Here is a 115,343-nt window from a genome sequence, read left to right on the forward strand (position 1 = left end):
AACAATTTAAAGGTCACGGATGGGTTGGAATTCGATACCAAATTGAACCAGACGAAGCTTATAACGAAATTATTCTTCACATTCGTTTTAAAGAGACCGACGCAAGATTACAGCAAGAAACACTTGGAATTTTAGGAGTTAACTTAATTTATGGTGCTTTTTACAAATACAACGATCCAAAACGATTACTTCGTTACTTATACGATCACTTAGACAAGGATCAATTAGAGATCGACACCATTAACTTTTCTGGACCGCGTTTTGCTGATGTAGACAATCGTTTGATGAGCTTACAACTGGTCAAAAACGGAATGACTGATGCCGTAATGTTTAATCCAGAAGGAAAAAACATTCTACCGGCAGCTATCTTGTACAAAAAGAATCTTTTAGCTTTGAGAGGAAGTTTCCGTCCTGTTACGAAAGTAAATATGGATATGTATGAGAAATCATTAAAAATGTTCCTTGAAGAAAATAAAGTTGAAAAAAATAATACGCTTGTTATTTTTGAAATTACACTTTCGAATTTACGTTCTGATGGCGAAATTGACGAACGTGACTTTATGGACAGAGCCGAATTACTTTGCTCTCTTGGCCAAACGGTTATGATTTCAAATTTCCAAGAATACTATAAAGTGGTAGAATACTTCGCCAATTATACTAAAGCCCGTATGGGATTGGCAATGGGTGTAAACAACCTTGTCGATATTTTTGATGAGAAATACTATCGCCACTTAAGCGGAGGAATATTAGAAGCTTTTGGAAAATTATTCTATCGCGATATGAAAGTTTTCTTATATCCAATGTTAGATGAAGATGGAACTTTAATGAATTCAAATAACTTAAAAGTTCATCCGAGAATGAAAGAATTGTACAAATTCTTTAAATTCAACGGAAAAGTGGTTGATATTGAAGATTACGATCCAAATATCTTAGATGTATTCTCTAGAGAAGTTTTAAAAATGATCAACCAAGGCAAAAAAGGATGGGAACCAATGCTTCCTTCCGGTATTGCAGAATTAATCAAGGAACATCATCTTTTTGGATACCATCCACAGAAAGAATTAGAACAAAATACGTAATATAAAAGTCCCTTATCGGGACTTTTTTTTTAGTTTTCAGTCTCAGTTTTCAGTCACAGTGAGCACTGAAAACTGAGACTGCGACTTAAAACTATTTCAAAATCTGAGAAGCATGTTCTTTTGTTTTTACATTCTCAATTACTTCTTCGATAGTTCCTTTTTCGTCGATTACAAAAGTAGTTCTGTGAATCCCGTCGTATTCTTTTCCCATAAATTTCTTCGGCCCCCAAACTCCAAAAGCATTTATAACCGATTTGTCTTCATCTGCGATTAACGGGAAAGGCAATTCGTATTTTTCTTTGAATTTTACTTGTGCTTTTGCACTATCAGCGCTTACTCCTAAAAGTTCGTAATTATTGACTTGAAAACGGTGAAAATTATCTCTTAAATCACAAGCCTCGGCTGTGCATCCTGGCGTACTTGCCTTTGGATAAAAGAAAACAACTAATTTTTTACCTGCATAATCTGCCAGTTTATGTGTTTTTCCGTCTTGATCTGTTCCCGAAAAGTTTGGCGCTTTATCTCCTGCTTTTAGTGTTGTCATATATTTTTATTTTAGATTGTTAATTTTAGATATTAGATTAAAAAACAAAGATAACTGATAACTATTTACCGAGCTAATAACTCATAACTCATAATTCATAACTTATTTGCCCCAGATTGAAGTGAAAACCCCGGAATTATGATAGCTTACATTTTTTGTATTTAAAAAGCGACCGAAGGAAGCTCTTTTAAATACTTAAAAATGTTGCTAGCATAATGAGGAGTTTAAACGGAAAGCTGGATTAGGCACATCATTAAAATTATACTATTTTTACAGCATTAAAAATACGGAAATGAATAAAGAAGCTCGCGTACAATTTGTTATCGACAACTTAAAAGAACTCTACCCTACTATACCTGTTCCGCTTGACCATAAAGATCCTTACACGCTTTTAATTGCAGTTTTATTATCTGCTCAATGCACAGATGTTCGTGTGAATCAGATTACACCACTTTTGTTCGCTAAAGCTGATAATCCGTACGATATGGTCAAAATGTCTATTGAGGAAATCAAAGAAATTATACGCCCGTGCGGTTTGTCTCCAATGAAATCAAAAGGAATTCATGGTTTATCTGAAATTTTGATTGAAAAACATAATGGAGAGGTTCCGCAAAGTTTTGAAGCCCTAGAAGCTTTACCTGCTGTTGGTCATAAAACGGCAAGTGTTGTCATGTCACAAGCCTTTGGTGTTCCAGCTTTTCCTGTAGATACACATATCCATAGATTGATGTACCGATGGAATTTATCTAATGGAAAAAATGTTGCGCAGACCGAAAAAGATGCGAAGAGATTATTCCCGAGAGAATTATGGAATGACTTACATTTGCAGATTATTTGGTACGGCCGAGAATATTCTCCTGCGCGCGGATGGAATTTAGAGAAAGATATCATCACGAGAACTGTCGGAAAAAAATCTCTAATTGAAGAATTGCAAAAAACAGCATCAAAAAAATAAGGCACAAAGATAAAAATCTCTGCGCCTTTGTTACTTTGCAACTTTATGCCTTTTAACAGGAAACTACATTCCCGCTTTCAAAGCATTATATTCTGCTGTCATATCAAGCGATCTGTAGACACCCAACAGCGTTTTTGTTGCATCTTGATTTTTTGGTTCAAGCGTAAGCACTTTTTTCAGATACGGAATTGCACTTCTTGTGATGTCGTCTTTTCTGGCATTCAGCTTATCATACTTCTGCATCTCAGCTGGCGAAGTTCCCAATGATGAAATTTCATCAGCTAAATCTTTCTTTATTTGCAATTTCAAATAAGCCAAATTGATATAAGCATCTATATAATTCGGATCTAATTCTAAAACATAATTATAAATGGATTCCGCTTTCGAATAATCCTTTTTCTCAAGATATGCATAAGCCAAATTGTTGTTCACTTCTATTTTTTTAGAAGGCACAGATTCTGTTCTTGGCTTTTCATAAAGACCTTGCTGTATAGCCGATTCTCGAGCTTTTGGTGAAATGAAAACATCTTCTTCTTTTGTTTTCTTATTTGTAGCGTAATACAAAACACCTTTTCCTGAATAATTAATCTTTTTTAGAAGTTCATAATAAGTCACAGCGGCATTGTAATCTTTTGCATTAATAGAAGAAGAGGCCGCATTGTACAAGTTTAAAGTATCTTTCTTGTCGAATAAATATACCTTATAACTTTTCTCGGCACTTTCTTTATATTTTCCAGCATTAAAATCTGCCATAGCTCCATTTACAAGACTGGCTTTCATGTCTTTTAAAGCCATATTAGCTTTAACGGTCCATTTAAATTTTCCTGATTCGTTCTCGTACAAAAATACATCTTGATATGATTGCGATGCCAATGTAAAATTATTTGCTGCATCTATATTTTTTACAGCCAAATCTTTTAAAACGTTCCCTTTTAAGAAGTAGTAATCAGATTTGTCTTCATCAGATGCGTTAAGAATAAGATATTCTGTCTTAGTTAAAATCGCTAAAGCTTCCTGGCTATTTCCTTTATCAAATAAAGACTGTGCTTCCTTAATTTTGTCTTTTTGGGCAAATGCGCCAATACTTATCATCAATAAGCATGACAACACTTTAATGTTCTCTTTCATTTTGCGGTTAAGTTTTGGTGATTAAATGATTTTCTTAGTTTGTTTTGAGGTACAGTAATAAGAGATAATTAAACTGGATTGAAAATTACCTTTATTACCATTTTATGAGAAACATTTGCTGGTCCAATTGTCACTCAATAATCAAATGGGCATCAAACTTAACAAAATAAAGCAGGGTAGTTTTTCTTCATAAACAATCTGTTTTGGGGTTAAATATTTAATTCTTAATGTATTGTTTTTCCAATTTTTAACTTAAACTGAATTTTCAATGCGAATAATCCTTTACAAAAGCATTTATACCGAATAAAAAATTAGTTTTTTAACTAAAATAGAATTAAAAATCAAACAAACACATAAAATCCAATCAAAATATTAAATTTTAACAAATTAGAGAGAAAAATGCTGTAAAACCTTATACTTTTTTTACACAAAAAATTAAAACAAAAAACTCACTACTTGTATATAGAATATACAAACAGTGAGCTCTTAAACCAAAACGACCATTTGGTTTCTTTTTTATAAACATCCGACAGGAGCAGTGGGCTGTTTAGTTAGCTATAATCTCAAAATTTTTATCGTCGATCTTAACAACAGTCAAGGCTTTCGAGTAATTCAATAAAAAAGAAACGACTTCTTTTTTAGGTTTAAGATTTTTAGAAGCTAGTGCTTTTTTTGAGTAAATTTTCCCCATACTATCAAAATGTTTTATACTAGTATAACGGGCTAATTATCAAAATAGTATTAGTTGGTTAAAATAATTTGATGTTTATCTATTATTTTTCTCAAATTCATCAGTGCATAACGCATTCTTCCAAGCGCCGTATTGATGCTTACGCCAGTTACTTCTGAGATTTCCTTAAAACTCATATCTTGGTACATACGCATTACTAGCACCTCTTTTTGATCTTCTGGAAGTTCTTGGATTAGTTTTTTTAAATCAAGTTCTACTTGATCTACAATCATTTTGCCTTCAATTGTAAGCGCATCATCTGACATAATAGAGAAGATAGAAAATTCTTCTGTTTCTCTGTACATTGGCATCTTCTTAGTTTTTCTAAAATGATCCACGATTAGGTTATGAGAAATACGCATTACCCAAGGCAAAAATTTACCTTCTTCGTTATACGAATTGCTTTTTAAAGTTTTAATTACTTTAATAAATGTGTCTTGAAAAATATCATTTGAAATATCTCTATCAGCGATCTTAGAATATATAAAACCATATATCTTAGATTCGTGCCTTTTTATTAATGTTGCCAGTGCAGCTTCGCTACCGTCAACATAACTTTTTACTAATAGAGCGTCTGGAGTATGCAGATCAGCCATAATAACTACTTTTTTAGTTTTATTTTAAAATTTGGAGTATTTTCTAAAAAGTAGTTTTTTTATATAGGCGTATCTTTTTTGGTTATGTTAATATTGTGACCAAATTTAACAAATTTTACTTTTAAAAAGCAAATAAAATCATTAATTATTATTAGTAAAACTTTTATTAATGTATAATAAACATAAAATTTACGTAAAAAGAGCTAAAAATCCGTAAAACAAAAGCGCTCAAAAAGTGTTAAAAAACAAACGTAAATACCTTACAATTAACAAAATAAAGTTTAATCACTGCACTAAATTCAAATTTAAATTACAATTTTTCCTGAAATAAATCGACAAATTCTCGATAATTTTCTAAAAAAGACTTTAAACTACATCTTTTCGTATTTGAAAAACAGATTTTTTTTGGCAAAAGATTTCATTGGAAAGCATTTTATTATGATAAAATAGTTAAGATTTGGAACTAAATCCTTAACTAAATCCAATTCAAAATTGATTACTTTTGTAAAAATTGACTTTTTTATGCAAATTGACCTTTCTAAAATAGATCCAAAATCAAATATTATAATTAAAGGAGCGCAGGTACATAATTTAAAAAATGTAGATGTTGTTATTCCAAGAAATAAACTGGTTGTCATTACAGGTCTTTCAGGATCAGGGAAATCGAGTTTAGCTTTCGACACTTTATATGCCGAAGGACAAAGACGATACGTAGAAAGTTTATCTTCTTATGCTCGTCAGTTTTTAGGTCGTTTAGACAAACCTAAAGTAGAATATATTAAAGGTATTGCTCCTGCAATTGCTATTGAGCAAAAAGTAAATACTACCAATGCCCGTTCGACTGTTGGGACTTCTACAGAAATATACGACTACATCAAACTTTTGTTTGCTAGAATCGGACGCACATACTCTCCTATCTCTGGACAGGAAGTCAAAAAAAATACGGTAACGGATGTTATTTCTGATGTCAAAAGCCTTCCTCTAGACAGCAGATGGCTTCTCCTTGCTCCTATTCATTTAGAAGAAGGAAGACAGCTTGAAGATAAACTAAAAGTACTTTTACAGCAAGGTTTTGCACGTATTTTGGTTGATAATGAAATGATTCGTTTAGATGAATTTTCAGCCTCAGATTTACATCAATTTGACAATAAAGATATTTTATTGATTATTGATCGTATTGTTGTAAAGGAAGAAGAAGAATTTTACAATCGTCTGGCCGATGCAGTTCAGACTGCTTTTTTTGAGGGGAAAGGAATTTGTTTTCTTCAGGAATTAAACGGTGAGAAGAGATTTTCTTATTCGAATAATTTTGAACTTGACGGAATAACTTTTCTTGAGCCAAACGTTCATTTATTCAGTTTCAACAATCCATATGGAGCCTGTCCTGTTTGTGAAGGTTACGGAAACATCATTGGAATTGATGCTGATCTGGTTGTTCCAAACACTTCTTTATCAGTTTACGAAAGTGCTATTTATCCGTGGCGTGGTGAAAGCATGAGCTGGTATAAAGATGAATTGGTAAAACATGCTTATAAATTTGACTTCCCAATTCATAAACCCTATTTTCAATTAACTGAAGAACAAAAGGATTTAATTTGGACGGGAAATCAATATTTTCAAGGTCTGAATGATTTCTTCAGGGAATTGGAAGAAAAAAATTATAAGATTCAAAATCGTGTAATGCTATCACGCTATCGTGGTAAAACGAAATGTCATGCGTGTAAAGGCAAACGCTTGCGCGAAGAAGCCTCTTATGTAAAAATCAACGGTAAAACGGTTTCTGATCTGGTTGATTTACCAATTAAACATTTGGTCACTTTCTTCAAAAACATAGAATTAAATCAATACGAACAGCAGATTGCAAAACGATTAATGATTGAAATTAATAATCGTTTGTCTTTTTTATCTGAAGTTGGTTTAGATTACCTTACTCTAAATAGAAATTCTGCAACTCTTTCTGGAGGGGAATCACAGCGAATTAATCTGGCAACTTCTCTTGGAAGCAGCTTGGTTGGATCGATGTATATTCTCGACGAACCAAGTATTGGTCTGCATCCTACAGATTCTGAAAGATTAATCAAAGTATTGCTTTCTCTTCGTGATCTTGGCAACACTGTAATTGTGGTTGAACATGATGAAGATATTATGAAAGCGGCCGATATGATTATTGATATTGGCCCCGAAGCTGGAACTTTTGGAGGAAAATTGGTTGCTCAAGGAACTTATGACGAAATTTTAAAGTCAGATTCTTTGACTGCAAAATATTTAAATGGCGATTTAGAGATTTCTGTTCCGAAAAGAAGAAGAAAATACAAAAATCATATAGATATCATCGGTGCACGCGAAAACAACTTAAAAAATATTGATGTCACTTTTCCTTTAGATGTTTTAACTGTTGTTACAGGTGTTTCCGGAAGTGGAAAAAGTACTTTGATCAAGAAAATTTTGTTTCCTGCAGTACAGAAAAAACTGGAAAGCGCAGCCGAAAAAGCAGGACAATTTTCTGAGATTTCAGGATCATTTTCTCAGATTAAGCATATTGAATACGTAGATCAAAATCCGATTGGAAGAAGCTCTAGATCAAACCCTGTAACGTATATCAAAGCGTATGATGATATTCGTGATTTGTATGCCAAAGAAAAATTGTCAAAGATAAGAGGTTATCAGGCCAAACATTTTTCTTTTAATGTTGACGGCGGACGATGCGAAACTTGTAAAGGAGAAGGCTCTATAAATGTCGAAATGGTTTTCATGGCTGACGTTTCTCTGCCTTGTGAGACTTGCGGAGGAAAACGATTTAAGAAAGAAATTTTAGAAGTAACTTTTGACAATCAAAATATCAATGATATTCTTACCATGACGATTGATGATGCGATTGCTTTTTTCGAAAAAAATAAGCAGTCCAAAATCACTCAAAAACTACAGCCTTTACAAGATGTTGGTTTAGGATATGTTCAATTAGGGCAATCTTCTTCAACTCTTTCTGGTGGAGAAGCACAGCGTATTAAATTGGCTTCTTTTCTAGTAAAAGGCGCCACAAAAGAAAAAGCATTATTTGTTTTTGACGAACCTACCACGGGTCTTCACTTTCATGACATTAAAAAGCTTTTGGCTTCGTTTGATGCTTTAATAGAAAAAGGGCATTCGATAATTGTAATTGAACATAATCTGGATCTTATTAAATGTGCGGACTGGATACTTGATTTAGGACCAGAAGGAGGAGAAAACGGAGGGCACTTGCTTGCATCTGGAACTCCAGAAGATATTGTAAAAGTAAAAGAATCTGTAACAGGAGTTTATTTAAAAGACAAATTGTAACATATACCTTTTTCAATAACAAAAGCCATAAATACAATTGATTAGTTTGTATTTATGGCTTTATAATTTATTTCTCTTTTTAATGTTCTTAAGCTACTAAACATCTTTCTTCAAAAGGAAGACCATCTTCGTCAATAGCTACTAAAATCTTTTTCTGTTTTGAAGCCTCAAAAGTGAGATAAAGCCACGCAAATGACCACAAACCTAGAGTTAAACAGAAAATCATAAAATTTAAACTGTGGTTAACCACTTTTCCTCCTTTAGATAAAACTGCAAAAAGCAATTCATCGTTTCTTTCTTCTAAAGTAAATCCATTATGAACCTTGTTTGATATCATATTAGAAAATACTTGCATGCTTTGTTCATGGCTGAGATGATTGTACTTCATAATTACTAATCTACAATTAATTCTGGTTACACTTTTATTTGTAATTTCCTGCAAAAATATTCAATTCTAAAAAATAAAAAAATACCTACATTTAATCGTTTTGTTAGAAAAAAAACTGCATTTTGAGCAAAGTACTGCTAAACATTCATGATAAAGTTAATTTTTATTCAATTAATTACAAAGTATTCAAGTGTTAAAGTTTTAAATTTAATCACTCGTTATCAATTATTTAACCTTTGTTCTTAATATTAAAAACAGGAGATTCATAATCTTCTTTTAAATAATTTGGCGGAATCGTTGTGGTGTTTCCATCTCGTAAAGCACTGTAATGAGGCGACATGATCTCGATTCCAGCCGCATTAAAAGAATCTTGAATATTCTGATGAAGCGAAGAATAAATTCGTGGCTGTTTTGTTGGTTCCTTAGTATAAACATTGATTTGATATGACACATAAAAATCATCTAAACTGGTTTGCAGTACAAACGGTGCAGGTTCTTTTTCTGTCATTTCTGTTTTTAAAGCCGCATCAATCAAAGCGACATGAATGTCTTTCCAAGGAACATCATATCCAATTGTTACCGTGGTATGAATCAATAATCCATTAGTCGCTTGATTTGTATTCGCTGAATAATTTGTTGAAGTACTCGACAAAACAGTCGCATTTGGAATCGTAATATCTTCAAATTTTGGTGTTCTTATTCTGGTTACCAAAGCTGTTTTTTCAATAACCTCTCCGCTTACATCGCCAATTTTGATATAATCACCAATTTTAAACGGGCGCATGTAGGTAATAACCAAACCAGCTACCATATTGGCAATTGCATTGGAAGAACCAAGTGAAAACAAAACTCCTACAAATACCGAAACTCCTTTGAAAATTGGAGAATCTGAACCTGGCAAATACGGGAAAATAATTACCAGCATAAAAGCATACATCAAAAGACGAATTACATTGAAAGTTGGCAATGCCCAATCGCTATAAAAACCATTAATCTTAATGTTTTCTGATTTTATTTCATAAAAGAAAAACTTAATTATTTTAAGCGAATATTTAAAAATAATAATGATTACAATTATAGTAAACAAGCTCGGAAGAAAACCAACAAACCCCATAAAAGCAGATTTTGCAGGAGTTAAAATCCATCTCAACAAGGTTGTGGTGTAATCTTTTGTAGCCGGAAAAATACTAAATAATACAGGAAGAGAAAGATAAACGATTAAAATAAGCGTGATTATTTTTATAACGCTGAAGATTCTAAGCAACAAAATCAACTGCTTTTCTGGAGATAATATTTTAATGGAATTATAATGCACTCCTTTAAAATACTTCGCTCTATTTTTTACAACATAGTTTTTGATGAAGTTAAAAATTTTGGCAGTCAAAAATAAAATCAAACCAATTATCAAAACCAATAACGCTGTATAGCCTATTCGTTTTGGCAATTGCGAGTAATTTTCATTCTGATATATTATCGCACTTTTAATCTTCGCCAGATTACGGTTAGCAATATTGGCCATTGTTGAATTTTCTGCTTTCGCATCAGCATCCAAAACAGACATGATAACAAAATCGTTTTGGTAAACAATATCCATAGAAACGTCTGACGGCACGATTTTAATAGAATCCTTCTCAAAAAAAGATTCATTGTAAAGTCTTTTGATTTTATTGGAAATGTATTCTGCCCGTTCTTTTGCAGAAAAAGAACCCACATTATGGTAAACTAAAAAAAGTGTGTCTTTAAAAGGAGCTACTGGATAACCTTTTATTTCGACAGTTTTCTGTTCTTTATCAGAAGTCTTCAGATTCTTAGTCTGGGCATTTACCGAAAAAACAAATAAAACAAAAAAGAAAGCTAATAATCTAAGTACTTTTATTCTCATATTCAATTAGAAATAAATTAGTTATCCTTTCTAACAAATATAAAAACAAAAAAGCTACGATTTTAAATTATTTACATTTTTCCTACAACTCCCAATTAGATTTTAATCCCGATCTTTTTAAAAATAGAATCTATAACATTATTAATGTCTGGAGATATCTTGAATTTATAATTCAGATACAGATATACAACAGTTACTAATATCGATTTCAGAGCAATACTGATTAATTGAAAAAATGGAAATTCCCAGAAATAAAACAGTAAAAACAATGCAAATGTTAAAACCATCGAATGAATCGTCTGTTTGGTAAAAGGATACAAATCAAGCTTCTTAACTACAAAAAGCAATTTAGCCAAACTGTATAACGTAATAGACAAAAGTGTTGCAAATGCTGAACCCATAATTCCAAAATCAGGAATAAACAGCATGTTTAAAATCACAGTTAAAACCACCAGCATCAATCCTAAATATAATACCATTCGGTAATATTTGGTATTAAAAATAATGGCATTGTTATTTCCTAAAATCAAGTCAAAATATTTAGAAAGACCAATCATAAATACAACTGAGATACCGCCGCTATATTCCTTTGGAACCAATTCGTACAATTGGTTAATATTGACAAAAATGCATAACATTACAAATCCGCCTACAATCTGCAAGTTAATAGACGTTTTCTTGTATAGCTGATTCAATTCGTCGTGTTTATTTTCATGCATCAATTTAGCAGTAATTGGATACACGATTTGATGCATAGCACGGCTTGGTACCGAAATAACCAAAGCAATATAAGTAGCTACAGAATAATAAGCAATATTTTCAATTTTCATGTATTGATTAAGCATCAACTTATCGCCGTCTAGAAGCAAATTGGCAACGCTTCCTGAAAGAATAATATAAAAAGTATATTCCATTACTGCTTTTACATTCTCAGGTATTGTAATCTGGAAATTCGGCTTTTTGATATAGAATGCATAAAACATCGTAATCAGAAATGCAAAAAAATAGATTCCTGCTGTTATGTACACAAATCCAACCAGTGAAATCCAATTAAAATATAATCCGATTAAAGCAAAAGTTGAGAGCAATCTTAAGCCAACTTCTTTGATAAAATTTCCGAAAACAGAATGCATATGCACTCGCGCCCAAGCGTAAAAAATTTCAAAATAAGCCATACAGATTCCGATAAACGGAATAAGAAGCATAAATTCACGAACAACTGGGTTTTCTTTGGAAACAAAATCGGTTATATCGTCATAGAAGAAGATTCCGATAAGTCCCAACGGAATACACATTAAAATTGGAAACAGCGCTGTAAAGGACAAAAACTGCTCTCTTTCTTCCTCTGTTTTGTACTGCGAATAAAATTTTACGAGCGTATTTTGCATTCCGATTGCAAACAGAGGCATAATTACGTTTGCCGCAGAAGTAATGTAATTGGTTAATGCGTAATATGTTGCCCCAAGAAAAACGGGATAAAGATATAAGGTATTAATGGCTCCGATACCAAAACCAATGTATGTAATTATAGTATTTTTAAAAGACTGATTTAAGACAATACCCATTTTTTGAGTTTAGATTGTATGTGATTTTTAAATGATTATCCTTTAATCAGCTGTGCTAATTGTTTGGTTAGATTTTTTCTTGAATATTGCTGTAAACCAATCCCATGCGACTGCAATTTCCCTTCTAAAAACTGATTAAAAAAGTCCAAAATTACACTTTTTAATTTCGCTTTTTCAGAATAATCAAAAAATACTCCAGTATTGGTCTGTGTAACAATATCGGCAAAGTCAGAACCCTGAGGTCCAATGGCAATTATTGGACGGTTTGAGACCATATATTCGAACAATTTTCCAGGAATAATGCTTTTCGTATCTTCAGAATTAATCTCTATTAAAAGCAATACTTGAGATTTTCTTTGGTGCGCCACAGCTTCTTTATGAGAAACGTAACCGACTAAATTTAAATAATCATTTAATTGATGTTCTTGAATAGCATCTAGAACTTCTTGACTTACAGCTCCAATTAATTTTATTTCTAAATGGGTTTTAAATTCTGGAACTTCTTGCAGCAATTCAACCAAAACTTCCCACAAAAATGGCGGATTTCGATCAGACAAGAAAGAACCAATATGAGCTAAAGTAAATTTAGTATCTAAAGTCTGTTTTTCTACAGTTTCAACATCGTAACCGTTTGTAATTACCGTAATTGGTTTGTTGGTAATAGCCTCAAATTCAGATTTTGTAGTTTTGCTGGTCACAATGATTTCGTCTGCTGAATTAAGCACTTTATGCTCTAAATTTTTATGCTTTTTTTCCGCATAAGAAGATAAACGAAGTGCTTTATGATATCCGATCGTTGTCCAAGGATCGCGAAAATCGGCAAACCATTTTACTTTTAATTTCTGCTGTAATTCTAATCCGATTAAATGCAAACTGTGCGGCGGTCCAGAAGTTACAATTGTATCGATATTATTTTCTTGAATGTATTTTTCTAAATAAGAAACTGACGGTTTTACCCAAAATACACGCGCATCTGGAATAAAAAGATTTCCACGTACCCAAAGAAATGTTTTATCCAAAAAGGTCTGCTTTTTCTTTTGCGGAAAAATTCCAGAACTGATTTTCTTGGTTTTATTTTTTGAAAAAATAGAAGCCAATTGATAAGGCTCCCAAATTTTATTCCTCAAAACAATTACTTTATCTGATATTTCGCTTACCAAACCTTCATCTACAATTGGATAAGTAGGGTTTTCTGGAACATAAACTATGGGCTGAACATCAAATTCAGGAAGATATTTTACAAATTTCAACCAGCGTTGTACTCCTGGCCCTCCAGCTGGTGGAAAATAATAGGTAATTATTAAAAGTTTTTTTTGTTCCAAGGAAAATGAGATTAATATTTTTTAAAGCGGAAATTTAAAATATTGAAATTTTAGACTTCTTCTTTCTTATTAGAATTTTTACTTTCAAAATAAACTCCTCCAACCAAAAGCAACAACATTCCAATTGAACTTATTAAAGTAATTGTTCCTCCTGTTTTAATAATCTGAGGCTCAAATTTAAATTCAATAGTGTGTTTTCCAGCAGGAATTTCCATGGCTCTTAAAACATAATCGACTGGGAAATGATCTGTTAGTTTGCCGTCAATATAAGCGTTCCAACCATTTTTATAATACATTTCAGAGAAAACAGCTAAACCATCTCCTTTATTTTCTGACTTGTATTTGATATAATTTGGCTTATACGTAACAACCTTAATTGTACCTGTTGTATCAAATGCTTTCTTCAATCTTGCATTTTGGAATTTGCTTTCATGTTCGTGAACATTGAAAACTGCTACTTTTTTAGTATCCAAAGTGTTCAAAGCTTTCATTACATCGTCTGGTTTGTTTACCAGTTTCACCGTTTCCACAAACCAAGCATTTCCGTTTGCATCTGGATTAACAGCAGGAATTTGGTTTCCGTCTTTATCCACTTGAATAACATACTTAACATTCAACATATTAAGCACTTCAAGGTTATTTTTAGCAATTTGATAATCGTATAATTGCTGCATTCTTCTAGGTCTTACAGCACTATAACCTCCAATTGTTTTATGGAAATAAGAAGATCTTCCTTGCAATTGTCCTTGAAGATCAAATACACGGTAAATCGAAGTATCTTTCAAAATCTGAGCATCTGCTTGTGTCTCTTGGAAAGGAGCAGCAATCTGAACTGGGCTTACAAAATCTTTAGCAGAAACGTATTTTTTGTCCACAAAAAACAAATCAAAAATCATCACTAATCCAACTACCACCAAAGTAGTTGTCTGAGAAAATTTATTCTTTACAAACATCCACAGAACCACAAATGTCACGATAATTAAGAATCCAGATCTTAATAAATCTGCATAATACATCGTCATTCTGTCTTCTTTTAAAGCATCAACGAAACCTGGACCATAGCTTTCCAAATAAGCATTATCATTTATTCCTGTAAAATGGAAGAAACTTTTTGCTATCAATAAAATAACAAGCACGCCTAAACCAAAAACTCCTGTCTGCACTAATGCTTTCTGCTGTAATTTTGGCTCATCTTTAGCTTTAAAGAATGATTGTAATCCCATAACAGCTAAAACAGGGAAACATAATTCTAGAATAACCTGAATTGAAGATACAGCTCTAAATTTATCATAAAGCGGGACATATTCAATAAAAAAATCTGTCAATAAAGAGAAGTTTTTTCCCCAAGAAAGCACTAAAGTGAAAAGTGCTCCAGCAAGAAAAACATATTTGATTTTTCTTTCGTCAATAAATAAAGCTAAAACTGCCAAAAAGAAAACTACAGCTCCAATATAAGCTGGTGCCGAAACAATTGGCTGATCTCCCCAATAAGTAGGCATTCCGGAAACAAAATCCTGAGCTTGAGAAGCTGGAACTCCCTGTTCAAGCATAAACGCGTACATACGGCTGTCTGTCCCTACATTTTCATGGCTCGAACCTCCAAAAATTCTAGGAGCAATTAAATTTAAACTCTCTGCAATACCATAACTATATTCTGTAATATAATCAGTAGTCATGGAGGCAGTAGTTTCATTTTTGGATCCGTCTGGATTAAAAGTCAACTCGCTTTTATCTCTAATACTGTATTTAGCGTATTCGTTTGTTGCCATCAAATTACCTGCATTGGCACCCAATGCAAAAATTCCGGCAACTAATAAAACGCCACAAGAAATAAGAAGTCCTTTAAAATCTTTTTCTTTGATAAAATTATACGCATAATATCCCACCAAAATCAATAAGAAAATCAATAGATAATAGGTCATTTGGAAGTGGTTGGCACTAATTTCTAATGCCACTGCAAACATAGTGAGCAGACCTCCCCAAATGTATTTCTTCTGAAAGACGAGTATAAATCCAGCAATTACCAATGGCATATAAGCAATAGCATGTGCTTTTGCATTATGACCAACTCCTAAAATGATGATCATATAAGTTGAAAAACCAAAGGCAATTGAACCGATAAAAGCTTTTAGGGGATCTGTTTTTAAAACCAACAATAAGCCATAAAAACCAAGAAAATATAAGAATAAGTAATCTGCAGGACGCGGTAGAAAACGCAATATGTCATCTACTTTACCAATAAAATCGTTCGGATAATTTGCTCCAAGCTGATAGGTTGGCATACCTCCAAAAGCAGAGTTTGTCCAATAAGGTTCAGCATTTTCAGCAGCTCTAAAGTCATTTTGCTCTTTGGCCATTCCGGTGTATTGAGCAATATCAGACTGGAAAATCTGTTTTCCCTGAAGAACTGGATAAAAATAAATTAATGAAACAAAAATAAAGCCCAATATAACAAGGGCATGCGGATAGAACTTATTTACTATTTTCAATTTTGGCTGGTTTGGGTTAAAATGAATCCTAAATTTTCAGGACACAAATCTAATCTATTTCTTCGTAATCAACATACTCTCCCACCTTTTTGGTTTCGCGCGGGTTTTTAGCATTAGCAGTATTAATAATTATTTCGTCTTTATTATTATTTGTGTTCTGCCAAGTGTTGCCTTGATTGTATTGTTGGTATTGCTGCTGTTGTCTTTGAAAATTTTCGCTAGCATTTTCTACTGCCTTTTTTACCAAGACTGGCAAAAAGATTCTAGCCAAAAATTTCATGATATAATAAAAGGCGATTAGCCCAATAATGAATCTTAAACCTGAAAATGATGCTTCTTGCATAACTCTATAATTTTTTTCCAAAATTAATAAATCCGTTGTTTAAAAATAAAATATGAATCTTAAATAAATAATAAAATATGTACATTTGAAATGCGTTATTATTTTTAATCCAAAAAAAATTATATGTTCCAAATTAAAAACTTACTTGCCCCGGTACTTTTTTTTATTCCACAACTATTTTTTGCGCAATACACCGACGTTATTAATTCCAACCGCCCTGGAGAAACCATGTCAGCTTATGCTGTCGGAAAATCGGTTATTCAAGCCGAACTTGGAGTTTATGGCATTAAAGAAAAACATGATTTATTAGACTACGATGCCAGCGGTTTTGGCACAGATTTAACTATCCGATTTGGTGCTTTTCTAGAACAATTGGAATTTATTGCTGATCTTCAATATCAGACAGAAAATTTTGACACTCCGTACACTAGCTACAAAAAAAACAATTTTAGACAGACGGTTTTAGGAGCTAAATATCTTATTTACGATCCGTACAAAAATTACAAACGTGAAGTAAATATTTACAGTTATAAAGCCAATCGTAATTTTCAATGGCGAGAGCTGATTCCTTCAGTTTCGGTTTTTGCTGGAGCCAATTTTGTTGGTGCCGATAATCCGTATTATTTTTCTCCAGATGGAGCCATTTCTCCTAAAGTTTCGATCATTACCCAAAACCTTCTTGGAGGCGGATCTTGGGTTTTTGTTACCAATATTATTGCAGATTATATCGGTACAGACTATCCAAGTTACGGATATGTATTAACTTTGACGCACGGATTTAATGACAAATGGTCTGGTTTTCTTGAAAATCAAGGATATAAAAGCGACTTTTACAGCGATTCAATTCTTCGTACAGGTGCCGCTTATCTCCTTTCTTCGAACTTACAGGTTGATGCTTCTATAAGCACTAACTTTAAGAATACGCCTTCTATTTTATATGGCGGAGTTGGAGTATCATGGCGTTACGATGGATGGTACAAAGAAAAACTGATAGAGGACAAAGCAGCTGCCAGAGCAAAAAAGAATCCAGACAATGAAAAACCAATAGATTATCAGGAAAGAGAAAGAAAACGTAAATCGAAATACGAATAAGACATAAATAACCCAGATCCTTTTTAAGGACTCTCAATACCATCTAATGATTACAATTAAAGAAGCCAAAAGCAAGAAAGAATTAACCGAATACATCAAATTTCCTTTTTCATTGTATAAAGACAATCCGTATTGGGTGCCGCCTATTATTTCAGACGAATTGGAATCTTTTGACAAAACCAAAAATCCTGCATTCGATAATGCTGAAGCTTATTTTTATTTGGCTTACAGAGACAATAAAATTGTAGGACGTATTACTGCTATTATCAATTGGTCTGAAGTAAATAATCAGCACAAGAGGAAAGTTCGTTTTGGATGGTTTGATGTAATTGATGATATTGAAGTTACAAAAGCACTTCTAGAAAAAGTATATGAATTAGGAAGAAAACACAACTTAGAACATGCTGAAGGCCCGATGGGATTTTCAAATTTAGACAAAGTTGGACTTCTTACTGAAGGATATGATCAAATTGGAACCATGATAACATGGTACAATCACCCATACTATGTAACCCATTTGGAACAATTAGGCTTTCAGGTTGAAAAACAATATATTGAAAGTATATTCCCATTTTCAAATGTGAAACCAGAATTCTTTCAGAAAGCACAAGAATTAATCAAAAAACGTTACGGACTTAAAGCGCTTAATTTTACGAGAACCAAAGACATTATGCCTCATGTAGACAAAATGTTCGATTTGTTTAATGAAACTTATGCTAAACTAGCTTCGTTCGTAGCAATTTCAGACGTACAGAAAGAGTATTTCAAAAAGAAATATATCAGTTTTATCAATCCAGAATACATTAAATTTGTGGTTGATAAAGATGATAATTTAGTTGCTTTTAGTATCGTAATGCCAAGCTTCGTTGAAGCTTTACAGAAAATAAAAGGTAAATTATTCCCTTTTGGTTTTCTGCAATTATTAAAAGCGAAAAAACATAGTAAAGATGTTGTTTTTTACCTCATCGGAGTTCATCCTGAATATCAAAATAAAGGTGTAACAGCTATCATTTTTGATGAATATTACAAAACGTTTTCCGCAAAAGGAATCCAAAATTGCATTAGAACTCCAGAATTATTAGAAAATAATGCCATTCATTTGCTTTGGAAAAATTTTGATCCAATTATTCACTGTCAGAGAAAAACGTATTTGAAGAATCTTTAATTTTTAGTTTTCAGTCGCAGTCTCAGTATTCAGTTATTATGGACTTAAATAAATCTTCAATAATAGTTTGCGACGAATGTCGTAGCGAATTTTACGTAGATTCATCTGTCATGAAAAACCTATGTCCAGAATGTACGCATTATATTTATGGATATGAAAATTGCAAACACGAATTTAACAATGATCGTTGCTCAAAATGTTACTGGAACGGAAATTCTAGCGATTATATAAATAAACTTAAGTCTACCGATAAATATCATAATTTCAAAAAATAAAAAAAATCCATTCGCCCCCAAACGAATGGATTTTTCACTTTATAAAACACATCATTACTCTACTTTGCAATCTACTTTTATTAAAGTGTTTTGTGGATTAAATTTTAGTTTTTTTCTGTCTTTGAAAACAACTTTGTCATTAGCCTGCACTACATCTCCATATCCTTCAATTAAATTTCCATCCCTTTGAAGAAATACGACCTGTCTCATTGTAGAAGCGCCTTCAGACATAAATACATATTCAGCAATTAAAGTGTCGCCAACCATGTTTCCATTTATAATTCCGTCATTTTTATCTTTTCCAGAAATTTCATATTTCAATTTTCCGTTAACTTCTTGATGAGAATTAACATTAAAACTTAATTCAATTCTGCTATTATTTGCTGTTGACTCGTAACATTGATCGCCAGATGGTTCTACAATTTCAGCTTCTTTTGGCGGACTTGGTGTAATTTGAATCGGTTCTGTTGTCGTCGCTTCTTTTTTACAAGAAGTAAAAACTGCAAGCGCCATCACCGTAAGTGTTAGTACTTTTTTCATAATTTTTATTTTTATCTTGTGATTATGATACTAAAGTTACCTTAAATAAAAAAAATCCATTCGTATAACAAATGGATTTTTTTATATAATTTCCACTTAAGGAAATCTATTTTATACTGAATTTACGAAACGTCTACAGTTGTACGCTCTGCAATTTCTTTATAAGTTCCGTTAGTCAGTTTCTCACGAATCGCTTCGAAAGCAGTTAACGTTTCATTGATATCTTCTAAAGTATGAGAAGCCGTTGGTATCATTCTCAATAGGATAATTCCTTTTGGAATAACTGGGTAAACTACGATAGAAAGGAAAATACCATAATTTTCTCTTAAATCGTTTACCATTACCATTGCCTCAGGAATACTTCCTTCTAAGTAAACTGGTGTAATACAAGTGTTTGTATCTCCAATATTAAATCCTTTTTCTTTAAGACCGTTTTGCAACGCGTTTACGTTTTCCCAAAGTTTGTCTTTAATTGCAGAAGATTTACGCAATAATTCTAAACGTTTCAAAGAACCAATTGTCTGAATCATTGGCAACGCTTTAGCAAACATTTGAGAACGTAAGTTGTATTTCAAATAATCGATAACCGTTTTGTCAGCTGCTACGAAAGCTCCGATATTAGCCATAGATTTTGCAAAAGTAGAGAAGTAAACATCAATCTGATCTTGCACTCCCTGCTCCTCACCTGCTCCAGCACCTGTTTTACCCAATGTACCAAAACCGTGAGCATCATCTACTAATAATCTGAAATTGTATTTTTTCTTTAATTCAGCTATTTCTTTTAATTTTCCTTGCTGTCCTCGCATTCCGAAAACACCTTCAGTAATAAATAAAATACCTCCGCCTGTTTCTTCTGCCATTTTAGTAGCACGCTGCAAGTTTTTCTCCATACTTTCCAAATCATTGTGTTTGTATGTGAAACGTTTACCCATGTGCAAACGAACACCATCAATGATACAAGCATGTGAATCTACGTCATAAACGATAATATCATTTTTAGTAACCAAAGCGTCAATGATAGAAACCATTCCTTGGTAACCAAAATTCAACAAATAAGCAGATTCCTTCATTACAAATTCTGCCAATTCATTTTCTAATTGTTCGTGGTACGTAGTGTGTCCAGACATCATACGGGCTCCCATCGGATAAGCTGCACCAAACTGAATTGCTGCATCTGTATCTGCTTGACGAACTTCTGGATGATTAGCTAAACCTAAATAATCATTTAAACTCCAGTTTAAAATATTTTTTCCGTGAAATTGCATTCTAGGACCCAACTCTCCTTCTAACTTTGGGAAAACATAATAACCTTCTGCTTGAGAAGCCCATTTTCCTAAAGGTCCCTTATTGTCCTGAATTCTTTCGAATAAATCTTTTACCATAATATATGTAGTAATTTTTTTTACTTAATCAGCGAGCAAAAATAATCATTATTAATTTAAAATGAAGAACCTCAATTATTTTTATTCAAAAATATTATGCTTACATAAAACTATTAAGGATTTACGTAATAATGGCCTCAAAACTCTCCTAAACTCTGTAATGCTATAAAAACACGATTTTTATCATAATAAGTAAATCTAATTCTGGGGGGTTATTTTACTGGCATTCTTGAAGCGGAAATTAATTATTGAGGACATTATTAGCAACAAACCCAAAACCAAAAGGACACTAAATATCAAAATACTTTGAAAATATCCTGGAATTGTTCCTTCTCCAAAATAGAAAAACCAACCTTGAAGAAATAGCAAAACTTCTGTCGAAATATAGCCTAAAATAAAACACTTCATTCCTGCTTTTAATATTTCAGAATTAGCAGAAAGCATTTTATTCTGCAATAAAATGCCAAACAAAAAACCTGTTATGATTCCTAAAGTGGTTAAATGAATAAAACCAATTACAAAATTTCTAATTTGATGTGAAACTTCTGCCAGATTTGGAAAAATGGTCAGTAATTGTATTCCGACTTTCAAAAAAAGAGAACATAAAGCCAAACTGTAAACCATTTTTGCAATTTTATCTAAAGTGCTTTTGAAATAATTCATTTGAGATTTGAGCATTTTATAAAAATAAATAAAAGCTCCCAACTGAATTAAAACTCCCAAAATATTGATATAACTTAAAATGTCATTTTCTATAAACCATCGCATTGGAAAAGTAACTGTCAGCAATGTAGAAACAATTATCAAGAAATAAAACTTCTTAAATTTTACCTCATCAATTTTATTTTGAAATTGTTTAAAAAACAAAGCTAAAATTGCCAATATAAACCAGCCATTAAACTGAAAATGAAGAAAGAACTGAATTGCAATCTGATAAAAAGCGCTTTGTTTTCCTAACGTGCTCACAGCCGGTCCAAGACACCAAACTCCAAAAGTCGAGAGAATCATAAATAGAATTGAAACCAACAAAAATCTTTGTGATGGCGATTTATCTTTTGTGCAATCTTTCCATACCAAACGGCAAAAAACATAACTAAGCAAAATATGCATGGTTGAAAAAATAATCGAAAACAAAGCATATCCTTGAATTGGAAAAGCAATCATCATTCCGATAACTGAAAATTCTGTTAGCCAAAATAAGCGGTTATAAATTGGTTTCTGACTTTTTTCTTTTGGAATAAAAAAATGGACAACCAAAACATAAACAATCAAATATACCCAACCCAACATCGCAACATGCGAATGCGCATGAAGCAGAAAACTGTAGTTTACAAAATCTAAAGGAAAAAGATACATAAACCGCATTAATAATCCGAAAACACAGGCAATCAGAAAATTAAAGAAACAGCATAGTATCCAAGCTTTTTGAGAATTCATAAATGAATAAATTTTATTTAAACACATAGAAAAATAGGTTTTACATTTTCTACACAATCTTGTCATTTCGAGGAACGAGAAATCTTCACGAGAAGCTCTACAAAGATTGACTTTTAGCAAAGGAGTTACTTGCGAAGATTTCTCGTTCCTCGAAATAACAAACGTTGTCGAAAAGCTTCAAAATCAAAAATCTATGTTTCTATGTGTTTAATTTTGAGTTCAATCCATTAAATATAAGTTTTCTTAAAATAAAAAACACCGATAACTATCATGTTTAGATATTTTATCGGTGCTTTTCCACTATTAAAATTAACCTTTATTCTACTTCTACAAAGTCTTTTTCTAAAGTCACCGCTTTTGGAAATAAAATATTGTTTTCCAAATGAATGTGTTTGTGCAAATCTGCTTCAAACTCTTTCAGCATCGCAAAAGTCACTCTGTAAGTCGTGCAAGCATCTGCTGGCGGAGTGTAATTATTTGTCAATTCAGCAATTTCTCTAAAGCGCTCGCCTTCATTATCGTGTTCGTGCATCATCATTGCAATTGGATTCGAAACTGTTCCGAAAGAAGGCTGAGATAAAACCCCATCAGATTCTTTGGTTTTCACCATTCTTTTCACGAAAGGAAATAAAACCAATTCTTCTTTTTTCATGTGCTGAGATAATTCGCCAGCACAACCAATAAACAATTCGTTTATTTTAAATAATTCTGGGTGATTTGCTCCGTGAACTTTGCATAATTTATCTAAAAAAGGAAGTAAAACATTCATTTTTTCTTCCACATAGCGGTGATGCGTTTTCTCAATATAATCTGCCAATAAATCTAATGGCCATGAGTTAAAATCAATGCTCCCGCTATTTTCCGATTGTACAACTTGCAGCACATTTTGTAATAAATCATTGGCATCTATATTTTGTTTCTCACAAACTTCTGCTATTGTTCGATTTCCTTTGCAGCAAAAATCTATTCTATATTTTGAAAAAACTGCGGCTGTTCTAAAATCCTCAGCTACAAACGATCCTATTGTTTTGTTTTTTAAATTTTCCATGATAATCAATTTATATTTTTGTGTTTTACTTTTTGTTTTTTAATGTCAGTTCAAATACAAACCAAGCCATTGTTATGAACCCGATTCCGAAAATTGAATCTCCAATTGCACGAAGCCATTTTAAAGTAATCATCGTTGGCTGCTGCATTAATTCTGATGAACGAGCATACCACATACCGTGATTAATGCTTTCAATTGCCTGCCAAACTCCAATTGGTAATAAGCTCAAAATAGCCATTAGAAAAAGACCAATATTTAAAGACCAGAAAGTGATTTTAAGCAGTTTGGTATTCCAGCTCACATTTCGGTATAAACTTCTCAATACAAATAATACCAGACCAATTCCTAACATTCCATAAACTCCAAACAAAGCTGTGTGTCCGTGTAAAGGCGTTGTGTTTAACCCTTGAACATAATACAAGGCAATTGGCGGATTAATAATGAATCCGAAAATTCCGGCTCCAAGGAAATTCCAAAACGCTACAGAAATCATAAAGTAAATTGGCCATTTGTAATCGGCAATCCATTGTGTCGATTTTGAAATTTTATAGTTTTGATACGCTTCAAATCCGATTAAAGTTAAAGGCACAACTTCTAGCGCACTAAATGTTGCTCCTAAAGCCATAATTGCTGTTGGCGTTCCTGAGAAATACAAGTGATGGAATGTTCCTAAAATACCTCCAGACATGAAAATAATGGTTGCAAAAAGTACATTTAAAGTTGCTGTTTTCGTTTTTAATAATCCCAAACGAACAAACAAGAACGCAATTACAACTGTTGCAAAAACTTCAAAGAAACCTTCAACCCAAAGGTGAACTACCCACCATCTCCAATATTCTGCAATGGCTAAGTTGGTTTGTCTTCCCCACATTAATCCTGCTCCGTAGAACATGGCAATTGCAGTACAAGAAACTAGGAACAAAATGATTAGGTTTTTCTCTTCTGTTTTTTTCTTCAAAACAGGAAGCAAAGGACGAATCATTAAAGCCAACCACAAAAACAGTCCAACTAAAAGGAAAATCTGCCAGAAACGACCCAAATCAACATATTCGTAACCTTGGTGTCCAAACCAGAAATTTTGAACTAAATTTAATTTCTGCATTACTCCAAACCATTGTCCAGCCATTGAACCTAAAACAATAATTAAAAGAGCAATAAACAAGAAGTTGATTCCAAAACATTGAAATTTAGGATCTTTACCAGAAACTGCTGGAGCAATATACAATCCTGTTGCCAGCCAAGCCGTTGCAATCCAGAAAATGGCCAATTGCGTATGCCATGTTCGCGTTACAGCATAAGGCAAGATTTTATCAATCGGAATTCCGTATAAACCATTTCCTTCCACTCCATAATGCGCAGTAATAATTCCGAAAACCATTTGTAAAACCATCAGCAAGCTTACTATCCAAAAATATTTGGTTACCAATCCCATAGATTTTGTTTTGCCTTGTTTAATAAGCGGATCTTCTTTTGGAAGGGGAAACCCCTCTTCTTCACCAGATTTTGCATGATAGAAAACTAAGATTCCAACACTCAAAATCAATAAAATAATACTTACTCCAGACCAAGCTAAAAGTTCTGTTGTCGCTTTATTCCCAACCAATTCATCTGATGGCCAGTTGTGCGTATACGAAATATCTCCGTCAGGACGATTGGTAACCGTTGCCCAAGTTGCCCAGAAGAAAAAAGCATTCATTTTATGCATTCTTTCTACATCTGTAATAGAGTTTTTCGGAATGGCATATTCTTCTCTCAACTTATCAAATTGAGGATCATTCGTAAAAAGACCTTTATAATATTCGCTTAAATGCTCAATCGCAGCCAAACGATTTTCAGAAATGGTAAGCACACCAGTGTCAGCATTGTAACGATTGGTTCTTAAATCTTTCTGAAGTCGGATCTTTAAAGACGATTGTTTTTCAGCATCCAATTCTTCATATTTTTTATTAAAGTCTTTTTTGGCATAAATATCCAATATAAAAACAGCTTCTCTATGGAGCCAATCTGCGGTCCAGTCTGGAGCCACATAAGCACCGTGTCCCCAGATAGATCCCACTTCCTGGCCACCTATACTTTGCCAGATATTTTGTCCGTCCTTAATTTCGCTTTCGCTAAAAACAACCTTTCCAGAATCGGTCACAATTTCTTTTGGAACGGGCGGTGCCTGCTGATAAATCTCGTAACCATAATAACCCAACACTGCAAATGAAACACTCATTACCAATGCGAAAACCAGCCATAGTTTTTTTTCTCTTTTCATTATTCTATTTATTCAATAAAAGACATTTTTATCCTTTATTAGTTTTTAAAAAAACTCCAAAGCCAGTTACAGCATTTGGAGCTTTAAATTATTTACTCAACAATTAATACGCCTTTCATCATAGCTACGTGCCCAGGGAAAGAACAAATAAATGGATATGATCCTTTTTTATCAATTGTAAACTCGATTGTATCTTCTTCTCCGCCACCAATTAATTTAGTGTGTGCAATGATTGAAGCTTTTTCAGATTCCGGAATATAATCAGTTGCTTTGGCATCATTAGCTTTTAAAGCAAAAGCAGCTTGGTCTGTTCCTTCTTGTAAAATCACTAAATTGTGTCCCATTGCTTCTTTCGGAATTTTACCAACGTGTTTCAAAGTCAATTTGATTGGTTTCCCTGCAACAGCTTTCAATTCGTTTGTATTAAACTGCATTTGGTCATTCCCTTCAATAACTAAAACATTTTCTTCTGCTGGAGCAACTGTCGGAGCTTGTTCACCTTCAGTAGAAGCTTCAGTTGTTTCTGTCGACTCCGCTGGAGCTGTTTCTTTTTTTCCGCAAGAAGTAACCGCTAAAAATCCCATTAGGATTAATACTGAAATTTTGGTTTTCGTATTCATTTTTATGATAATTTATTAATGTTATTCGTTTATGTTTAATGTTTTCAAAAAGAAATCTCCCGATTTCACATCTGAAGCAAGCTGTTCTAAGGTTGTTTTAGTCAACATTTCTAAAAGCAAACCTCGTATTTTCTTGAATTCGTGATGAACTGGACAAGGATGTTCTTCTGAGCATTCTTTTAACCCTATTCCACAACCGCTATATATTTTATTTCCATCAATAGCGTCTACAATCTGAATTAATTTTACAGATTTTGATGCTTCTGGCGAAACTTCAAATCCGCCACCTACTCCTTTTGCTGAATGAATAATGCCATTTTTGGTCAAAATCTGCATAATTTTGGCTGTAAATGGTTCTGGCGAATCAATTTCTTTCGCAACATCTTTTATTCCAACTCTTATTCCTTTAGAAGATTTGGTTGCAATAAATATTGAAGCTCTTATTCCATATTCACACGCTTTTGAAAACATACATCCTTAATTAATTCTCAACAAAGATATACAGGTTTTATATAAAAGACAAATTTATCCTTAATTAATTGTAAAAGGGCAGAAAATTATTTATAATGAAACTAATTAGTACTAATAACAACACATATTCACCATTCAATTCTTATAAAAACCAATTTTAATTTTAACTTTGAGAGTATTAAAACTTAAATATTTAACAAATGCCTTTAAGCAATTCAAAAGATTTAAAACTGGCAGTTCTTATTGATGCAGACAATGTGCCTTATAGCAATGTAAAAGGTATGATGGAAGAAATTGCAAAACTAGGAACGCCAACCACGAAAAGGATTTATGCCGATTGGACCAAACCAAATGCGAATGGCTGGAAAGGCGTTTTATTGGAACATGCTATCACTCCTATTCAGCAATATAGCTATACAGTTGGGAAAAATTCGTCAGATTCTGCTTTGATTATTGACGCAATGGATTTGCTTTATTCTGGAAAATTAGATGGCTTTTGCATCGTTTCTAGCGACAGCGATTTTACACGACTTGCTGTAAGACTTCGTGAATCAGGCATGAAAGTAATTGGAATTGGAGAAAAGAAAACGCCAAATTCGTTTATTGTAGCCTGCGATCGATTTATTTATATTGAAGTTTTGGACGGCGCAACTCAAAAGAAAAAACCAAAAGAGGTAGTCGCTGCAGACACCAAGAAAATTGTCGAAAAGCCTGCTGAAAAAGCGCTTCATAAAGTTGACAAACAAACAATCGAATTGATTGAATCTACGATTGAAGATATTGAAGACGATGATGGATGGGCATTCTTAGGAGATGTCGGCAATCTGATCGTGAAGAAAAAACCTGAATTTGACCCTCGTAATTATGGTTATTCTAAACTTACTCCTATGCTTAAATCGCTTACCGATATTTTGGAAATTGACGAAAGAGAGTCGGACAAAAAAGGAATCAAACACGTCTATGTCCGTTTAAGATTCAACTAATTATCGCATTTATTACCTATTAATTTTTTAAAAACATGAGAAAAAAATTCTTTATTTACGGATTCTTATTGTTTATAATTGTTGCCGCAATTTATTATTACACCGGACGAGGCTATTTACTCGTAATTATTCTTCCGATTTTGCTAATTGTGGGAATTTACAACGCATCTCAAGAAAAACATGCTATTTTAAGAAACTTTCCTGTCTTAGGCTATTTCAGGTACTTATTTGAAATGATTGCGCCTGAGATTCAGCAGTATTTTATCGAAAGATCTACTGATGGAAAGCCTTTTTCAAGAAATCAGCGCTCATTAGTGTATCAAAGAGCCAAAAATATTGATTCAAGCACTCCATTCGGTACACAATTAAACTTAAACACAGAAAATTACGAAGGAATAAAACACTCTATTTTTCCAGCGAAAGTAAACGAAGAACTGCCTCGCGTATTAGTCGGCGGAAAAGATTGCAAACAGCCTTATTCTGCTTCTTTGTTTAACGTCTCTGCAATGAGTTTTGGATCATTGAGCGAGCATGCCGTTCGCGCCATCAATATCGGAGCGAAAAAAGGGAATTTCTACCAAAATACCGGAGAAGGCGGTTTAACCGACTACCATTTGGAAGGTGGCGGTGATATTACTTGGCAAATTGGAACAGGATATTTTGGGTGCCGAGATGCAGAAGGAAATTTCAGTCCTGAAAATTTCTCAGCAAAAGCAAACCTGCCAAATGTAAAAATGATTGAAATTAAACTTTCTCAAGGAGCAAAACCAGGTCATGGAGGTGTTCTTCCTGCGAAAAAAAATACAGAGCAGATTGCTAAAATTAGAGGAGTTGTGCCACATACAATGATTCTTTCTCCTCCTGGACATCATGCTTTTTCTGATTCAAAAGGCTTAATACTATTCATTAAGCAATTACGTGATTTATCTAATGGAAAGCCTATCGGATTCAAATTATGTATTGGGAACACAGCTGAGTTCGAAGCTATCTGTCAAGAAATGATTAATGAAGATACTTACCCAGATTTCATTACCGTTGATGGAGCTGAAGGCGGAACGGGTGCTGCTCCGCTTGAATTTGCTGATGGTGTCGGAATGCCTTTTGAACCTGCCTTGATTTTCGTAAACAAAACTTTAGTGCGTTTAGGCATCCGCGATAAAATGCGCATTATTGGAAGCGGAAAAATCATTTCTGGATATTCTATTTTGCATGCCATTGCTCTTGGAGCAGATATGTGCAACAGCGCGAGAGGATTTATGTTTTCTCTTGGCTGCATTCAAGCATTACGCTGCCATAATAACGAATGTCCGACTGGGGTGGCAACACAAAACAAAATGCTTATGAAAGGTTTGGTTGTAACAGATAAATCTGAAAGAGTGTACCACTTTCATAAAAATACTTTGCATGCCGCTAATGAACTTTTGGCTGCCGCTGGAAAAACATCATTTGCAGATGTAGACATCAATATTTTTATGCGTGGAGACGAGTTCACTAACTTATCAGAACTCTATTTCCCAGATAACTTGAAAAACGTTACTCAATTCTCATAAAACAGAAAAGCCTCTTCAAAATTGAAGAGGCTTTTTCTTAAAATCTATTTTAATTACAATTTTGCTGTTTCTTTTGATTTTGCAGTTCCTTCTAAAACTGCCAATTCATCTTGATCTACTAATTCCTGTGCTAAAATAGCATTATTATAAGCCAAGAAGTATACATCGAACTTTACCCCTTCGGCAATCAAAGAAGGAGAAATTTGATCGTTTTTGATCATCTCTTTCAATAAATCTGGAAAAGATTCTTTGTAGGCTAGTTTATTGGCATCGTTTTCTTCTAAATTAGTTTCAATTCTGATTTCGATTTTATTGTCATCCAGAAAAGCTTTTGCTGTTGTACTGGTAATGCCACTCCCTTTTATCGAAGATAAATTGTTATAATTGCTTACATGCTCCTGTATTTTCTGCTTTGTATTTTTACAGCTGACTAAAAATAATGCAAAAGCAAGTGCAAATGCGATTTGGGTAATTTTTTTCATAATTCTTTGGTTTAATAGTTATTTTTTAACTCAAACATAATTAATTCATAACATAAAAACAACATTCAATTACAAAAAAGCACACACAAATATTTGAAAACAAACCAATTATATTCTTAAAAAAGGATTATTTGTAAGAATAAAAAAGTTTCATTTACAATTAATTTTTGGTCTTAAATACAAAAAAGTCTCTTTAAAATTTATTTAAAGAGACTTTTAATATGTAAGAATCAAAATGATCTGTTTTTTGCAAAAATGTGATTTCTTATTTCAAAAAATCTTTAAGAGATTCCCCTGTTAAGGTTTCTTTGTCTAAAACCGTATTATCGTCTGCTAGAAAATAAACGTCAAACTGTACTCCTTCCTCAATCAATTGTCTTGGAATTTCGTCTTTATCTATCATTACTTTTATCAATTTTGGAAAAGAAATAATAGATGCCGATTTGTTAGCTTCATTTTGCTCTAAATCAGTTTCAAATCGCAATTCAATCTTATTATCATTAATATAACCTCTTGCTGTGGTAAGTGTAACATTATCAGCTCTAAAACTTGGAGCAATCGTTTTGTTGTACGTAACAACATACTCTTGAAGTTTCTGTTTGGTATTTTTACAGCTTAAAAGCGTCAACACTATCATTATTGCAAAGGCAATCTGGCTTATTTTCTTTAGCATAATCTTTTATTTTAATTTTTGAAGTCTTAATAACGCCTCAAGATAGTAATAATCTGCGTAATTTATAGAGCAATCTATTTCACTATTTGCAGGTTTATGACCTGTTGAATGCAATAAAAATGCTGAATTTACATCATGGCTTTGATAATTATTAGAAAGCGAAACAATCATCTTTTTAGCTTTTGTTAAGTATTCCGCTTTCAAACTCTTATCTTTTGTGTACGAACTTAATTCTAAAAGTGCAGATGAAACAATGGCTGCAGCCGAAGCATCTCTTGGTTCATTAGGAATATTTGGCGCATTAAAATCCCAATAAGGCACCAAATCTTCTGTAGTTAATTTATCCAAATAAACTCGTGCCAATTTATGGGCAAAATCTAAAAACTTAGCATCTTTTGTTTCTCTGTACGTCATTGTAAAACCGTAAATCGCCCACGCCTGACCGCGAGCCCACATACTGTCGTCACTGTAACCTTGGGCGGTTCTTCCCTTTATCTTTTTTCCTGTTTCGTAATCGTAAATAATAACATGATACGAAGTATTATCTGGTCTAAAATGATTTGCCATTGTGGTTTCGGCATGTTTTACAGCAATATCATAAAGTTTCTTGCTTCCACCATTTTTAGAAGCCCAAAATAAAAGCTCCAAATTCATCATATTATCAATAATAGTATTATGTCCTCCCATTTTATTATGAGGCCAAGACTGAATTGTTCCCACTTTCGGATTAAAAAGCGTCGCCAATGTATCTGCAGTTCTTAAAATAATCTGTTTGTACTCTGGATTTTTAGTCAATCTGTATCCGTTTCCAAAACTATTAAAAATCTGAAATCCTAAATCATGATCACCTGCTTTGCTGGTAGAAAGTGGCGTTAAAAAGCGACTGAATTTATCAGCTTCTTTTTCCCATTTTTTGTCTTTGGTTGCTTCGTACAAAAACCACAGTTCTCCAGGCCAGAAACCGCTCGTCCAATCTTTATAGCCAACAAATTTCCATTCATTGCTTCCATTAGGAACTGTTCTAGGGGAAGTTCCGTCATTTGGAATCACTTTTAAAGTTTTAGAAGCTTGTTCTGCGCAATAATCCAATTGCTTTTTAATATTAAATGAATTGTTTTTTTGGGAATAGCCTTGATTTCCTAATAGAAATAAAGCTGCAATCAGGGTAAAAAATTTTGCCTTCATGTGGTTATTTTGATAGATAATTAATTAACTGATAAATGTATAAAATAAAGTGACGCTATTCAGGTTTTGTATTTTTTGTTACCTAAAAATGGATTATTGATACACTATTTTAAGACATAAGATTTAGTTTGTCATTCCGAGTAACGAGGAATCACACGAGAAATTCCCCAAAGTAATTCGCCAATCTTTGTCGATCTGCGAGTGCGATTTCTCGTTCCTCGGAATGACAAACGAGGCTTAATTTCTTTTAAAAATTTATCCTAAATTTGCTTTAACCAAAACCTAATCTCAACTTGAACAAAACCAGAATCAACTATTTTCTAATCTTTCTAACCATCATTTTCCTCGGAGTACTGTCAAGAAAAATTCCTTTTATCCCTTTATGGATCGGCGATTTTCTTTACGCTGTAATGATTTACTTTTTAGTTAGAATTTTCTTTCCATCAAAAAAGTTTTGGTTGGTAATACTACTTTCCCTTTTTATTTGTTATGGAATTGAGTTTTTACAACTTTATCAAGGCAATTGGATTGTTGAACTTAGAAAAACACTTTTTGGAAGATATGTTTTAGGTCAAGGATTTTTATGGTCGGATATTTTGGCCTATACATTCGGAATTTCACTTACCTTTATTATTGAAAAATCATTTTTAAAATACTACCACAATGAATCTCGTTTTCGCATCAAACAACAAAAATAAAATCGCAGAAATTCAAAGTATGCTTCCAGAAAGCATTAAAATATTAAGTTTAGAAGATATTAATTGTTTTGAAGACATTCCTGAAACAGCAGACACCATAGAAGGAAATGCAATTTTAAAAGCTGATTATGTAACTCAAAAATATGGTTACGATTGTTTTGCAGATGATACAGGTCTAGAAGTAGATGCTTTAAATGGCGAACCTGGAGTTTATTCTGCGCGTTATGCGGGCGAGCAAAAAAATGCAGATGACAACATGAACAAGCTTTTGGAGGCTTTAAAAAATAAGGAAAATCGCAGCGCCCAGTTCAAGACCGTTATTACTTTAAACTTAAAAGGAAAACAATATTTGTTTACCGGAATTGCAAAAGGAGAAATTACATTCACAAAAACAGGAACAAATGGATTTGGTTACGATCCTATTTTTAAGCCTGAAAATTTCAATGAAACCTTTGCCGAATTGCCTTTAGCTACCAAAAACACTATAGGTCACCGCGGAAAAGCTGTTAAGCAACTCATTGATTTTCTGAACACCACAAAATAATTGTTTAAAATACAACATTTTAGAGGCCAAATTTTACATTTCGCGACGTATTTTTTTGCTTGTTTCCGCATTTCTTGCAAAAATTTATTTTAATAAAACTGTAACTTTTTGATAATCAATTATTAATAAATACATAATTATTAAAAACGCATTAGTATATCTGAATAATTAACAGTAATTTTGCACCCTATTTTAAAACACATATGAATAAATTTGAACAATTAGGATTGAATGAATCGTTACTGAAGGCGATTTTAGATCTAGGATTTGAAAATCCGTCAGAGGTACAGGAAAAGGCGATTCCCCTATTATTGGAAAAAGACACGGATATGGTTGCGTTGGCTCAAACAGGGACAGGGAAAACGGCAGCTTTCGGTTTTCCGCTAATTCAAAAAATTGATGCCGACAACAGAAATACACAAGCATTAGTTTTATCGCCAACACGCGAGTTATGTTTACAGATTACTAACGAACTTAAAAACTACTCAAAATACGAAAAAGGTATTAATGTGGTAGCAGTTTACGGAGGAGCTAGTATAACAGAACAAGCAAGAGAAATAAAGAGAGGTGCACAAATCATTGTGGCAACTCCAGGAAGAATGCAAGACATGATTAACAGAGGTCTAGTAAACATTAAAAACATAGATTACTGTGTTTTGGATGAGGCTGACGAAATGTTAAACATGGGATTCTATGATGATATCGTATCTATTTTATCAGATACTCCAGACGAAAAAAGCACATGGTTGTTCTCTGCAACTATGCCTCAAGAGGTGGCTAGAATCGCAAAACAATTCATGAGCGATCCATTAGAAATTACTGTAGGTACAAAAAATTCAGGTTCATCAACAGTATCTCACGAATTTTATTTAGTAAATGCTCGTGACCGTTATGAAGCTTTAAAACGTTTAGCTGATGCTAATCCAGACATTTTCTCTGTAGTTTTCTGTCGTACAAAAAGAGACACTCAAGCTATCGCAGAGAAGTTAATTGAAGATGGTTATAGCGCCGCTGCGTTACACGGAGATTTATCTCAAGCGCAACGTGATGGTGTAATGAAATCGTTCCGTGGAAGACAAATTCAGATGCTTGTTGCTACTGACGTTGCTGCACGTGGTATTGACGTTGATAACGTAACTCACGTTGTTAACTACCAATTGCCTGACGAGATTGAAACTTACAACCACCGTTCTGGACGTACGGGTAGAGCTGGAAAATTAGGTACTTCTATTGTAATTGTTACAAAAAGCGAGTTACGTAAAATTTCAACTATTGAGAGAATCATCAAACAAAAGTTTGTTGAAAAAACTATTCCATCTGGAATTGAAATCTGCGAAATTCAGTTATTGCACTTAGCTAACAAAATTAAAGATACTGAGGTTGATCACGAAATTGACAACTATTTACCAGCAATCAACAACGTTCTTGAAGATTTATCTAAAGAAGAGTTGATTAAGAAAATGGTTTCAGTAGAATTTAACCGTTTCATCACTTACTACAAAAAGAATAGAGATATTTCTGTTCAATCTTCTGGTGAGAGACGTGAAAGAGGTGATTCTGAACCAAGAGAATTCAGTAATAATGGAGCAGTTCGTTATTTTGTAAACATTGGTTCTAGAGACAACTTCGACTGGATGTCATTAAAAGATTACTTGAAAGAAACATTAGACTTAGGTCGTGATGATATCTTTAAAGTAGATGTAAAAGAAGGTTTCTCTTTCTTTAACACAGATCCACAGCATACAGACAAAGTAATGGACGTTTTAAACAACGTTCAATTAGAAGGCCGTCGTATCAATGTTGAGATTTCTAAAAATGATGGTGGCGGAAGACGTGATCACAACAACCGTGGCGGAAGACGTGATTCTGGAAGAAGAGAAGGAAACTTCGCTCCAAGACGTGAAGGCGGTTTCAGAAGCGACAGAAGTTCTTCTAGAGATGGAGGTTCACGTGATGGAGGTTTCAGAAGCGACAGAAGCTCATCTTCAAGAAGAGAAGGCGGTTTTAGAAGCTCTGCTCCAAGAAGTGAGGGTGGTTCAGATAGAGCTCCAAGACGTTCTGAAAACTTTGGAGATAGTTCAAGACCAAGAAGATCAAGAAGAGATTAATATTTCAATTTCTTTAAATACAAAATCCCAAATTCCATATTACTTGGAATTTGGGATTTTTTTTTATGTCAAAAAATTTTATTTTTCGTAAATCGCTTCTGTAATCTAAACATAACCTTCACTACTCATTTTTATTTAACCTAAAAAAGCAACACTACTGCCTTTGTTAATTTTCTTATAATTAAATTCCAAGACTGCGAGATATTTAATCCCTATTTACTACTTTTAGAGCTTTAAATCAGGATATGAAATATTTCGCAATTTTCTTTTTTACACTTTTCGCTAGCATTGGTTTTGCGCAAGATACACAGCAACAGCCGACAGTTCCTCAAAGAGTTTCAGGTTATGTTATTAATGATGATAGCAAACAGCCTCTTGCCGGCGTAAACATCATTAACACCAACAAAGTACGAGGTGCAAAATCTGACGAAAAAGGGTATTTTGAAATTGACGTGCAAGTCAATGATACACTACATTTTTCTATTCTAGGATTTCAATCATTAAGAATTAGAGTCACAAATGACTGGATAAAAAATAAAGTAACGAGAATTCAGCTTACCGAAAAAGCAATTGCTTTGGAAGAAGTTGTCATTGCTCCTTTCTCTCTGACAGGATATCTTGAAATTGATTCTAAATTAATTCCAACAAAAGAAAACTATCGTTACAGCATTTCTGGACTTACGCAAGGTTACGAAGCTGGTGAATATGCTCCAAATGCTTTTGGGAAAGTCCTCGGTTCGATTTTTAACCCCGCCGATATGCTCTACAATTTCTTTGGAAAAAATGGTAAAGAACTCAAGAAACTTAAAGAGATGAAAAAGGACGATACCGTACGAACACTCTTGGAGTCCAAATATGACCGCGAAACAGTTGCTGTACTATTAGGAGTAAGCAAGGATGAAATCCCCGAAATTATGCACCGCTGCAACTATTCTGATTCTTTCATCCAGACAGCAAACGACCTTCAGATTATGGATGCGATAAGCGCTTGTTACGAACAGTATAAAGTCTTAAAAAGAAATTAATAATATTTTATCATAAAAAAATCCTCAATTTAAGATTGAGGATTTTTTTTAGTCGCAGTTGACAGTCTCAGTTTAACAGTTCTACGAACTGAATACTGAGACTGCGACTGAAAACTATTTAACTGGTATATTCTCAAGAATTTCTAATACAAATTTCCAATATTTTTGTGCCGATGAAATACTTGCTCTTTCATCTGGAGAGTGCGCTCCGTGAATTGTCGGTCCAAAAGAAATCATATCCATATCAGGATAATTTGTTCCTAAAATTCCGCATTCTAAACCTGCGTGACAAGCTACAACTTTTGGCTGTTCGCCATTTTGTTTTTCGTAAATGCCTTTTAAAACTTCTAATATCTCAGAATTCACATTCGGAGTCCAACCTGGATACGAACCTGAAAGTTCTACTTCGCATCCCACCAATTCGAACGCAGAACGTAACGAATTAGCCAAATCAAATTTAGAAGATTCAACAGAAGAACGCGTCAAACATCCTACTAAGATCTCTCCATCTTTAATAACAACACGAGCAATATTATTTGAAGTTTCAACCAAATCAGCCATATCAGCACTCATTTTATACACTCCATTTTGAGCTGCATAAATCGCTCTGATAATCCCTTCTTGAACTCCTAAATCCATTACTTTTTCAGACAATTCACTTTTTACGATTTCAATAGTCAAGTTAGGCTCCGTTGTTTTGTATTCGGCTTTGATATCAGAAATGATTTCCTGCATATCATACACATAAGCCTCATCAAACATCTGAGAAATGATAACCTTTGCAAAACTTTCTCTTGGAATTGCATTTCTCAAACTTCCTCCGTTAATTTCAGCAATCTGCAACCCGAAGTTTTCAAAACCATCAAACAACAAACGGTTCATGATTTTATTGGCATTTCCTAAACCTTTATGAATGTCCATTCCTGAATGTCCTCCGTTTAAGCCTTTTACTGTAATAGTATATCCAACAGAACCTTCTGGAACTTCTTCTTCATGATACGTTCTTGTTGCTGTTACATCAATTCCGCCAGCACACCCAATATCAATTTCATCGTCTTCTTCAGTATCCAAATTTAATAAAATCTGACCTTGCAGAATTCCTCCTTTTAAGTTTAAAGCTCCTGTCATTCCAGTTTCTTCGTCAACAGTAAACAATGCTTCTATTGCTGGGTGCGGAATATCTTTGCTTTCCAGAATAGCCATAATAGTCGCCACTCCTAACCCATTATCAGCTCCAAGTGTTGTGCCACGAGCGCGAACCCAGTCACCATCAACATACATGTCAATTCCTTGTGTATCAAAATCAAAAACTGTATCTGCATTTTTTTGGTGTACCATATCTAAATGCCCCTGCATTACGATTGGTTTACGATTTTCCATCCCTGGAGTTGCCGGTTTTCTGATGATTACGTTTCTAATTTCATCTTCGAAAGTTTCTAAACCTAAGCTGTTTCCAAAGTTTTTCATAAACTCAATGACACGCTCTTCTTTCTTGGATGGACGAGGAACTTCGTTTAAATCTGCGAATTTGTTCCAAAGTGCTTTTGGTTCCAGATTTCTTACTTCTTGACTCATTATATTTTGTTTGATGTTTAACAATTAAGAGCTTCAAAGTTACAAAGTTTAATTGCTTTTTTTGCCACGAATTGCACGAATTAGCACAAATTATCGGCTTTAAAATCAAAACCCCAAAATACTATTCTTTTTAGTTATAAATAATTGTATTTATATTTACGTATCTAAAAATTGCGCCGTGAAATCAAAATACATTTTACCTTTATTTCTTATAGTTCAAATTATTTTTTATAAAATTCTTGTTTACTTTCCAGATTTTGTGGAGGGCTTCTACAGCAAAAATTTATATATCAGGATTTCACATTTTTCAAGAATGCTTTTAGGCAAAATTCCATTTTCTGTTGGCGACTTTTTTTATGGACTCTTAATCATTTCTATGATCAGCTGGTTTTGGAGAATCAGAAAGACATGGAAAACAGACTGGAAAGATCATCTTTTAAAAATAGTAGGCAAAATTTCTATTTATTACTTTTTGTTCCATCTACTTTGGGCTTTCAATTATTATCGTGAGCCCCTTTCTCAAAAAATGAATATCAAAAGAGAATATAGCGATGCAGATTTATTGGCCTTTACCAAAAAACTAATTATAAAAACCAATGAAATTCAGTTTAAAATCACAAAAGATAAAAACGAAAAAATTCAGCTTCCTTATTCTCAAGAAGAAGTTTTTAAAATGAATATAAACGGATATGATAATCTTGCTCGAGAACATTCGTATTTTAAGTACGAGACTTTAAGCGTTAAAAAATCATTATTCAGTCTTCCCTTAACTTATATGGGATTTGGAGGTTATCTTAATCCGTTTACAAACGAGGCACAAGTAAACAATTTACTTCCAATGTATTCTTTCCCTCTTACCTCTTCTCACGAAATGGCACATCAGATAGGTTTTGCGAGCGAAAACGAATGTAATTTTATTGGCGTTTTGGCATCTGTGAAAAACGATAATTTGTATTTTCAATATTCAGGATACAGTTTTGCTTTGCGTTATTGCCTTGGAATATGGAAATTTAAAAACGAGAAAATTTTTGAAATTTTAAAAAAGCAAGTAAATACTGGAATTTTAAAAAACTATCAGGAAAGTCAAGATTTCTGGAAAAAATACGACACTTTTATAGACAAAGGTTTTCATTTTTTATACGATAATTTCCTGAAATCAAATAACCAGAAAGATGGCATGGAAAGCTACAGCAGGTTTATTGACCTCATGATTAATTATTACAAAACAAGAGAACTATAAAGTTTGCCACGAATTACACCAATTAGCACAAATTTTAAAAAACTCAACTTTAATCTATTCTGTTTGAGAAGTAATTCGGGAAATTTGTGAAATTCGTGGCAAAAAGTAAACCATCAACTGTAACAAAAATGATTTCATAACTACTAATACATTATGAGCGAAAATCTAGAACAGTCATTTGTTGCGCAGCTGCAGGCAAATCAGAATATAATCCACAAGATTTGTAGATTATATACTGCTGGAGAAGATGCTCATAAAGACCTGTTTCAAGAGATTACCATTCAGCTTTGGAAAGCTTATCCAAAATTTAGAGGCGACAGTAAATTTTCGACTTGGACATATCGTGTTGCCTTAAACACAGCAATTACCTTATACCGCAAAACCAAAAGAACTATTTCGACCGTAGATTATGAAAACCATCAGCATTTTGTAAAAGATGTTGACTACAATTATGAGGAAGAGGAACAGATTAAACTGATGTACAAAGCAGTTTATCAATTGAATGACATTGAAAAGGCATTAGTTTTTATGTATTTAGAAGACAAAGATTATCAAGAAATAGCTGAAACCTTAGGAATCAGCGAAGTGAATGCGCGCGTGAAAATGAACAGAATTAAGGGGAAACTTAAAAAAATACTAAATCCTTAAAATTATTATGAAAGAACTGGATTTATTAAAAAAAGATTGGCAAAAGAACTCTGATTCTTTTCAACAAATTTCTGAAAACGAAATCTATAAGATGATTCACAGAAAGTCATCTTCCATTGTAAAATGGATTTTGATTATCAGTATTTTGGAAATTTCGTTTTGGACATTTTCAAATTTATTCATCAATACAGACGACGTATTGCATAAAATGAATCACCCTGAAATTGTAACCGCTTTAGAGTTTCTAACGTACTTTAATTATGTTGTCGTACTGATTTTTGTTTACATTTTCTATAAAAATTACAAAACAATTTCGACCACCATAGCCACAAAATCATTAATGAGTGCTATTTTAAGAACCCGCAAAACGGTTCAATATTATGTTTGGTATAATCTAGGAATGATTGTTATAACAGCTATTTTAAGCTTCTTTATTGCATTTGTTTACAATCCAGACATGGAATTTCTAAGAGAAAAATTAGCCATGAACGGAAAAGCCATGTTTGTTACAATCGGGATATTATTCCTAGTGATATTAGGCTTCTTCGGATTGTTCTGGTGTTTCTACAGAATTATTTACGGAACGCTTTTAAGACGATTGTACGCAAATTATAAGGAGTTGAAGAAGATTGACTTTTAAAGTTGCTAAGGTTCTGAGACGCTATGCCGATAGCTATCGGGTCTAAGCTTTTTTTCTGAAATTCCAAAGATAAAATTCCAAATTCCAACTGATAAAACTTGAAAACTTGATACAAAATCGATTTGTCACCCTTAGCGAAGTCGAAGGGCACAAAGTTTGACGTAAGCTTCAACTTCGCTCAGCCAGACAAAGCAAACTTTAAACTTTAAACTTTAAACTTTAAACCTGAAACAAAACTCTAGTAATCCCATTGTCTCATTTTATTCAGTTCTTCTTGCGCTTTTATTTCTTCAGCTGGAATAACTTTTAAAAATGAAGGGTGCTGTTCGATGGCGTATTCTACTTTTTCAACGATTTGTTCAATGGTATCATTTTCATAATCAATATCAAGGGGTTCTTTGATGATGAAAGATTGCAGAATTCCTTTTTTCTTCATTCGAAGTCCTTTTTTGTCGAATGATCTACGGAAACCATCAATTACAATAGGAATAACGATTGGTTTGTGTTGTTTAATGATATGAGCGGTTCCTTTACGAACTGGTTTGAATGATTTTGTCGTTCCTTGCGGGAAAGTAATAACCCAACCATCTTCAAGCGCAATTCTAATGTTTTCAGTATCATTCGGATTCACTTCTCTTTTTTCGGTCACATCAACACCTTTTGATCGCCAAGTTCTCTCAACTGTAATGGCGCCTACATAAGCCAAAATTCTTGGCAGTAAACCAGCCTGCATCGTTTCTTTTGCCGCCACATAATAAATATTCATTTTGGGCTGCCACAAATAACCAATATTCTTAATCGTGTCTTGACGTCCTGATAAACTGGCATTAAAGACATGAAACATCGCTACAACGTCTGCAAAATAAGTTTGGTGGTTGGAAATAAACAAAACATTAGTATCTGGAAGTGTCTTAATAATTTCAGATCCTTCAATCTGTAATTCATTAAAACCTCTATATCTCTTATGAGTCATGGCACCTAGAACTCGGATCAACCATTTCTTGATGAATAATATATGCCCAAAAGGATTTCGTTTAAACAATCCCATAACTAATTTATCTTATTTTTTTGTTAGGTCGCAAACATACAAAAATTATTCTTTTAGCAACACTTTAAAACATTTTCTCGAATTAAGCGATATTCAAATGAATATCAAATCGTTAAATAAACTTTATCAAATTTATTTTACCATCGCTTCTTTTAAAACATCTCGCAATTCACTCAAAATCATTGCCGTGGCTCCCCAAACAACATGATTCTGAATATTAAAGGCAGGAACTAAAATATTGGCTCCATAAGAAGTTGATAATCTGGCTTCGATAATAATATCATCATTTAAAAAAACAGATAAAGGCAGTTCGATAATTCCGGCAACTTCTCTTATATCAGGATAAAAAGAAAGCTCTTCTTTGGCAATTCCTAAAAACGGATGCACCAAAAAGTTGCTTGGCGGAATATACATCGGTGAAAAATGTTTAACAATGTCTATTTTATCACTCGTAATTCCAACTTCTTCATGGGTTTCTCTAAGCGCTGTAGTTTCAAAATTTAAATCTTCCTTCTCGTATTTCCCGCCTGGAAATGCAATCTGAGCTGAATGAACTCCGTCATAAGCATTTCTAACAATCAAAACCAGATGCGTTTTTCCCTGTTTGGGATAAAACAGCATCATTACTCCCGCCATTCTAGCGTTTAATGCTTCAATATCAAGATTTTTTAATCCCTCTATACGCTCTTTTGGAGCCATTTTTAAATGTGAAGTTACTGCTGGCAGCTCTACTGGAATTATATTGGGAACATATTTCAAAAAGTCTTGAAAATTCATAATCAAAGCTTATTTTTGTATTTTCAAATAAAACATAAATATACTCTAGAAAACGCAGTACCACAAGTTTTCTGTTATTAAAGCCTAAAAAATGTACAGCAAAGAAGAATCACAAAGAATAAAAAGAGAATTTTGGGTAACATTTGCCGAGAAATATCCTCGCAAATGGGTGCTTTATGACACAAAAATTAAAGATTTCTCTTTTAAGTTTTATGTTGACAATAAAAAGGCTCAGGTTTTAATTGATATTGAACATCGAAGCGATGAAAAACGTATCGCTTATTTTGAAAAACTTGAAGCTTTAAAAAATATTCTCGAAGAAGAATTCATCAAAGATTTGGTTTTCGAAAAAAATTATACTCTTGAAAACGGCAAAACCATCAGCAGAATCTGGGTTGAAAAAACTGGCGTTGGTTTCAGCAATAAAAATACTTGGGATGCAATTTTTGATTTCTTCAACGAAAACATGCACGCCCTAGAAATGTTCTATTTAGAATATGATGAGTTTATTAAGGATGTGGAGAATTGAGGTTCTAAGATGCTAAGTTTCTAAGATTCTGAGACACTAAGATTATATAGCAAACCCGACAGGTTTTTAAATCTGTCGGGTTTATTATTTTGTTAAATCTAAAAAACTTAGAGCTTAGTATCTTAGTATCTCAGAAACTTTTACACCGTAATAATATTATAAACAATAATATGATCGTCGTAATTGATGTAAAGCTGTTTTCTATAATCTTGCTTTTTTCGGGTTATAATAGATAATTTACATTCTTTTCCGTCGTTGTCTTTACATATAAAAGAATATACAATATCGGTATCGTTTTCTTCTCTTTCGATATAATCTAAAATATTGTATAATTGAATTTCTTGCGAATAGACTACAATTCTATGTTTATTAGTGTCTAAAACCACCGAGAGATTTACCAAATCGAGATTAGACCATTCTCCCCATTTTCCTCTTTCATTTTTTTCTAAAACACTAAAACCTGACGTTTTAAAATGATAAGATTGACTTTGAAGCTCTTGCAATCCAAAAGTCAAAAACAATAACAATATGTAGGGGCGTATGGAATTCATAAAATATTTCTTGCAGTCAATTAAAACTCAAATGTAGTCTTTTCTTTGGATGCGGTTTCAAATTCGGCTATCATTTGTTGAATAATTTCTTCAACGGGTAAAATTTCATGAATCAGACCTGCTACTTGCCCAATTTCTAATTCTCCTTCTTCCAAATCTCCTTCAAACATTCCTTTTTTGGCTCTTGCTCTTCCTAAAAGCTGGACCAATTCTTCTTTAGATGGACATTTTTGGTACAAATCCTGAACGTCCTGATAAAATTTATTCTTTATCAATCGAACAGGCGCTAATTCTTTCAGAGTCAATTGAGTGCCCCCTTCCAAAGTATTAACTATTGTTTCCTTGAAATTATTGTGCGAAGACGATTCTATGGATGCCGCAAAACGACTCCCTACCTGAACACCATCTGCTCCCAAAATCATGGCCGCAAGCATTCCTCTTCCTGTTGCAATTCCTCCAGCAGCAATCAGCGGAATCTTGATTTTTTCTTTTACCATCGGAATCAATGTCAAAGTAGTCGTTTCTTCACGTCCATTATGACCGCCTGCCTCAAAACCTTCAGCAACTACGGCATCTACGCAGGCATCTTGAGCTTTCAAAGCAAAAACGCTGCTGCTAACCACGTGAACAACGGTAACACCTCTTTCTTTCAAAAAAGAAGTCCACGTTTTCGGATTTCCAGCTGAAGTAAAAACAATTTTAACGCCTTCTTCGACCACAATATTCATAATCTCTTCAATGTTTGGATATAACATCGGAATATTGACTCCAAAAGGTTTATCGGTAGCTTTTTTACATTTCTGAATGTGTTCTCTTAAAACTTCTGGGTACATAGAACCTGCACCAATAAGTCCTAAACCTCCTGCATTGCTTACAGCAGAAGCCAATTTGTAACCGCTGTTCCAAATCATTCCGCCTTGAATGATTGGGTATTTTATATTGAAAAGCTGAGTGATTTTATTCATTAAAATTATTGCTTAATTATTTTTCCTGTTTTATGCAGCTTATCGGCATCAAAACTATAAATATACAATCCGCTTTGAAGCGATTGCAAGGAAAGAACTGGATTTGAATTATTGATTTTTTCTTCTATTAATTTTTGCCCCAATATCGAATAAATGGTTACTGATGCAGTATTATTTTCATTTAGAAAAGAAAACGAAACTTCATTTTTAGCGGGATTTGGATATACCGCAAACGAAGCTTCCGCTACAAAATCATCAACACTTAATGCTGCTCCAAAATTTGGAATTCCGTAACCGTAATTGTTATCAGGATTTGCATATCTATCAGCAGATTGCAAAATCATTTGTCTAATTTCTTTATTAGTTTTAGTTGGAAATGCCTGCCACAAAGAAGCCGCCATTCCTGCCATAATTGGGCAAGAAAATGACGTTCCGTTTGCCGTAACGATATTTCCATTTGCATCAGAAACTACCGCTGCTGCTCCTTGCGCCATAACATCAGGTTTTATTCTGCCATCATAACTTGGTCCAATCGAACTGGAACTAGCTCTTACTTTAGAAGCATTAACAGAACCAATTGCTAACACTGAAACTGCATCTGCAGGAGAGCCAATATGCTTTTCAACTTGAGTTCCCTCATTTCCTGCTGAAGCTAAAACTAATATTCCTTTACTAAAAGCAATTTCTGCTCCACGAGAAATAAAAGTCGTAATTCCGTTCATATCGCTATAGGTATGGTTGTAATTTGGATTATCACGATCACCAAAATACCCCAATGAAGTTGTAATTATATCAACGCCCAAAGCATCTGCTTTCTCTGCAGCCTCAACCCAAAGCGATTCTTCTAGTGGAATCTCCTGGGCATCAATCTCTGTGATAAAAAGATAATACGATGCATTTGGGGCTGTTCCAACCAATGAATTTACCTTATAACCGCCCATTGTAGACAATACTAAAGTACCATGATCATCTCCTGCGTAAAAATTGGCATTTCTTGTAGTATAATCGTAACCGCCTAAAATTTTATTATTATTTCTGAGATTTTCAAAAGGCTGAGCCGTGTTTACACCGGGAAATCCTGCATCCAAAACTGCTATAATTTTTCCTTCTCCTGTATAATTCTGCTGATGCAAAACTTGTCCGTTCAGCATTTGAATTTGATTAGCAGAATTTCCGTAAGAATAGTCAATTTCCGTTTTTAACTTATCATGAGACTGATTAATAGAAGTTTCCGAAACTCTTTTTCCTGTCGTATTTAAAGTTTTATTGGCAAACTCAATTCTAGAAACAAAAGCTAAGGCTTTTAAAGCATTAATGTTAGCCTGAGTTCCTTGAACATGAAGTGCATTCAGCCATTTTGACTGTGCTTTTACGGTAATTCCTGTACTTGAAGTAATTTGATTTACATACGAAGTTTCCAGAGGAGCATCAGTAATAGCCAAAGCGATATTTTGTTTCGTTCTTCGATCCAAAGCTCTTTGCGAAAGTTCGGTTAGCGGATTGTCGTAAAAAGTCTGTGCATTAGGCTTACCATTAAAATAAACCCACGCATCTTCTTGTGAAAATACTGTAAACGAAAGAAGTAATAAAAGAAAAGTAAAGTTATATCTCATCAATTCATACCTTTAAGGGATTTGCTCCCAAATAAAGTATAAAGCTAAGAAATTACTCCCGAACCAACTAATTCATTTTCTAAATACCAAGCAACAAATTGTCCTTCTGTAATAGCAGACTGCGGCTCTTCAAACTCCACATACATTCCGTCTTCAAATTGGTACAAAACCGCTTTTTGCAAAGGCTGACGGTAACGGATTCTTGCCATCACTTCCATTTTTTCTCCTGCTTTTAGCGTCATATCTTCTCTAATCCAATGCACTTCAGATTTTCCAACAAAAAGTGCTTTTTTGAATAAACCTGGATGCTCGCTAGACATACCTGTATAAATGGTGTTGGTTTCTACATCGGTTGCAATTACAAATAAAGGCTCTGTTGTTCCTCCTACATTTAGACCTTTTCTTTGTCCAACTGTAAAGTAATGAGCTCCTTGGTGTTTTCCAACCACTTTTCCCATTGTTGGAACATAGTCTAGCTTTTGAGATTCTAACTTTAATCTTTCCTCCAAAGAAAGGTCAGCTGATTTCTCAATATTGTAAATCGGATCATTTTTATCAACCTGAACAATTTTACCTTCTTTAGGCTGTAGTTTTTGCTGTAAAAATTCTGGAAGACGAACTTTTCCAATAAAACATAAACCTTGAGAATCTTTCTTTTCAGCTGTTACCAACTCCATTTCAGCCGCAATTTCTCGCACTTCTGGTTTTGTTAAAGCTCCAATAGGAAATAGAGCTTTTGATAATTGCTCTTGCGACAATTGGCACAAGAAATAAGATTGATCTTTGTTTACATCATTTCCGGCAATTAATTGATACACCGTTTTTCCCTCCACTTCGATTTCGCTTTTTTGGCAATAATGTCCCGTAGCCACATAATCTGCACCAAGACTTAGAGCAATTTTCATAAACACATCAAATTTGATTTCGCGATTACAAAGAACATCAGGATTTGGAGTTCTTCCTTTTTCGTATTCGTTGAACATATAATCAACGATTTTCTCTTTGTATTCTTCACTCAAATCAACTGTTTGAAACGGAATTCCAAGCTTTTCAGCAACAAGCAAAGCGTCGTTACTGTCTTCCAGCCAAGGACATTCGTTAGAAATAGTAACCGAATCATCGTGCCAGTTCTTCATAAAAAGGCCTATAACTTCGTATCCCTGCTGCTGCAATAAATATGCTGCAACACTAGAATCTACTCCACCTGAAAGTCCAACAACTACTCGTTTCATTTTGAATGTTTAATTTTTTAAGGTTGCAAAGGTACGCCAAATAATAGAAAATTTCACAAAGGTTTGCATTAGTTTAAGCAATCCCGCAGTAGATAAAACTTATCACTTTTTTAAGTACATTTAATCATTCATTTTTTATCTATGAAAAAATACATTTACAGTTTGTTTTTCCTTTTCGTCTTAACCGCCTTAAGTGCGCAGCGATTTAGCGCGTCTTTGCCAAATTACGAAGCCTACAAGGCGTTTAGAGGAAAACCTTTATCTGATAAATTTTCGAATATCGAATCTGTAAAAGTAATTTATGATCTTCGAAAACAGAAAATGTATTATTTCAACAGCAGTGTTATTTTGCTCCACTATGATTTCGTTGTCAATTATTTGGGCTACAATCAAGATCTTGAAGTTTTTAATAATGAAAATTATAGCAATACGGAGAAAAATAGAGACTTTCTTCTCGGAAATTTAAATCACATTAAAGGAACCGACAAGTGGATTTTTGAACTCGCTGCTTCCGATCATATGCCTCTACCATTGATTGAACGTTTTTTCAATATGGTTAAAAGTTCCACTTTTATTGGCGAAAAACTGAAATTCTATTTGAACAATCCAGAAATGATGGAATGGTTTCAACAGCAAAAATTCAAAATTCCGTGCGTGAAATCAGATTATATTTTTGGAGAAATTAAATATCAAGAAGTTGTTCGAGGAAGTAATGTTGGCATTCTAAAAAAATACAAAATCAAAGAATTAGAAACTGTAAAACCTAATTCTGATGAAATCATTATTTTGGATGGAACGCCTGATATTCTTCCAAATGTTCGAGGCATAATTGTAAACGAACTTCAGACACCTTTAAGTCATTTGGTTCTTTTAGGAAAAAATAGAAAGATTCCAATTATGGCTTACACCGATATTGAAAAAGACAACAATATCAAAAAACTCCTTTCTAAAAAAGTAGAACTAAAAATCGAAGTTGATACTTTTTTCATCAAAGAAACCACTAAAAAAATTCCACTGAAATCTGCTGGAAAAAAGAAAAAACTCACAATCGACAATTCTGTAACTGATTTAGTCAACTTATCTGAAATTCCTAAAAAGGGAGTGAATTATATTGGCTCGAAAGCACAAAACATGGCGTATTTAATTGCAATTTCAAAAGAAATCCCATTTAAAGTTCCAGAAAATGCGCATGCTATTCCATTTTATTTTTATACGAAACATATTCAGAAATCTTCTATTTCTCCATTAATTGCTGAACTTTTAGCTTTTCCCAAAAAAGATTCTACAATTTGGATCAATAAACAGCTTAAGAAGATTAGAGACGCCATCAAAAAAGAACCTATTGATCCTGAATTAATTTCAAAATTGAATATTGCTTTTAAAGATGCGAAATTCAAAAATTTCAGATTTCGTTCCTCTACAAATGCAGAAGATTTGGATGATTTCAATGGCGCTGGATTATATGATTCTAAAACAGGAATTTTAGGAGACTCTATCAAAACTTTTGAAAAAGCCATTAAACAAGTCTGGTCAAGCGTATGGAATGAGGCTTCGTATAACGAAAGAGAACTTTTTGGAATTGATCAGCAAAATATTGTTATGGGAGTTTTAGTTCATCGTTCGTTTCCTGACGAATTAGCAAACGGCGTAATTATTACCAAAAATATATTTAGAGAAAACTTTCCAGGAATTACGGTTAATGTTCAAAAAGGAGAAAACTCTGTTGTAAAACCCGAAAAAGGAGAAATCTGCGAGCAATTTGTTGCCTATCATTTTAATGACGGAAAAGATGAAACCGATTTTGATATCGATTATACTTCCAATTCAAATTTAAACAATAACGAGCCGTTATTGACCAGAAAAGAAATGAGCAATCTGTATGATGTAAGCAAGAAAATTGAAAGTAAAATGTATCGATATTGGCGTAAAAACTTGTTTCATCCTGTAGATATCGAATTTAAAATTGTGGGCGAAAAAAGAGATTTGTATATCAAACAAGTTCGTCCCTTTAATGATTAATAGAAAACCAATACATCTATTTCGTTGGCCGCAGTGTTTATTAAGACAATTCTAAAATCAAAATCTTCAATCTTAATTTTTTCTTGAATTGATTTTCTAATTATTTCTGGTTTTAAGGAAAAGTTTTCGTCAAGCGGAATTTTTACATCTACAGAATTGAAATATTTTGAAGCTTGTTTATTAACGATGATTGAGGCAATAACATAAAATCCAATTATAATGATTTGAAAGAACAGCAGTAATTCAATCTTTTCAAACGGATACATAATATCCAAAATGGACAGTGTAATGGTTGCAAAAAGAAAAATGATCGCATTTACTGTAAAAGACTGTGTCCTAAATCGGAGTATCGAAAAAATGGCGAAAAGACCAAAGCCAATTCCGACACCAATTTCAATTTTTGTAAAAAGATAGCAAAGCGAAAAAGTGCAAAGCCCAACAATAACCATCAACGGATTTATGGTTGCATTATCTTTTCTATTCGAGAAAAAATACAGAACTAAAATTGAGCAAAACAGCAGTAAAAATCGTCCTAAAAGTTCATTTAAATCCATTGGTTAGCAAAATTGGTTAATCAAATGTAAACATTTTACAATTAACCTTTTATTATTTTAAGCAATGAATTCTGAGATTTTAAATTCTTATTTTTTTGGCGTTCCTCCTTTTTCAGAAGCTTTATTCGTGTTTTTAGGATCGCTCATATTCACTTCTTTTACCAATTTTCCTTTTTGGTAAAACTGCCAAATCCCTGCTTTTTTACCATTTACGAATTTCCCTTTAGAAGCAATAGATTTGTCTGAATCATAGAAAACAGTTTCTCCGTTGTATTCGTTATTTTTAAAGTACGATTCTTCTAGAAGCGTTCCGTCTTGCCCTATTTTTTTATAAGGACCTTCTTTTAAACCATTTTTATACGTCATCTCTTCTGCAATTTGTGCATTTGGATAATAAATAGTTCTTGGACCGTCTAGTTTTCCGTTTTTATAATTTTCAACCGTCATTAACACTTTAGAAGCTTTATGGTAATATTTCCACTCGCCTTCACGCGCTTTTCCTATCTCTTTTCCTTCACTTACTTTATTTTTATTCTGATCATAAAAAATAGTATATGAACTTCCATCATTGGCGCTGAAATCTCTCGTAGCTATAACGTCTCCTTTTTTTGTATCATCAAAAAATTTAAAAATTCCAGTTTCTTTTCCGTGATCAAAAGTGCCTTCGTACCGAGGGCGTTTAGATTCTGCATAAGTACCTTTCCAAAGTCCGTCTTTTTTCCCAGCTGCATCGACTTTATTAATATCTGTCTGGGCATTTGACACTAATGCTGTTAGGAATAATAATCCAAATATGATTTTTTTTGAGATCATAATAAATTCTATTTTTTAAGCTTAACGAAAATCTTAATTATAAAGTATAATGGTATAAAAAAATCCCGATAAATCGAGATTTTTTTATTGAGAATTATTTCTTCTTTTTGTTTGCTTGAGCTGCTTTTGCCGCTTCTTGCTGTTCCATTACTTCTTGAAGACGCTGTTGGAACTTGCTTGGTTTCTTAGGCTCTCTTTGTTTGTTTTCTTGAATCTGAGCGTGAATTTTATCACTGTCTACTATGTAATTCTTGATCACAAACATAATTCCGATTGTAATTAAATTCGAAATGAAGTTGTATAAAGATAATCCAGAACCGTAGTTGTTGAAGAAAATTAACATCATTAATGGCGAAACATAAATCATGATTTTCATCATTTTTGCCATATCTGGCATACCTTCTTGCTGAGGAGCAGCCATTTGCTGATCTCCAGAAGTCATTTTCATGTAGAAGAAAATCGCAATTGCTGCCAAGATTGGGAACAAACTGATATGGTCTCCATACATCGGAATGTTGAATGGTAATTTTACAATCGAGTCAAAAGATGATAAATCATCTGCCCAAAGAAAACTTTTTTGTCTTAATTCAAATGCTGCAGGGAAAAATTGGAAAGATGCATACATAAAAGGCAACTGAATCAATGCCGGGATACATCCTGCCATTGGGTTTACTCCTGCTTTGTTGTACAGTTTCATTGTCTCCTGTTGTTTCTTCATTGGGTCTTTTTTGAATTTCTCTCCCAACTCTGCAATATCAGGTCTTAAAACTTTCATTTTAGCCTGAGACAAGAATGACTTATATGTAATTGGCGACATAGCCAATTTGATGATAATTGTAAAGATAATAATCGCGATACCTAATGATAAACCGATTGTTGAACTTAAGAATCCGAATAATGGAATGAAAATCCATTTGTTAATCCATCCGAAGATTCCCCATCCTAATGGAATGATCTTTTCGAAGTTTTTATCGTAAGCTTTTAATGTTTTGTAATCTGCAGGACCCATATACAAATTCATTTTGTAATCGATCTCTCCATTTGTAAACGCTAAAGGCAAATTAGCTCTAAACTGTTTTGTAAAAACTGTATCAATTTTATCATCCTTAACTAAATCGTCAGATTGTAGTTTTGAAGTTTCAAAAGGTTTTTCTGTAGATAAAATTGTAGTAAAGAAATGCTGTTTAAATGCAACATAACTAACTTTAGTAGGAGTTTCTTCTTTACCTTGTCCGTGTGAACTTACGTTATTGTATTTTGATTCTTCGTATTTATAATCAATTTGCGCATAACGATTTTCATAAGCAACGCTTTTTTCGTTTCTGTATGTTTTTAAATCCCATTGCAAATCAACTGGTTTAGCAGAATTTAAAACTCTATTTAAGCCTTGAGAATGAATATCAAAACCAACTAAGTAATCGTTTGGCTTTAAAATGTATTTATATTCCAAAAATTCATTAGCTCCAGCTTTCAAACGCATAGAAAGAACTTGGTCTGCACCAATTTTCTCTAATGTTGGCTCAAAATATAAATCTTTAGAATTTAATGTTCTATTGTCTGTAGTAAGAAGCTGTAAATTTAAGTTTGAGTTGTTGTTTTTGATTAACTCAACTAATTGACCTGAACCTTTTTTTAATCTTTCGAATTCCTTTAAAGTAGCTTCAACAATGTATCCGCCTTTATTAGCAATCTTTAATCTTAATTTTTCGTTTTCGATTGTAGTAAAAGCTTCTTTTGCAGAAGGAAGTGTTGCAGAATAAGCAAATCCTCCTAAAGTTTTTTGCAATTGAGCCAATTGAACTGTATCTCCAGGAGTTACAGCTGCAGCTGGTAATGACGCAGTTTTAGCTTTATCTGCTTTTGCTTGTGCTTCTTGTTTAGCAACTAATTCTTTCTTGGCTTTTTCAGCAGCAATTTCTTTTTCAGAAGGCTGATTTTGATACATGATCCAAATCAAAATTCCAAAGATCAATACAAAACCAATGATCGAATTGAGGTCTAATTTTTTTTCTTCCATTATTAATTTAAAAAAGTTATTCGTTGAAGGTTATTAGTAATGAGTTTCACTCAAAAGTTACATCTTCACAGAATATAATTATTATTTTTTATGTGCATTTACAGCAGCTGCCACAAAGTTCACAAAAATAGGGTGCGGATTTGCAACTGTACTCTTGTATTCTGGGTGGTATTGTACACCAATGAAAAATGGGTGATTTTCAAGCTCCACAATTTCTACTAATCCAGTATCAGGATTAACTCCAGAAGCTTTTAAACCAGCTTTTTGCAATTCATCAGCATATTTATTATTGTACTCATAACGGTGACGGTGACGCTCCGAAATAGTTTTTTGTCCGTAAATTTTGTACGCCAAAGTGTCTTGTTTAATATCACATTTCCAAGCACCTAAACGCATTGTTCCTCCTTTATCGGTTACATTTTTCTGCTCTTCCATTAAACTCACAACTGGATGAGACGTTTTGTCGTTCATCTCAGTAGAGTTAGCCTCAGCGTAACCTAAAATATTTCTAGAATACTCGATAACAGACATCTGCATTCCTAAACAAATTCCGAAGAAAGGAATATTGTTTTCACGCACAAAACGAACTGCTTCGATTTTTCCTTCAATACCTCTTTCACCAAAACCTGGAGCAACTAAAACTCCGTCTAAAGAACCTAATTTTTCTTCAACATTTTCAGCATTAATATGCTCTGAGTGAATTGAAATTACATTTACTTTTGTTTCGTTTGCAGCTCCTGCATGAATGAACGCCTCTAAAATAGATTTGTAACAATCCTGCATTTCTACATATTTACCAACCAAACCAATGTTAACCGTTTGTTTTGGACTTTTTAATCTTTTTAAGAAAGTATTCCAAGTTTTAAGATCTGGAGATGCTTTTTTAGGCAAATCTAATTTCTTTAAAGCCACAACATCTAATCCTTCTTCAAGCATTAAATTTGGAACTTCATATATTGTAGAAGCATCAATTGACTGAATAACTGCTTCTTTCTTCACATTACAGAATAAAGCTAATTTTTGGCGTAATTCCTGAGATAATTCGTGCTCAGTTCTACAAACCAAAATATCGGCTTTAATACCGCTTTCCATTAAAGTTTTAACAGAGTGTTGCGTTGGTTTTGTTTTCAACTCACCAGCTGCAGCCAAATAAGGAACTAAAGTCAAGTGAATCACGATTCCGTTATTTTCACCTAATTCCCAAACTAGTTGACGAACAGATTCTATATAAGGTAGAGATTCGATATCACCAACTGTACCACCAATTTCAGTAATTACAATATCATAATCGCCAGATTTACCTAGCAATTGCATTCTGTCTTTGATTTCGTTTGTGATATGAGGAACAACTTGAACCGTTTTTCCTAAAAATTCTCCTCTTCTTTCTTTTTCGATAACCGAAAGATAAACTCTTCCTGTAGTAACGTTATTAGCCTGAGAAGTAGGAACGTTTAAGAAACGCTCGTAGTGTCCTAAGTCTAAGTCAGTTTCAGCTCCATCATCTGTCACATAACATTCTCCATGCTCATATGGGTTTAGTGTCCCCGGGTCAACGTTAATGTATGGATCAAATTTCTGAATAGTTGTGCGGTATCCTCTTCCTTGTAACAATTTTGCCAAAGATGCCGCGATAATCCCTTTTCCTAATGAAGAGGTCACACCTCCTGTAACAAAAATATATTTTGTTTGATTCATTCTGTTGTTGTTTGTAAGTAGTTGTGTAAAAAACTTGGCAAAAGTACAAATTTAATTAGACAATTTATCAATTCCAGAATGAGATAATTTTTAAATTTTTAAGCACATTTTATTTTATGTACTTCCCTATCCATTATCTTATCAATATGAATGCTTTTTTATCATTATTAGCTAAAAATTCATAACTAAAACTCAAAAATACAATCTAATTAATTTCTAATAAGGCAGTACTAAATTATAAAAGCTGAAGAGGAAAGAAATTACACTTATGGAGACATCAAAAATTAATATCTTTCTAAATAAGGAAAAAGAAATGATCATATTAATCAAAAATCTAGCAATAAGCTGAAGGAAAAAGAAACAAAAAATTTTTATAGAAAATGGATTGTAAGCGATTGCTTCCTGAAAATGAAATCGAAGGATTTGAGAAAAAGCTCTCGTAAGTCCGCGACTTTTACAGTATGCCAATGGCAAACCCTCACAAGATGAACGCAAGCCAAAATTTAAATACGGGAGAAAAAAGCAATAAAAAAAGATAAACATAATGATGAAAATCAAAATTACATTTATCTTTTTATAAGAATCAATTTCTTGATAAACAGACATTTTATTCAAGAAGTTATTTTACAGTAGTTTCAATTGTAGTCGAATCTACTTGTACTTTCACATTTAAAGAATCATCTGTTTGTATTTTCTCTATTTTGACAGAATCTAAAGCTCTCTCAATCTCATCTTTATGCTCTAAAGCCATAGAGCCAACTGAGCCCACAAAAATTGCAACCCAAATAATAACGAAAATTGTTGCCGCAATTCCTAAATAAAGACCTGCTTTTGGTAAAGAAGTCGATGCGTTTTCTTTTTTTGCCTGATTTAAAGCAATTGCTCCGAATACTATTGCAAGAATTCCGAATAAAACTGCAATAAAACCAAAGCAAGGGATAAATGCTGCTAATACACCGATAATACCAAAAATTAAAGCGATAATACCTAGCGACTGGCCAGCATTTGAAGAAGGTAAATTGTTTTCCATAAAAAATTGTTTTGTTAGTTCAGACAAAAATAGAAAACGACTAACACAAACTAGTGCGATCCAATCTAAGTTATCAACAATTAAATTAACCTTCTTTTTCTGAATTAAGGTTTTGGGTATTGTTTTTTGATGTTTCGAATCAATTCTTCCAATCCGTTCAATTTCAACTCATAAATTAATTGTAATTGCTGTCCAAGTTCTCCTTTTGGAAAACCTTTATTATGATACCAAACCACATAGTATTCAGGCAAATCTATTAGATATTTTCCCTCGTATTTTCCGAAAGGCATTTTGGTGTGGGCTAATTTTATGAGCTGTTTTTTGTCTTGATCCATGGTTTTGCTGTAGAAGAAAGAAGCAAGAGGAAAGACTTATGCTTTCCTCTTGCTTCAATTCTATGCAAAGCTATTATTTATTTGCCACAGATTAAAAGGATTCTCACAGATTATTAAATAGTTTTTAGTCGCGGTCGCAGTTTACAGTTTACACAAAAAAACCTTAAAACCTTAGGATCTCAGAACCTTAGCAACTTAGAATCTAAACAAAAAAAAAAGAAGCAAGAAAAAAGAACAAATTTTCATCCTCTCTTCCTGCTTCAAAAATATTATTTATTACCAATTTCCAAAGACCAAGAAAACTTAGAATCTTAGCACCTCAGGATCTTAGCAACTTAGTAATGCCATCTCACGAAAGCTTCCATTGCAGCATACGTTGCCAAACCTAATTGGTGGTACAACTCAGCTGTTTCGCGGTTTCTGTCTTCTGCTCTCTGCCAGAACTCTCTTGCATCTGTTCCTTGGAAAACAACTCCATCTTTTTGAGATTGGTGTTTGAAGATTCCGTGGCGTTTTGCTAAAACTTGGTCTGGACTCATTGGAACTGCCATTTCAACTTCGTCAATTCCCCATTCTTGCCAAGCTCCACGGTATAACCATAACCAGCAGTCATTCATGAATTCTTTTGGTTTTAAAACTTTAACAGCTTCAAAAATTGCATCCAAACAAACTTTGTGCGTTCCGTGCGGATCCGCTAAATCTCCCGCTGCATAAATTTGGTGTGGCTTAATTTTTTCAATTAAATCAACTGTCAACTGAATATCTTCTGGTCCGATTGGTTTTTTCTCGATTGTTCCTGTTTCATAGAAAGGCAATTCCATGAAGTGAATTTGAGAATCTGGAAGACCCACAAAATAACTTGTAGCTCTCGCCTCTCCTTTTCTGATTAACCCTTTAATGTAACGAACTTCTGGAATATCAATTTCGCTGTTCTTTTTGTTCTGTAAGAATGCCTCAGCTTTTTTGTAGATGTCATCTGCTTCTTCGCTTTTGATTCCGAATTTCTCGTTGTAATCAATTACGAATCTTGCAAAACGAAGCGCTTCATCATCAGCAACCGCAATGTTTCCAGATGTTTGGTACGCTACGTGCACTTCATGCCCTTGCTCTTGCAAACGCATGAAAGTTCCTCCCATACTAATAATGTCATCATCAGGGTGCGGGCTGAAAATCAATACACGTTTTTTTGCAGGTTCTGCTCTTTCAGGACGATTGGTATCATCTGAATTTGGTTTTCCACCTGGCCAACCTGTAATTGTATTTTGTAATTTATTAAATATCTTAATGTTAGTATCGTAAGCCGGACCTGAATCTGCCAATAAATCGCTCATACCGTTTTCGATATAATCAGCATCAGTAAGCATTAAGATTGGTTTTTTCAGATCTAATGCCAATCCTAAAACAGCTTTACGAGTCAATTTATCTGTCCAAACGATTTTCTCAACTAACCAAGGCTTATTAATTCTAGTAAGTTTTGAAGAAGCTTCTTTATCTAAAACAAAAACCGCATTGTTGTGCTCTTGCAAGAAAGATGCAGGAACTCGGTTTGTAACTTCATCTTCAACAGATTTTTTCACAATATTTGCTTTTCCTTCACCCCAAGCCAATAAGATTACTCTTTTTGCTTCCATGATTTTTTTAACTCCAAGTGTAATTGCTGTTCTTGGCGTATTATTTAAACCAAAGAAATCTTTACTTGCAGCCACTCTTGTAATGTGATCCAAAGCCACTAAACGAGTTTTAGAGTTCTGAAGCGAACCAGACTCGTTAAATCCGATGTGTCCGTTTCCTCCAATTCCAAGAATCTGAAGATCGATTCCGCCTAAAGCTTCGATTTTTGCTTCATATTCGTGGCAGTAATCTGCAATTTGCTCTTTTGTCAAAAGTCCGTCTGGAACATGAGCGTTTTCAGGTAAAATATCGACATGATCAAACAAAAGTTCCTTCATGAAACGAACATAACTATTGATTGAATTTGGTTCCATTGGATAATATTCATCCAAGTTAAAACTGATTACGTTTTTGAAACTCAATCCTTCTTCTTTATGCAGACGCACTAATTCAGCGTACAAACCTTTCGGAGAAGAACCAGTTGCCAAACCAAGAATACATGGTTTTCCTTCCTTTTGTTTTTCTCTGATTAAAGCTGCAATTTCCTGCGCTACTTCTTTTGAAGCATCAGTTGAGTTTTCAAAAACAACTGTATTAATGTTTTCGAATCGTTTTTCGAAACCTGTTGCTTTGTCGATTTTACTTTTTAACATGATATATTAATTTTTATTTTTTGTTCAACTATTCCATTTCCTGTATTTATGCCCTTTTACAGCATAAAACAAAATCATTGCATAAGAAGGCAGAAGCATTAAATATGCCAATTGATTTCCGCTTTTCGAAACGTCTTGCATATTTTTTGCAAGATTTGCAGAATTGATGCTTTCAGTGATCATTCCGTAGAATAATGGAAAAACCGCTCCCCCAATAATTCCCATAATCAAAATAGCGCTTCCTATTTTTGTATAACCTCCCAAATCCTGCAAAGCCATTGGCCAGATTGCAGGCCAGCATAATGCATTTGCCAATCCTAAAAGTGCTACTAAAAATATTACCACAGGTATATTTGGAGTTCCTGGCAATGCAATCATTATTTTTGGCGAAATCAAAACAATCGCTAAAACTAGTACCAAACCTAGCATTCCAGACACTTTCAACGCTGTGACTTGAGAAACATATTTAGGAATCAATACTATTCCAAGAACGTAACCAATAACCATTGCCGACATGGTAAATGATGTTAATTTTAGATAGAAATTTCCTTCTGCACCATAAACACCCAATTGTTTTCCGAAAGCTCCAATAGAATCTCCCGCTAAAACCTCAGCAGATAAATACAGCATTAAAGTGATTACTCCTAAAACTAGTTGCGGGTGCTGAAAGGCATTTTTAATCTGTTTGAAAACACTTAAATTCGAAACATTTCCTTCTTCATCTAAATCAATTTCTGGAAGAGGAGAAAATTTCACTATAAGAGCTAAAACATTAATAATCAACCCCATATAAAGATACGGTGTTTGTAATTGTAATGCAAGAGAATTTAATGCGCTCGTTTTTGCAGCTTCATCCATCAATGCAATTTTGTCTGCGGTAAAGTCCTGCATATTAGACAAAACCAAAACTGTAAGCACAATTGGCGCAACAAATCCTGCCAATTTATTTGCAATTCCTAAAACACTGATTCTTGCTGCGGCACTTTCTCTCGGCCCAATCACCACTACATAAGGATTTGAAGCCGTCTGCAGAACTGCCAGACCGGTTCCCATTACAAATAATGCTAATAAAAACAAGAGAAATGTACGACTGGAAGCCGCTGGATAAAACATAAAAGCTCCCGCGGCAATAATCAATAATCCTAAGGAAATTCCGTTTTTATATCCCACTTTTTCAATGATATACGAAGAAGGAACTGCCATTACGAAGTAGGCAATATAAAATGCAAAAGTCACAAAATACGCTTGTGAAGAAGTTAGTTCGCAAGCTAATTCAAAAAACGGAATTAATGGTCCGTTAAGCCAAGTTACGAATCCTAAAATAAAAAATAACAAGGTTAAAATCACCATCGGAACAATGGTACTTTTTTTCTCTACTTGTAATGTACTGTGAATGTTTGTCATAATTTTTGGTTGATTAGTTTATAGATTTATTTAATTCAAAATCTAAATTAGAATCAACTCTCACATTATTGATTGCGTAATTTATGCAAATATCTGCATTTTTTTTGCAAAACAAAAGTAGTACATAAAATTTCCTTATTCTCTAATTTAGATATGAAAGTTTTGTTAATTTTTGCTATTCCAATTTAAATCAGGATAATATTTTGCCAAATATGTTTTTACTTCGGCAATATCTTCTTTAGCAGTTAGGTCTGGAACGTGCTCAGAAAACGGAATTCCGACCGTAGTTTGCGGATTTTCCTTAACAGAGTTTAAAAGCACCGTTGGAAGCTCCTTTTCATCACGCTCTGGATGGACAGGACAGTTTTTAAGATGTACATATAAGGTCTTACCTTTAAATTTAAAAGCATTCATGCTTACACGTATCTTACCTTCTAAATCTTTATATTGTTCTAAGTCTTCTTCAGTAGGTTTTTCTAAAATATCCAACAGCTGATTGTTTTGATCTAATTTGGCAATCGCAAAACGCGAAATACGCTCTAATGGAAAATCCATTGCGTCACGATCATAACTAATAAAAGCGTTCGGACTTTCGGTTTCTCTCAAAGCACGCAAAGCTTCAGCAGAATATAGATTATCACTATTACAAACCGAATAAAACTGCGAATTTAGTTCTGGATATTGCTCTACAGCTTGAAACAGAGCATCTGCAGTTCCAAAAGGCTTTACTCTTCCTTCTGGAATATATTGAACTGCAAACGAAATATTGAGTCCGTGAAAATCATTATCTTTCATTTTACTGCCGTAAAACTCCTTGAATAGTTCTCCTTGTTCTCCTATAATAATATAGATGTTTTTATAGCCTGCTTTTTTAGTATTCCATAAAAGGTAATCCAAAAGAGGTCTTCCGCTTGCGCCAACACCTATAAGACCTTTGCTTCTCTCGTTAGCCTGTGCAATTTCTTCTGGAGATAAATTATTTGTAACCGCTTCTTTTTTCATACGAGAAGAAGCTCCGCCGGCTAAAATCACTAAACTGTCGTGCATTTTATTTTAATTTTCAATATTATCAATAATTCGTACTCCGGGATCAACGTTTACCGCATAAGCTTCCTGTGCTCCTGCGTCTAAAATCGCTTCTATAACCGCATTCTCATTCTTAGGATCAGCAATTACCACAATGCTTCCGCCACCTCCAGAACCCACGATTTTTGCTCCGTACGCTCCAGCCCTCAACGCTGCGTTAATCATAGCATCAATTCTTGGAACAGTTATTTTCAGTAAATTGCGTAAAACTTCATGATGACCATTCATTAAGGATCCAATTTTTTTAAGATCTAAGATTGGCTTTTCAAATTCTTTTAAAGCCTCTTTAGTATAATGGTAATTCTTGATGGCTGCTTCAAAAAATGGAATCAGACGATCTGGAAGACAATTTCTATATTTATCGACATCTTCAATTTCCGAAGCATTTAAATCAAACTGCGGATAATTTTGCTTTACAAGATCAATTGCCATCAAAGCATTTCCTTTTAATTCGCCAAGTAATCCGATAGTCTCCTTTGGCACACCCGAAACACCCGTAATCAATCCTTTTAATTCTGTCCCTATAACATCAAAAGAAAAAGGCTTTTTAGTATTGATGTAAACGATATTTCCAACTCCAATACTAAAATGATCCATCATTCCTCCAGGTTCTCCGTGTTCCAAAACTTCAGACTCGTAGCCCAATTTTGAGAGAAATTCAGGCGTAACTTCATGATCTATTCCAAAAGCTTCTATCAGGAAACGAATCCAAGCCATCAACAAGGCGGAAGAGCTAGAAGTTCCAGAATTAATTGGAATATCTCCAGTAATTGTAATCGTATAACCAGAGGTTGGCTTACAGCCATATCTACGCAAGACGCGCAATGAGGAAGCAAAATAATCTCTGGATTCTAATTTTTCGAAAGCCTCATGTATATCGATAATCCGAATTTCATTAATATCAATCATATTCAGAACAAAAGTTTCGGTCTGATTTTGTTTTGCAATTAATTTAATATTTCGATCTATCGCACAGGCTATAACAGGCAATCCTAAGTAGTCTTGATGATCTCCAAAAAGACAGGTTCGGCCGGGAGCTAATGACGTGATTTTTTTCACTTAAACACTTTGTATTAAAACGCTTCAATTCAACAAATTACAGCGTAAATTAGTTATAAATTTATTTTCGGTTTTCGGTTTTGATTTCACGAAACTAGAGATTATATTTTTATAAAACAAGAAAAAGTATAAAAATGTGCTCGAACACACATTTTTTGTGTCCTCGAGCACATTTATTAATTCTTACAGAAAAATTACGTTTATTAAATCAAAGTTTTTATATTTGCTCATATGGATAAAAAGTACACAATTAAGGATATAGCGCAAATGGCTGGAGTTTCTAAAGGAACTGTAGACCGCGTGCTGCACAACAGAGGAAAAGTCTCTCCTGCTGCACTCGAAAAAATCAATGAAGTTCTGAATGTTATTGATTACGAACCCAACTTAATTGCACGAAATTTAAAAAGCACCAAAGTTTACCGCATTTGTGTCTTGCTTCCAGATCCCGTATTTGACCCTTATTGGCTTCCGTGCGTTAATGGAATCCAAGATGCCGTTAAAGAATTCAAGGCTTACAATGTCAATATAGAAATTCATTACTTTAATCCAGAAAGCACTAAATCGTTTCTAAAAACAAACGAAGCCATTGTAGCACAATCGTCAGATGCCGTTTTACTAACTCCTCTTTTCCATAAAGAAACCTTAGAAATCATAAAACAATATGACGAATTGGGAATTATGGTAAATACTTTCAACAACCAGGTTGAATCTTCTTCCATAAAAAGTTTTGTTGGACAAGATTTATACAAAAGCGGACGTGTTGCCGCAAGTTTAATGAATTTGATTCTGCCTAAAGGACAGATTGCCATTATCCACGTTGACGAAAGCTTAAAAAACGCCGTCCACATGCAGGAAAAAGAACGAGGCTTTAGAAGCTATTTTGACGAAAAAAATCTTTCTGATTTCTCTTTAACCACATTAAAACTGAAATATTCCAACATAGAAACTAAGCTGCCAGCGTTTATAAATGAAAACCCAGGCCTAAGCGGCATTTTCATTACCACCTCAAAGGCTTATCAAATTGCTTCTACTCTATCTAATATAACAGACGAAAAAATTGTTTTGATTGGCTATGACTTAATCGATAAAAATGTCAGCTTTTTAAATCAAGGATTGATTCATTTTTTAATACATCAAAACCAAAAGAGACAGGCGTATTTAGGAGTCAGCACGTTAGTAGAACACTTTTTATTCAGAAAAGACATTCCAGAAACCATTTTGCTTCCAATTGACATAATAAATGTCGAAAATGCTTCTTTTTATATTAGCTAAAGGTTTTTGCCGCTAAGACGCTAAGACATGAAGTTTTTTTTACTGTTATCAATTTAAATCTCGCAAAGGCACAAAGACGCAAAGTTTTTTTTAGGTAAAAAAGGAAATATGAATTGCTCCAGCTTTAGCTGGAGGCAATTCAATTTATAGTTTGAAAGTTTAAAAAAAAACTTTGCGTCTTAGCGCCTTTGTGGCAAATCACCTCACTAAAACAAACTTTCCAAAAGAAGAGGCTATGTGAAAATTCGGTTCGGGAGTATTTGGATCTACCCACGTAATCCAAGTTGGTTGGTAGTTGCCAATTTTATCTTTGGAGAATTTTGCTCTATAAACCCCTGTTTCGATAACATTATCATGTATTAAATCTAATTTTTCTAAAGAAGCGATACTAATTACCCCTGTAACCGTAAAAGAAACCTCATCTGCAGAAGATTCCAATTTAATTTGATTTTCAGGCCATTTCCATTCGTAATCAAAGATTTTATTTGGCAAGGCATGGAAATCCAGCAATCTTGTCGAAGGATCAATTTCAAGACAGTAATACGGATTAAGCTCATCATTACTTCTAAAAAAAAGCTCCACGCGATCAGAATTACAAATACTGTCTACACTGTCATCTTTTTGATCGATATAAACATCCGTATCAAAAACCCTAAAATTAAAATAGAAGTTTTCTTGATCCCATAACGCGCGAAATTCAATTTTTAAAACCGGTTCATTATTCCACGGAGAAACAAAATCAGTTAAACAATCTGCTTTTTCCCAAAAAAAAGGATCTAAAATCTGAGTTTCGTTCTTTTGATTATTATCTATTATTTGTACGTGGTATTCTTTCAAAATTCTTCTTCTTAAAATCTGTTAATTTTTCATTTTTAAAAAAAGGTCAAAATGACCATTAAATCATTTTACGATTTTGCCTTTTTTCTCCGTGACCAATATAGTTCAAAAATTGAATTGAAAAACAAATCAAATTCATAATTAAATCTAAAATTTTAATCTTTTTCAACATAAGAAAAGACTGTTTAATTTTTACGTTTTTACATTAGTCATTGCGAAATTCATAAGTTTTTACAAAAAGAGCATTTATTATTCAAAAAACAGTCAGTTTTAAGAGCTTGAGCATTTCTAAAACATTTTAAAAATATCTCATCTTTTTAAGTCTAAAAAAACGTTTCGCACAATTTTATGTGCTCGAGAACATAAATTTTGTGTGTTCGAGCACATTTTTTGTGTTTTTTCTTGTTTTATAAAAATATAATCTCTAGTTTCGTCAGAGATTAATCTTAAAACTAAGTTAATTATGCAAAATTTTAGGTGATTTTTAAGCTCAAAAAAAGAAGAAAAACAAACTAAACAAGCCGTGTTTAGGAGTAAAAAAGAAGTCTCTGGTTTGCATAAAAAATAATTCAATCGAAAACACAACTAAAAAGACAAAATGAATTTCCAGATCAAAAAAGAAATCTAAAACCTACAAACAAAGAAAAAACAATTAAACATTAACCAAAACCAATTCAAAGTATGAAATTATTAACCCAAAAAAAGCCAAGAGATTTTCGGCTTAACAATTTATCCCGCAAAGAAATCGGAATAACAGTTCTCTCGTTCTTAGTTTTTACATTTCAGGCTTCTGCAGCTTCTTCTATAAATATTTCAGACAAAACCAATACGGCATTGTTTTTTGAAAAAACTGTAAAAGGAAAAGTAACAGACGAAAAAGGTTTGCCACTTCCAGGTGCCAATGTTGTGGTTAAAGGCACTACTAAGGGAGTTCAGACTGATGTAGACGGAAGCTTTGTTATTACAGTTCCTGATAATGCCACAAAATTGATAATTACTTACATTGGTATGGAAGATCAGGAAGTTACTATCGGAAGTGCGCCTCTAAAAATTGTCATGAAAGAAGCAGGACAAAAACTAGACGAGGTGGTGATCGGATACGGAAAATCTAAGAAAAAAGACCTTACAGGTTCTGTGAGTTCTCTTAGTAAAGACAATTTAAACTTAGGCGGAACGGTTGCAAACGTTGGACAGGCGCTTCAAGGACGAGCTTCTGGAGTGCAGGTGCAACAAAATAGCTATGCGCCGGGAACAAATCCGTCAGTAATAATTAGAGGAGGAAACTCTATTAATACTTCTAATGCTCCGTTGTATGTTGTTGACGGATTTATTACCAGTACTGGAGCTTCTATAAGCCCGAACGACATTGAAAACATTCAAATTCTTAAAGATGCCGCTTCTACAGCTATTTATGGTGCCCGTGGAGGAAATGGGGTAATTTTGATTACCACTAAAAAAGGAAAATCAGGAAAAATGAATGTTGAGGCTGAGATTTCTGATGGTTTTCAGAATATCATAAAAGAGCCTTCTTTAATGACTGGACAGCAATATGCCGATTATCAGAATGCTCTTAATGCTGAAAACGGAAGACCTCCGCTTTTCCCTTCCAGCTTTCCTGTTGCCAATACTAACTGGTTTGATGCTGCAACTCGTCCTGGTGAAGTGCTTAATAGAACGCTTACTTTTAGCGGAAGTGATCAAAGTTCTAAATTCTTTCTTTCTGGAAATTATTTAAAACAAACTGGAGCTATCGTAAACACTGATTTTGAAAGATATAGTGTGAGAATGGGCGGTGAAAAAAGATTCAACGAAAGACTAAATATGGGCACAAATGTATATGGTGCTGTTGCCGAAGGAAATAATAGCGATTTTGGCGATAATATTTTATCTCCAATGTTCTCTATCCAGACTGCCCCTCCAACTATTCCAATTTATAATGCAGACGGTTCGTATTATAAATTCCAAGGGAAAGACAATGCGTTAGCACTTTTACTTGAACCTACAGATCACACGATCAATAGATTGGTAAACGGAAACATGTTTTTAGATTATCAGATCATTAAAGGTTTAACATACCATTTTGGTGCCGGTGCAGAATGGCAAGAAAATATTCAAGGAAAATATACTCCAAGTACTTTAGTAGCGGGAGCTGCGTTAAAGGGTTCTGGTTCTGAAGAAAATAAAACCTATTTCAGATGGAGTACAGAACAATATTTGACATATAAATTTGATATCAAAGAAGTACATGCAATTACTGCCATGATTGGTACTTCAAATCAAAAAGATACTTATGAAAGAGTAAGAGCAGCTGGTACAGGTTTCTCTAATGACTTATTGACGTATTATAATCTGCAAGGAGCTTCAGTGTATTTAAAACCTGAAACAGAAAAAACAGAAACAAAATTGACTTCTTACTTTGGAAGATTAAATTATGCTTTCAACGATAAATACTTAGCAACTTTTACGATTAGAAAAGATGGCTCTTCTCGTTTTGGACCAAATAACCGATTTGGTATCTTCCCTTCTGGAGCTGTTGCATGGAAAATATCTAACGAATCTTTTATGCAAAACGTAAAAGCAATTTCTGAACTTAAATTGAGAGCAAGTTATGGTATTACAGGTAGTGACGGTATTGGAGATTACTCGTACATGAGCCGTCTGTCTTCTTGGGGGGTTACTATTGCGCCAGATGAATTTGTTGCAGGAACAGAACCAGCTAACTTAGCGAACCCAAATCTGAAATGGGAAGAAACAGCTCAAACTGATATCGGTTTAGATTTAGGCTTATTTAATGACAAACTTTCAATTACATTCGATTATTACAAAAAAAGAACTACAGATGCTCTTTTAAATGTTCCTGTTGGAGGATGGTGGGGATTTGGTACTCAAAGAGTTAACGCTGGGGTTATTGACAACCAAGGTATTGAATTAGGAATAAGCACTACAAACTTCAGAACTGATACTTTTTCTTGGACTACTTCATTAAATGTAGCGTACAATAAACAAGAAGTAGTATCTCTAGCTGATAACGTTAAAATCATTAGCACAAACACTTCTAACCCAAGTGGAGTAGTTTCTGGTCAGGAATTTACCAGATTGGAACCTGGAAAAGAAATGGGAGTTTTATTTGGCTATAAATATGCTGGAGTTATCAAAACTGGAGAAACTTATGCGCCTCAGCCATTATCTGCTCCTGGAGATCCCAAATATGTAGACATTGATGGCGATGGTACTATTACAGCAAAAGACAGAACTTATTTAGGAAATACTATTCCTCATTACGTTGCAGGTTTCAATAACGATTTTAAGTATAGAAATTTCGATATGAATATCTTTTTCCAAGGCGCTTTTGATTATTCAGTTTACAATATGACTAAAATGGTTGGCGAGTCTTCTACAAGTACAGATGCGTTAAACCGATGGGTTGCTGGTAAAAACGAAAACACTGATATTCCTAGAGACGGTTATTACAAAAGCACTTACGGAAGTTATGTGAATTCTAAATTTGTTGAAGAAGCTTCGTACTTACGTCTGAAAAATGTTTCTATGGGATATACGATTCCAGAAAGCGCATTAAAAACGGTGAAATTTATTGATAGCATCAGATTATATGCCATCGGACAAAATTTATTGACGATTACAAATTATTCTGGAAATGATCCTGAGGTAAACGGACACTCTACGAACAATTTAGGTGGTGGTATCGATTTTAACTCATTCCCAGCTTCAAGAACTTTTATACTTGGAATTAAAGTAGCAATTCACTAGTCTAAAATGCTTTACAGTAACATTAAATTGATTAAAATGAAAAAATATACAATCTTATTACTTTTACTTGCCGCTGGAACACAAGTTTCTTGCAATCAAGATCTTGATCCCACGGTATATAGCAGCTTGACTAATACTAATGGGTATCAGACAAAATCAGATGCTATTGCGGCTATCAATTCCATTTATGGAAGACTAAAAGGACCATCTGTGGGCGATAATTATTCATATTGGGCTACAAGACACTTTGCTTTGACTGATATTGCTACAGATTTAGGACACTGCCAATTTGGAGGAGATCCAGGGCAATTATCTTTAGGAACTTGGAATTCTGCAAATGGACTTTTAAGAGAAGACTGGAACGCCATGTATAAATTGATTGCCAATGCAAACAATGCTATTTTCAACATTACACCAATGAGTGGCATTACAGCTGCTGAAAAAGCACAATTTATTGCAGAAGCAAAATTCTTAAGATGTTCCGCTTATATGGATTTGACCGATTCTTGGGGACCAGTAATTCTAATTACCGAAGCCAATTTAGGAAACCCTGGGTATTTAGATCAAACTCCGCCTTCATCTGTTGAAGAAATAGACGCTTTCATGATTAAAGAATTGACGGAAGCTGCTGATGTTCTTCCAGTAAATTATAAAAACAATGAAATTTACGGTACAAATGATGTGGGACGTGCGACAAAAGGAGCTGCACTAACACTATTGGCAAAATTGTATTTGAGAAGCCACGATTGGCAAAAAGTAGTTACCTATACACAAAAAGTAATGGATTTGCACGAATACAGCCTATATCCTTCTTACTTAGGTTTGTTTAAAGAAAGCAACAAATGGTGCAGTGAAAACATCTTCTCTTCTTTAAGTGATGCCAACACAAATGGAACTGAATTATTAAACCACTTTGGCCCTGTTGATCACCCTGTGGTTCAAAACAGATGGCAATATTATACTGTAAACTGGGATTTCTACAACACTTTTGGCGATGAAGATGAGAGAAAACAATGTTTTTTTCCAGAGTATATGGGGACAGACGGTCTATTGCATAAACAAGCTCCATACTTAGGAGCTCAACCTCCAGCTGGAGAATTCTACATGCAAGACGTTTCTACAAAAAAATATGCTGATGATGAAACGACCACTTATTATGATGGACATAGTGTTAATATACTTCGTTATGCTGATGTTTTGTTAAGCAGAGCCGAAGCCTTAAACGAAATCAGTGGACCAACTCAAGAGGCTATTGATCTTATCAACCAAGTAAAAGGAAGATCTCATGCAAAACTTTTGGTTTTATCAGAACATACTCAAGCTAGTTTAAGAGATGCTATTTTACAAGAAAGAGGATGGGAACTTTTCTACGAAGGAAAACGTCGTGCAGATTTGATCAGAATGAACAAATATGATGTTTTAGTAAATGCATACCACCTTAGAGTTGGAGAAGCAGCTTTAATCAAAATGCCACAAAACAAATATTATACGTATCCACAGAGTCAGGTAGACCTTAATCCAAATTTAAGCAACGCCGACAGACAATAAGAATATCCAATCAAGAATAGACAGTTAAATGTCTGTCTATTCTTGATTATTTATAGCGATAAAAGTACTTTTCTGTTTCACAAAAGAAGCTTTTCAGATGATCAAAAAATTAATATTAAAAGGAAGTTTTATTTTAGCGCTGCTTACTTTGGCAAGTTGTTCTAAAAACCAAATTATCTCCAATATCAATATTGGCACTCATGGCAACAACGAATTGAAAATTCAGATCGATGTTACTACGAATGACCAAGCTCAGGTATATGCAGAATATTGGTCAGCTAAAGAAGGAAATCAAAATAAAATGACCTCTCCTATTTCAAATTCTGGTTTAAAACATTCGCTGGTGCTTTGCAATATAATTCCAGAAACTGACTATAGTTTCCAATTAGTTACAGTTCAAGGCGGTAATAAACAAACCAGCAAAGTTTATAATTTTAAATCTAGAAAACTTCCAGAATGGCTACAGAAACAATTCAAAGCCAATTGCCCAAAACCAGAGTTATTGCCTGAAAATTTCAAAAAAGGATTTTTGCTTTTAGCGAAAAGAGAAACTCCTGGAACTGCTTATATTGTTGATTACAAAGGAAATTTAAGATGGTACCATACGCTTGAAGGAACTGGTTTTAAAGTCGTTCATTTTACAAAAGACCAAACAATTCTTTCGATTTTGGGAACCAATGACGAGCCAACAAGCTATGGAAGCGAAATTCTTGAAATCAATCTGCAAGGTGATACTTTAACCCATATTAAAAAAGGTGAAGGCGACTTAAAGCAAGTTCTTCACCATGAAATTATAAAAAAATCGGCTAACGAAATTGTCGCTTTAACTGTCGAACAAAAAATAATCGATTTAACTTCTATTGGAGGAAAAAAACAAGACACCATCAACGGAGACGGAATTATAATTTTAGACAAAAAAGGGAAACAGCTTTGGAAATGGAGTGTTTTTGATGATTTAGATCCATTTAAAGACAAAAATTTATTAAAAACCAAAAAGGACTGGACACATGCCAATAGTTTAAGCTACGATGCAGATGGAAATTTTTTAATCTCATTTTATAATAACGGCCAGATTTGGAAAATCAATTCGAAAACTGGAAAAGTAATCTGGAAATTAGGAAAAGGCGGAACAATGAAAATGGCTTCAGACACTAATTTCTCTCAGGCACACGCCGCACATATCGATCAAGAAGGAAGTCTGCTGTTTTTTGATAATGGTGTCGACATAAAACAATCTTCTGTTTTTGCCTTAAAAGTAGACGAAACAAGCAATTCAGTAAAACTGGATTTCCATATAAAATTGCCAAAAGATATTTACAACGATAGAATGGGAAGTGCTTATATGATTAATAAAAACCTCTTTTTAGTTTGTTGTTCAAAGAGACATATTACAGTTTTAACCAATAAAAAAGGTGTTTTGTTATGGGCTTTAGAATCTGAAATTCCTCCATACAGAACCATCTTTATTCCTAAAGAAAAACTCAAACCTTTTCTTTTGAATTAAAAAGAGATTTTCCTGTAAGGTTTTCAAAACCTTGTAGGTATAAGTAAATTAGAATAAATACCTAACAGGTTTTAAAAACCTGTTAGGATAAAAATAATAGACATGAAAAAATTAATTCTTATTGCACTTTTTTCAGCATTGCCAATGCTTGTTTTCAATTCCTGCACCAAATCAAATTCTCAAACTTTGGCTTCAAAAACAACCGAAGAAGGAGAAGAAGACGGAGGCTACATCACAATTGATACTTCTCAAATTCCAGACGATCAATTTGGAGAATCGGTTCGTTACGGAAGAGAATTAATGATGAAAACGGCTTATTACATTGGTCCAAACGGAAAAAATGGACAATATTTGGGCAATAAAATGAACTGCTCCAACTGCCATCAAGATGCAGGAACAAAGCCTCATGCGTTCAATTTGATGTCTTCCCACGATAATTATCCACAATATCGCGGGCGCGAAAACAAAGTTCTTACATTGGCAGAAAGAGTTAATAACTGCATTATGCGCCCGCATTCTGGAAAACCACTTCCGCTGGATAGTAAAGAAATGGTGGCCTTTTTATCTTATTTCAAATGGATTAGCAAATTTGTTCCAAAAGATGGTAATTTTAAAGGAGCAAAAAATTTAGAAATCGAATTTCCAGATGATGCTGCAAGTCCAGAAAGAGGAAAAGTTTTATTTGCCGAAAACTGCGCAAGATGCCACGGAAATAATGGTGAAGGTGTTTACAATGCCGACAAATCAGGTTATACTTATCCTCCACTTTGGGGCGAATATGGTTATCAGCCAGGTTCAAGCATGCACCGCGTCATTAAACAGGCGCAATGGCTAAAAAGCAATATGCCTTACGATAAAGTATTGCTTGGAAAGCCATATCTTACAGACAAACAAGCGCTTGACATTGCAGCTTATGTAAATGACGATTCACAGCATAAAAGACCAAACCCAAAAACGTTTGATTATCCAAATAAAATGGGCAAACCTATCGATTATGCACACAGTCCATTTCAAGATAATTTTTCGGAAGAGCAGCACAAATACGGACCTTACAAACCGATTATTGCTTACTGGAAAAAACAAGGATGGAAAGCCGTTTACTAAACTCAAAATATACTATTTAACTGATTTATACAATACAATGAAACTAAACCTAAACAACACAACGCTTTTAAACAGAATACTGATAATGTGTTTGATCACAATCAGCATTCCTCTAACTGCACAAATAAAATATTCAGACGGAAACGACAGCTGGAATCCGAATCAATTAGGAAATCACCGTGCTGTAATTGCCTTTTCTGGGTCTGGAAATGTTGCTAAAACGACAATCGAATGGCGAAGAAGAGACACCAATCCAGAACTTAAAAAAATTATCGTTCAGGATGCGTCTGGAAAAGAAATTCAGAACATCAAAACCGAAAATATCAATAGAGAAAACGGTACTATTTTCTTTGAACCTATTTCAGGCAAAGGAACTTATTACGTTTATTATATGCCTTATGTTGATGAAGGAACTGCAAATTATCCAAAAGGAATTTATCAAAAACCTGAAGATAAAGCTAATACTGAATGGGTTTCTAAAATCAAAAGCAATTTTAAAGAAAATGCTGCTGTAACAGAAATCCAAAGTGTAAATGCTTTCAATAGTTTTTATCCGATGGAAGTGATTGCTACAGCGTCTGAAACTTCAGCTCTTGTGGCAAAAAACAGCGGAAACTCTTTCTTGGTTTTCCCAGAAGACAGAGAACATTCTATCAAATTAAAATCTGATTTACCGCAAAGATGGATTCAGAAAGGCGTTCAAAACAGTTTTGCTGATACGGCAATGAAAGGGGAATATTTAGCTTTTCAATTAGGTGTTTACACGCTTGAAGATTTAAAAAATGTAAAAGTATCTTTCACCAATTTAGTAAGCACAACTGGAGCTACAATAGACGCGAAAGATATCAGCTGTATCAATACTGATGGGACTCGATATGATGGCACTCCTTTTACAAATACAGTTTCAGTTTCAAAAGGAAAAATTCAAGCAATGTGGTGTGGAATTGACGTTCCGCAAACTGCTGCTGCTGGAACTTACAACGGAAAAGCAACCGTAACGGCTGACGGAAAATCAAAAGAAATCAATCTTCAAATTACGGTTTCAAACGAAGTAACAAAAAACGGAGGAATTGACAGTCCTGAGAAAATGACGCGTTTAAAATGGTTAAATTCGACATTAGCTCAGGAAAATACAGTTATTGCTCCTTATACTCCATTAACAGTAAATAACTCTGAAATTGCTTTATTAGGAAGAAAACTAATCTTGTCGCCAAACGGATTTCCTGCGCAAATTCAGACTTTCTTTACGCCAGAAATGACTTCTGTTACAACAAAAGCAAATGACATTTTAAGCGCTCCAATCGATTTTCATTTTGTTGACGCTTCTGGAAAAGAAGTGCAATGGAAAAACAGCGGTGTAAAATTTACTAAAAAAGAAGCTGGAATAGTGTCTTGGGAAAATACTGCGAGTTCAAAATCGGTCCAAATGGATGTAAATGCTTCTGTAGAGTTTGACGGTTTTGTACATTATACGGTAAAAGTTACAGCCCTCGAAGACGTCGCTTTTAATGACATTAATTTCCAAATGCCAATGCAGCCAACTTCTGCAAAATACATGATGGGATTAGGTCAAAAAGGTGGAGATCGCCCTGCAACTTTTGACTGGAAATGGGATGTTGCCCATAAAAATCAAGACGGTGCTTGGATTGGTGCTGTAAATTCTGGATTGCAGTTTTCTTTAAGAGACGAAAAATATAGCCGCCCTTTAAATACTAATTTCTATTTACAAAAACCTTTATTGCTGCCTACTTCATGGGGTAACGAAAATAAGGGCGGCATTACCATTACGCCAAATCCAAAATCGGTTGTAGTAAATGCGTACAGCGGTGCTAGAACAATGAAAAAAGGTGACGTTTTATACTATAATTTCAACTTATTGATTACGCCTTTCCATACCATAAATACCGATTTTCAATGGGATACAAAGTTTTACCATAAATACAGTCCGATCGATTCTATCGCTAAAACTGGCGCAACGGTAATCAATATTCACCACGCCAATGCAATCAATCCTTATATCAATTATCCTTTTATTGAATATAAAAAGATGAAATCGTATATCGATGAAGCACATCAAAAAGGCTTAAAAGTAAAAATCTACAACACGGTTAGAGAGGTTTCTAACAAAGCTTATGAAACTTTCGCTCTTAGAAGTTTAGGTCACGAAATTTATTCTCCAGGAAAAGGTGGCGGATTCTCTTGGCTGCAAGAGCATGTTGGAGATGATTATATCGCTGCTTGGTTTGTTCCTGAAATTAAGGACGCTGCAATCGTAAACAGTGGTATGAACCGTTGGCATAATTACTATGTCGAGGGAATGAATTGGCTGACTCAAAATGTGGGCATTGACGGAATTTATCTAGATGACGTTGCTTTCGACAGAATCACAATGAAACGCATCAAAAGAGTTTTGACTAAAGATGGTCATCCTGGAATTATCGATTTACACAGTGCGAACCAGTACAACAAAAGTGACGGATTTAATAATAGTGCCAACTTATACATGGAGCACTTCCCGTACATCAATAGATTATGGTTTGGAGAATATTTTGATTATGAAAAAAATCAGCCTGACTTTTTCTTGACTGAAGTAAGCGGAATTCCGTTTGGTTTAATGGGAGAAATGCTTCAAGATGGTGGAAATCCGTGGAGAGGAATGGTTTACGGAATGACAAACAGATTGCCATGGAGCGACGGTGCTGATCCAAGAAACATCTGGAAACTTTGGGATTCTTTCGGAATTAAAGGTTCTGAAATGATTGGATATTGGAGCGAAAACTGTCCTGTAAAAACAAACAACGACAAAGTACTGGCAACCGTTTACAAAAAGAACGGAACGGCTTTAATCTCAATCGCAAGTTGGGCAGATGCCGATGTAAATGTGAAATTAAATATCGACTGGAAAAAACTAGGAATCAATCCTGCAAAAGCGACAATTACAGCTCCAGAAGTTACCAATTTCCAACCAGCAAAAACATTTACAACAAAAGACGAAATACCAGTTTCTAAAGGAAAAGGCTGGTTGTTGATTGTGAAGTAATCAACAATTACCTCGTACTGTTTGTCATTGCGAGGAACGAAGCAATCTCACTAACAAAAGATACAAAGTGTGATTTAGCAAATGCGATTGCTTCGTTCCTCGCAATGACAAAAAACGCAAAAAAACAACCACAAATAACCAAGCTATCCATCATGAAATTTAGACCATTATTATCAATTCTACTCCTTGGAAGCCTGTTTGTCAACGCACAAAACAAACCAACCATAAAAGAATACAAAAAAGTATTTACAACCTATCCGTTCTCAGATCCTGATCCGATTCCGAAACCTGATACTAAGTTTTATCCATATTTCCGTTTTGACGGTTTTACTGACAAACCCGTTCAGAAAGAATGGAAAGTAATCGAAATTGAAAATGATTATATCAAACTGATGATTTTGCCAGAAATTGGCGGAAAAGTCTGGTCGGCTATAGAAAAATCTACAGGAAAAGACATTGTTTACAACAATCATGTGGTAAAATTTAGAGACATTGCCATGCGCGGACCGTGGACAAGCGGAGGCGTTGAAGGCAATTACGGAATTATCGGCCATACGCCAAACTGCGCCACTCCTGTCGATTACAAAATTATAAACCGAGAAGACGGAAGCATTAGCTGCGTGATCGGAGTTTTGGATTTATTGACGAGAACTTCTTGGAAATTAGACATTAATCTGCCAAAAGACAAAGCGTATTTTACCACAAATTCGTTTTGGTCGAACACAACCGAATTTGAACAGCCTTATTACACTTGGATGAATACGGGAATAAAAGCAGCCGAAAATCTGCAGTTTATTTATCCTGGACAAACATATATCGGTCATAACGGAGAATACAATTCGTGGCCAATTGATAAAGAAAACGGCAAAGATTTGTCATTCTACAAAAACAACAATTTTGGAGGCTACAAATCGTATCACGTATTCGGGAAATATGATGATTTCTTTGGAGGATATTATCACGACGAAGATTTCGGAATGGGAAGATACGGTAATCACGATGACAAACCCGGCAAAAAAATCTGGATTTGGGGATTGTCGCAGCAAGGAATGATTTGGGAAAAATTATTGACTGATACTGACGGACAATATGTAGAAGTCCAAAGCGGCAGATTGTTTAATCAGGCAAGCGAAACCAGTAGTCTTACGCCTTTTAAGCAACGTTCGTTTGCGCCATATCAAACTGATACTTGGACCGAATATTGGTTTCCTGTAAAACACACAAAAGGATTTGTAAAAGCCAACAATTATGGTTCAGTTAATATCAAAAACGAAAATGGCTGGCTGAAAATCTATTTTTCTCCCCTTCAAAAATTAAACGAAAAAATTGAAGTTTTTGAAAACGATAAAAAAGTGTATTCTAAAGATATTGCTCTGAATACCATGCAAACTTTCAAAGATTCTATTCAAGTAAAAGTGGATTCTAATAAATTGAAATTTGTTTTAGGCCAAAATAAATTAGTTTGGAATTCTGCGCCAGAAGATGGAAACATCAACCGTCCTGTAGAAATTCCAAAAGATTTCGATCATAATTCGGTTTATGGATTGTATCAGCAAGGAAAAAATTACATCAGTTTCAAAGATTATGTTTTGGCTGAAGAAAAACTAAATGCTTGTTTGAAACTAGATCCAAACTACGCTCCTGCCCTTTCTGCATTGGCTTCTTTGCAAATTAGAAAATTAGATTACAAAGCAGCTGTAATTTCAGCAAAAAAAGCTTTATCGGTAGATACTTACGATGCTTCGGCGAATTATTTTTATGCTTTGGCGAATTTCCATTTAGGAAATACTATTGATGCAAAAGATGGTTTTGATATTGCTGCTGCAAGTGTCGAATTCCGCAGTCCTGCTTACACCGCTTTAAGCAAAATTTATTTAGCAGAAAATGATCTGCCAAAAGCTATTGAATATGCCGAGAAAAGCTTAATCTATAATCAATACAATATAGAAAGTTTACAGGTTTTAGCGGTTTTATATCGTCTTCAAAATAATTCTGATAAAGCAAATTCTGTTTTAAAAACAATCACAAAACTAGATCCGCTGAATCATTTTGCTGATTTTGAAAAATACCTTTGGAACAATTCAAACGATTCCAAAAATGCTTTTGTTTCTGCCATCCAAAACGAAATGCCAGAACAGACTTTTCTTGAATTGGGAATTTGGTACAATAATTTAAGCCGAAAAGAAGAAGCTCTAAAAGTGTTTTCTATTGCAGAACCAAGCGCTGAAATTATATATTGGAAAGCTTTCTTAGAAAACAAACCAGTTGATGTAAGCAAAATCAAACCTGGAACGAGTTTTCCTTTCAGAAATGAAACTGCTGAAATCCTAAAATCCTTAATTAAAACTAACGATCAATATCAGTTAAAATATCATTTAGGTTTAATTGAATGGAATCGCAACAGCATTTCCGAAGCTAAAGAATTGTTTTCACAATGCGGCGCAAAACCAAATGATCCTGCATTTTATGGAGCTAAAGCTTCTTTATTTAAAGACGATGCTTCGATAGTATTGGCAAGTCTTCAACAGGCTATAAAATTGGATCCGCAAGGTTGGAGATACCATAAAATGCTGGCAGAACATTACATCGCTCAAAAACAATTTGATAAAGCGCTTACAACGGCCGAATCTTTTTATAAAAAACATCAGAACAATTATTTAATCGGAATGCTTTACGCTAAAACTTTATTGCTAAATAAAAAATACCGTGAAGCCGATTCGTTCTTGACCAAATTGCAGATTCTTCCTTTTGAAGGCGCAACGGCAGGAAGGCAATTGTATCACGAAGCGAAATTGATGCAGGCTTTGGCAGAAATTAAAAACAAGCAGTACAAAAAAGCATTACAATTTATTGCTGACGCCAAATTGTTTCCAGAGAATTTAGGCGTTGGAAAACCGTATGACGAAAATATTGATGAAAGATTAGAAAACTGGTTAGATTATCAATGTTACAGCAGTCTTGGAAACAAAGAAATGGCTTCTAAATCTTTAGAAAAAATTGTCGCTTTCAAACCAGTAGTCGATAATACGGTTATGAATTTCCTCCCAGCAAATCAATTGGTTTCGGCTTGGGCAATAGAAAAAACTTCCTCTGCTAAAGAAGCTGAAAAATGGATTAAATCTCAGGCCGATTTATATCCGACAAATAAAATAGTGCAATGGACTTTATTGTCTTACACTAAAAAACCATCGGATATTTTAAGTGAAGATGAAAAAGACGGCGAAGTCAGAATTATCGAAAAATTGTAAAGAACTTTCAAAACAATAAAATGAAAAAGCATTTTTTAAAATATACATTTTTGGGTCTTGTCGTTTTGATGAGTCCAAAAATTGAAGCACAAAACAAAGCAGAAAAGGTTGATGAATTATCCATTTACCGTGCTACTCCTTTAAAAACACATGATTTAATTCATACCAAACTCGAGGTTTCATTCGATTACGGAAAACGTTATTTATACGGAAAAGAATGGATTACTTTAAAACCTCATTTTTACGAAACCGATTCGCTTAAGTTGGACGCAAAAGGAATGGATTTTAAAGAAATTGCTATTATTGACGGCAAAAAAAGTATTCCGTTGCGATACAAATACGATAACGAAGAACTTTCAATCGCTTTAAACAGAAAATACAAGCGAACTGAAAAGTACACGATTTTCATTAATTACATCGCAAAACCAGCAGAACTGAAAAGCAAAGCTGGCGAATCGATTACCAACTCAAACGGATTGTATTTTATTAATCCTGACGGAAAGGGAGACAAACCAACTCAAATTTGGACTCAAGGCGAGACGGAAGCTTCTTCTTGCTGGTTCCCAACAATCGACAAACCCAATCAGAAAACCACTTCTGAAATTGCGATGACAGTTGAGGGAAAATATACCACACTTTCAAACGGTAAATTAACCTCGCAAAAAGTAAATAAAGACGGAACAAGAACAGATATTTGGAAAATGGAACAGCCAAATGCGCCTTATTTGTTTATGATGGCTGTTGGTGATTTTAAAGTCTATAAAGATTCATATAATGGCAAAGAAGTCAGCTATTATTTAGAGCCAAAATATGCACCGTATGCCAAACAGATTTTCTACAAAACGCCAGATATGATGAACTTTTACGGCAAAATGCTTGGCGTAGAATATCCTTGGGCGAAATATGCGCAAATTGTAGTGAAAGACTATTTTGGAGGTGCGATGGAAAATACTTCGGCAACTGTTCATGGCGAATACGTTCAAAAAACAGAAAGAGAATTATTAGATGATAATCAAGAAAGCACCATTGCTCACGAACTTTTTCATCAATGGTTTGGAGATTACGTAACGGCTGAGTCTTGGTCAAACTTAACTATGAACGAATCGTTTGCCACTTTTGGAGAAGTTTTATGGCATGGTCATGATGCTGGACAAGATGCTGAAGACAGATCGCGTTATGAAAAATTGCAGAATTATTTACGCTCACAAAAAAATGGCGACAGTCCAATTTTAGCACGTTTTCATTACAAAAATGCAGACGATATGTTTGATAATATCAGCTATTCTAAAGGTTCTATCATTTTGTATGCCATGAAAAACCAAATGGGTGATGAAGCCTTTTTTAAAGGACTAAATCATTATTTAACCACAAATGCTTATAAATCTGGCGAACCGCATCAACTGCGCTTGTCTATGGAAGAAGTAACTGGAAAAGACTGGTTGCCTTATTTTGAGCAATGGTATTATAACGCTGGAAGTCCGATTCTGGATGTGACTTACAGATATGCTAACGGAAAAATTATTATTACCATTAGTCAATCTCAGGATAGCGCAGTGCAAACTTTTACACTGCCTTTGAAAGTTGATTTTTACGTAAACGGAACTAAAATCAGAAAGGATATTTTAATTGATAAAAGACAACAAAGCTTCACTTTTGATCTTTCTTCAAAACCTGAATTTATAGATTTAGATCCAGATAAAATTCTAGTTGGCGAAGTGAATGTAGACAAAAAAACAGCAGCTGATTATTTGTATCAATATAAAAATGCTCCATCCTATTACAACCGAATTGAAGCTATAAAATTTGCTTCGAAAGACAGAAGTCAGGAATCGCAACTTATTTTACTGGAAGGCTTAAAAGATCAACAGGAAGATTTAAGAGTTCTGAGTATCAAGTCAATTGACTTAAATGAAAAACAAACAAAAGATCAGGTTTTAAAAACGCTACTTGATGTTGCAAAAAATGATAAAAAAACAATTGCCAGAGCTAATGCTATTGTAAAATTGGCTTCTACAGGAGATGCTTCTTATAAAAGTTTAATGGAAGAAAGCATTAAAGAACAGTCGTATAACGTGATTGCAGCAGGATTAGCAGGTTTAACAAAATATGCGGCAGCCGAAGCAGATAAAGCATTGGCCTCATTAGATGACGATACCCAAAAACATGTAACGCCATTAATGAAAAGATTTAGTAGTCAAAAATAATTATTAAGAGTCCTCTAGGTCTGTTTTTGTTTTTGAAAACCTCTCTAATTTGGTTCATTAGAGAGGTTGTTTTTAAAGTTTAATTTAAACACATAGAAACATAGAATTTTGCAGTTTCTGTTTAAGATTACGTAAAAAGCAAGCTTTAACACATAGTTCCATGAGCATTAAAATCAGTGAAAAGCCTTTTTTAAGCTTACAATGACTATGACTATGCTTCTATGTGTTAAAAATTATACCCGACGAATTAAAATAGGTGCCCGATAGGCATTCAATAAAAAATTACTCACTTATGAAAATTACCTTTTTTAAACCTATACTAATCCTTTTTCTTTTGCTTGGATGGACAACCATTTCAGCGCAAATGATTAAGACCAAAACACCTTCACGCCCAAAGGGACAGCAAGACGTATTGAGAATGGCTGCAGATCCGATTCCAACCGTTCGTGTGGCTTTTATCGGACTTGGAATGCGCGGTCCTGGCGCTGTCGAACGCATGACACATATTCCAGGTGTAGAAATTGTAGCTTTATGCGACATGACTCAAGAAAATACTGCGAAGTCAAATGCAATCTTAACAAAAGCTGGTTTTCCAAAAGCGCAAGAATTTTATGGTGACGAAAATGCTTGGAGAAAAGTTACGGCTTTGCCAAATGTAGATTTAGTTTATGTGGCTACAGATTGGAAACACCACGCTGTAATAGGTGTTCAGGCCATGAAAGACGGAAAACACGTTGCAATAGAAGTTCCGGGCGCTTTAACTATGAAAGAAATCTGGGAATTGATCGATACTTCAGAAAAAACGAGAAAACACTGTATGCAATTGGAAAATTGTGTTTACGATTTTTTCGAATTGACCACTTTAAATATGGCTCAGCAAGGCGTTTTTGGAGAAATTCTACACGCTGAAGGTTCTTACATTCACGGTTTACAGCCTTTCTGGGGAGAATACTGGAACAACTGGAGAATGGATTATAACATTAAACATCGTGGCGATATTTATGCCACACACGGTATGGGACCAGCATGTCAGGCACTAAACATTCACCGTGGCGATAAAATGAATTTCTTAGTTTCTATGGATACAAAAGCCGTTGGAAACCCTGCTTACATTAAAGAAAAGTCAGGAAAGGAAATTAAAGATTTTAGAAACGGAGATCATACGATGACGATGATTCGTACGGAAAACGGAAAAACAATTCACATTCAGCATGACGTTACATCTCCTCGTCCGTACAGCAGAATGTATCAATTGAGCGGTACAAAAGGTTTTGCTAATAAATATCCGTTAGAAGGTTATGCTTTAGACGGAAAAGAATTAAGCGATGACGTAAAACCAAATCACGAAAAATTGAGCGCGCATTCTTTTGTTCCTGAAGAAGTGAAAAAAGCGTTGATGGAAAAATACAAACACCCTATTGCAAAAGGAATCGAAGAACAGGCTAAAAAAGTGGGCGGTCATGGCGGAATGGATTTTATTATGGACTATCGTTTAATCTATTGTCTGCAAAAAGGACTTCCGCTTGATATGGACGTTTATGATTTAGCCGAATGGTCTTGCCTTGGACCATTAACAGAAATTTCATTAGACCATAATTCTGCTCCTGTTGAAATTCCAGATTTTACTCGTGGAGGCTGGAACAAACTTAAAAAATTAGAGTTTTCAGAATAAATATTATTGGTTAGTTAGTAAGAGGGACAAGAGGGCAAAGTAGATGTTGCTCTCTTGTCTGTTTTAGACAATTCGTAAAAACAAAAAAGCCACCTGATTCTCTCAGATGGCTTCTTTTATTTTTGATAAAAAATTAATTCCAATTGAAAGTAATTTTCTTTTCGATTTCACTGCTTAAACTTAAAAATACTGGGCAAGTCATGGCAGCACGCTCTAAAATCGTTTTGCTTTTTTCATCAGCATTGCTTTTCATTTGAAACACAATTTCTATTGCTCCAATTCTTCTTGGTTCAGCATTCATGATCTTAGTTACTTCTGCTGTAGATCCAACAAAATCAACTTCTAAATCACGAGCTTTGATTCCCATAATGGTCATCATGCAGCTTGCTAAAGCATTTGCAACTGTATCTGTTGGAGAAAATGCTTCTCCTTTTCCGTTATTATCTAATGGTGCGTCAGAAATGATTTCGCTTCCTGATTGCACGTGAATTGAACTTGTTCTTAAATCTCCTAAATAAGTTACTTTTGATGTCATTAATTTGCTACTTTTAAAGTTAAGTCACTATCATAATATAAGATGTAAACACCTTTATTAGCGTGTCCTCCATCTTCTTTTCTATAATATTGAAATTTATTATCTACCTGCTGAGTTGTCATCAAATCAGCTGTTTCTTGGAATGTTTTTCCTTGCATTAAACGCATCATCGTATCAAATGTTACGTCAAATCCTCTGGTTGCATAAGTCGTCGGATTTGCTTTGTTTTTTAGACGATATTGTTTTTCATAAATTAAAACTGGCTGTTCATCGCTTTCGCGAGTTACAGAAGGATACATTAATTTTAGTTTTACCAAGTTATCAAAATTGATTTCATCTGTATCCAGTGTACTATTTGGTTCTAAAATCACCAATTGAACCTGACACGTTTTTTGAGAATCTAGTAGAGCCTTAATTGTAGCTTTTACCATCGCTGTATTTCCTGTTTCCATCACAACATAATTCAAACGATTTGGTATTAACAGACTTTTTAAGTTAGCCACATCCAAACCGCCAGTTTCAGTTAGAGATGCAAATGCCACTCCTTTCTGATTTTGCTTAATGTAGTTGATAACAGATTCTTTTTTCTTATCAACGACCGCTACGATATTTCCGTTTTTAGAACGCATATAATCAAAAACTGAATTTCTGATTACATCGTTTGACGGTATAGTTTGGTACAAATTATCAATCGGATTAGCACTATCTTTTGATAAAGGTGAAATTACAGGAACATTATACGAACGCAACATGCTTGCTGCCGTTTCTGCATTACTTTGGTAAAATGGCCCAATTACAGCATCTGCATCTTGAAGTTTCGGAGTCAAACCTACAACATTCGAAGTGGTTTTAGTTTCCTGAGAGTCATAAATTGCAACGTCAATTGGCAGTTTCAATGTTTTTGCAGAATCAATCGCCATCAAAGCTCCAGAATAAAAATCTAGAGTCATATTTAAGAACTTATCGTTTTTAATTCTGTTAGCGGTTCCCGAAGTATCGCTTTGCACTTTAGCCAAATTAAAAGGAAGCAATAAAACTACTTTTTTGCGCTCATTAATACCTCTCTTTTTGGTTAATTCAACAACTTCCACATTTTCGTTTTCAGTAGATTTTACTTTATCAACAATCTTAATTCCGCCGCCAGTGCTTTCTGCTGGTTTACTTGTAGAAGAATCAGCTGGTTTATCACCAGGAACTTGTGCTGCAATAATTGGTGCAGGAGCTACATATCCAGCAGGAACTTTTAGAACCATCCCCTCTTTTACACCTTCCGAAAGTGACGGATTTAATGCCACTAATTCATCTTGAGATAAATGAAAAACTCTTCCTAAACTATAAAAAGTCTCTTTCGGTTTCACCTGATACTCCATATACGTAACCGCTTTTTTAGAAGATTCGGCAGGTTTCTTATTTTCCGCAGGCTTTGCTGTTTCAGTTGCAACATGCTCTGTTTTTGGGGCTGTTCCTTTTATGGTCAGTCTGTACCCAACTGGCAAACTAGAAACAATATCTGGATTGCGTTTTTCTAATTCTTCTACAGTCATATTATACTGCTTTGCAATTCCAAATTTTGTTTCTTTTGGCTGAACATCGTGATAAACATATTTTTCAGCGCTTTTTTCTTTCGAAGGTTTTGCTGTTGCTTTTGGAGCAGATCCTTTTGCAGGAATAACCAGTTTCTGTCCAATTTGAACGCCAGTCTTCTCCAAAAACGGATTTGCTGCTTTTAAAGCTTCATCAGAGATTCCGTATTTTTTCTCAATGCTGTAAAACGTTTCTTTTGGCTGTACTTCATGAATAATTTCTTTTCCTGAAGCAACAGTTTTAGTTTCAGAAACTTCTTTTTTTGCTTCTCCGGTTGCCGTCGGAATCAGCAATACTGTATTTGGGCTTAAACCCGTTCTGGCATCTGGATTTAGCTTATAAATGTCATAAGGAGTTACCTTAAATTTTTGGGCAATCTGATTAATAGTTTCACCGCTTGACACTTTATACTTCACTACTTTTTCCTGAGAAAAAGCACTTGAACTGATAAAGAATACAAGAGACAATAATGTTAAATAGTATTTCATAATATGGCTTAAAACAATTTAATTTCTAATTTAAAAATATCTCACAGATTTCCTCCAAGCAAAATTCGAGCCGTTTGTTATTTCAATCGAAAATCATCTCAAATCGATTTCTACTTTGGCAATTATGATTTCTTTATATAACTCATCTTCTTCTTTTTTCTTGCATTTATAAAGCACTTCTTCCATGTTTTCGAATTTATCGCTGTAAACATAGTATGAAAGACTGTTAATATTGAAAAAGAAACTAGCGTTAAAATCGCCAGAATCAATGAGTTTCATAATAAGCTTATCTCGGTCAACTGCGTCTGTAAATATACCCAAAACTAAGTAATACCCGTTCGAAACTTCTCTAAGATTATCATAAACTTCTACTTTTACTGTTTTATCAGGTCTTAACGGATTGTCTTTCAATTCCTGTTTCATTTCTTCCAGCGAAATTGTTTTTGAATTTTCGGCAGTGTTGTCCTTTTTCTGTTTTTTGACTGCTTCATCCTGATATTTTTTTAGTTTAATCAAAGCCAATTTATCATCAAACTTTCGAGCTTCCATGCTATAATATGAAGCTTTACTGATATGCCTTTTTACTTCAATTTTTTTCTGATTGTCAAGTGAATCAATTTTAGCAATCAAGAGCTGATTTTTTTCGTCTCCTTTTTGCTGATCTTCTTTATAGCGTTTAATTTCTTCTAAAGATAAACGCTTCTGCAAAGGTTCTGTATTGGCTTTTTTCTCGCTTTCGCGGATTTTCTTTTTATACTCCTGATTTTCCTCAACGACAATTTTCTCTACTTTATTCATCAAACCAGCATACACTTTTCTATTTTCTGCCAGTTCCTTTTTCAGTTGAGAGGATAATTCATTTGTTTTATTGATTCCCTCAGAAGATTGTTTTTCAAGTCTTTTTGATTCTTCGACATTTAGAATATCCATTCGTTTCAATTCTTTCAAGTCATCATTCATTGTCGTAACAAGCGAATCTAATTTTGCCATTAAAACATCTTGAACATTTTTATTGGCTTCTAAAACCAAACGCAATTTTTCAACTGAATTTTCTTTAGAACCATTCATATCGTTCAGATTCACTTTCAAATCATTAATCTTTATAATTTTCTGATTCATTTCTTTCTGAACAACCAATCGGTCTTTTAAATCTTCAATTTCAACCGTTTTAGCTTTTGTTTTTTCAACCACAACTTGTTTTTCGGCAAGCGCCAGCATCAATTCTTCGCTTTCGTTTGCTGGCTTTATTGCTGTAGTATTAATAGCCAATTTGTTTCCAACAATTAATCCGTTTACAATTTCAGGATTTTGAGATTCTAACTGATCGATTGAAATTCCGTATTTCTTTGCAATCGAAAATTTGGTTTCCTTTGGTTCAACCACATGAAAAACCGTTTCCTGGTTTATCACACGAACTCTTCCGTCCAGAGTTTTCCTTTTGTTTGGAATAGAAATCGTCTGTCCAATCTGCAACCCATTAATTAAAATATCTTTATTGAGATTTTCTAAATCCTGAACCGAAACATTATATTGTCTAGCAATGCTAAATAAAGATTCTTTAGCTACAACCAAATGTGTCGCTTTTGAAGAAACAACATTTTCTTGCTTTGAAAAATGATCTGGATTTTGAGGAATAATCAGTTCTTGACCGATTTGAAGTCCGTTGGCAAGAGTTTCCTGATTGGCATTCTGAATCGCTTCAACTGAAACATGATATTGTTTTGATAAACCAAACAATGTTTCTTTTGGTGCAACAATATGAGTTTGCTGCTTTGAAATTGTGCTTTCTGAGTGGTGAACTGGAATCTTTAAAACCTGATTGTCTTTGATTCCGTTTTGCGATTCGGGGTTGAGTTTGTAAATCTCATCGATAGAAACCTTATACTTTTGGGCAATAAAATAAGCGGTCTCACCTTTTTGAATCTTGTGCTCGATAATTGAATCTTGCGCAATTATTTTGTTAAAAGACAAAATAAACACAAGAGAAATTGTTAAAAGTTCTCTCATAAATAGTAGGTTATAAAAAATTAAGGCCTTACAAATGTAAGACCTTAATTTTAAATTATGCTACTATTCCCACTCAATTGTTGCAGGTGGTTTTGAACTAATATCGTAAACTACACGATTCACGCCTTTTACTTTATTGATAATATCATTAGACACTTTCATCAAGAAATCGTAAGGCAAATGAACCCAGTCAGCCGTCATACCATCTGTTGATTCTACAGCTCTAAGCGCTACTACTTTTTCATAAGTACGCTCATCACCCATAACTCCAACACTGTTTACAGGAAGCAAAATTGCTCCCGCCTGCCAAACTTTGTCGTATAATCCCCAAGATTTTAATCCTTCAATGAAAACAGAATCTACATCTTGCAAAATTCTAACTTTCTCTGGAGTAATATCTCCTAAAATTCTTATTGATAATCCTGGCCCTGGAAAAGGGTGTCTTCCTAATAATTCAGGATCTATTCCTAATGTAGCTCCTACTCTTCGCACTTCGTCTTTGAAAAGCATTCTAAGCGGTTCTACAATTTTTAATTTCATATAATCTGGCAATCCACCAACGTTGTGGTGTGATTTAATAGTTGCAGATGGCCCTTTTACCGAAACAGACTCAATAACGTCTGGGTAAATAGTTCCTTGTGCCAACCATTTTACGTCTTCTAATAAGTGCGATTCATCATCAAAAACTTCAATAAATACACGACCGATTGTTTTACGTTTTGTTTCAGGATCACTAATTCCAGCTAATTCACCAAGGAAGCGATCTCCTGCATCTACACCTTTTACATTTAACCCCATTCCTTTGTATTGGTTCAATACATTTTCGAATTCGTTTTTACGTAAAAGACCGTTGTTAACAAAGATGCAATATAAATTTTGTCCGATTGCTTTGTTTAATAAAACTGCTGCTACAGTAGAATCTACTCCACCAGATAAACCAAGAACTACTTTATCGTTTCCTAGTTTTTCTTTTAATTCTGCTACCATTTCGTCAACGAAAGCATTTGGAGTAAAGTTTTGAGGAACTTCAGCAATTTTCACTAAGAAGTTTTCCAACATCTTTTTTCCATCTGTTGAATGGTAAACTTCTGGATGGTATTGAATAGCATAAGTAGTTTCACCTTCAATTTTGTAAGCTGCGTATTCTACATCATGCGTGCTCGCTAATTTTACAGCATTTGTTGGAAGCGCTTTGATACTATCGCTATGGCTCATCCAAACTTGGCTGTTTTCTGAAACTCCTTCAAAGAAAGTTTCACCTTCTTTAATATAAGACAAGTTTGCTCTACCGTATTCTCTAGTATTTGAAGCTGCCACTTCTCCACCGCTGAAATGAGCTAAATATTGTGCTCCGTAACAAACAGCAAGTAAAGGCATTTTACCTCTAATTTGTGATAAATCAGGATGTGGTGCATCTTCTCCTCTTACAGAGAAAGGGCTTCCTCCTAAAATTACGGCTTTATAACTTGATAAATCACTTGGAATGTGATTGTAAGGAAAAATTTCGCAGAATATATTTAATTCGCGAACTCTACGCGCAATAAGCTGAGTATATTGCGATCCGAAATCTAAAATAAGTACGTTGTGTTGCATGCGCAAAAGTACTTTTTATATTCGAAATTCAAAAATCGGAACGGTGAAAAAAAAATATTTTTTTTCACCGGAAGATACTAAGAAACTAAGATGCTAAGATTCTAAGCTTTTTTCTTCACAAAACTAAAAACTTAAAATCTTAGCATCTTAGTAACTTAGAGACTTAGTATCTTCGCAAAAAAAATCCAAACAATCCAAAAATCCGTATCTAACGAAAACCCAATTTAAATTTAACTATGAAATCAAAAATTATTGCCTTGACTGCTTTTGTGTCGGTCTTTTTTTCTTCTTGTAATACGGTTGATGATTTATTGACTTTTACAATTTCGAACAATACTTCGATTACAATCAAAAGCACTTCACCTGTTAACTTGCCATCAGAAATTTTTACACCAGAGGTTACAACCAATTCTTCTGCTGAGTTTGAAAACAACAAAACCAAAGCTAGTTTGGTAAAAGATGTAAAAATCAGATCGCTGAAATTATCCATTACAGATCCTTCGGATAAAACATTTACATTTTTAAAATCGATTCATCTGTATATTTCAACATCAAATTCTGATGAAATCGAATTAGCGTATGCAGACAATATCAACGTATCTAGCAACACAATCGATTTGATTTGTACCGATCAAAAACTAGATCAATACATTAAAGCAGATAGCTACAAAATAAGAACTAAAGTGACCATAAAGGAAACTTTAACAAAAGATGTTACTGTAAAAGCAGATATGAAGTTTAAGGTGACGGCGGATCCGTTCTAAGATACTGAGATACTAAGATTCTAAGATACTGAGATTCTAAGATTCTAAGTCACGAAATAATCAGATTATAAAAAAGGCGATTCTAAAATTAGAATCGCCTTTTTTGTTTGTTTAAGCTTCCGGAAAAAACTTAGAATCTCAGTATCTTAGAACCTTAGCATCTTAAAAAAAAAATCATTCTTTCGTCACAACAATAGAAGCCTTGAATCCTGCAGCTAGATTATCCCAATAATCATTTGTCACTAAATTGCCTTTATCGTCGTAGACTTGTATTTCTGCCGTATTTCCTCCTAGTGTACCTATATTTAAGGCTTCAAAGTCTAATTTATTGAATCCTTGTGCCAAATTGATTTTTACTTGCTGGAAATTGGAATCCAATAAAATTCTATCACGGATTACATAATCGTTTGAAGATACTTTTACTAAATCTCCGTCAATAGCTCCAAAATCACGGAACTTAACAATAAAATATTCCGATTTGGTTTTAAAATCCCCTAGCGAAATATTTTTCTTTACCAAAACACCTCTGCCTTCTCTTAAACCGGCATCTTTTAAAGATTTATCCAAATCTTTTTCCATTTTGGCTACATATCGATCGCCTGGATTAGCAAAATCTGTTTCTGTAGACATCGTAAATTTGCTTTTCTCTTCTCCAATCTGAAACTTTGATTTTGGAGTTATAGTCGTATTTTCAAAAACATTTGGAGTTTTAATTGCTGGCATATCATTAAAATCTGCCAGTGGGTCTTTTGTCTCAGGAACCGGAGTCTTTTTAGGTTTTGCAGTAAACTTTCCGCCTGGAATAGTTTTGAATTTAGTACTAGACTCAATTTGGGCTGATACAGACAGTGCAGTAAAAAATAATATGAAAAATAAAATGTGCTTCATTGAAAAAAAAGTATTATCGAATCGCCTTTTATAATTAATATAATCAAAAGTCCAGCTTCACAAAAATAGTATAATTTACTTACTTGCTACAACTTTAGGAGTTTTATAACATATAATTAAGCTAATTTTTGGAAGCAAAAAACCTGCCAAGATTTTTTATTTCATAAAAAATAAATTTCAAATCTAAAATTTACAAATTCCAAAAAAATCATTTTATAAAAGCATTCAGCATTTTGATTATTAACAACTTATTCTTAACTTCAAGACTTTATTTTACCATTTAAAATCTCAATAAAATGGATTATATCGATTATTATAAAGTATTGGATGTTACAAAATCTGCAACTGAAGCAGACATCAAAAAAGCATATCGAAAACTGGCTAGAAAATATCATCCCGATTTGAATCCGAATGATAAAGAAGCGGAAAAAAAATTCAAGGAGATAAATGAAGCCAACGAAGTTTTAAGCAATGCAGAGAACCGAAAAAAATATGATAAGTACGGAAAAGACTGGAAACATGCTGAAGAATTTGAAAAAGCGGGCTACAATCCTAATCAGCAGCAAAGCAGACAGCAAGGAGGTTATCAATATTCTGAAGGCGATTTTTCTGGTTTTGGAGGCGGAGACTTTTCAGGCAGTGATTTCTCAGATTTTTTCAATTCGATGTACGGCGGAAGCAGAAGCAGATCGCAGTCCAAATATAGAGGACAGGATTTTAATGCAGAACTAGAATTAGACCTTAAATCGGCTTACACTACACACAAACAGAATTTAACCGTAAACGGAAAAAATATCCGAATTACAATTCCTGCTGGTGTCGAAAACGGACAGATCATTAAAATTCCCAATCATGGCGGACCTGGTGTAAACGGTGGCCCAAACGGCGATTTATACATTACGTTTATAATTTCTAATAATTCAGATTTTAAACGAGAAGGAAATAATTTATATGCTGAGGCTCCAATAGATCTGTACACCGCAGTTTTAGGTGGCGAAACGTATATCAACACTTTTGACGGGAAAGTAAAAATCAAAGTCCCGGCAGAAACACAGCCAGGAACAAAGGTGAAGTTGAAAGGAAAAGGTTTTCCTGTTTATAAAAAAGAGAATCAGTTCGGAGATTTATACATCACGTACACTATAAAAATTCCAACAAAACTGTCGGATAAAGAAAAAGAGTTATTTGAAGAACTAGCAAAACTTAGAAAGTCATGAAAAATAAAAATTTAATCCAGATCAAACAGTTTTGTATTTACCACGAAATTGAGAACACCTTTATAACCGAACTTCATAATTACGGACTCATTCATATTATAACGGAAGAAAATGATGAGTATCTGGAACCAGAACAGCTTCCGATAGTTGAAAAAATGATTCGTATGCATTATGATCTCAAAATAAATCTGGAAGGAATTGATGCCATTGCAAATCTTTTGAATAAGATCGAAACCCTACAGCAAAATTTGAATACCGTACAAAACAGGCTTCGTATTTACGAAGAAAAAGAAACCGAATAAAATATCACAAAAAAGCTTGATTTCTGAATTGATTTCAAGCTTTTTTTAATCGCCGAGAGAAGCATAATCCTTAAATTGCGGCATCTTTAATTAACCTGAATTTGCTTTTAAAACCATACTGACAAATTCGCAAAAATCATAAAAATGAAAAGAGAAAACATCTTGACTGGATCTCCGTGGGAAGACAAAATGGGATATTGCCGTGCCGTAAGAATTGGGAATATTATTGAAGTTTCTGGAACTGTGGCCATTGTTGACGGCGAAAAAGTAAAAGCTGATGACGCTTATGCCCAAACATATAATATTTTGGAACGAGTAGAAAAAGTTTTAGAAGATTTAAATGTGGGGATGAAAGATGTGATTAGAACAAGAATTTTCACAACAGACGTTTCAACTTTCGAAGAAGTCGCTAGAGCGCACTCTGCTTTCTTTAAAGATGTCAAACCCACAACAGGATTTTATGAAATTAGCAAATTAGTTGCTCCAGAATATTTGGTAGAAATCGAATTTACTGCTGTAATATAATATTTTTTGTCACGAATTTCGCCAATTATTTTCCTTTTAATTCGCGAAAATTGGCGAAATTCGTGGCAAACTTTTAGAATTCATTAATGGCTTCCCAAAATCCTAAACAATTTCTGCTTTCTCTTCCTAAATGGATTCTTATCTGTGCTTTAGTAGGCATATTTTCAGGTTCTGCATCTGCTTTCTTTTTAGTTGCTTTAGAATGGGTTACACAATTTAGAATGCAGCATAAGTGGATTATCTGGCTTTTGCCTTTTGGCGGATTTTTGGTTGGATTGAGTTATTACTATTGGGGAGAATCTGTGGCCAAAGGAAATAATCTTTTACTGGAAGAATATGAAGAACCTAAGAAAGTGATACCTTTTAAAATGGCTCCTTTAGTTCTTTTAGGAACATTACTTACCCATTTATTTGGAGGATCTGCAGGACGCGAAGGAACAGCAGTACAGATGGGAGGCGCAATTGCCGACCAATTTACCAAGTTTTTCAATCTTGATCATTCAGAACGCAGAATTTTAATCATTCTCGGAATAAGCGCGGGTTTTGCCTCTGTTTTTGGAACACCTCTGGCTGGTGCCATTTTCGCATTGGAAGTTTTATATTTCAGTAAAATTAACTTCAAAAGCATTTTACTTTCTTTTCTAGTAGCTTACGTTGCTTATTTTACTGTAGAATTTTGGCAAATAAAACATACACATTACAGCATTCCAATAATTCCTGAACTTAGCTTAAACAATATTATTTTTACTCTAATTGTTGGAGTTTTATCAGGATTTGCTGCTTTATTATTTTCCAGAAGTACGCATTTTTGGGGCTATATTTTTTCAAAAAACATTAAATATCCTCCGCTTCGTCCTGTAATTGGCGGTGTGATTTTAGCTATTGCTATTGCAGGTTTAGGTTTTACAAAATTCTCTGGACTAGGCATTCCTGTTATTGTTGATTCTTTTTCGAATCCTAGCCAGTGGTACGATTTTCTGCTTAAAATCTTATTTACAGGATTTACACTTGGAGCTGGTTTTAAAGGTGGAGAAGTAACGCCTTTATTTTTTGTTGGAGCTACTTTAGGAAGCGCTTTATCAACCGTAATTCCAATGCCAATTGCTCTTTTAGCAGGAATCGGATTTGTTGCTGTCTTCTCTGGAGCAACCCATACTCCTATTGCCTGCACCGTTATGGGAATGGAATTATTCGGAATTGCGCCTGGAATCTTCATCGCAATCGCCTGCACAATTGCTTATTTTTCTTCTGGTTCTATTGGAATCTACAAATCTCAGATTGTAAAGGGAGCAAAATATAAATTATACCAAAAATTTCTTTAGAGTATCTTAGTCTCAGTCACAGTTTTCAATCGCAGTCGTTATTTACGCCAATAATACGCTGCAAACTGGGCCTAAACAAGAAGACTGAAAACTGAGACTGAGACTGACCACTTAACACTGCCACTAAAATTATTTTCAGCATTACATTAAAAAAATGTAAATTCGCACACTATGAAAATACAAGATATTCAAGCGATTCAATTATTGCTTGCTGCACCAAAGAAAATCGCAATAATTCCGCACAGAGGACCAGATGGTGATGCCATGGGTTCTACTCTAGCTTTGTACCATTTTTTACTCAAAAATAATCATCAGCCAACCGTTATTTCTCCAAATGATTTCCCTGATTTTTTAGCTTGGCTTCCAGGTTCAGAAACAGTAAAAATCTATGAAAAAGACACTCAAAACTGTATTAAAATATTAGAAGAAGCTGAGCTTATTTTTACGCTAGATTTTAATGCTTTTCATCGTACAGGCGAAATGGAGCATACTCTAGCAAAACTTACAGCTCCATTTATCATGATCGATCATCATGAAAAACCTCATGATTATGCGGCTTATATGTACTCAGACACTTCTTACGGATCTACTTGTGAGATGGTTTATAATTTCATTGCCTTCTTAAACAAAAAAGAAGATATTGATAAAACCATTGCCACTTGCATCTATACAGGAATTTTGACTGATTCAGGCTCTTTCCGTTTTCCAGGAACCACTGGAAACACGCATAGAATTATTGCCGAATTGATCGATTTAGGAGTCGAAAACACTCAAATTCCGGTTTTACTATACGATAATAGTTCTTTTAGCCGTTTGCAGTTATTGGGCCGAGCACTTCAAAACATGAAAATTTTTGAAGAACATAAAACGTCTTACATGACACTTACACAAGAAGAACTTGATTCGTTTAACTATGTAAAAGGTGACACTGAAGGAATCGTAAATTACGGATTAAGCATTCGCGGAATTGTTTTTACAGCCATATTTATTGAAAACAGAGAAGAAAAAATCATAAAAATTTCTTTCCGTTCTCAAGGCGGATTTGATGTGAACCAATTTGCAAGAGACCATTTTAATGGAGGCGGACATGTCAATGCAGCAGGCGGAAGATCTGAGGCTTCTATGGAAGAAACAGTAAATAAATTTGAAGATTTAGTCAAAAAACTAAAATTATAACCCAAATCATGAATTACCTAAAACTTAGCATTTACACTTTGCTTTTTACTGTTTTCTTAAGCAGCTGCAAGCATCATGAAGAAGCCAGAAGACCTATTTCTAGAGCTTCGGGAACATTCATGAAGAAATCGGCCGACCGAAATAAAAAGTTAGTCGCAAACGAAGAAAGCGTTATTAAAAAAATAATCCAAAACAATCCAAAAGTAAAATATTATGCCACGCCAAAAGGGTACTGGTTTTGCTACGAAGAAAAGAATACAGCAGAAACTGCAGCGCCAAGAAAAGGTGATATTGCTTACTTCAACATGGAAATAAAAGATATAAAAGGCAATAGTATTTACTCTGAATCTGATCTTGGCCCGCAAACCTATTATGTAGACAAACAAGATATTATGATGGGTTTACGCGACGGAATTAAAAGAATGCATAAAAATGAAACGGTTACGTTTTTATTTCCATCGCATATGGCATACGGATATCACGGAGACAACAAAAAAATTGGTCCAAACGAATCTTTAATCGTTACGGTTACGCTTAGAAATTTTGTTCCAGATCCAGCGGCACAAACGGCAAAACCAGCTACACAATCGCCTCAAACCGCAACACCAAAACCTCCAGTTGCAAAACCTGCAGCGCAAGCCAATAAAGACACATTAACTCAATAAACACAATATCTTAAAATGAAAAAGAGTATTTTATTATTACTAATAGCCGTAAGCTCATTTTATTCTTGTAAGGACGATCACAGTAATCTGCCAGATGGTTTATATGCCGATATCGAGACAAACAAAGGTCACATCATTGTGGAACTTGATTACAAAAAAGCGCCTATCACTGTGGCCAACTTTGTGACTTTAGCTGAAGGCAAAAACGAGTTCGTAACACACGAACAGTTGAAAAAGAAACCTTTCTTTGATGGTCTAAAATTTCATAGAGTAATCGAAAGTTTCATGATTCAAACTGGTGACCCGTTAGGAACTGGTTCTGGTGATACTGGATATAAATTTAAAGACGAATTCTCAGATTTAAAATTTGACAAAGCAGGAGTTTTGGCAATGGCCAATAACGGACCTGGCACAAACAGCAGCCAATTTTTCATCACTCACGTAGAGACTCCTTGGTTAGATAACCTTCATACTATTTTTGGTCATGTGGTAAGCGCAAAAGATCAGGAAGTGGTCAACAAAGTGGTTCAAGGTGACAATATTGTTTCTGTTACGATCATCAGAAATGGTGAAGCTGCTAAAAAATTTGATGCTGTAAAAGTATTCCATGATTATTTTGCTGACATCGCGAAAGAACAGCAGAAATATGCTGGAGTTCAAAAAGAAAAAGTAGATTCTTATGCTGCTTTAAAAGCAAAAGCAACTAAAACGACGAGCGGTTTAGAATATGTAATTACAGAAAAAGGAAATGGCAAAAAACCTGCTACAGGAAGTCAAATCTACATTAGCTATGCAGGTTTCCTTGAAAACGGAACTTTGTTTGACACTAGCATTGAAGAAGTGGCAAAACAATTCGGAAAATTTGATCCAGCTAGAGCAGCTCAAGGCGGCTACCAGCCAATTCAATTTCAAGCTGGAAAAAAAGACGGTTTAATTCCTGGTTTTATTGAAGGGGTTGAACAATTATCTTTTGGAGACAAAGCAGTTCTTTTCATTCCTTCTCACTTGGCTTATGGAGCAACCGGTGCTGGAGGCGTAATACCGCCAAATGCTAATATTATTTTCGAAATTCAAATTTCAGACAAAAAATAATCGAATTATAGACTTAAAATTAAAAAGCGATGAAATTTAAATTTCTATTTTTATTTTGCTTAGCAATAGTAAATATTCAGGCTCAGACTAAAAAACCTGCTGCAAAACCAGCAGCTAAACCTGCAACAGCAGCAACTGCTGCAGCAAATCCAGGTGATGGAATTTTTGCAACGATTTCTACGACAAAAGGAGACATTGTGCTTTCTTTAGAATATGTAAAAGCTCCTGTTACAGTAGCAAACTTTATTACTTTGGCAGAAGGAACAAATCCTAATGTCAAAGCATCTCTTAAAGGAAAACCATTTTATAACGGATTAAAATTTCACAGAGTTATTAATGATTTCATGATTCAAGGTGGTGATCCTGAAGGAAATGGCACTGGAGGTCCAGGATATTCTTTTAAAGATGAATTTGTAGACGATTTAAAATTTGAAAAAGGCGGTGTGCTAGCTATGGCAAATTCTGGTCCTGCAACAAACGGAAGCCAATTTTTCATTACACATAAAGATACACCTTGGTTAAACGGAAAACACACCATTTTTGGACATGTGGTTTCTGGAATGGACGTTGTAAATAAAATTGTTCAGGACGATGTAATGACAAAAATTGTTATTACACGCAAAGGCGCTGCAGCAAAGAAATTTGATGCTTTGAAAGTTTTAAGTGATGATGTTAAAAAAGAAGCCGCTAAAAAAGAAGAAGCAAAAAAAGTAATAACGGCTAAAGCAACTTATTTTAAAGACTTGAAAGCAAAAGCAACTGCCACTTCAACAGGTTTAAAATATGTAGTAACTCAAAAAGGTACTGGCGTTAAAGGTGCTGAAGGTTCTACAATCTACTTTCACTACGCTGGATATTTTGAAGACGGAAACTTATTTGACAGCAGCATGGCTCAAGTAGCAAAAACATACGGAAAATATGATACAAACAGAGATGCTCAAGGCGGTTACAAAGCTTTTCCTTTTACAGTTGGTAAAAAAGACGGTATGATTCCTGGTTTTATTGAAGCGCTTGATATGATGACAGACGGAGAAAAAGCGACTTTCTTCTTGCCTTCAAATTTAGCGTATGGAGAAAAAGGCGCTGGCGGTGTAATTCCTCCAAATGCAACTTTGATTTTTGAAATTGAAACATATCAAAATCAGCCTAATTAATTAGAAAAGAGAAGATTTGTTCTTCATAAATATAAAAAGCCATCAGAATTATTTTTGATGGCTTTTCTATTTTCGCCATTTTAGTTTTTTAAAGAATTCTTAATTCAAGACTTTAAAACCCATTTTTGTTGCCATTTAATTACCATTTTCAACATAGTACGATAGAATCCTAAACAAAATAGCTTACCTTTGCCGGCTTAATTTTTTAAAACAGATAATTTATGACGTCGCAAAATAATGTATTAAAAGGTGTTTTTCTTGTTGCTTTGGGAGCAACCACTTACGGAATGTTGGCCACATTTGTAAAAATGGCTTATTCTGAAGGATACACAACTGCAGAAGTCACAACCTCACAATTTATTTACGGAATTCTAGGTATTCTTATAATCAATCTTTTTCAGCGCATTAAAAACAAAAATACAGCCGTAAAAGCATCTCCTAAAAACATTTTCAACTTAATGCTCGCAGGAACTTCATTAGGAATGACAAGTTTATTTTACTATTTGGCTGTCAAATATATTCCTGTTTCTATTGGAATCGTTTTATTAATGCAAACCGTTTGGATGGGAGTTTTACTTGAAATGATTTTAGAAAAGAAATTGCCTTCAAAACAAAAGGTAATTGCTGTATGTATTGTGCTTTTCGGAACTGTTTTAGCAACCAATATTATCAATAATGATATCAAATTAGACTGGAGAGGTTTAGTTTGGGGAATGCTGGCCGCAGCTTCTTTCACTACAACAATGTTTACTGCCAATCGTGTCGCAACCGAAATTTCTTCAGCGCAAAGAAGTCTTTATATGCTTCTAGGCGGTGCTATTATTGTTTTTTCATTCGCTTTTGCAACTCAGGTAACTGCATTCAATCTAGAAATCTTCTTAAAATGGGGAATTGTTTTATCATTGTTTGGCACTATAATTCCACCGCTTTTAATGACTGCTGGATTTCCTTTAACGGGAATTGGATTAGGAAGCATAGTTTCTGCGCTTGAACTGCCAGTTTCTGTAATGATGGCCTATGTTTTATTAAACGAAAAAGTAATCTTTTCTCAATGGGTTGGAATTGTATTGATCATTCTAGCCATTATTATTATGAATGTAAATTTCAAGCCTAAAAGATAACTCCAAATAAGCATTATTAAAAAAAACAGTTCTGTAATGCAATAATTGTTAATTTTTTTATAATTTCGTGATAAACAATTAAATATCATGATTTTACCTTGGCATTTATATTTAATGGCTTCCTTATATATTCTTGCTGGACTAAATCATTTTAGAAATCCTGGAATGTACATAAAAATCATTCCGCCTGCATTTAAAAACCCCAAATTAATAAATATTTTAAGTGGTGCCGCCGAAATCATTTTAGGCATCTTTCTGCTCCTGCCTTTTTCATCACATTTTGCCGCCTGGGGAATTATAATGCTATTAATTGCTGTATTTCCTGCTAATTTGTACATGTTTCAAAATAAAAAAGCAGGTTTTGGTTTACCAAGATGGATTTTATTTGTACGTTTGCCCTTACAAATTGTTTTAATTTATTGGGCTTACCAATATACATTCTAAACATTAACCATTAAATTATTTTATTATGAAAAAATTATTTGCAGAGTTTTTTGGGACTTATTGGCTTGTTTTTGGCGGATGCGGAAGCGCAATTTTTGCTGCTGGAATTCCAGATTTAGGAATCGGATTTGCGGGTGTTGCTTTAGCTTTTGGTTTAACGGTACTTACCATGGCATACGCTGTTGGTCATATTTCTGGCGGTCATTTTAATCCAGCGGTTTCTTTTGGTTTGTGGGCAGGCGGAAGATTTTCTGGTAAAGATATTATTCCGTACATCATTGCACAATGTGTTGGAGCTGCTGCTGCTGCCGGAACTTTATACACAATAGCTTCTGGAAAAGCTGGTTTTGCAATAGACAACACAAAAGCCGGTGCCTTTGCATCTAATGGTTTTGGAGCTTTTTCTCCTGATGGTTATTCATTACAGTCTGCTTTTATTGCAGAATTTGTACTTACTTTATTCTTCTTATTAGTAATTTTAGGAGCAACTGATAAATTTGCAAACGGCAGATTTGCTGGAATCGCAATTGGTTTGGCTTTGACATTAATACACCTAATCAGTATTCCAATTACAAATACTTCTGTAAATCCTGCAAGATCATTATCTCAAGCTATTTTTGTTGGTGGAGAGCCATTATCTCAGGTTTGGCTGTTTTGGGTCGCCCCTATTCTTGGTGCATTAGCGGCTGGTTTCCTTTATAAGACACTGCTTCAAAATCATGCCGAAGCATAAAAGAGAAAAAGTCGACATATCATCAAAAAAAAAATAAAATATGGAATTTTTATATTTCTTACTTATAGGAGCCATTTCTGGATGGCTAGCCGGTCAAATCTGGAAAGGTTCTGGTTTTGGATTACTTGGCAACATCGTTGTTGGAATCATAGGCGGATTTATCGGAGGATGGATCGCCGGAAAACTTGGTATAGGAGGCGGAGGTCTTCTTTGGCAAATTCTGATTGCCGTAGGTGGTGCTTGGGTTTTATTATTTATAATCAGCCTCATCAAAAATAATAACCAATTAGTTGGTACATAATTGAAATCGAAAGAGAAAATCTGATATATTTATATTTGATTTTCTCTTTTTTTGGATAAAATCGACAAGAAAATTTTATTTCAACTCAAATATGTATGTATTATGAACGAAATCATTTCTTACTTCAGTACGATTCCATCGTCGCATAGAAGCCTTTTTCTGGTTGGTGGCATTACTATTTTCTGGCTTATTGAAAACAGTTTCCCTTTGTTTAAAATGCAATATAAAAAATGGCCTCATGCTGGAATAAATTTCTTTTTTACCTTCACCACCATTGTAGTCAACTTTATTCTTGCGTTTATTTTAATAAAAACCGCGGCATGGACAATCGAAAATAATTTTGGAATTCTGCAATGGCTTCCGCAAATGCCTATTTGGCTTTATGCCATAATTGGGTTATTGCTTTTGGATTTAATTGGGGCTTATTTAGCTCATTTGGTAGAACACAAAGTAAAAATTTTATGGCAGTTTCATTTGGTGCACCATACCGACACTTGGATCGACACTACAACAGCAAATAGACATCATCCAGGAGAAAGCGTAGTCCGTTTTGTTTTTACCACTTTTGGCGTTTTAATTGTTGGAACACCAATGTGGATGGTCTTCCTCTATCAGTCATTATCTGTTATTGCTTCACAATTTAATCACGCCAATATTTCGCTTCCAGAAAAATTAGATGTTTTCTTAAGTTATTTTATCGTTTCTCCAAATATGCATAAAGTTCACCATCATTATGTGCTGCCTTACACGGATAGCAATTACGGAAATATTTTTTCTGTCTGGGACAGACTTTTTAGAACTTTCACCTATTTGCCCAAAGATCAGCTTGTATACGGTGTAGATACTCATATGCTTCCTGAGGAAAATAATGAATTGAAGAATTTGTTAAAAATTCCATTTCAAAAATCAAGATCCTTTAAAAACAGCTAAATTCTCTAAAAAAAGTGCACTTTCCTGAACCAACTTATTATTTTTTTTTTTAATATTGATACAAGAATTGAAAATCAATCTATTAATAATTAACACCCTATTTTGAATTAATTTTCACGAGATGAAAAAGAGTAGCCGCAAAGAATTAACTCCGGAACAAACCGAAAGACTTGTTTCGTTAGCTTTAGAAGAAAGAAATCCATTTGAAATTATAAAAAAAGAATTTGGATTGGCAGAAAAAGAAGTCCTGGACATCATGAAAAAGAAAATGCCTCTTGAAAAATTTGAGATGTGGAAAAAGAAGGCAATTGCGAACAAGCCAAAACCAAAACCAGTTAAAATAGATGATTTTGATGAAGATTTGGACGGAAAATATTATATTAAGAATAAATTAGACTAACATAGAGCTCCTGTTTTTCAGGAGTTTTTTTTTATTATTAAATTTATTGTGATTTTTTAGTAACTTTTTAATGCTTTTTGTGACAAATACATTAACTAAACATATACAAATGAAAAAAATACTTTACACCTTAGCTCTAGCGGTCACTTTTTGGAGCTGTAAAACAGGGAGCACAGGAGCCGCAAAAAGCAATATAGTTGAAGTTAATATCAATTTAACGGATGTTAAAGACGATAAAGTCTTAGTAACAGTCACACCACCAGCCATTAAAACGGATGAAATTGTTTACAGTATCCCGAAAACCGTTCCTGGTACGTATTCAACAGACAACTACGGAAAATATTCTGAAGACTTCAGAGCATTTGATGCTAAAGGCAATCCTCTTACAGTAAAAAGATTAGACGATAATTCTTGGTCTATTTCAAACGCAAAAACACTAAAAAGAATTACTTATTTAGTAAACGATACTTTCGATACTGAAAAAGGAACTGGATTTGGAAACGATGATGTTTTCTCTCCTGCAGGAACAAACATCGACGCGGGAAAAAATTTCATGGTTAATACGCATGGATTTGTGGGGTATTTTAAAGATAAATTAGATGTTCCGTACAAAGTTACTATCACTCATCCTGAAACACTTTGGGGAGCAACTTCTATGACAGATCAGGATGCAAGCAATACTTCTGATGTGTTCACGACTTCTCGTTATGCAATTTTGGTAGAAAACCCAATTATGTATTCTAAACCTGATTACACTACTTTTAATGTAAACGGAATGGATATCTTAATTGCCGTATACTCGCCTACTGGAAAATATACTGCTGAAAGCATTACTCCAGAGATGAAAACGATGATGACCGCGCAGAAAAACTTTTTAGGAAAAGTAAATTCTACTAAAAAATATACTGTGTTATTATACTTGTCAAGCATGGCAAAAGATGATGCTCACGGATTTGGAGCTTTGGAACATCCAACTGCTACAACGGTAGTTTTGCCAGAATCTATGCCAAAAGAAAAATTGGTAGAATCTATGAAAGATGTGGTTTCTCACGAGTTTTTTCATATTGTAACTCCATTAACTATTCACTCAAAAGAAATTCAGTATTTTGACTACAATGCACCAAAAATGTCTGAACATTTATGGATGTATGAAGGTGTAACAGAATATTTTGCTAATCTTTTCCAAATCAACCAAGGTTTGATTGACGAATCTGAATTCTATACTCGTATTGCCGACAAAATTGCACAATCTAAACAATTAGATGATACAATGTCTTTTACTGTAATGAGTAAAAATGTATTAGAACAGCCTTATAAAGACCAATACTTAAATGTGTACCAAAAAGGAGCTTTAATTGGAATGTGCATCGATATTATCATTAGAGAAAAAAGTAACGGAGAAAGAGGAATTCTTGATTTAATGCATAAATTATCTGATGAATATGGTGTTGAAAAACCGTTCAATGACGATGAATTATTTGCTAAAATCACTTCATTGACTTATCCTGAAGTTGGAGAATTTTTAAACAAATATGTGGCTGGAACTACTCCAATTCCTTACGATTTTTACTTAGCTAAAGTTGGTGTTACAAAAGCAATGGAGAAAAAATCTGGAAATCCGTTTATTAAAGGCCAAACTCCATACATTACGGTTGATAAAGCAACAAAAGAAATTGCTGTTCGCCCAGATTCAGAATCTGTTGATTTTTATAAAAATCTGAATTTAAAAGGTGGTGATAAAATCTTAGCTGTAAATAATAAATCATACAATTTGGATAACATTTATGATTTGGTTACTGAAAGCGAAAACTGGAAAGATAATGACCCAATTACCTTGAAAGTAAAACGTGGCGGAAAAGAAGAAACCATTAAAGGCACTGTAAAACTTCCATTCGAAGAAGCTGAAACTTTTAAAGCAACTGATGCCTCAAAAGAGAAACTTAAAAACGCATGGCTAAAAGGTTAATTTCCTTTTAAAGCATAAAAAAAACCGACAAGTGATTGTCGGTTTTTTTATGCTTTGTCATCCTAAGGAACGAAGGATCGCACTTGCTAATCGTCAAAGATTATCAAATATACTTTGTGGAGTTTCTTGTGTGATCCTTCCTTCGTCAGGATGACAATATTATACCTATTTCTTCACAGGAAATTTCCAATCAAACTCATCTTTGTTGTTGATGATCGCTCCAATTTCAAACTTCACTACCTCATCAAATTCAGTTTGAAGGATAAACCAATTGTCTTCGTTGAAATAGTTTTCAAAAGTATCAAAAGTCTCTTGATTGTATTTATTGATTCCTTTTGCAGCGAAATCTTTCTTTACATCAGCGATTTTTCTTCCGATTAATTTGAATCCGAAAACTTCTAAGTCATTACTTGAAGCTACAATATATCCCAATTTAAGATCTTCTTCCTGATAAAAAGTTAATCTCATTTTATGAGCATTGTAAACAAAAATTACGTTATCATCTTCGTCTTTATAGTTTTTATCAGGTTTTCCTAAAGCAGCCGTTACGTCATTCTGCTTCATTCCGAAAAGCAGTTTATCTATTCCTGATTTTAAATTGATCTTCATATTGATTGTCTTTATTTGAAGTGCAAATTTCGTGAAGTTTTTTATTGTTTTGCCACGAATTTCACAAATTTTCACGAATTAAAATAATATCGTTTTGTCAGGCTGAGCGGAGTCGAAGCCCTCAAGCTAGAAAGCCCTTCGACTCCGCTCAGGGTGACAGATGTAAAACTAATTTTGATATTGCTTCTTATTTGGCTTGTTGCTCATATAAAAAGTAATTTTTCCGCCATTCATAACATCTTCATGTTTCAAGAAAGGTCTCGAAAGTTCTTTTCCATTCAAAAGTACTTTTGAAACAAATACATTTTTATCTGATTGATTTATGGTTTCTACTTCAAAAGTTTTTCCGTTTTCTAAATTCAAAACAGCATTTTTCATCAGCGGACTTCCTAATGCATATTCATCAGAACCTGGAGCAACTGGATAAAATCCTAAACTACTAAAAATATACCAAGCACTCATTTGCCCGAAATCATCATTTCCTCCTAAACCTTCAGCGCCATTTCGGTACATTTTTTTCGAAATCATTCTAATTTTATCTTGAGCTTTCCACGGAGAATCTGTCCAGTTGTACAAGTACACAACATGATGCGAAGGCTCATTTCCATGAACATAATTTCCTATGATTCCGTCTCTTGTTATGTCTTCTGTATTCTCAAAATATTTGTCTGGAAGATGCATGTTGAATAACGAATCTAAACGAACTTTAAATTTCTCATTTCCACCCATCAATTTTATCATATCGGCAGGATCTTGCGGAACATACAAACTATAATTCCATGAATTTCCTTCAATAAAACCTTGTCCGTGGGTATCTAATGGGTCAAATTCTTTTTTAAATGTTCCGTCATTCAATTTCGGACGCATGAAACCTGTTTTTTCATCATAGACATTTTTATAATTTTTCGATCTATTGATGAATTCATTATAAATAGCTGTCTTTCCTAATTTCTTTGCTGCCTGAGCGATTGCCCAATCATCATAAGCATATTCTAAAGTTTTAGAAACCGAAGCGCCATTTTTATCTTCTGGAACATATCCTTTATTCATATAAAATTCTAAACCATCATAATACGGCACTTTAGCAGTATTTACACAAGCTTGAAGCGCTTTTTCAGAATCAAAACTGATATTGCCTTTTACAATTGCATCTGCCACAACCGAAACCGAATGATATCCAATCATACACCAATTTTCGTTTGCATAATGCGACCAGATTGGAAGCATTTTATGAACGCTTTGATCTGAATGTGCCAGCATCGAACTTACCATATCTCCGTTTCTTTTTGGCTGCACAATATTAAATAATGGATGCAAAGCACGGTACGTATCCCAAAGCGAATAACTGGTATAATTGGTAAAGCTTTCTGCTTTATGAACATTCATATCCAGACCTTTATAATTTCCGTCTAAATCCATGTATTCAGTTGGACCTAAAAATGAATGATACATTGCGGTATAAAAATTAACCAAATCTTCCTTTTGAGTGGTTTCAACCTGAACTTTATTCAATTCTTTATTCCAAACTTCCTGACTTTGCTTTTTTACTTTTTCGAAATCCCAATCAGGTGTTTCTTTTTTCATGTTTTCTAATGCTCCCGCAGAACTCACAGGCGACAATGCCATTTTGATTTTGATTTTTTCTCCTTCATTCGTATCAAAATCAAAAAACAATTTTAGGTTTTGTCCTGCCATTTCTGGAAAATTTTTCGTTTGATCAAATCTTCCCCAGAAACCTCTGTAAACGCTTTTTTCTTGAGCCGCTTGTCCGTAACTCTTAATTGGTTTATTGAATGTCATTGCAAAATAAACTGTTCTGGTTCTTGCCCAACCGTTTGTCTGACGGTATCCTGTTATCAGAGTATCGTTTTCTATACGAACAAATGTCCAAACATTCTTTTTATCATAATTATAAATTCCTGAAGTCAAATCGAAAATGATGTGTGCTTCATCAGATTTTGGAAAAGTATACTGATGCATTCCGACACGAGTTGTTGCAGTCAATTCTGCTTTTATTTTATGATCTTCCAAAAAAACACTGTAGTAAGCTGGTTCAGCTTTTTCTGTCGAATGCGAAAATGCCGATCTATAACCCGATAATGGTTTTGATGCCACACCTGGATTTAATTGTAGTTTTCCTGTTGTTGGCATAATCAAGAAATCGCCTAAATCTGAATGACCTGTTCCACTGAAATGGGTATGGCTGAAACCTACAATCGTTTTATCTTCGTACTGATAACCAGCACAGTATTTATAGACTTCGCCGTTATATTTTCCGTTTAAACTATAAGCAATAGTGTCCGTTTCTGGGCTCAATTGTACGCTCCCAAAAGGAACTGTTGCTCCTGGATAAGTATGTCCCATTTTGGCTGTTCCAATCATCGGATCAACATACTGAATAAGGTTTCTTTTTTCAGTTACTTTCTTCTGCCCATTTACAGTACTTGAAAAAGCGAACAGTAAAATTGATAGTCCGAAAAAGCAATTTTTAAAGTTAGTTCTGATCATTTTAGATTTTTTATTTTCTGAAATCTTTGTGTTTTCATTTCACGCAGAAAAGTACAACAAAATCTATTTTTAAAAAACATAAATTTAGCAGGACTCAAAAGGTTTAAATATCTTTGGTCTACTAAAAGCCGAATCTAAACATGAAAAAATATATTTTAATTTTACTTTCTTTTTCTTCTTCATTTATTTTTTCTCAAAAAATTGAAAGCCATAAATTAACGAAACAGGAAATTGCGCAACGAGAACTCGAAAATCTAACTGATTTTCCGATCTACAGAGCGTTTGAGTTTAGTGATAAAGGCGGTGTTTATGAATTGGTTTTGGGCGAAAACCAGAAAACCATTTCCAAGAAAGATACTCTAAACACCAAAATACAGGCGGTTTGTGTCACAAATGATCACGGCGGTTTTTTGGAAAAATGGAGAATTAACGACTTACTTGAAGATACTCTCCCAAAAGAAAAAAATATTTGGTTCTGGACAAAATATTGCAGCACAAAAGATATTGATGGCGACGGTTATATTGAACCTGTTATTGTGTATGGAACTCGCAACGAAGATGGCTATATAAGACGCGTAAAAATTATTACGGTTTATAAAAACAAAAAATATGTCATTCGCGCAGTTGAATGCGATTTCGATAATTGCAGAAGTTTTGAAAAGGATCAAAGTTGGAATACGCTTCCGCAGAAAATAAAAACGTACATCAATCAATTGACTGAAAAAATGAGAAAAGAACAGAATGTGCTTTTGAAAAACGGGTAGATTTAATTGATAATTGTCAATTGATAATTGATAATTGCTATTCGCTCATTTCATCATAACGTTCTGGAACTTGCGGATCGTAAAGCGGGCATTTGAATTCTTCCATGATATCTACTAATTTATTCATGGTTTTTCCTTCTGTCCCGTAGCAGTCAATTTTTATACTTTGCGGAGTGGTAATTACTTGAAATGCACCTTTCCCTTTTGAATTCTTCCAGCTATTTTCATCCACTCTTTCCCATTCAGAAAAAACAGAATTGATTCTATTCACGATTACTTCAACTTGAAGTTCTGCCAGACCTTCAACTTCTTGTTTTTCAACAAGCGCTTCATAAACTTCCTGATTATTCAGGTAAATTTCGTCTAGATATCTCCAAAAAAGTAATTCGTACATAATATAATGTTTTAAAAAAAGATAGAGATGCACAATTATGCATCTCTAAATTTAATAATTATTTTTAAAAGTTTCAAAATCTTTGCAACTCTGAACCTTTGAACCTTTGCAACTTTAAAATTAATAATTGAATGTTCCGTATTCGCTAGTAATAGTAAGTTTTTTAGAATCCGAAGCTTCTACTCTACCTACGATTTGTGCGTCTACATTGAATGATTTCGAAATTTCAATAATATCTTGTGCGATATTTTCCGGAACATAAAGCTCCATTCTGTGACCGCAGTTGAAGACTTGATACATTTCCTTCCAATCTGTTTTTGATTGTTCTTGAATTAATTTGAACAATGGCGGCACTGGAAATAAATTATCTTTTATAACGTGCAAATCTTTTACGAAATGTAAAATTTTAGTTTGTGCGCCACCGCTGCAATGTACCATTCCGTGAATATCTTTTGGAGTATACTTATCTAAAATCTTTTTGATAATTGGGGCGTAAGTTCTAGTTGGCGAAAGCACTAACTGACCTGCATTTATCGGACTGTTTTCTACCTCATCAGTCAAATTTACTTGTCCAGAATAAATTAATTCTTCTGGAACTGCTGCATCGTAACTTTCAGGATATTTTTTAGCCAAATATTTGCCGAAAACGTCGTGACGCGCTGAAGTTAATCCGTTACTTCCCATTCCGCCGTTATAGCTTTTTTCGTAAGTTGCCTTACCAAAAGAAGCCAAACCAACAATTACATCTCCAGCTTGAATGTTTGCATTATCTACAACATCAGAGCGTTTCATTCTTGCTGTTACTGTTGAGTCTACAATAATAGTACGAACTACATCTCCAACATCAGCAGTTTCTCCACCTGTTGAATGAATAGTAACTCCAAATGATTTTAATTCGTTGATTAACTCTTCTGTTCCGTTGATGATGGCAGAAATAACTTCGGCAGGAATTAAATTTTTATTTCTTCCAATAGTAGAAGAAAGCAAAATATTATCTGTTGCACCAACACATAATAAATCATCAATATTCATGATTAAGGCATCTTGAGCGATTCCTTTCCAAACTGAAAGATCTCCAGTTTCTTTCCAATACATATAAGCCAAAGACGACTTTGTACCTGCTCCATCTGCGTGCATAATAAGGCAATGCTCATCATCCTGTGTTAGATAATCAGGAACAATTTTACAAAATGCTTGCGGAAATAAACCTTTGTCAATATTTTTTATAGCGTTATGTACGTCTTCTTTTGATGCCGAAACACCTCTTTGTGCATATCTTTTGCTAGAATCTGAACTCATGAAAATTAGTTTGTGTTGATGTGGTGCAAAGATAATCCCTTTTTTTAATTCTTTTGAATGATTCGCATGCTTGATTCAAAAAAAGTTTGCCACGAATTACACTAATTTTCACAAATTTTAATTCTTTTTATAAAATCATCTAAATCAGATCATTTAAAAAAAATAAATTCGTGGGAATTCGTGGGAATTCGTGCAATTCGTGGCAAAAAAATATTTAGCAAAAACTATTATTTCGTAAATAATAATTCTCTGTATTTAGTCAATGTCCAGCTTTCGTCATCTACTAGCAGCTCTAATTTATCACAGTGATTACGAATATCTTCAAAATATGGCTTCACATTATTGCAATACGCTTCTGCCATTTTTTGAGCATCTGTCAATTGATTTGCTTTCTTTCTTTCGTTAGTCATTGCCAATACTTTAGAATTGATTCCTTCAATATGACCTGAAATTTCTTTAATTAAAACAATCTGCTCTTTGGCTAATGCTTCAAAATCTTTTCCGAAAATTTCTTTTAATCCTTTAACGTTGTCAATTAAAGTATTTTGGTAACGAATTGCAGTTGGGATAACATGATTTCTAGCAATATCTCCTAAAACACGTCCTTCAATTTGGATTTTTTTTGTGTATTCTTCCAGTTCGATTTCATAACGCGCTTCAGCTTCAACATGATTAAAAATTCCTAATTGCTCAAACAAATCCAATGCTTGTTTAGAAACCTTAGCCTTAATCGCTTCTGGAGTAGTTTTAAAATTGCTTAAACCTCTTTTTGCCGCTTCTTTTTCCCAAGCTTCGCTATAACCGTCGCCTTCAAAAAGAATCTTTTTAGATTGTTTGATGTATTCTCTTAAGACATTAAAGATTGCATCGTCTTTTTTCATGTCTTTATTTTCAATCAAATTCTCTACTTCATTTTTAAAGTCAAATAATTGTTTTGCTACAATCGCATTCAAAGTTGTCATTGCATTTGAACAGTTTGAATTTGAACCGACCGCTCTAAACTCAAATTTATTTCCTGTAAAAGCAAAAGGCGAAGTTCTGTTACGATCTGTATTGTCTAATAATACGTCTGGAATTTTACCAACAACATTCAATTTCAAATCTGTTTTTTCTTCTGGCGAAAGTTTTCCTGTTGTTACGCTTTCTAATTCAGATAAAACTTTTGTCAATTGAGCACCAATAAATACAGACATAATCGCTGGCGGCGCTTCGTTTGCTCCTAATCTGTGATCGTTACTTGCTGTTGCAATAGAAGCTCTAAGCAAAGTTTCGTTATCGTTTACTGCTTTTATTGTATTAATAAAGAAAGTCAGGAACTGTAAATTGCTCATTGGGGTTTTACTAGGACTCAATAAATTAACTCCTGTATCGGTAGCCAATGACCAGTTGTTGTGTTTCCCGGAACCGTTAACTCCTTTAAATGGTTTTTCGTGAAATAATACTTTAAAGTCATGACGCTCTGCCACTCTCTGCATTACATCCATTAATAAAGAGTTATGGTCAACTGCTAAATTCGTTTCCTCAAAAATCGGAGCCAACTCAAACTGATTTGGCGCTACCTCATTATGACGTGTTTTTACAGGAATACCCAATAACATACATTCCTGCTCCAAATCTCTCATATAGGTAAGAGCGCGAGTTGGGATAGATCCGAAATAATGATCATCTAACTGCTGTCCTTTTGCAGACGTGTGTCCTAATAAAGTTCTCCCTGTCATCATTAAGTCTGGGCGAGAATTTGCCAAAGCTTTATCGATCAAGAAATATTCCTGCTCCCATCCTAAAGTTGCTGTTACCTTTTTTACGTTTTTGTCAAAGTATTTACAAACTTCAGTCGCTGCCTCATCAATTGCAGATAATGCTCTTAATAAAGGAATTTTATTATCTAAAGCCTCACCAGTGTACGCAATAAATACTGTTGGAATACATAAAGTTGTACCATATATAAAAGCTGGAGAAGTTGGATCCCAAGCTGTATAACCTCTTGCTTCAAACGTATTTCTGATTCCGCCGTTCGGGAAACTAGAGGCATCTGGTTCTTGCTGTACCAATTGCGCGCCTCCAAATTTTTCTACAGATTCGCTTCCGTCATAAGAAGTTTCAAAAAAAGCATCATGTTTTTCTGCCGTAGTTCCTGTCAATGGTTGAAACCAGTGCGTATAATGAGTCACTCCCTTAGAAAGAGCCCACTCTTTCATTCCCATGGCAATATAATCGGCCAGCTTTCTATCTATTTTTGTTCCATGCTGGATGGCATCTCTTACTCCTCTAAAAGCGTCTGAAGTTAAATATTGCTTCATTGCTTTTTCATTAAACACATTTGAACCGAAAAGATTTGATTTTCGGCCAATTTCTTCAAAATGCACCGGCTTTCTGTTAGATGCTTGTTGTAAAGCTTGAAAACGTAATGTTGACATGGTTATGTATATTTTAAATTCGTAATAATTTTCATTAAAAAAATAAGAGACAAATATAAACAATAAATGAGCCTATTTTAAATATAAACAATAGAAATTTAGTCAACGATTTTTCAACATAAGACGCTTTTTATGAAGAATAATGAATTCAAATCGCAGAAATATAACAAAACTGTACGGTATTATTGATTAAATAAACATTTTTTCATAATTTCTTAACTCATAAATTCAAAAATGAGCCTTAATTATTACGAATTTATTTTTTTAAGGTTCATAAAATTGCTTTTTTTAAAATATACCCCTATCAAAATTGCGCTTATCCAAAAAATTATACTTCGCAAAACAAAATAGCCCCCTAATTTTTGGGACTAAAAAAATAAATCTATATTTGACCCAACGAAAAAAAACAAAAAAATTAATTTATATTATTATGGCTAAAATTAAGTTAGAGTACATTTGGTTAGACGGATATGAACCAACTCAAAATCTTAGAAGTAAAACTAAAGTTGAAGAACATGAAAACTTCAAAGGAACATTAGAAGAACTTGGAAATTGGTCATTTGATGGTTCATCAACAAGACAAGCTGAAGGTGGATCTTCTGACTGTTTATTAGTTCCAGTTGCCATCTATCCAGATCCAACTCGTATCAACGGATGGTTAGTAATGTGCGAAGTTATGTATGCTGACGGAACACCACACCCTTCTAACGGTAGAGCTACAATTGATGATGATAATGATGATTTTTGGTTTGGATTCGAACAAGAGTATTTCATTATGGATACTAAAACTCAACTTCCACTTGGTTTCCCAGTTGGAGGATACCCTGCTCCACAAGGGATGTACTACTGTTCAGTAGGTGGAAAAAACACACACGGTAGAAAATTAGTTGAAGAGCACGCTGATTTATGTATTGCTGCTGGAATCAACTTTGAAGGAATCAACCAAGAGGTTGCTTGCGGACAATGGGAGTTCCAATTATTCGCTAAAGGAGCTAAAAAAGCTGGAGACGAAATCTGGGTTGCTCGTTACCTATTAGACCGTTTAACTGAGAAATATGGTTACTATATCGAATATCACCCAAAACCTCTAGGAGATACAGACTGGAACGGTTCTGGTATGCACGCTAACTTCTCTAACACAGTTCTTAGAACATGCGGTTCTCAAGAAGTTTACGAGAAAATCTGCGAAGCTTTCCGTCCTGTTACAAAAGAGCACATCGCGGTTTACGGAGCTTACAACGAGCAACGTTTAACTGGTAAACACGAAACTGCTTCTATTAACGATTTCTCTTATGGAGTTTCAGACAGAGGATGTTCAATCAGAATTCCTTTAATGACTGTTCAAAGAGGATGGAAAGGTTGGTTGGAAGACAGAAGACCAGCTTCAAATGGAGACCCTTACAAAATCGCTGCTAGAATTATCAAAACTGTTAACTCAGCGCTATAATTCAAAGCTTACATTATATTCTAAAAGTGCCACATTTATTTGCTGGCACTTTTTTTTTGAAACAATCTTAACAAGTTCAACTTTGTCAAAGTTTGAAACTTTGACAAAGTTCACTCATAACTCATAACTTATAACTTATAATTTTAAAAGCAAGTTTCTGATAAATTTAATTTTTAAGTTAAACTTCAAAACTTATCTTTGTAAATCATTTAAAAAAAATCATTATGATAGTCTGGTCACTCTTTTTACTTGCTGTAGTTTTTATTCTTGCTTTAGACTTAGGGGTCTTCAACAAAACACCACATATTATTAGCACAAAAGAAGCCAGCAAATGGACCTTAGTTTGGGTTACCTTATCCTTCCTGTTTTCAGGGGTAATTTATTGGCTGTACACTACAGATTATATCGCAAACCCAGATGATTTAAAACCATCAGTCGCTTCGATGAAGTTTATAACGGGTTACTTAATTGAACTTTCGCTAAGTGTCGATAACATTTTTGTTATTGCCATTATTTTTGCTTCATTCAAAATTCCGCAAAAATACCAGCATCGCGTTTTGTTCTGGGGAATCTTAGGGGCTATTGTTTTCCGCGGATTGATGATTTTCTTCGGAGTAATGCTGATCAATAAATTTGCTTGGACAACTTATGTATTTGGAGTTTTCTTAATATTTACTGCAATAAAAATGCTTTTTTCTGGAGAAGAAGAAGATTTTCACCCAAAAGACTCATTCGTTTACAAGACATTAGGCAAAGTTATGCCTATTACATCTGAAATGGATGGAGAAAGATTTTTCATTTCAACCAAAACAGCAAAAAAAGCTGCTACTCCATTATTCGTAGCCTTAATTGTTATTGAAGTTATGGACGTTTTATTTGCTGTTGACAGCGTTCCCGCAATTCTTGCTATAACCAAAGATCCGTTTTTAGTATTCAGTTCCAATATTTTTGCTATTCTAGGATTACGTTCTATGTATTTCTTCTTAGCAAATATGCTGGCAAAATTCAGTTATTTAGAGTATAGTTTAGTTGCAATTTTAGCTTTTGTTGGATTAAAAATGCTTTTGCACGATTTCTTTCACGTTCCAGAATGGGCTTCTTTAGGATTTATTGCTTTATCTCTCCTAGTAGGAATTTTGGTTTCTCTTAAGTTCGGACCAGAAAAAGTTTTAAATGATTCGTCAAGCGAAGAATAATTAGCTATAAAACATATATTCATAAAAAAAGGAAATCTTAAGATTTCCTTTTTTTTATAACTAAAAGTTATTTTTTATTACTTTTCTTATAGTTTAACATTTATAATTAAAGAAATTACATATAAATATTTATTTTAGATTTTTTAATTTAAATTTTTATCATGAAAAAAAATTACTTATTTCTCATTGTAACATTAATGGTTAATGCTTTAATGTTTGCACAAACCGTAACCTTAACTCCTACAGCGGTAAATAATACCAATGTAAATTCTGGCCCAATCGATTTAGCTTCTTTACCAAATTCAACCATCTCATTAAACGTTAAGGTTGAAATTCCAAGTAATGTTGCTGTTAGTGATTACGGAACATTAAAGATTTATTATTCTAATCTAAGCATCACAAACGCCAATGTTGCAAATGGCGGGGATAGTGGCAATCTGTATTTTGGTGGTGCAAGAACTGCAATCAAAAGCATGGTCATAAACTTATTCTGGAGTGATTTCCTAACTTCAGGTGGATTCATTTTTGCAGAATATAAAAGTCCCGCAGGCACAGTTTACAGGAGCTCAAATATAGCGATAATTAAAAACTCAACAATGAATTCAGGCACAACTCTTAATCCTCCTGCAGATGCGCCAAATCCAACAAAAATTGTTAATACATTATGTTGTAACCAAACTGTAAGGCTAGGAGAAAAACCACTACCTATAACAGGATCTCAATACCTTAATCCATACGAAAAAGAGCCATACGGAATAAATTCTAGATGGACATATTATGGAAACCTAATAGGCTTAGACAACATAAACAAAACTCTAAGTCTTGATTATACAACACAACTTGGCACTTTCTCCATTCAAAGAAGTTTAGGCTATATGTATGGAGGGGAATTTCCAAACAAAAGCAATGTTGTCACTATTACAGTAATTCCTTCACCTTTAGATTCAAATATAATATCACTATTAGACACTCCAACTGACGTTAACAACTATGCCGAATTAACAATGTCAAATCTAAAAGAAATAAATGGGAGCTATTCAGTTATAAATTTAAACACTTTGCAAAACCCTTCAAATGTGCCAAAAAGAAGCGACACATATGTTAACATACAGACATATGAATGGGAATACGCAACAGCTGAAGCACCTTATTCATGGATCACCATACCTGATGAGAACTCTAGAACTCTGAGCTCATCAAAAATACCTAATCTCAGAACCGATAAAGATAATTTCTTATCAATAAGAAGAATAGCTATTTATCAAAATTTAAGAATTTCTAGCAATTCCCTAAAAATTGTCATTAGAACAATAAGAAATAACAACACTATTTGTTGTGATCAAAAACTCAAAATAATTTCTACACAAGAAATAGAAAAACCAACGCTACTTATTGGCTCTACTGCAATTTCCAGCAAAAACACAGAATTATTTTATCAATGGCAAAAAAGGCCTATTAATAATCGAGAGACGGTAAGCAATTGGTCAAATATTCCAGGAGCAACTTCTAAAGACTACCTACCTGCCCCTTTAGAATATGTAACTAATCCAAGAGGTACTTCAATTCAAGAATATAGCTATAGACGAATAGCAGAAACAAATTATTACGTTGGTGGTGAAATATCTTATAGCAATGAAGTAATAATAAGCCCATCATATGAAAGATCTCCATCATCATCTATTACTGTTTACCCAAATCCTGCAACATCAATTATAAATATTGAAGATAAAGATTCTGTTTTTTCTTTATCATACAGTACAGTTACCATAACAAATATAGCTGGAGTAACTTTTAACAATAGCTTTTCAACAATTAGCCCAAACTTATTAAGTGCAGATATTTCATCCTTAATACCTGGCGCTTATTTTATAAATATACAAACCACAAACAATGGAAGAAGAGTTAATTTACAATTTACATTTATAAAAAATTAATAATAAATAAAAAAAGGAAATCTTAAGATTTCCTTTTTTTTATTTTATCTATATCAAAAAATACTAAAGCTTAATTTTTTGTATTTGACTTTCACTTAAGTTAGCTGCTTTCATTACTTCTAAATAATTAGCCTTATTTACAGATTTCGCAAAATCAGCAGGAACTACAACAATTCTAAAAATTTGATTGAGTCTATACTGATCAAGTTCTGGATCAGTAAGATTATTACCATTTAAATAAATATCTACAAAAGAATCACTAAATGTAAAATCAAAAGAAAAATCTCTTGTACCATCCTCAAAGTAATGGGTTTCAGGTAAAAATTCCCAAACATCTCTACCACTATCAACACCTCCAAATCTATAAACTAGAACAACATCTGAATCAAGAATTCGTTGA

The 115,343-nt window shown here is 34.0% G+C and carries 94 protein-coding genes (2 of these 94 only partly in view); 45 read left to right on the forward strand and 49 right to left on the reverse strand.

Features of this window, described 5'->3' with window-relative positions; all coding sequences use genetic code 11:
* Nucleotides 1-1,079 carry the 3' portion of a TonB-dependent receptor gene (locus tag BB050_RS00980; RefSeq protein ID WP_008462537.1) on the forward strand. It extends 382 nt beyond the left edge of the window, so the window shows 1,079 of its 1,461 coding nt (coding positions 383-1,461); its start codon lies beyond the left edge, outside the window; it ends in the stop codon at nt 1,077-1,079.
* A 91-nt stretch (nt 1,080-1,170) separates the two neighbouring features.
* Here the strand turns inward: BB050_RS00980 and bcp are convergent, their stop codons facing one another.
* Nucleotides 1,171-1,623, reverse strand: a complete 453-nt coding sequence (gene bcp / locus BB050_RS00985) for a thioredoxin-dependent thiol peroxidase (protein ID WP_066032264.1) — start codon at nt 1,621-1,623, stop codon at nt 1,171-1,173.
* 292 nt (nt 1,624-1,915) lie between these two features.
* Between bcp and BB050_RS00990 the strand changes: the two genes are divergently transcribed.
* Nucleotides 1,916-2,578 (forward strand): endonuclease III domain-containing protein, encoded by a 663-nt coding sequence (locus tag BB050_RS00990; RefSeq protein WP_066032265.1) that lies wholly within the window; start codon nt 1,916-1,918, stop codon nt 2,576-2,578.
* 63 nt (nt 2,579-2,641) lie between these two features.
* Here BB050_RS00990 and BB050_RS00995 read toward each other — a convergent pair whose 3' ends face one another.
* Both BB050_RS00995 and BB050_RS01000 read right to left on the reverse strand, forming a co-directional pair.
* Nucleotides 2,642-3,706 carry a tetratricopeptide repeat protein gene (locus tag BB050_RS00995; RefSeq protein WP_008462534.1) on the reverse strand — a complete coding sequence of 355 codons (1,065 nt, stop codon included), beginning with the start codon at nt 3,704-3,706 and terminating at the stop codon, nt 2,642-2,644.
* 741 nt (nt 3,707-4,447) lie between these two features.
* The gene (locus BB050_RS01000; protein ID WP_008462532.1) at nt 4,448-5,032 is read right to left on the reverse strand and encodes an RNA polymerase sigma factor; all 585 of its coding nucleotides are present in this window, start codon (nt 5,030-5,032) and stop codon (nt 4,448-4,450) included.
* A 522-nt stretch (nt 5,033-5,554) separates the two neighbouring features.
* On the opposite strand from BB050_RS01000, the gene uvrA reads away from it, so the two are divergent.
* Entirely contained in the window at nt 5,555-8,350 is a 2,796-nt protein-coding gene (gene uvrA, locus BB050_RS01005) for an excinuclease ABC subunit UvrA (protein ID WP_066032266.1), read from the forward strand.
* 88 nt (nt 8,351-8,438) lie between these two features.
* Here uvrA and BB050_RS01010 read toward each other — a convergent pair whose 3' ends face one another.
* The 6 genes from BB050_RS01010 to BB050_RS01035 all read right to left on the reverse strand — a co-directional run bounded on the left by BB050_RS01010 (nt 8,439) and on the right by BB050_RS01035 (nt 16,339).
* Complete coding sequence (locus BB050_RS01010; RefSeq protein WP_236940403.1) at nt 8,439-8,687, reverse strand: hypothetical protein; 249 nt, start codon at nt 8,685-8,687, stop codon at nt 8,439-8,441.
* Between the two features lie 280 nt (nt 8,688-8,967).
* Nucleotides 8,968-10,620 (reverse strand): mechanosensitive ion channel family protein, encoded by a 1,653-nt coding sequence (locus tag BB050_RS01015; RefSeq protein ID WP_066032267.1) that lies wholly within the window; start codon nt 10,618-10,620, stop codon nt 8,968-8,970.
* A 95-nt stretch (nt 10,621-10,715) separates the two neighbouring features.
* On the reverse strand, nt 10,716-12,185 hold the full coding sequence (locus BB050_RS01020) for an oligosaccharide flippase family protein (RefSeq protein ID WP_066032268.1): 1,470 nt from the start codon (nt 12,183-12,185) through the stop codon (nt 10,716-10,718).
* A gap of 35 nt (nt 12,186-12,220) precedes the next feature.
* The gene (locus BB050_RS01025; RefSeq protein WP_066032269.1) at nt 12,221-13,507 is read right to left on the reverse strand and encodes a glycosyltransferase family 4 protein; all 1,287 of its coding nucleotides are present in this window, start codon (nt 13,505-13,507) and stop codon (nt 12,221-12,223) included.
* Nucleotides 13,508-13,557: 50 nt separating this feature from the next.
* Entirely contained in the window at nt 13,558-15,996 is a 2,439-nt protein-coding gene (locus BB050_RS01030) for a YfhO family protein (protein WP_066032270.1), read from the reverse strand.
* A gap of 49 nt (nt 15,997-16,045) precedes the next feature.
* The gene (locus BB050_RS01035) at nt 16,046-16,339 is read right to left on the reverse strand and encodes a DUF4834 family protein (RefSeq protein ID WP_008462524.1); all 294 of its coding nucleotides are present in this window, start codon (nt 16,337-16,339) and stop codon (nt 16,046-16,048) included.
* A gap of 123 nt (nt 16,340-16,462) precedes the next feature.
* Between BB050_RS01035 and BB050_RS01040 the strand changes: the two genes are divergently transcribed.
* Together BB050_RS01040 and BB050_RS01045 are read left to right on the forward strand one after the other, a co-directional pair.
* Nucleotides 16,463-17,431, forward strand: a complete 969-nt coding sequence (locus tag BB050_RS01040) for a transporter (RefSeq protein ID WP_066032271.1) — start codon at nt 16,463-16,465, stop codon at nt 17,429-17,431.
* Between the two features lie 46 nt (nt 17,432-17,477).
* The gene (locus BB050_RS01045) at nt 17,478-18,596 is read left to right on the forward strand and encodes a GTP cyclohydrolase (protein WP_066032272.1); all 1,119 of its coding nucleotides are present in this window, start codon (nt 17,478-17,480) and stop codon (nt 18,594-18,596) included.
* A 329-nt stretch (nt 18,597-18,925) separates the two neighbouring features.
* Here BB050_RS01045 and BB050_RS01050 read toward each other — a convergent pair whose 3' ends face one another.
* From BB050_RS01050 to BB050_RS01080, 7 genes are all read right to left on the reverse strand, one after another.
* Nucleotides 18,926-19,411, reverse strand: a complete 486-nt coding sequence (locus BB050_RS01050) for a hypothetical protein (protein ID WP_066032273.1) — start codon at nt 19,409-19,411, stop codon at nt 18,926-18,928.
* 122 nt (nt 19,412-19,533) lie between these two features.
* Nucleotides 19,534-20,793: an aminotransferase class I/II-fold pyridoxal phosphate-dependent enzyme gene (locus BB050_RS01055; protein ID WP_008462520.1), complete on the reverse strand. Its 1,260-nt coding sequence runs from the start codon at nt 20,791-20,793 to the stop codon at nt 19,534-19,536.
* Between the two features lie 198 nt (nt 20,794-20,991).
* Nucleotides 20,992-22,230 (reverse strand): hypothetical protein, encoded by a 1,239-nt coding sequence (locus BB050_RS01060; RefSeq protein ID WP_066032274.1) that lies wholly within the window; start codon nt 22,228-22,230, stop codon nt 20,992-20,994.
* 316 nt (nt 22,231-22,546) lie between these two features.
* Nucleotides 22,547-23,278, reverse strand: coding sequence for an iron-sulfur cluster repair di-iron protein (ric, locus tag BB050_RS01065; protein ID WP_066032275.1), 732 nt, complete (start codon nt 23,276-23,278; stop codon nt 22,547-22,549).
* Between the two features lie 25 nt (nt 23,279-23,303).
* On the reverse strand, nt 23,304-25,538 hold the full coding sequence (locus BB050_RS01070) for a nitric-oxide reductase large subunit (protein WP_066032276.1): 2,235 nt from the start codon (nt 25,536-25,538) through the stop codon (nt 23,304-23,306).
* A 92-nt stretch (nt 25,539-25,630) separates the two neighbouring features.
* A complete protein-coding gene (gene azu / locus BB050_RS01075) occupies nt 25,631-26,158 on the reverse strand; it encodes an azurin (protein ID WP_066032277.1) in 528 nt (175 codons plus the stop codon).
* Between the two features lie 21 nt (nt 26,159-26,179).
* Nucleotides 26,180-26,629: an RrF2 family transcriptional regulator gene (locus BB050_RS01080; protein ID WP_066032278.1), complete on the reverse strand. Its 450-nt coding sequence runs from the start codon at nt 26,627-26,629 to the stop codon at nt 26,180-26,182.
* A gap of 200 nt (nt 26,630-26,829) precedes the next feature.
* Here BB050_RS01080 and BB050_RS01085 point away from each other — a divergent pair, with 200 nt between their 5' ends.
* The gene (locus tag BB050_RS01085) at nt 26,830-27,612 is read left to right on the forward strand and encodes an NYN domain-containing protein (RefSeq protein WP_008462511.1); all 783 of its coding nucleotides are present in this window, start codon (nt 26,830-26,832) and stop codon (nt 27,610-27,612) included.
* 35 nt (nt 27,613-27,647) lie between these two features.
* A complete protein-coding gene (locus BB050_RS01090) occupies nt 27,648-29,162 on the forward strand; it encodes an FMN-binding glutamate synthase family protein (protein WP_066032279.1) in 1,515 nt (504 codons plus the stop codon).
* Between the two features lie 53 nt (nt 29,163-29,215).
* Here BB050_RS01090 and BB050_RS01095 read toward each other — a convergent pair whose 3' ends face one another.
* From BB050_RS01095 to BB050_RS01105, 3 genes are all read right to left on the reverse strand, one after another.
* Entirely contained in the window at nt 29,216-29,644 is a 429-nt protein-coding gene (locus BB050_RS01095) for a hypothetical protein (RefSeq protein WP_066032280.1), read from the reverse strand.
* Between the two features lie 265 nt (nt 29,645-29,909).
* A complete protein-coding gene (locus BB050_RS01100; protein WP_066032281.1) occupies nt 29,910-30,317 on the reverse strand; it encodes a hypothetical protein in 408 nt (135 codons plus the stop codon).
* A gap of 6 nt (nt 30,318-30,323) precedes the next feature.
* Nucleotides 30,324-31,502 (reverse strand): glycoside hydrolase family 88 protein, encoded by a 1,179-nt coding sequence (locus tag BB050_RS01105; RefSeq protein ID WP_066032282.1) that lies wholly within the window; start codon nt 31,500-31,502, stop codon nt 30,324-30,326.
* A 410-nt stretch (nt 31,503-31,912) separates the two neighbouring features.
* Between BB050_RS01105 and BB050_RS01110 the strand changes: the two genes are divergently transcribed.
* The 4 genes from BB050_RS01110 to BB050_RS01125 all read left to right on the forward strand — a co-directional run bounded on the left by BB050_RS01110 (nt 31,913) and on the right by BB050_RS01125 (nt 35,877).
* Nucleotides 31,913-32,200: a ribosomal maturation YjgA family protein gene (locus BB050_RS01110; protein ID WP_236940449.1), complete on the forward strand. Its 288-nt coding sequence runs from the start codon at nt 31,913-31,915 to the stop codon at nt 32,198-32,200.
* A complete protein-coding gene (locus BB050_RS01115) occupies nt 32,166-32,744 on the forward strand; it encodes a non-canonical purine NTP diphosphatase (protein WP_066032283.1) in 579 nt (192 codons plus the stop codon). The genes BB050_RS01110 and BB050_RS01115 overlap by 35 nt, the downstream gene beginning before the upstream one ends.
* A gap of 203 nt (nt 32,745-32,947) precedes the next feature.
* Nucleotides 32,948-34,852 (forward strand): DEAD/DEAH box helicase, encoded by a 1,905-nt coding sequence (locus tag BB050_RS01120; RefSeq protein WP_066032284.1) that lies wholly within the window; start codon nt 32,948-32,950, stop codon nt 34,850-34,852.
* A 245-nt stretch (nt 34,853-35,097) separates the two neighbouring features.
* Entirely contained in the window at nt 35,098-35,877 is a 780-nt protein-coding gene (locus BB050_RS01125; protein ID WP_008462503.1) for a carboxypeptidase-like regulatory domain-containing protein, read from the forward strand.
* A 114-nt stretch (nt 35,878-35,991) separates the two neighbouring features.
* Here BB050_RS01125 and BB050_RS01130 read toward each other — a convergent pair whose 3' ends face one another.
* The gene (locus BB050_RS01130; protein ID WP_066032285.1) at nt 35,992-37,452 is read right to left on the reverse strand and encodes an aminoacyl-histidine dipeptidase; all 1,461 of its coding nucleotides are present in this window, start codon (nt 37,450-37,452) and stop codon (nt 35,992-35,994) included.
* A gap of 178 nt (nt 37,453-37,630) precedes the next feature.
* On the opposite strand from BB050_RS01130, the gene BB050_RS01135 reads away from it, so the two are divergent.
* The 3 genes from BB050_RS01135 to BB050_RS01145 all read left to right on the forward strand — a co-directional run bounded on the left by BB050_RS01135 (nt 37,631) and on the right by BB050_RS01145 (nt 39,980).
* On the forward strand, nt 37,631-38,692 hold the full coding sequence (locus BB050_RS01135; RefSeq protein ID WP_066032286.1) for a DUF3810 domain-containing protein: 1,062 nt from the start codon (nt 37,631-37,633) through the stop codon (nt 38,690-38,692).
* 153 nt (nt 38,693-38,845) lie between these two features.
* Entirely contained in the window at nt 38,846-39,340 is a 495-nt protein-coding gene (locus tag BB050_RS01140) for an RNA polymerase sigma factor (protein ID WP_008462500.1), read from the forward strand.
* 7 nt (nt 39,341-39,347) lie between these two features.
* Nucleotides 39,348-39,980, forward strand: a complete 633-nt coding sequence (locus BB050_RS01145) for a hypothetical protein (protein ID WP_008462499.1) — start codon at nt 39,348-39,350, stop codon at nt 39,978-39,980.
* 238 nt (nt 39,981-40,218) lie between these two features.
* Here BB050_RS01145 and BB050_RS01150 read toward each other — a convergent pair whose 3' ends face one another.
* Both BB050_RS01150 and BB050_RS01155 read right to left on the reverse strand, forming a co-directional pair.
* A complete protein-coding gene (locus tag BB050_RS01150) occupies nt 40,219-41,028 on the reverse strand; it encodes a lysophospholipid acyltransferase family protein (RefSeq protein WP_008462498.1) in 810 nt (269 codons plus the stop codon).
* Between the two features lie 132 nt (nt 41,029-41,160).
* Nucleotides 41,161-41,805 (reverse strand): NUDIX hydrolase, encoded by a 645-nt coding sequence (locus tag BB050_RS01155; RefSeq protein WP_066032287.1) that lies wholly within the window; start codon nt 41,803-41,805, stop codon nt 41,161-41,163.
* 91 nt (nt 41,806-41,896) lie between these two features.
* On the opposite strand from BB050_RS01155, the gene BB050_RS01160 reads away from it, so the two are divergent.
* Entirely contained in the window at nt 41,897-42,334 is a 438-nt protein-coding gene (locus BB050_RS01160) for a DUF4268 domain-containing protein (RefSeq protein ID WP_066032288.1), read from the forward strand.
* A 140-nt stretch (nt 42,335-42,474) separates the two neighbouring features.
* On the opposite strand, the gene BB050_RS01165 is transcribed toward BB050_RS01160, so the two are convergent.
* The 4 genes from BB050_RS01165 to mnmA are packed head-to-tail and all read right to left on the reverse strand — an operon-like array spanning nt 42,475 to nt 46,695.
* Nucleotides 42,475-42,885 carry a hypothetical protein gene (locus tag BB050_RS01165; protein ID WP_066032289.1) on the reverse strand — a complete coding sequence of 137 codons (411 nt, stop codon included), beginning with the start codon at nt 42,883-42,885 and terminating at the stop codon, nt 42,475-42,477.
* A gap of 20 nt (nt 42,886-42,905) precedes the next feature.
* Nucleotides 42,906-43,850, reverse strand: coding sequence for an NAD(P)H-dependent flavin oxidoreductase (locus BB050_RS01170; RefSeq protein WP_066032290.1), 945 nt, complete (start codon nt 43,848-43,850; stop codon nt 42,906-42,908).
* A 5-nt stretch (nt 43,851-43,855) separates the two neighbouring features.
* Nucleotides 43,856-45,463 (reverse strand): S8 family serine peptidase, encoded by a 1,608-nt coding sequence (locus tag BB050_RS01175; RefSeq protein WP_066032291.1) that lies wholly within the window; start codon nt 45,461-45,463, stop codon nt 43,856-43,858.
* Between the two features lie 44 nt (nt 45,464-45,507).
* The gene (gene mnmA, locus BB050_RS01180; RefSeq protein WP_066032292.1) at nt 45,508-46,695 is read right to left on the reverse strand and encodes a tRNA 2-thiouridine(34) synthase MnmA; all 1,188 of its coding nucleotides are present in this window, start codon (nt 46,693-46,695) and stop codon (nt 45,508-45,510) included.
* Between the two features lie 141 nt (nt 46,696-46,836).
* Here mnmA and BB050_RS01185 point away from each other — a divergent pair, with 141 nt between their 5' ends.
* Entirely contained in the window at nt 46,837-48,714 is a 1,878-nt protein-coding gene (locus BB050_RS01185) for a PEP/pyruvate-binding domain-containing protein (protein ID WP_066032293.1), read from the forward strand.
* Here BB050_RS01185 and BB050_RS01190 read toward each other — a convergent pair.
* From BB050_RS01190 to BB050_RS01235, 11 genes are all read right to left on the reverse strand, one after another.
* On the reverse strand, nt 48,711-49,268 hold the full coding sequence (locus BB050_RS01190; RefSeq protein ID WP_008462490.1) for a DUF4956 domain-containing protein: 558 nt from the start codon (nt 49,266-49,268) through the stop codon (nt 48,711-48,713). The two genes, BB050_RS01185 and BB050_RS01190, sit on opposite strands and share 4 nt — an antisense overlap.
* Nucleotides 49,269-49,355: 87 nt before the next feature.
* Entirely contained in the window at nt 49,356-50,081 is a 726-nt protein-coding gene (locus tag BB050_RS01195; protein WP_008462489.1) for a toxin-antitoxin system YwqK family antitoxin, read from the reverse strand.
* Nucleotides 50,082-50,175: 94 nt separating this feature from the next.
* Nucleotides 50,176-52,098, reverse strand: a complete 1,923-nt coding sequence (yidC, locus tag BB050_RS01200) for a membrane protein insertase YidC (protein ID WP_066032294.1) — start codon at nt 52,096-52,098, stop codon at nt 50,176-50,178.
* Between the two features lie 81 nt (nt 52,099-52,179).
* Nucleotides 52,180-53,793, reverse strand: coding sequence for a CTP synthase (locus tag BB050_RS01205; RefSeq protein ID WP_066032295.1), 1,614 nt, complete (start codon nt 53,791-53,793; stop codon nt 52,180-52,182).
* Nucleotides 53,794-54,009: 216 nt separating this feature from the next.
* Complete coding sequence (locus tag BB050_RS22275) at nt 54,010-54,399, reverse strand: DUF2752 domain-containing protein (protein WP_083219795.1); 390 nt, start codon at nt 54,397-54,399, stop codon at nt 54,010-54,012.
* A gap of 13 nt (nt 54,400-54,412) precedes the next feature.
* Nucleotides 54,413-54,823 carry a DUF4190 domain-containing protein gene (locus tag BB050_RS01210; protein WP_066032296.1) on the reverse strand — a complete coding sequence of 137 codons (411 nt, stop codon included), beginning with the start codon at nt 54,821-54,823 and terminating at the stop codon, nt 54,413-54,415.
* 104 nt (nt 54,824-54,927) lie between these two features.
* Complete coding sequence (locus tag BB050_RS01215; protein WP_008462478.1) at nt 54,928-55,158, reverse strand: DUF3820 family protein; 231 nt, start codon at nt 55,156-55,158, stop codon at nt 54,928-54,930.
* Nucleotides 55,159-55,493: 335 nt separating this feature from the next.
* Nucleotides 55,494-57,422, reverse strand: a complete 1,929-nt coding sequence (gene nagB / locus BB050_RS01220; RefSeq protein ID WP_066032297.1) for a glucosamine-6-phosphate deaminase — start codon at nt 57,420-57,422, stop codon at nt 55,494-55,496.
* Between the two features lie 24 nt (nt 57,423-57,446).
* Nucleotides 57,447-58,826 carry a sugar MFS transporter gene (locus BB050_RS01225; RefSeq protein WP_066032298.1) on the reverse strand — a complete coding sequence of 460 codons (1,380 nt, stop codon included), beginning with the start codon at nt 58,824-58,826 and terminating at the stop codon, nt 57,447-57,449.
* 165 nt (nt 58,827-58,991) lie between these two features.
* On the reverse strand, nt 58,992-59,873 hold the full coding sequence (locus BB050_RS01230) for a sugar phosphate nucleotidyltransferase (RefSeq protein ID WP_066032299.1): 882 nt from the start codon (nt 59,871-59,873) through the stop codon (nt 58,992-58,994).
* A gap of 6 nt (nt 59,874-59,879) precedes the next feature.
* The gene (locus BB050_RS01235; protein WP_066032300.1) at nt 59,880-60,971 is read right to left on the reverse strand and encodes a mevalonate kinase family protein; all 1,092 of its coding nucleotides are present in this window, start codon (nt 60,969-60,971) and stop codon (nt 59,880-59,882) included.
* Nucleotides 60,972-61,202: 231 nt separating this feature from the next.
* On the opposite strand from BB050_RS01235, the gene BB050_RS01240 reads away from it, so the two are divergent.
* Complete coding sequence (locus tag BB050_RS01240; RefSeq protein WP_066032301.1) at nt 61,203-62,243, forward strand: LacI family DNA-binding transcriptional regulator; 1,041 nt, start codon at nt 61,203-61,205, stop codon at nt 62,241-62,243.
* A 198-nt stretch (nt 62,244-62,441) separates the two neighbouring features.
* Here the strand turns inward: BB050_RS01240 and BB050_RS01245 are convergent, their stop codons facing one another.
* Entirely contained in the window at nt 62,442-63,080 is a 639-nt protein-coding gene (locus BB050_RS01245) for a sugar-binding protein (RefSeq protein WP_066032302.1), read from the reverse strand.
* A 681-nt stretch (nt 63,081-63,761) separates the two neighbouring features.
* Here BB050_RS01245 and BB050_RS01250 point away from each other — a divergent pair.
* The 8 genes from BB050_RS01250 (at nt 63,762) to BB050_RS01285 (ending at nt 81,168) form a co-directional block, all read left to right on the forward strand.
* Complete coding sequence (locus tag BB050_RS01250; RefSeq protein WP_066032303.1) at nt 63,762-66,848, forward strand: SusC/RagA family TonB-linked outer membrane protein; 3,087 nt, start codon at nt 63,762-63,764, stop codon at nt 66,846-66,848.
* A 36-nt stretch (nt 66,849-66,884) separates the two neighbouring features.
* A complete protein-coding gene (locus BB050_RS01255; protein ID WP_066035071.1) occupies nt 66,885-68,396 on the forward strand; it encodes a RagB/SusD family nutrient uptake outer membrane protein in 1,512 nt (503 codons plus the stop codon).
* Between the two features lie 97 nt (nt 68,397-68,493).
* Entirely contained in the window at nt 68,494-69,900 is a 1,407-nt protein-coding gene (locus BB050_RS01260) for an aryl-sulfate sulfotransferase (RefSeq protein WP_066032304.1), read from the forward strand.
* Nucleotides 69,901-70,002: 102 nt separating this feature from the next.
* Complete coding sequence (locus BB050_RS01265) at nt 70,003-71,004, forward strand: c-type cytochrome (RefSeq protein ID WP_066032305.1); 1,002 nt, start codon at nt 70,003-70,005, stop codon at nt 71,002-71,004.
* 37 nt (nt 71,005-71,041) lie between these two features.
* The gene (locus BB050_RS01270) at nt 71,042-74,044 is read left to right on the forward strand and encodes a glycoside hydrolase domain-containing protein (RefSeq protein ID WP_236940404.1); all 3,003 of its coding nucleotides are present in this window, start codon (nt 71,042-71,044) and stop codon (nt 74,042-74,044) included.
* A gap of 152 nt (nt 74,045-74,196) precedes the next feature.
* Nucleotides 74,197-77,292 (forward strand): DUF5107 domain-containing protein, encoded by a 3,096-nt coding sequence (locus tag BB050_RS01275; RefSeq protein WP_066035072.1) that lies wholly within the window; start codon nt 74,197-74,199, stop codon nt 77,290-77,292.
* Between the two features lie 20 nt (nt 77,293-77,312).
* Entirely contained in the window at nt 77,313-79,496 is a 2,184-nt protein-coding gene (locus BB050_RS01280; protein WP_066032307.1) for a M1 family metallopeptidase, read from the forward strand.
* A 292-nt stretch (nt 79,497-79,788) separates the two neighbouring features.
* On the forward strand, nt 79,789-81,168 hold the full coding sequence (locus tag BB050_RS01285) for a Gfo/Idh/MocA family protein (protein ID WP_123906982.1): 1,380 nt from the start codon (nt 79,789-79,791) through the stop codon (nt 81,166-81,168).
* 133 nt (nt 81,169-81,301) lie between these two features.
* On the opposite strand, the gene BB050_RS01290 is transcribed toward BB050_RS01285, so the two are convergent.
* From BB050_RS01290 to guaA, 4 genes are all read right to left on the reverse strand, one after another.
* Nucleotides 81,302-81,703 carry an OsmC family protein gene (locus BB050_RS01290; protein ID WP_008462463.1) on the reverse strand — a complete coding sequence of 134 codons (402 nt, stop codon included), beginning with the start codon at nt 81,701-81,703 and terminating at the stop codon, nt 81,302-81,304.
* On the reverse strand, nt 81,703-83,775 hold the full coding sequence (locus BB050_RS01295; protein WP_066032308.1) for a PBP1 and LysM peptidoglycan-binding domain-containing protein: 2,073 nt from the start codon (nt 83,773-83,775) through the stop codon (nt 81,703-81,705). The genes BB050_RS01290 and BB050_RS01295 overlap by 1 nt, the downstream gene beginning before the upstream one ends.
* A 93-nt stretch (nt 83,776-83,868) precedes the next feature.
* Nucleotides 83,869-85,782: a muramidase family protein gene (locus tag BB050_RS01300; RefSeq protein WP_066032309.1), complete on the reverse strand. Its 1,914-nt coding sequence runs from the start codon at nt 85,780-85,782 to the stop codon at nt 83,869-83,871.
* Nucleotides 85,783-85,845: 63 nt separating this feature from the next.
* Nucleotides 85,846-87,375: a glutamine-hydrolyzing GMP synthase gene (gene guaA, locus BB050_RS01305; protein WP_008462460.1), complete on the reverse strand. Its 1,530-nt coding sequence runs from the start codon at nt 87,373-87,375 to the stop codon at nt 85,846-85,848.
* Nucleotides 87,376-87,611: 236 nt separating this feature from the next.
* Between guaA and BB050_RS01310 the strand changes: the two genes are divergently transcribed.
* Complete coding sequence (locus BB050_RS01310; protein ID WP_066032310.1) at nt 87,612-88,139, forward strand: hypothetical protein; 528 nt, start codon at nt 87,612-87,614, stop codon at nt 88,137-88,139.
* A 174-nt stretch (nt 88,140-88,313) separates the two neighbouring features.
* Here the strand turns inward: BB050_RS01310 and BB050_RS01315 are convergent, their stop codons facing one another.
* The gene (locus BB050_RS01315) at nt 88,314-89,027 is read right to left on the reverse strand and encodes a hypothetical protein (protein ID WP_066032311.1); all 714 of its coding nucleotides are present in this window, start codon (nt 89,025-89,027) and stop codon (nt 88,314-88,316) included.
* 296 nt (nt 89,028-89,323) lie between these two features.
* Between BB050_RS01315 and BB050_RS01320 the strand changes: the two genes are divergently transcribed.
* The 15 genes from BB050_RS01320 to BB050_RS01390 all read left to right on the forward strand — a co-directional run bounded on the left by BB050_RS01320 (nt 89,324) and on the right by BB050_RS01390 (nt 102,375).
* Nucleotides 89,324-90,244 carry a DnaJ C-terminal domain-containing protein gene (locus BB050_RS01320; RefSeq protein ID WP_066032312.1) on the forward strand — a complete coding sequence of 307 codons (921 nt, stop codon included), beginning with the start codon at nt 89,324-89,326 and terminating at the stop codon, nt 90,242-90,244.
* Nucleotides 90,241-90,546: a chaperone modulator CbpM gene (locus BB050_RS01325; protein ID WP_066032313.1), complete on the forward strand. Its 306-nt coding sequence runs from the start codon at nt 90,241-90,243 to the stop codon at nt 90,544-90,546. Before BB050_RS01320 ends, BB050_RS01325 begins: the two co-directional genes overlap by 4 nt.
* 144 nt (nt 90,547-90,690) lie before the next feature.
* Nucleotides 90,691-91,071 carry a RidA family protein gene (locus BB050_RS01330; RefSeq protein WP_066032314.1) on the forward strand — a complete coding sequence of 127 codons (381 nt, stop codon included), beginning with the start codon at nt 90,691-90,693 and terminating at the stop codon, nt 91,069-91,071.
* An 86-nt stretch (nt 91,072-91,157) separates the two neighbouring features.
* Nucleotides 91,158-92,393 (forward strand): voltage-gated chloride channel family protein, encoded by a 1,236-nt coding sequence (locus tag BB050_RS01335; RefSeq protein ID WP_066032315.1) that lies wholly within the window; start codon nt 91,158-91,160, stop codon nt 92,391-92,393.
* 171 nt (nt 92,394-92,564) lie between these two features.
* Complete coding sequence (locus BB050_RS01340) at nt 92,565-93,569, forward strand: DHH family phosphoesterase (RefSeq protein ID WP_008462454.1); 1,005 nt, start codon at nt 92,565-92,567, stop codon at nt 93,567-93,569.
* Between the two features lie 8 nt (nt 93,570-93,577).
* On the forward strand, nt 93,578-94,234 hold the full coding sequence (gene gldI, locus BB050_RS01345) for a gliding motility-associated peptidyl-prolyl isomerase GldI (protein ID WP_066032316.1): 657 nt from the start codon (nt 93,578-93,580) through the stop codon (nt 94,232-94,234).
* A 15-nt stretch (nt 94,235-94,249) separates the two neighbouring features.
* On the forward strand, nt 94,250-95,326 hold the full coding sequence (locus BB050_RS01350; protein ID WP_066032317.1) for a peptidylprolyl isomerase: 1,077 nt from the start codon (nt 94,250-94,252) through the stop codon (nt 95,324-95,326).
* A 29-nt stretch (nt 95,327-95,355) separates the two neighbouring features.
* Nucleotides 95,356-96,480: a peptidylprolyl isomerase gene (locus BB050_RS01355; protein WP_066032318.1), complete on the forward strand. Its 1,125-nt coding sequence runs from the start codon at nt 95,356-95,358 to the stop codon at nt 96,478-96,480.
* A gap of 221 nt (nt 96,481-96,701) precedes the next feature.
* Complete coding sequence (locus BB050_RS01360) at nt 96,702-97,601, forward strand: EamA family transporter (protein ID WP_008462450.1); 900 nt, start codon at nt 96,702-96,704, stop codon at nt 97,599-97,601.
* A gap of 87 nt (nt 97,602-97,688) precedes the next feature.
* Nucleotides 97,689-98,045, forward strand: a complete 357-nt coding sequence (locus tag BB050_RS01365; RefSeq protein WP_066032319.1) for a DoxX family protein — start codon at nt 97,689-97,691, stop codon at nt 98,043-98,045.
* 25 nt (nt 98,046-98,070) lie between these two features.
* Nucleotides 98,071-98,778 carry an aquaporin Z gene (aqpZ, locus tag BB050_RS01370; protein WP_066032320.1) on the forward strand — a complete coding sequence of 236 codons (708 nt, stop codon included), beginning with the start codon at nt 98,071-98,073 and terminating at the stop codon, nt 98,776-98,778.
* A 40-nt stretch (nt 98,779-98,818) separates the two neighbouring features.
* Nucleotides 98,819-99,079, forward strand: a complete 261-nt coding sequence (locus tag BB050_RS01375; protein WP_066032321.1) for a GlsB/YeaQ/YmgE family stress response membrane protein — start codon at nt 98,819-98,821, stop codon at nt 99,077-99,079.
* Between the two features lie 102 nt (nt 99,080-99,181).
* Entirely contained in the window at nt 99,182-100,009 is an 828-nt protein-coding gene (locus tag BB050_RS01380) for a sterol desaturase family protein (RefSeq protein WP_066032322.1), read from the forward strand.
* 121 nt (nt 100,010-100,130) lie between these two features.
* Nucleotides 100,131-100,409, forward strand: coding sequence for a DUF2805 domain-containing protein (locus tag BB050_RS01385; RefSeq protein WP_008462445.1), 279 nt, complete (start codon nt 100,131-100,133; stop codon nt 100,407-100,409).
* A 109-nt stretch (nt 100,410-100,518) separates the two neighbouring features.
* On the forward strand, nt 100,519-102,375 hold the full coding sequence (locus BB050_RS01390; protein ID WP_066032323.1) for a M61 family metallopeptidase: 1,857 nt from the start codon (nt 100,519-100,521) through the stop codon (nt 102,373-102,375).
* A 165-nt stretch (nt 102,376-102,540) separates the two neighbouring features.
* Here the strand turns inward: BB050_RS01390 and BB050_RS01395 are convergent, their stop codons facing one another.
* Nucleotides 102,541-102,984, reverse strand: coding sequence for a hypothetical protein (locus BB050_RS01395; RefSeq protein ID WP_066032324.1), 444 nt, complete (start codon nt 102,982-102,984; stop codon nt 102,541-102,543).
* 168 nt (nt 102,985-103,152) lie between these two features.
* Nucleotides 103,153-105,492 carry a GH92 family glycosyl hydrolase gene (locus BB050_RS01400; protein ID WP_066032325.1) on the reverse strand — a complete coding sequence of 780 codons (2,340 nt, stop codon included), beginning with the start codon at nt 105,490-105,492 and terminating at the stop codon, nt 103,153-103,155.
* Between the two features lie 140 nt (nt 105,493-105,632).
* Between BB050_RS01400 and BB050_RS01405 the strand changes: the two genes are divergently transcribed.
* Nucleotides 105,633-106,256 carry a M949_RS01915 family surface polysaccharide biosynthesis protein gene (locus BB050_RS01405; protein ID WP_066032326.1) on the forward strand — a complete coding sequence of 208 codons (624 nt, stop codon included), beginning with the start codon at nt 105,633-105,635 and terminating at the stop codon, nt 106,254-106,256.
* Between the two features lie 37 nt (nt 106,257-106,293).
* On the opposite strand, the gene BB050_RS01410 is transcribed toward BB050_RS01405, so the two are convergent.
* The 3 genes from BB050_RS01410 to BB050_RS01420 form a co-directional block, all read right to left on the reverse strand.
* The gene (locus BB050_RS01410; RefSeq protein ID WP_066032327.1) at nt 106,294-106,650 is read right to left on the reverse strand and encodes a hypothetical protein; all 357 of its coding nucleotides are present in this window, start codon (nt 106,648-106,650) and stop codon (nt 106,294-106,296) included.
* 120 nt (nt 106,651-106,770) lie between these two features.
* Nucleotides 106,771-107,949, reverse strand: coding sequence for an AIR synthase related protein (locus tag BB050_RS01415; protein ID WP_066032328.1), 1,179 nt, complete (start codon nt 107,947-107,949; stop codon nt 106,771-106,773).
* A 227-nt stretch (nt 107,950-108,176) separates the two neighbouring features.
* Nucleotides 108,177-110,366, reverse strand: a complete 2,190-nt coding sequence (locus BB050_RS01420; RefSeq protein WP_008462435.1) for a glutamine synthetase III family protein — start codon at nt 110,364-110,366, stop codon at nt 108,177-108,179.
* Between the two features lie 430 nt (nt 110,367-110,796).
* Between BB050_RS01420 and BB050_RS01425 the strand changes: the two genes are divergently transcribed.
* From BB050_RS01425 to BB050_RS01435, 3 genes are all read left to right on the forward strand, one after another.
* A complete protein-coding gene (locus tag BB050_RS01425) occupies nt 110,797-111,813 on the forward strand; it encodes a glutamine synthetase beta-grasp domain-containing protein (protein ID WP_008462434.1) in 1,017 nt (338 codons plus the stop codon).
* Nucleotides 111,814-112,037: 224 nt separating this feature from the next.
* The gene (locus tag BB050_RS01430; protein WP_066032329.1) at nt 112,038-113,009 is read left to right on the forward strand and encodes a TerC family protein; all 972 of its coding nucleotides are present in this window, start codon (nt 112,038-112,040) and stop codon (nt 113,007-113,009) included.
* Between the two features lie 161 nt (nt 113,010-113,170).
* Nucleotides 113,171-114,943 carry a T9SS type A sorting domain-containing protein gene (locus BB050_RS01435; protein ID WP_066032330.1) on the forward strand — a complete coding sequence of 591 codons (1,773 nt, stop codon included), beginning with the start codon at nt 113,171-113,173 and terminating at the stop codon, nt 114,941-114,943.
* A 63-nt stretch (nt 114,944-115,006) separates the two neighbouring features.
* Here the strand turns inward: BB050_RS01435 and BB050_RS01440 are convergent, their stop codons facing one another.
* Nucleotides 115,007-115,343, reverse strand: the 3' portion of a protein-coding gene (locus BB050_RS01440) for a hypothetical protein (protein ID WP_066032331.1). It continues 182 nt past the right edge of the window; the window shows 337 of its 519 coding nt (coding positions 183-519); its start codon lies beyond the right edge, outside the window; its stop codon occupies nt 115,007-115,009.

The organism is Flavobacterium anhuiense, assembly GCF_001705175.1.
Classification (GTDB): Bacteria; Bacteroidota; Bacteroidia; order Flavobacteriales; family Flavobacteriaceae; genus Flavobacterium; species Flavobacterium anhuiense.

Coding starts and splice junctions, on each gene's coding strand:
- bcp (WP_066032264.1), bottom strand. CDS start 1,623: ATGACAACACTAAAAGCAGGAGATAAAGCGCCAAACTTTTCGGGAACA.
- BB050_RS00990 (WP_066032265.1), top strand. CDS start 1,916: ATGAATAAAGAAGCTCGCGTACAATTTGTTATCGACAACTTAAAAGAA.
- BB050_RS00995 (WP_008462534.1), bottom strand. CDS start 3,706: ATGAAAGAGAACATTAAAGTGTTGTCATGCTTATTGATGATAAGTATT.
- BB050_RS01000 (WP_008462532.1), bottom strand. CDS start 5,032: ATGGCTGATCTGCATACTCCAGACGCTCTATTAGTAAAAAGTTATGTT.
- uvrA (WP_066032266.1), top strand. CDS start 5,555: ATGCAAATTGACCTTTCTAAAATAGATCCAAAATCAAATATTATAATT.
- BB050_RS01010 (WP_236940403.1), bottom strand. CDS start 8,687: ATGATATCAAACAAGGTTCATAATGGATTTACTTTAGAAGAAAGAAAC.
- BB050_RS01015 (WP_066032267.1), bottom strand. CDS start 10,620: ATGAGAATAAAAGTACTTAGATTATTAGCTTTCTTTTTTGTTTTATTT.
- BB050_RS01020 (WP_066032268.1), bottom strand. CDS start 12,185: ATGGGTATTGTCTTAAATCAGTCTTTTAAAAATACTATAATTACATAC.
- BB050_RS01035 (WP_008462524.1), bottom strand. CDS start 16,339: ATGCAAGAAGCATCATTTTCAGGTTTAAGATTCATTATTGGGCTAATC.
- BB050_RS01040 (WP_066032271.1), top strand. CDS start 16,463: ATGTTCCAAATTAAAAACTTACTTGCCCCGGTACTTTTTTTTATTCCA.
- BB050_RS01045 (WP_066032272.1), top strand. CDS start 17,478: ATGATTACAATTAAAGAAGCCAAAAGCAAGAAAGAATTAACCGAATAC.
- BB050_RS01050 (WP_066032273.1), bottom strand. CDS start 19,411: ATGAAAAAAGTACTAACACTTACGGTGATGGCGCTTGCAGTTTTTACT.
- BB050_RS01055 (WP_008462520.1), bottom strand. CDS start 20,793: ATGGTAAAAGATTTATTCGAAAGAATTCAGGACAATAAGGGACCTTTA.
- BB050_RS01060 (WP_066032274.1), bottom strand. CDS start 22,230: ATGAATTCTCAAAAAGCTTGGATACTATGCTGTTTCTTTAATTTTCTG.
- ric (WP_066032275.1), bottom strand. CDS start 23,278: ATGGAAAATTTAAAAAACAAAACAATAGGATCGTTTGTAGCTGAGGAT.
- BB050_RS01070 (WP_066032276.1), bottom strand. CDS start 25,538: ATGAAAAGAGAAAAAAAACTATGGCTGGTTTTCGCATTGGTAATGAGT.
- azu (WP_066032277.1), bottom strand. CDS start 26,158: ATGAATACGAAAACCAAAATTTCAGTATTAATCCTAATGGGATTTTTA.
- BB050_RS01080 (WP_066032278.1), bottom strand. CDS start 26,629: ATGTTTTCAAAAGCGTGTGAATATGGAATAAGAGCTTCAATATTTATT.
- BB050_RS01085 (WP_008462511.1), top strand. CDS start 26,830: ATGCCTTTAAGCAATTCAAAAGATTTAAAACTGGCAGTTCTTATTGAT.
- BB050_RS01090 (WP_066032279.1), top strand. CDS start 27,648: ATGAGAAAAAAATTCTTTATTTACGGATTCTTATTGTTTATAATTGTT.
- BB050_RS01095 (WP_066032280.1), bottom strand. CDS start 29,644: ATGAAAAAAATTACCCAAATCGCATTTGCACTTGCTTTTGCATTATTT.
- BB050_RS01100 (WP_066032281.1), bottom strand. CDS start 30,317: ATGCTAAAGAAAATAAGCCAGATTGCCTTTGCAATAATGATAGTGTTG.
- BB050_RS01105 (WP_066032282.1), bottom strand. CDS start 31,502: ATGAAGGCAAAATTTTTTACCCTGATTGCAGCTTTATTTCTATTAGGA.
- BB050_RS01110 (WP_236940449.1), top strand. CDS start 31,913: ATGATTTACTTTTTAGTTAGAATTTTCTTTCCATCAAAAAAGTTTTGG.
- BB050_RS01115 (WP_066032283.1), top strand. CDS start 32,166: ATGAATCTCGTTTTCGCATCAAACAACAAAAATAAAATCGCAGAAATT.
- BB050_RS01120 (WP_066032284.1), top strand. CDS start 32,948: ATGAATAAATTTGAACAATTAGGATTGAATGAATCGTTACTGAAGGCG.
- BB050_RS01125 (WP_008462503.1), top strand. CDS start 35,098: ATGAAATATTTCGCAATTTTCTTTTTTACACTTTTCGCTAGCATTGGT.
- BB050_RS01130 (WP_066032285.1), bottom strand. CDS start 37,452: ATGAGTCAAGAAGTAAGAAATCTGGAACCAAAAGCACTTTGGAACAAA.
- BB050_RS01140 (WP_008462500.1), top strand. CDS start 38,846: ATGAGCGAAAATCTAGAACAGTCATTTGTTGCGCAGCTGCAGGCAAAT.
- BB050_RS01145 (WP_008462499.1), top strand. CDS start 39,348: ATGAAAGAACTGGATTTATTAAAAAAAGATTGGCAAAAGAACTCTGAT.
- BB050_RS01150 (WP_008462498.1), bottom strand. CDS start 41,028: ATGGGATTGTTTAAACGAAATCCTTTTGGGCATATATTATTCATCAAG.
- BB050_RS01155 (WP_066032287.1), bottom strand. CDS start 41,805: ATGAATTTTCAAGACTTTTTGAAATATGTTCCCAATATAATTCCAGTA.
- BB050_RS01160 (WP_066032288.1), top strand. CDS start 41,897: ATGTACAGCAAAGAAGAATCACAAAGAATAAAAAGAGAATTTTGGGTA.
- BB050_RS01165 (WP_066032289.1), bottom strand. CDS start 42,885: ATGAATTCCATACGCCCCTACATATTGTTATTGTTTTTGACTTTTGGA.
- BB050_RS01170 (WP_066032290.1), bottom strand. CDS start 43,850: ATGAATAAAATCACTCAGCTTTTCAATATAAAATACCCAATCATTCAA.
- BB050_RS01175 (WP_066032291.1), bottom strand. CDS start 45,463: ATGAGATATAACTTTACTTTTCTTTTATTACTTCTTTCGTTTACAGTA.
- mnmA (WP_066032292.1), bottom strand. CDS start 46,695: ATGAAACGAGTAGTTGTTGGACTTTCAGGTGGAGTAGATTCTAGTGTT.
- BB050_RS01185 (WP_066032293.1), top strand. CDS start 46,837: ATGAAAAAATACATTTACAGTTTGTTTTTCCTTTTCGTCTTAACCGCC.
- BB050_RS01190 (WP_008462490.1), bottom strand. CDS start 49,268: ATGGATTTAAATGAACTTTTAGGACGATTTTTACTGCTGTTTTGCTCA.
- BB050_RS01195 (WP_008462489.1), bottom strand. CDS start 50,081: ATGATCTCAAAAAAAATCATATTTGGATTATTATTCCTAACAGCATTA.
- yidC (WP_066032294.1), bottom strand. CDS start 52,098: ATGGAAGAAAAAAAATTAGACCTCAATTCGATCATTGGTTTTGTATTG.
- BB050_RS01205 (WP_066032295.1), bottom strand. CDS start 53,793: ATGAATCAAACAAAATATATTTTTGTTACAGGAGGTGTGACCTCTTCA.
- BB050_RS22275 (WP_083219795.1), bottom strand. CDS start 54,399: ATGTCTGTTTATCAAGAAATTGATTCTTATAAAAAGATAAATGTAATT.
- BB050_RS01210 (WP_066032296.1), bottom strand. CDS start 54,823: ATGGAAAACAATTTACCTTCTTCAAATGCTGGCCAGTCGCTAGGTATT.
- BB050_RS01215 (WP_008462478.1), bottom strand. CDS start 55,158: ATGGATCAAGACAAAAAACAGCTCATAAAATTAGCCCACACCAAAATG.
- nagB (WP_066032297.1), bottom strand. CDS start 57,422: ATGTTAAAAAGTAAAATCGACAAAGCAACAGGTTTCGAAAAACGATTC.
- BB050_RS01225 (WP_066032298.1), bottom strand. CDS start 58,826: ATGACAAACATTCACAGTACATTACAAGTAGAGAAAAAAAGTACCATT.
- BB050_RS01230 (WP_066032299.1), bottom strand. CDS start 59,873: ATGCACGACAGTTTAGTGATTTTAGCCGGCGGAGCTTCTTCTCGTATG.
- BB050_RS01240 (WP_066032301.1), top strand. CDS start 61,203: ATGGATAAAAAGTACACAATTAAGGATATAGCGCAAATGGCTGGAGTT.
- BB050_RS01250 (WP_066032303.1), top strand. CDS start 63,762: ATGAAATTATTAACCCAAAAAAAGCCAAGAGATTTTCGGCTTAACAAT.
- BB050_RS01255 (WP_066035071.1), top strand. CDS start 66,885: ATGAAAAAATATACAATCTTATTACTTTTACTTGCCGCTGGAACACAA.
- BB050_RS01260 (WP_066032304.1), top strand. CDS start 68,494: ATGATCAAAAAATTAATATTAAAAGGAAGTTTTATTTTAGCGCTGCTT.
- BB050_RS01265 (WP_066032305.1), top strand. CDS start 70,003: ATGAAAAAATTAATTCTTATTGCACTTTTTTCAGCATTGCCAATGCTT.
- BB050_RS01270 (WP_236940404.1), top strand. CDS start 71,042: ATGAAACTAAACCTAAACAACACAACGCTTTTAAACAGAATACTGATA.
- BB050_RS01275 (WP_066035072.1), top strand. CDS start 74,197: ATGAAATTTAGACCATTATTATCAATTCTACTCCTTGGAAGCCTGTTT.
- BB050_RS01280 (WP_066032307.1), top strand. CDS start 77,313: ATGAAAAAGCATTTTTTAAAATATACATTTTTGGGTCTTGTCGTTTTG.
- BB050_RS01285 (WP_123906982.1), top strand. CDS start 79,789: ATGAAAATTACCTTTTTTAAACCTATACTAATCCTTTTTCTTTTGCTT.
- BB050_RS01290 (WP_008462463.1), bottom strand. CDS start 81,703: ATGACATCAAAAGTAACTTATTTAGGAGATTTAAGAACAAGTTCAATT.
- BB050_RS01295 (WP_066032308.1), bottom strand. CDS start 83,775: ATGAAATACTATTTAACATTATTGTCTCTTGTATTCTTTATCAGTTCA.
- BB050_RS01300 (WP_066032309.1), bottom strand. CDS start 85,782: ATGAGAGAACTTTTAACAATTTCTCTTGTGTTTATTTTGTCTTTTAAC.
- guaA (WP_008462460.1), bottom strand. CDS start 87,375: ATGCAACACAACGTACTTATTTTAGATTTCGGATCGCAATATACTCAG.
- BB050_RS01310 (WP_066032310.1), top strand. CDS start 87,612: ATGAAATCAAAAATTATTGCCTTGACTGCTTTTGTGTCGGTCTTTTTT.
- BB050_RS01315 (WP_066032311.1), bottom strand. CDS start 89,027: ATGAAGCACATTTTATTTTTCATATTATTTTTTACTGCACTGTCTGTA.
- BB050_RS01320 (WP_066032312.1), top strand. CDS start 89,324: ATGGATTATATCGATTATTATAAAGTATTGGATGTTACAAAATCTGCA.
- BB050_RS01325 (WP_066032313.1), top strand. CDS start 90,241: ATGAAAAATAAAAATTTAATCCAGATCAAACAGTTTTGTATTTACCAC.
- BB050_RS01330 (WP_066032314.1), top strand. CDS start 90,691: ATGAAAAGAGAAAACATCTTGACTGGATCTCCGTGGGAAGACAAAATG.
- BB050_RS01335 (WP_066032315.1), top strand. CDS start 91,158: ATGGCTTCCCAAAATCCTAAACAATTTCTGCTTTCTCTTCCTAAATGG.
- BB050_RS01340 (WP_008462454.1), top strand. CDS start 92,565: ATGAAAATACAAGATATTCAAGCGATTCAATTATTGCTTGCTGCACCA.
- gldI (WP_066032316.1), top strand. CDS start 93,578: ATGAATTACCTAAAACTTAGCATTTACACTTTGCTTTTTACTGTTTTC.
- BB050_RS01350 (WP_066032317.1), top strand. CDS start 94,250: ATGAAAAAGAGTATTTTATTATTACTAATAGCCGTAAGCTCATTTTAT.
- BB050_RS01355 (WP_066032318.1), top strand. CDS start 95,356: ATGAAATTTAAATTTCTATTTTTATTTTGCTTAGCAATAGTAAATATT.
- BB050_RS01360 (WP_008462450.1), top strand. CDS start 96,702: ATGACGTCGCAAAATAATGTATTAAAAGGTGTTTTTCTTGTTGCTTTG.
- BB050_RS01365 (WP_066032319.1), top strand. CDS start 97,689: ATGATTTTACCTTGGCATTTATATTTAATGGCTTCCTTATATATTCTT.
- aqpZ (WP_066032320.1), top strand. CDS start 98,071: ATGAAAAAATTATTTGCAGAGTTTTTTGGGACTTATTGGCTTGTTTTT.
- BB050_RS01375 (WP_066032321.1), top strand. CDS start 98,819: ATGGAATTTTTATATTTCTTACTTATAGGAGCCATTTCTGGATGGCTA.
- BB050_RS01380 (WP_066032322.1), top strand. CDS start 99,182: ATGAACGAAATCATTTCTTACTTCAGTACGATTCCATCGTCGCATAGA.
- BB050_RS01385 (WP_008462445.1), top strand. CDS start 100,131: ATGAAAAAGAGTAGCCGCAAAGAATTAACTCCGGAACAAACCGAAAGA.
- BB050_RS01390 (WP_066032323.1), top strand. CDS start 100,519: ATGAAAAAAATACTTTACACCTTAGCTCTAGCGGTCACTTTTTGGAGC.
- BB050_RS01395 (WP_066032324.1), bottom strand. CDS start 102,984: ATGAAGATCAATTTAAAATCAGGAATAGATAAACTGCTTTTCGGAATG.
- BB050_RS01400 (WP_066032325.1), bottom strand. CDS start 105,492: ATGATCAGAACTAACTTTAAAAATTGCTTTTTCGGACTATCAATTTTA.
- BB050_RS01405 (WP_066032326.1), top strand. CDS start 105,633: ATGAAAAAATATATTTTAATTTTACTTTCTTTTTCTTCTTCATTTATT.
- BB050_RS01410 (WP_066032327.1), bottom strand. CDS start 106,650: ATGTACGAATTACTTTTTTGGAGATATCTAGACGAAATTTACCTGAAT.
- BB050_RS01415 (WP_066032328.1), bottom strand. CDS start 107,949: ATGAGTTCAGATTCTAGCAAAAGATATGCACAAAGAGGTGTTTCGGCA.
- BB050_RS01420 (WP_008462435.1), bottom strand. CDS start 110,366: ATGTCAACATTACGTTTTCAAGCTTTACAACAAGCATCTAACAGAAAG.
- BB050_RS01425 (WP_008462434.1), top strand. CDS start 110,797: ATGGCTAAAATTAAGTTAGAGTACATTTGGTTAGACGGATATGAACCA.
- BB050_RS01430 (WP_066032329.1), top strand. CDS start 112,038: ATGATAGTCTGGTCACTCTTTTTACTTGCTGTAGTTTTTATTCTTGCT.
- BB050_RS01435 (WP_066032330.1), top strand. CDS start 113,171: ATGAAAAAAAATTACTTATTTCTCATTGTAACATTAATGGTTAATGCT.